Origin of the sequence: Burkholderia multivorans ATCC BAA-247, from assembly GCF_000959525.1 — a bacterium.
Lineage (GTDB): Bacteria > Pseudomonadota > Gammaproteobacteria > Burkholderiales > Burkholderiaceae > Burkholderia > Burkholderia multivorans.
Window position 1 is genome coordinate 2,789,388 of record NZ_CP009832.1, and the last position, 112,342, is coordinate 2,901,729.

At 67.8% G+C, this 112,342-nt stretch carries 109 protein-coding genes and 1 tRNA gene (2 of these 110 only partly in view); 54 read left to right on the plus strand and 56 right to left on the minus strand.

What is annotated here, in order from left to right; genetic code table 11:
* From cysD to NP80_RS25445, 4 genes are all read right to left on the minus strand, one after another.
* Positions 1-952, minus strand: partial view of a sulfate adenylyltransferase subunit CysD gene (gene cysD / locus NP80_RS25430; protein WP_006405850.1) — the 5' portion only. 11 nt of this gene lie to the left of the window's left edge; the window shows 952 of its 963 coding nt (coding positions 1-952); the start codon lies at positions 950-952; its stop codon lies beyond the left edge, outside the window.
* A 77-nt stretch (positions 953-1,029) separates the two neighbouring features.
* Positions 1,030-1,773 (minus strand): phosphoadenylyl-sulfate reductase, encoded by a 744-nt coding sequence (locus NP80_RS25435; protein ID WP_006398574.1) that lies wholly within the window; start codon positions 1,771-1,773, stop codon positions 1,030-1,032.
* Positions 1,770-2,327 carry a DUF934 domain-containing protein gene (locus tag NP80_RS25440; RefSeq protein ID WP_006405851.1) on the minus strand — a complete coding sequence of 186 codons (558 nt, stop codon included), beginning with the start codon at positions 2,325-2,327 and terminating at the stop codon, positions 1,770-1,772. Before NP80_RS25440 ends, NP80_RS25435 begins: the two co-directional genes overlap by 4 nt.
* 25 nt (positions 2,328-2,352) lie before the next feature.
* Positions 2,353-4,032 (minus strand): nitrite/sulfite reductase, encoded by a 1,680-nt coding sequence (locus NP80_RS25445; RefSeq protein WP_006405852.1) that lies wholly within the window; start codon positions 4,030-4,032, stop codon positions 2,353-2,355.
* Between the two features lie 213 nt (positions 4,033-4,245).
* Between NP80_RS25445 and NP80_RS25450 the strand changes: the two genes are divergently transcribed.
* The 3 genes from NP80_RS25450 (at position 4,246) to NP80_RS25460 (ending at position 6,581) form a co-directional block, all read left to right on the plus strand.
* Positions 4,246-5,187 carry a CysB family HTH-type transcriptional regulator gene (locus NP80_RS25450; RefSeq protein WP_006398571.1) on the plus strand — a complete coding sequence of 314 codons (942 nt, stop codon included), beginning with the start codon at positions 4,246-4,248 and terminating at the stop codon, positions 5,185-5,187.
* 64 nt (positions 5,188-5,251) lie between these two features.
* Positions 5,252-6,409 (plus strand): ABC transporter substrate-binding protein, encoded by a 1,158-nt coding sequence (locus NP80_RS25455; RefSeq protein WP_006405853.1) that lies wholly within the window; start codon positions 5,252-5,254, stop codon positions 6,407-6,409.
* Between the two features lie 87 nt (positions 6,410-6,496).
* A tRNA-Leu gene (locus NP80_RS25460) sits at positions 6,497-6,581 on the plus strand.
* A 148-nt stretch (positions 6,582-6,729) separates the two neighbouring features.
* Here NP80_RS25460 and NP80_RS25465 read toward each other — a convergent pair.
* The gene (locus tag NP80_RS25465; protein ID WP_006405854.1) at positions 6,730-7,632 is read right to left on the minus strand and encodes a LysR family transcriptional regulator; all 903 of its coding nucleotides are present in this window, start codon (positions 7,630-7,632) and stop codon (positions 6,730-6,732) included.
* A gap of 116 nt (positions 7,633-7,748) precedes the next feature.
* Between NP80_RS25465 and NP80_RS25470 the strand changes: the two genes are divergently transcribed.
* Entirely contained in the window at positions 7,749-8,486 is a 738-nt protein-coding gene (locus tag NP80_RS25470) for an SDR family oxidoreductase (protein WP_035488725.1), read from the plus strand.
* Between the two features lie 10 nt (positions 8,487-8,496).
* Here NP80_RS25470 and NP80_RS25475 read toward each other — a convergent pair whose 3' ends face one another.
* Entirely contained in the window at positions 8,497-9,387 is an 891-nt protein-coding gene (locus NP80_RS25475; RefSeq protein ID WP_006405856.1) for an alpha/beta fold hydrolase, read from the minus strand.
* Positions 9,388-9,489: 102 nt separating this feature from the next.
* On the opposite strand from NP80_RS25475, the gene NP80_RS25480 reads away from it, so the two are divergent.
* A complete protein-coding gene (locus NP80_RS25480) occupies positions 9,490-10,386 on the plus strand; it encodes a LysR family transcriptional regulator (RefSeq protein WP_006405857.1) in 897 nt (298 codons plus the stop codon).
* Between the two features lie 79 nt (positions 10,387-10,465).
* On the opposite strand, the gene NP80_RS25485 is transcribed toward NP80_RS25480, so the two are convergent.
* The 4 genes from NP80_RS25485 to copC all read right to left on the minus strand — a co-directional run bounded on the left by NP80_RS25485 (position 10,466) and on the right by copC (position 13,403).
* The gene (locus NP80_RS25485) at positions 10,466-11,395 is read right to left on the minus strand and encodes a LysR family transcriptional regulator (RefSeq protein ID WP_006405858.1); all 930 of its coding nucleotides are present in this window, start codon (positions 11,393-11,395) and stop codon (positions 10,466-10,468) included.
* A gap of 128 nt (positions 11,396-11,523) precedes the next feature.
* A complete protein-coding gene (locus NP80_RS25490) occupies positions 11,524-12,297 on the minus strand; it encodes an SDR family oxidoreductase (RefSeq protein WP_006405860.1) in 774 nt (257 codons plus the stop codon).
* 174 nt (positions 12,298-12,471) lie between these two features.
* A complete protein-coding gene (locus NP80_RS25495) occupies positions 12,472-12,972 on the minus strand; it encodes a DinB family protein (protein WP_006405862.1) in 501 nt (166 codons plus the stop codon).
* A 56-nt stretch (positions 12,973-13,028) separates the two neighbouring features.
* A complete protein-coding gene (copC, locus tag NP80_RS25500; protein ID WP_006405863.1) occupies positions 13,029-13,403 on the minus strand; it encodes a copper homeostasis periplasmic binding protein CopC in 375 nt (124 codons plus the stop codon).
* 98 nt (positions 13,404-13,501) lie between these two features.
* Here copC and NP80_RS25505 point away from each other — a divergent pair, with 98 nt between their 5' ends.
* Complete coding sequence (locus tag NP80_RS25505; protein WP_006405864.1) at positions 13,502-14,218, plus strand: pseudouridine synthase; 717 nt, start codon at positions 13,502-13,504, stop codon at positions 14,216-14,218.
* Positions 14,219-14,323: 105 nt separating this feature from the next.
* A complete protein-coding gene (locus NP80_RS31485; RefSeq protein ID WP_035488641.1) occupies positions 14,324-14,500 on the plus strand; it encodes a hypothetical protein in 177 nt (58 codons plus the stop codon).
* Here NP80_RS31485 and NP80_RS25515 read toward each other — a convergent pair.
* Entirely contained in the window at positions 14,483-15,514 is a 1,032-nt protein-coding gene (locus NP80_RS25515) for an NAD-dependent epimerase/dehydratase family protein (protein WP_006405866.1), read from the minus strand. The genes NP80_RS31485 and NP80_RS25515 overlap by 18 nt on opposite strands.
* A 106-nt stretch (positions 15,515-15,620) precedes the next feature.
* Here NP80_RS25515 and NP80_RS25520 point away from each other — a divergent pair, with 106 nt between their 5' ends.
* The 3 genes from NP80_RS25520 to NP80_RS25530 all read left to right on the plus strand — a co-directional run bounded on the left by NP80_RS25520 (position 15,621) and on the right by NP80_RS25530 (position 18,595).
* The gene (locus NP80_RS25520) at positions 15,621-16,652 is read left to right on the plus strand and encodes a CDP-6-deoxy-delta-3,4-glucoseen reductase (protein WP_006405867.1); all 1,032 of its coding nucleotides are present in this window, start codon (positions 15,621-15,623) and stop codon (positions 16,650-16,652) included.
* 289 nt (positions 16,653-16,941) lie between these two features.
* Entirely contained in the window at positions 16,942-18,126 is a 1,185-nt protein-coding gene (locus NP80_RS25525; RefSeq protein ID WP_006405868.1) for an acetylornithine transaminase, read from the plus strand.
* Positions 18,127-18,139: 13 nt separating this feature from the next.
* Positions 18,140-18,595, plus strand: a complete 456-nt coding sequence (locus NP80_RS25530) for a GNAT family acetyltransferase (protein ID WP_006405869.1) — start codon at positions 18,140-18,142, stop codon at positions 18,593-18,595.
* A gap of 22 nt (positions 18,596-18,617) precedes the next feature.
* Here the strand turns inward: NP80_RS25530 and NP80_RS25535 are convergent, their stop codons facing one another.
* From NP80_RS25535 to NP80_RS25570, 8 genes are all read right to left on the minus strand, one after another.
* On the minus strand, positions 18,618-19,289 hold the full coding sequence (locus NP80_RS25535; protein ID WP_006405870.1) for a DUF2278 family protein: 672 nt from the start codon (positions 19,287-19,289) through the stop codon (positions 18,618-18,620).
* 237 nt (positions 19,290-19,526) lie between these two features.
* Positions 19,527-20,243: an ABC transporter ATP-binding protein gene (locus NP80_RS25540; RefSeq protein WP_012212865.1), complete on the minus strand. Its 717-nt coding sequence runs from the start codon at positions 20,241-20,243 to the stop codon at positions 19,527-19,529.
* Positions 20,243-21,019, minus strand: a complete 777-nt coding sequence (locus NP80_RS25545) for an ABC transporter ATP-binding protein (RefSeq protein ID WP_006398552.1) — start codon at positions 21,017-21,019, stop codon at positions 20,243-20,245. Before NP80_RS25545 ends, NP80_RS25540 begins: the two co-directional genes overlap by 1 nt.
* Before the next feature lie 23 nt (positions 21,020-21,042).
* Entirely contained in the window at positions 21,043-22,212 is a 1,170-nt protein-coding gene (locus NP80_RS25550) for an ABC transporter permease subunit (protein WP_006398551.1), read from the minus strand.
* Positions 22,213-22,230: 18 nt separating this feature from the next.
* The gene (locus tag NP80_RS25555) at positions 22,231-23,181 is read right to left on the minus strand and encodes a branched-chain amino acid ABC transporter permease (RefSeq protein ID WP_006405872.1); all 951 of its coding nucleotides are present in this window, start codon (positions 23,179-23,181) and stop codon (positions 22,231-22,233) included.
* 211 nt (positions 23,182-23,392) lie between these two features.
* Positions 23,393-24,190 carry a hypothetical protein gene (locus NP80_RS25560; RefSeq protein ID WP_045594226.1) on the minus strand — a complete coding sequence of 266 codons (798 nt, stop codon included), beginning with the start codon at positions 24,188-24,190 and terminating at the stop codon, positions 23,393-23,395.
* Positions 24,191-24,416: 226 nt separating this feature from the next.
* Positions 24,417-25,394 (minus strand): 4-hydroxy-3-methylbut-2-enyl diphosphate reductase, encoded by a 978-nt coding sequence (gene ispH, locus NP80_RS25565; RefSeq protein ID WP_006398548.1) that lies wholly within the window; start codon positions 25,392-25,394, stop codon positions 24,417-24,419.
* Between the two features lie 2 nt (positions 25,395-25,396).
* Positions 25,397-25,852 (minus strand): FKBP-type peptidyl-prolyl cis-trans isomerase, encoded by a 456-nt coding sequence (locus tag NP80_RS25570; protein ID WP_006405874.1) that lies wholly within the window; start codon positions 25,850-25,852, stop codon positions 25,397-25,399.
* A gap of 134 nt (positions 25,853-25,986) precedes the next feature.
* Between NP80_RS25570 and radC the strand changes: the two genes are divergently transcribed.
* The 4 genes from radC (at position 25,987) to nadB (ending at position 29,160) form a co-directional block, all read left to right on the plus strand.
* Positions 25,987-26,757, plus strand: coding sequence for a RadC family protein (gene radC, locus NP80_RS25575; RefSeq protein ID WP_035488637.1), 771 nt, complete (start codon positions 25,987-25,989; stop codon positions 26,755-26,757).
* A gap of 238 nt (positions 26,758-26,995) precedes the next feature.
* The gene (gene rpmB, locus NP80_RS25580) at positions 26,996-27,229 is read left to right on the plus strand and encodes a 50S ribosomal protein L28 (protein WP_004186391.1); all 234 of its coding nucleotides are present in this window, start codon (positions 26,996-26,998) and stop codon (positions 27,227-27,229) included.
* A gap of 17 nt (positions 27,230-27,246) precedes the next feature.
* Positions 27,247-27,414, plus strand: a complete 168-nt coding sequence (rpmG, locus tag NP80_RS25585) for a 50S ribosomal protein L33 (protein WP_004185395.1) — start codon at positions 27,247-27,249, stop codon at positions 27,412-27,414.
* A 159-nt stretch (positions 27,415-27,573) separates the two neighbouring features.
* Positions 27,574-29,160, plus strand: coding sequence for an L-aspartate oxidase (nadB, locus tag NP80_RS25590; protein WP_006405877.1), 1,587 nt, complete (start codon positions 27,574-27,576; stop codon positions 29,158-29,160).
* 86 nt (positions 29,161-29,246) lie between these two features.
* On the opposite strand, the gene nadC is transcribed toward nadB, so the two are convergent.
* The 6 genes from nadC to purN form a co-directional block, all read right to left on the minus strand.
* Positions 29,247-30,128 carry a carboxylating nicotinate-nucleotide diphosphorylase gene (gene nadC / locus NP80_RS25595; RefSeq protein ID WP_006405878.1) on the minus strand — a complete coding sequence of 294 codons (882 nt, stop codon included), beginning with the start codon at positions 30,126-30,128 and terminating at the stop codon, positions 29,247-29,249.
* On the minus strand, positions 30,125-31,261 hold the full coding sequence (nadA, locus tag NP80_RS25600; protein WP_006398541.1) for a quinolinate synthase NadA: 1,137 nt from the start codon (positions 31,259-31,261) through the stop codon (positions 30,125-30,127). The genes nadC and nadA overlap by 4 nt, the downstream gene beginning before the upstream one ends.
* A gap of 203 nt (positions 31,262-31,464) precedes the next feature.
* Positions 31,465-32,658 carry a DesA family fatty acid desaturase gene (locus tag NP80_RS25605; RefSeq protein WP_006398540.1) on the minus strand — a complete coding sequence of 398 codons (1,194 nt, stop codon included), beginning with the start codon at positions 32,656-32,658 and terminating at the stop codon, positions 31,465-31,467.
* 197 nt (positions 32,659-32,855) lie between these two features.
* On the minus strand, positions 32,856-34,244 hold the full coding sequence (locus NP80_RS25610; protein ID WP_006405880.1) for a mechanosensitive ion channel family protein: 1,389 nt from the start codon (positions 34,242-34,244) through the stop codon (positions 32,856-32,858).
* Between the two features lie 18 nt (positions 34,245-34,262).
* On the minus strand, positions 34,263-35,528 hold the full coding sequence (locus NP80_RS25615) for an RsmB/NOP family class I SAM-dependent RNA methyltransferase (RefSeq protein WP_006398538.1): 1,266 nt from the start codon (positions 35,526-35,528) through the stop codon (positions 34,263-34,265).
* Positions 35,525-36,187 (minus strand): phosphoribosylglycinamide formyltransferase, encoded by a 663-nt coding sequence (gene purN / locus NP80_RS25620; RefSeq protein WP_006405881.1) that lies wholly within the window; start codon positions 36,185-36,187, stop codon positions 35,525-35,527. Before purN ends, NP80_RS25615 begins: the two co-directional genes overlap by 4 nt.
* 121 nt (positions 36,188-36,308) lie before the next feature.
* Here purN and NP80_RS25625 point away from each other — a divergent pair, with 121 nt between their 5' ends.
* The 5 genes from NP80_RS25625 to dut all read left to right on the plus strand — a co-directional run bounded on the left by NP80_RS25625 (position 36,309) and on the right by dut (position 42,524).
* The gene (locus NP80_RS25625; RefSeq protein WP_006405882.1) at positions 36,309-37,301 is read left to right on the plus strand and encodes a bifunctional riboflavin kinase/FAD synthetase; all 993 of its coding nucleotides are present in this window, start codon (positions 36,309-36,311) and stop codon (positions 37,299-37,301) included.
* A gap of 102 nt (positions 37,302-37,403) precedes the next feature.
* Positions 37,404-40,241, plus strand: coding sequence for an isoleucine--tRNA ligase (ileS, locus tag NP80_RS25630; protein WP_006410968.1), 2,838 nt, complete (start codon positions 37,404-37,406; stop codon positions 40,239-40,241).
* Positions 40,242-40,243: 2 nt separating this feature from the next.
* Positions 40,244-40,744, plus strand: coding sequence for a signal peptidase II (lspA, locus tag NP80_RS25635; protein ID WP_006398534.1), 501 nt, complete (start codon positions 40,244-40,246; stop codon positions 40,742-40,744).
* Positions 40,745-40,812: 68 nt separating this feature from the next.
* The gene (coaBC, locus tag NP80_RS25640) at positions 40,813-42,024 is read left to right on the plus strand and encodes a bifunctional phosphopantothenoylcysteine decarboxylase/phosphopantothenate--cysteine ligase CoaBC (protein WP_006405884.1); all 1,212 of its coding nucleotides are present in this window, start codon (positions 40,813-40,815) and stop codon (positions 42,022-42,024) included.
* A gap of 53 nt (positions 42,025-42,077) precedes the next feature.
* Positions 42,078-42,524 carry a dUTP diphosphatase gene (dut, locus tag NP80_RS25645; protein WP_006410973.1) on the plus strand — a complete coding sequence of 149 codons (447 nt, stop codon included), beginning with the start codon at positions 42,078-42,080 and terminating at the stop codon, positions 42,522-42,524.
* A 71-nt stretch (positions 42,525-42,595) separates the two neighbouring features.
* On the opposite strand, the gene NP80_RS25650 is transcribed toward dut, so the two are convergent.
* The 4 genes from NP80_RS25650 to clpS all read right to left on the minus strand — a co-directional run bounded on the left by NP80_RS25650 (position 42,596) and on the right by clpS (position 47,574).
* Positions 42,596-43,366 (minus strand): COG4705 family protein, encoded by a 771-nt coding sequence (locus tag NP80_RS25650; protein ID WP_006410969.1) that lies wholly within the window; start codon positions 43,364-43,366, stop codon positions 42,596-42,598.
* 114 nt (positions 43,367-43,480) lie between these two features.
* The gene (locus NP80_RS25655; protein ID WP_006410967.1) at positions 43,481-44,860 is read right to left on the minus strand and encodes an amino acid permease; all 1,380 of its coding nucleotides are present in this window, start codon (positions 44,858-44,860) and stop codon (positions 43,481-43,483) included.
* 102 nt (positions 44,861-44,962) lie between these two features.
* Positions 44,963-47,263, minus strand: coding sequence for an ATP-dependent Clp protease ATP-binding subunit ClpA (gene clpA / locus NP80_RS25660; protein ID WP_006398530.1), 2,301 nt, complete (start codon positions 47,261-47,263; stop codon positions 44,963-44,965).
* Positions 47,260-47,574, minus strand: coding sequence for an ATP-dependent Clp protease adapter ClpS (gene clpS, locus NP80_RS25665; RefSeq protein WP_006398529.1), 315 nt, complete (start codon positions 47,572-47,574; stop codon positions 47,260-47,262). Before clpS ends, clpA begins: the two co-directional genes overlap by 4 nt.
* Before the next feature lie 542 nt (positions 47,575-48,116).
* Between clpS and NP80_RS25670 the strand changes: the two genes are divergently transcribed.
* A complete protein-coding gene (locus NP80_RS25670) occupies positions 48,117-48,320 on the plus strand; it encodes a cold-shock protein (protein WP_004196460.1) in 204 nt (67 codons plus the stop codon).
* A 249-nt stretch (positions 48,321-48,569) separates the two neighbouring features.
* On the opposite strand, the gene NP80_RS25675 is transcribed toward NP80_RS25670, so the two are convergent.
* Positions 48,570-50,522, minus strand: a complete 1,953-nt coding sequence (locus NP80_RS25675) for a YadA C-terminal domain-containing protein (protein WP_035488631.1) — start codon at positions 50,520-50,522, stop codon at positions 48,570-48,572.
* Between the two features lie 368 nt (positions 50,523-50,890).
* Entirely contained in the window at positions 50,891-52,492 is a 1,602-nt protein-coding gene (locus NP80_RS25685; RefSeq protein WP_035488627.1) for a multicopper oxidase family protein, read from the minus strand.
* A gap of 566 nt (positions 52,493-53,058) precedes the next feature.
* On the opposite strand from NP80_RS25685, the gene NP80_RS25690 reads away from it, so the two are divergent.
* On the plus strand, positions 53,059-53,283 hold the full coding sequence (locus NP80_RS25690; protein ID WP_035488625.1) for a hypothetical protein: 225 nt from the start codon (positions 53,059-53,061) through the stop codon (positions 53,281-53,283).
* A 125-nt stretch (positions 53,284-53,408) separates the two neighbouring features.
* Here the strand turns inward: NP80_RS25690 and NP80_RS25695 are convergent, their stop codons facing one another.
* Both NP80_RS25695 and icd read right to left on the minus strand, forming a co-directional pair.
* A complete protein-coding gene (locus NP80_RS25695) occupies positions 53,409-55,634 on the minus strand; it encodes an NADP-dependent isocitrate dehydrogenase (protein WP_006405895.1) in 2,226 nt (741 codons plus the stop codon).
* Between the two features lie 276 nt (positions 55,635-55,910).
* Entirely contained in the window at positions 55,911-57,167 is a 1,257-nt protein-coding gene (gene icd, locus NP80_RS25700) for an NADP-dependent isocitrate dehydrogenase (RefSeq protein WP_006398522.1), read from the minus strand.
* 271 nt (positions 57,168-57,438) lie between these two features.
* On the opposite strand from icd, the gene NP80_RS25705 reads away from it, so the two are divergent.
* The 5 genes from NP80_RS25705 (at position 57,439) to NP80_RS25720 (ending at position 62,643) form a co-directional block, all read left to right on the plus strand.
* Positions 57,439-58,017 (plus strand): pseudouridine synthase, encoded by a 579-nt coding sequence (locus NP80_RS25705; RefSeq protein ID WP_006410687.1) that lies wholly within the window; start codon positions 57,439-57,441, stop codon positions 58,015-58,017.
* A gap of 280 nt (positions 58,018-58,297) precedes the next feature.
* Complete coding sequence (locus NP80_RS30400) at positions 58,298-58,510, plus strand: hypothetical protein (protein WP_006398520.1); 213 nt, start codon at positions 58,298-58,300, stop codon at positions 58,508-58,510.
* A 158-nt stretch (positions 58,511-58,668) separates the two neighbouring features.
* Complete coding sequence (locus tag NP80_RS25710; protein ID WP_006410685.1) at positions 58,669-59,169, plus strand: DUF192 domain-containing protein; 501 nt, start codon at positions 58,669-58,671, stop codon at positions 59,167-59,169.
* Positions 59,170-59,391: 222 nt separating this feature from the next.
* Entirely contained in the window at positions 59,392-61,497 is a 2,106-nt protein-coding gene (gene fusA / locus NP80_RS25715) for an elongation factor G (protein ID WP_006398518.1), read from the plus strand.
* Positions 61,498-61,629: 132 nt separating this feature from the next.
* Positions 61,630-62,643: a HoxN/HupN/NixA family nickel/cobalt transporter gene (locus NP80_RS25720; protein WP_006410688.1), complete on the plus strand. Its 1,014-nt coding sequence runs from the start codon at positions 61,630-61,632 to the stop codon at positions 62,641-62,643.
* Positions 62,644-62,662: 19 nt separating this feature from the next.
* Here NP80_RS25720 and NP80_RS25725 read toward each other — a convergent pair whose 3' ends face one another.
* Positions 62,663-63,508: an aldo/keto reductase gene (locus NP80_RS25725; RefSeq protein WP_006398516.1), complete on the minus strand. Its 846-nt coding sequence runs from the start codon at positions 63,506-63,508 to the stop codon at positions 62,663-62,665.
* Between the two features lie 166 nt (positions 63,509-63,674).
* On the opposite strand from NP80_RS25725, the gene NP80_RS25730 reads away from it, so the two are divergent.
* The gene (locus tag NP80_RS25730) at positions 63,675-64,421 is read left to right on the plus strand and encodes a GntR family transcriptional regulator (protein WP_006398515.1); all 747 of its coding nucleotides are present in this window, start codon (positions 63,675-63,677) and stop codon (positions 64,419-64,421) included.
* A gap of 25 nt (positions 64,422-64,446) precedes the next feature.
* Here the strand turns inward: NP80_RS25730 and NP80_RS25735 are convergent, their stop codons facing one another.
* The gene (locus NP80_RS25735; RefSeq protein ID WP_035947332.1) at positions 64,447-65,838 is read right to left on the minus strand and encodes a CoA transferase; all 1,392 of its coding nucleotides are present in this window, start codon (positions 65,836-65,838) and stop codon (positions 64,447-64,449) included.
* A 139-nt stretch (positions 65,839-65,977) separates the two neighbouring features.
* On the opposite strand from NP80_RS25735, the gene NP80_RS25740 reads away from it, so the two are divergent.
* Positions 65,978-67,210, plus strand: a complete 1,233-nt coding sequence (locus NP80_RS25740) for a citrate/2-methylcitrate synthase (RefSeq protein ID WP_045594228.1) — start codon at positions 65,978-65,980, stop codon at positions 67,208-67,210.
* Here NP80_RS25740 and NP80_RS25745 read toward each other — a convergent pair.
* The gene (locus NP80_RS25745; protein WP_045594229.1) at positions 67,183-67,494 is read right to left on the minus strand and encodes a DUF2917 domain-containing protein; all 312 of its coding nucleotides are present in this window, start codon (positions 67,492-67,494) and stop codon (positions 67,183-67,185) included. The two genes, NP80_RS25740 and NP80_RS25745, sit on opposite strands and share 28 nt — an antisense overlap.
* A 198-nt stretch (positions 67,495-67,692) precedes the next feature.
* Here NP80_RS25745 and mdtD point away from each other — a divergent pair, with 198 nt between their 5' ends.
* Entirely contained in the window at positions 67,693-69,129 is a 1,437-nt protein-coding gene (mdtD, locus tag NP80_RS25750) for a multidrug transporter subunit MdtD (protein ID WP_006411345.1), read from the plus strand.
* Between the two features lie 136 nt (positions 69,130-69,265).
* On the plus strand, positions 69,266-70,540 hold the full coding sequence (locus NP80_RS25755; protein ID WP_006405907.1) for an EAL domain-containing protein: 1,275 nt from the start codon (positions 69,266-69,268) through the stop codon (positions 70,538-70,540).
* 9 nt (positions 70,541-70,549) lie between these two features.
* On the opposite strand, the gene NP80_RS25760 is transcribed toward NP80_RS25755, so the two are convergent.
* Complete coding sequence (locus tag NP80_RS25760) at positions 70,550-71,155, minus strand: class I SAM-dependent methyltransferase (protein WP_006411344.1); 606 nt, start codon at positions 71,153-71,155, stop codon at positions 70,550-70,552.
* 89 nt (positions 71,156-71,244) lie between these two features.
* Entirely contained in the window at positions 71,245-71,769 is a 525-nt protein-coding gene (locus NP80_RS25765; protein ID WP_006411348.1) for an Mpo1 family 2-hydroxy fatty acid dioxygenase, read from the minus strand.
* Between the two features lie 80 nt (positions 71,770-71,849).
* Between NP80_RS25765 and NP80_RS25770 the strand changes: the two genes are divergently transcribed.
* The gene (locus NP80_RS25770) at positions 71,850-72,557 is read left to right on the plus strand and encodes a Crp/Fnr family transcriptional regulator (protein ID WP_006411349.1); all 708 of its coding nucleotides are present in this window, start codon (positions 71,850-71,852) and stop codon (positions 72,555-72,557) included.
* 110 nt (positions 72,558-72,667) lie between these two features.
* On the plus strand, positions 72,668-73,879 hold the full coding sequence (gene chrA, locus NP80_RS25775; protein ID WP_045594232.1) for a chromate efflux transporter: 1,212 nt from the start codon (positions 72,668-72,670) through the stop codon (positions 73,877-73,879).
* A 96-nt stretch (positions 73,880-73,975) separates the two neighbouring features.
* Here chrA and sodB read toward each other — a convergent pair whose 3' ends face one another.
* Positions 73,976-74,554: a superoxide dismutase [Fe] gene (gene sodB, locus NP80_RS25780; protein WP_006398503.1), complete on the minus strand. Its 579-nt coding sequence runs from the start codon at positions 74,552-74,554 to the stop codon at positions 73,976-73,978.
* 232 nt (positions 74,555-74,786) lie between these two features.
* Complete coding sequence (gene xseA, locus NP80_RS25785; RefSeq protein ID WP_045594234.1) at positions 74,787-76,169, minus strand: exodeoxyribonuclease VII large subunit; 1,383 nt, start codon at positions 76,167-76,169, stop codon at positions 74,787-74,789.
* Between xseA and NP80_RS31490 the strand changes: the two genes are divergently transcribed.
* The 5 genes from NP80_RS31490 (at position 76,168) to adk (ending at position 79,597) form a co-directional block, all read left to right on the plus strand.
* Positions 76,168-76,329 (plus strand): hypothetical protein, encoded by a 162-nt coding sequence (locus NP80_RS31490; protein ID WP_006406417.1) that lies wholly within the window; start codon positions 76,168-76,170, stop codon positions 76,327-76,329. The genes xseA and NP80_RS31490 overlap by 2 nt on opposite strands.
* A gap of 289 nt (positions 76,330-76,618) precedes the next feature.
* Positions 76,619-77,647, plus strand: coding sequence for a tetraacyldisaccharide 4'-kinase (gene lpxK / locus NP80_RS25790; protein ID WP_006409112.1), 1,029 nt, complete (start codon positions 76,619-76,621; stop codon positions 77,645-77,647).
* A complete protein-coding gene (locus tag NP80_RS25795) occupies positions 77,628-77,822 on the plus strand; it encodes a Trm112 family protein (RefSeq protein ID WP_006398499.1) in 195 nt (64 codons plus the stop codon). The genes lpxK and NP80_RS25795 overlap by 20 nt, the downstream gene beginning before the upstream one ends.
* 113 nt (positions 77,823-77,935) lie before the next feature.
* Positions 77,936-78,727, plus strand: a complete 792-nt coding sequence (gene kdsB / locus NP80_RS25800) for a 3-deoxy-manno-octulosonate cytidylyltransferase (RefSeq protein WP_006406419.1) — start codon at positions 77,936-77,938, stop codon at positions 78,725-78,727.
* A 207-nt stretch (positions 78,728-78,934) separates the two neighbouring features.
* On the plus strand, positions 78,935-79,597 hold the full coding sequence (gene adk, locus NP80_RS25805) for an adenylate kinase (RefSeq protein WP_006398497.1): 663 nt from the start codon (positions 78,935-78,937) through the stop codon (positions 79,595-79,597).
* Between the two features lie 67 nt (positions 79,598-79,664).
* On the opposite strand, the gene NP80_RS25810 is transcribed toward adk, so the two are convergent.
* Both NP80_RS25810 and murJ read right to left on the minus strand, forming a co-directional pair.
* The gene (locus NP80_RS25810; RefSeq protein ID WP_006406420.1) at positions 79,665-80,507 is read right to left on the minus strand and encodes a SirB1 family protein; all 843 of its coding nucleotides are present in this window, start codon (positions 80,505-80,507) and stop codon (positions 79,665-79,667) included.
* A gap of 8 nt (positions 80,508-80,515) precedes the next feature.
* Positions 80,516-82,066: a murein biosynthesis integral membrane protein MurJ gene (murJ, locus tag NP80_RS25815; protein WP_006406421.1), complete on the minus strand. Its 1,551-nt coding sequence runs from the start codon at positions 82,064-82,066 to the stop codon at positions 80,516-80,518.
* Between the two features lie 304 nt (positions 82,067-82,370).
* Between murJ and rpsT the strand changes: the two genes are divergently transcribed.
* Entirely contained in the window at positions 82,371-82,643 is a 273-nt protein-coding gene (gene rpsT / locus NP80_RS25820; RefSeq protein ID WP_006398494.1) for a 30S ribosomal protein S20, read from the plus strand.
* Positions 82,644-82,785: 142 nt separating this feature from the next.
* On the opposite strand, the gene NP80_RS25825 is transcribed toward rpsT, so the two are convergent.
* Positions 82,786-83,106 carry a DUF3579 domain-containing protein gene (locus tag NP80_RS25825; protein ID WP_035488618.1) on the minus strand — a complete coding sequence of 107 codons (321 nt, stop codon included), beginning with the start codon at positions 83,104-83,106 and terminating at the stop codon, positions 82,786-82,788.
* 414 nt (positions 83,107-83,520) lie between these two features.
* On the opposite strand from NP80_RS25825, the gene argF reads away from it, so the two are divergent.
* Entirely contained in the window at positions 83,521-84,450 is a 930-nt protein-coding gene (argF, locus tag NP80_RS25830; protein WP_012212838.1) for an ornithine carbamoyltransferase, read from the plus strand.
* 126 nt (positions 84,451-84,576) lie between these two features.
* Here the strand turns inward: argF and murB are convergent, their stop codons facing one another.
* Complete coding sequence (gene murB / locus NP80_RS25835) at positions 84,577-85,626, minus strand: UDP-N-acetylmuramate dehydrogenase (RefSeq protein WP_006410358.1); 1,050 nt, start codon at positions 85,624-85,626, stop codon at positions 84,577-84,579.
* A gap of 144 nt (positions 85,627-85,770) precedes the next feature.
* On the opposite strand from murB, the gene NP80_RS25840 reads away from it, so the two are divergent.
* A complete protein-coding gene (locus NP80_RS25840) occupies positions 85,771-86,256 on the plus strand; it encodes a YajQ family cyclic di-GMP-binding protein (RefSeq protein WP_006398488.1) in 486 nt (161 codons plus the stop codon).
* Between the two features lie 63 nt (positions 86,257-86,319).
* Here NP80_RS25840 and plsY read toward each other — a convergent pair whose 3' ends face one another.
* Positions 86,320-86,958, minus strand: coding sequence for a glycerol-3-phosphate 1-O-acyltransferase PlsY (gene plsY / locus NP80_RS25845; RefSeq protein WP_006410355.1), 639 nt, complete (start codon positions 86,956-86,958; stop codon positions 86,320-86,322).
* A 176-nt stretch (positions 86,959-87,134) separates the two neighbouring features.
* Positions 87,135-87,626 (minus strand): aminoacyl-tRNA deacylase, encoded by a 492-nt coding sequence (locus tag NP80_RS25850; RefSeq protein WP_006410357.1) that lies wholly within the window; start codon positions 87,624-87,626, stop codon positions 87,135-87,137.
* Between the two features lie 231 nt (positions 87,627-87,857).
* Between NP80_RS25850 and NP80_RS25855 the strand changes: the two genes are divergently transcribed.
* Positions 87,858-89,417, plus strand: coding sequence for a class I adenylate-forming enzyme family protein (locus NP80_RS25855; protein ID WP_006406427.1), 1,560 nt, complete (start codon positions 87,858-87,860; stop codon positions 89,415-89,417).
* Between the two features lie 153 nt (positions 89,418-89,570).
* Here the strand turns inward: NP80_RS25855 and xerD are convergent, their stop codons facing one another.
* The 3 genes from xerD to queG form a co-directional block, all read right to left on the minus strand.
* Complete coding sequence (gene xerD, locus NP80_RS25860; RefSeq protein ID WP_006410310.1) at positions 89,571-90,521, minus strand: site-specific tyrosine recombinase XerD; 951 nt, start codon at positions 90,519-90,521, stop codon at positions 89,571-89,573.
* Positions 90,518-90,988 (minus strand): methylated-DNA--[protein]-cysteine S-methyltransferase, encoded by a 471-nt coding sequence (locus NP80_RS25865; RefSeq protein WP_006410314.1) that lies wholly within the window; start codon positions 90,986-90,988, stop codon positions 90,518-90,520. Before NP80_RS25865 ends, xerD begins: the two co-directional genes overlap by 4 nt.
* A gap of 104 nt (positions 90,989-91,092) precedes the next feature.
* Positions 91,093-92,307: a tRNA epoxyqueuosine(34) reductase QueG gene (gene queG, locus NP80_RS25870; protein WP_045594237.1), complete on the minus strand. Its 1,215-nt coding sequence runs from the start codon at positions 92,305-92,307 to the stop codon at positions 91,093-91,095.
* Between the two features lie 17 nt (positions 92,308-92,324).
* On the opposite strand from queG, the gene NP80_RS25875 reads away from it, so the two are divergent.
* The gene (locus NP80_RS25875) at positions 92,325-92,879 is read left to right on the plus strand and encodes a bifunctional tRNA (adenosine(37)-N6)-threonylcarbamoyltransferase complex ATPase subunit type 1 TsaE/phosphotransferase (RefSeq protein WP_006410309.1); all 555 of its coding nucleotides are present in this window, start codon (positions 92,325-92,327) and stop codon (positions 92,877-92,879) included.
* Positions 92,861-94,378, plus strand: a complete 1,518-nt coding sequence (locus NP80_RS25880; protein WP_006406432.1) for an N-acetylmuramoyl-L-alanine amidase — start codon at positions 92,861-92,863, stop codon at positions 94,376-94,378. Before NP80_RS25875 ends, NP80_RS25880 begins: the two co-directional genes overlap by 19 nt.
* 43 nt (positions 94,379-94,421) lie before the next feature.
* Here the strand turns inward: NP80_RS25880 and NP80_RS25885 are convergent, their stop codons facing one another.
* Positions 94,422-95,300: an EamA family transporter gene (locus NP80_RS25885; protein ID WP_172488709.1), complete on the minus strand. Its 879-nt coding sequence runs from the start codon at positions 95,298-95,300 to the stop codon at positions 94,422-94,424.
* 177 nt (positions 95,301-95,477) lie between these two features.
* Here NP80_RS25885 and NP80_RS25890 point away from each other — a divergent pair, with 177 nt between their 5' ends.
* Both NP80_RS25890 and trxA read left to right on the plus strand, forming a co-directional pair.
* Positions 95,478-96,359, plus strand: coding sequence for a pirin family protein (locus NP80_RS25890; protein WP_006410801.1), 882 nt, complete (start codon positions 95,478-95,480; stop codon positions 96,357-96,359).
* A gap of 52 nt (positions 96,360-96,411) precedes the next feature.
* Positions 96,412-97,260, plus strand: coding sequence for a thioredoxin (gene trxA, locus NP80_RS25895; RefSeq protein WP_006406435.1), 849 nt, complete (start codon positions 96,412-96,414; stop codon positions 97,258-97,260).
* Positions 97,261-97,402: 142 nt separating this feature from the next.
* Here the strand turns inward: trxA and tcdA are convergent, their stop codons facing one another.
* On the minus strand, positions 97,403-98,260 hold the full coding sequence (gene tcdA, locus NP80_RS25900; protein WP_006410798.1) for a tRNA cyclic N6-threonylcarbamoyladenosine(37) synthase TcdA: 858 nt from the start codon (positions 98,258-98,260) through the stop codon (positions 97,403-97,405).
* Between the two features lie 126 nt (positions 98,261-98,386).
* On the opposite strand from tcdA, the gene pdxH reads away from it, so the two are divergent.
* The 3 genes from pdxH to NP80_RS25915 all read left to right on the plus strand — a co-directional run bounded on the left by pdxH (position 98,387) and on the right by NP80_RS25915 (position 101,700).
* A complete protein-coding gene (gene pdxH, locus NP80_RS25905; RefSeq protein WP_006406437.1) occupies positions 98,387-99,031 on the plus strand; it encodes a pyridoxamine 5'-phosphate oxidase in 645 nt (214 codons plus the stop codon).
* 117 nt (positions 99,032-99,148) lie between these two features.
* A complete protein-coding gene (locus NP80_RS25910; protein ID WP_006410800.1) occupies positions 99,149-100,369 on the plus strand; it encodes an SAM-dependent methyltransferase in 1,221 nt (406 codons plus the stop codon).
* A 23-nt stretch (positions 100,370-100,392) separates the two neighbouring features.
* Entirely contained in the window at positions 100,393-101,700 is a 1,308-nt protein-coding gene (locus NP80_RS25915; protein ID WP_006406439.1) for a DUF72 domain-containing protein, read from the plus strand.
* 37 nt (positions 101,701-101,737) lie between these two features.
* Here NP80_RS25915 and msrA read toward each other — a convergent pair whose 3' ends face one another.
* The gene (msrA, locus tag NP80_RS25920; RefSeq protein WP_006411420.1) at positions 101,738-102,298 is read right to left on the minus strand and encodes a peptide-methionine (S)-S-oxide reductase MsrA; all 561 of its coding nucleotides are present in this window, start codon (positions 102,296-102,298) and stop codon (positions 101,738-101,740) included.
* Positions 102,299-102,657: 359 nt separating this feature from the next.
* Between msrA and NP80_RS25925 the strand changes: the two genes are divergently transcribed.
* From NP80_RS25925 to NP80_RS25935, 3 genes are all read left to right on the plus strand, one after another.
* Entirely contained in the window at positions 102,658-104,064 is a 1,407-nt protein-coding gene (locus tag NP80_RS25925; protein WP_035947883.1) for a selenium-binding protein SBP56-related protein, read from the plus strand.
* On the plus strand, positions 104,061-104,738 hold the full coding sequence (locus NP80_RS25930; RefSeq protein ID WP_006411423.1) for a hypothetical protein: 678 nt from the start codon (positions 104,061-104,063) through the stop codon (positions 104,736-104,738). The genes NP80_RS25925 and NP80_RS25930 overlap by 4 nt, the downstream gene beginning before the upstream one ends.
* Before the next feature lie 216 nt (positions 104,739-104,954).
* Positions 104,955-105,464 (plus strand): flavin reductase family protein, encoded by a 510-nt coding sequence (locus NP80_RS25935; RefSeq protein ID WP_006398466.1) that lies wholly within the window; start codon positions 104,955-104,957, stop codon positions 105,462-105,464.
* On the opposite strand, the gene NP80_RS25940 is transcribed toward NP80_RS25935, so the two are convergent.
* Entirely contained in the window at positions 105,451-105,951 is a 501-nt protein-coding gene (locus tag NP80_RS25940; RefSeq protein WP_006398465.1) for an Lrp/AsnC family transcriptional regulator, read from the minus strand. The two genes, NP80_RS25935 and NP80_RS25940, sit on opposite strands and share 14 nt — an antisense overlap.
* Positions 105,952-106,081: 130 nt before the next feature.
* Here NP80_RS25940 and kynB point away from each other — a divergent pair, with 130 nt between their 5' ends.
* From kynB to kynA, 3 genes are all read left to right on the plus strand, one after another.
* Positions 106,082-106,723 carry an arylformamidase gene (gene kynB, locus NP80_RS25945; protein WP_035947881.1) on the plus strand — a complete coding sequence of 214 codons (642 nt, stop codon included), beginning with the start codon at positions 106,082-106,084 and terminating at the stop codon, positions 106,721-106,723.
* Between the two features lie 26 nt (positions 106,724-106,749).
* Positions 106,750-108,003, plus strand: a complete 1,254-nt coding sequence (gene kynU, locus NP80_RS25950) for a kynureninase (RefSeq protein ID WP_232356621.1) — start codon at positions 106,750-106,752, stop codon at positions 108,001-108,003.
* A gap of 82 nt (positions 108,004-108,085) precedes the next feature.
* A complete protein-coding gene (kynA, locus tag NP80_RS25955) occupies positions 108,086-109,018 on the plus strand; it encodes a tryptophan 2,3-dioxygenase (protein WP_006406446.1) in 933 nt (310 codons plus the stop codon).
* A 93-nt stretch (positions 109,019-109,111) separates the two neighbouring features.
* Here the strand turns inward: kynA and NP80_RS25960 are convergent, their stop codons facing one another.
* From NP80_RS25960 to NP80_RS25970, 3 genes are all read right to left on the minus strand, one after another.
* On the minus strand, positions 109,112-110,509 hold the full coding sequence (locus tag NP80_RS25960) for an MFS transporter (RefSeq protein WP_006406447.1): 1,398 nt from the start codon (positions 110,507-110,509) through the stop codon (positions 109,112-109,114).
* Positions 110,510-110,757: 248 nt separating this feature from the next.
* Complete coding sequence (locus NP80_RS25965) at positions 110,758-111,690, minus strand: ketopantoate reductase family protein (protein WP_006406449.1); 933 nt, start codon at positions 111,688-111,690, stop codon at positions 110,758-110,760.
* A 13-nt stretch (positions 111,691-111,703) separates the two neighbouring features.
* A protein-coding gene (locus tag NP80_RS25970) for an aldehyde dehydrogenase (RefSeq protein WP_035488613.1) crosses the window boundary here: on the minus strand, positions 111,704-112,342 show its final stretch. It continues 813 nt past the right edge of the window; the window shows 639 of its 1,452 coding nt (coding positions 814-1,452); its start codon lies off the right edge, out of view; the stop codon is at positions 111,704-111,706.

Sequence of the window (112,342 nt, forward strand, 5' to 3'; positions counted from 1 at the left end):
CTTGCTTCTTGCGCTGCTCCATCGCGGCTTCGGAGGTCTGGTCGTCCATCCGCGTCGCGCCGCGCTCGGTGATCTCGGTCACCGCCGTCTCGGCGATGATCTTCTCGACGTCGTCGGCGTCGCTCTCGACCGGGCAGGTGCAGGAAATGTCGCCGACCGTGCGGAACCGCACCTGCGCGATCTCGCTCGTCTCGCCCTCGCGCATCGGCGTGAGCGGCGTGACCGGCACGAGCAGCCCGTTGCGGCGGACGATCTCGCGGCGATGCGCGTAGTAGATCGACGGCAGCTCGAGGTTTTCGCGCGCGATGTACTGCCACACGTCGAGCTCGGTCCAGTTCGAGATCGGGAACACGCGCAGATGCTCGCCCTTGTGCAGGCGCGCGTTGTACAGGCTCCACAATTCCGGACGCTGCGCCTTCGGATCCCACTGGCCGAATTCGTCGCGGAACGAGAAGATGCGCTCCTTCGCGCGCGCCTTCTCCTCGTCGCGGCGCGCACCGCCGATCATCGCGGTGAAGCCGTGCGCGTCGATCGTCTCGAGCAGCGTGACGGCCTGCGCGGCATTGCGCGAATCGGTCTCGCGGCGCAGCACGACCGTGCCGCGCTTGATCGAGTCCTCGACGTGACCGACGATCAGCTCGGCGCCGATCTCTTTCGCGCGGCGATCGCGGAAGTCGATCACTTCGTCGTAGTTGTGGCCCGTGTCGATATGGACCAGCGGGAACGGCAGCGTGGTCTTGCGGTTCGCGCCGAGACCGAACGCCTTCAGCGCGAGGTGCAGCACGACGACCGAATCCTTGCCGCCCGAGAACAACAGCGCCGGCTTGCTGCATTCGGCGACCAGCTCGCGCAGGATGTGGATCGACTCGGCTTCGAGCCAGTCGAGATGGCCCATGCGGCTGTCGGCGCCGGTGGGCGGGGCAAAGGCGGATTGCTCGAGCGTCGTGCTCATGGTTTCAGTCCTTCTCTTCTGGGTTCGTGCAGCCCGCTGTCGCGAGCGGCGCAATATCCGATCTTGTCGTTCGGGCTTCAGTGCGATGCGTCGGCGCTTGCGGGAATCGGCGTGATCGCGATGTGCAGACCGCATTCCTTCGTGTCGCGCGACTCCCACCACCAGCGGCCCGCGCGGCTGTCCTCGCCGGGACGGATCGCACGCGTACACGGCTCGCAGCCGATGCTCGGATAGCCGCGCGCATGCAGCGGGTTGACCGGCACGCCGAATGCGTCGAGGTACGCCCACACGTCGCGCTCGGTCCAGTCGGCGAGCGGATTGTACTTCGCGATCCCGCGCGCCTCGTCCTGCTCTTCCTCGTGCAGCTCGGCACGCGTGACCGACTGCTCGCGGCGCTGGCCCGTGACCCACGCATCGACGTCGGCGAGCGCGCGGTTCAGCGGCTCGACCTTGCGGATGTGGCAGCACGATTTCCGCAGCTCGACGCTTTCGTAGAATGCGTTCAGTCCGTGCTCGGCGACATAGCGATCGACCGCATCCTGCTGCGGGTGGAACTGCTCGATCTCGTACCCGTAGCGCTCGCGCACGCGGTCGATCATGCCGAGCGTCTCGGCATGCAGGCGGCCCGTGTTCAGCGAGAAGATGCCGATCGCGAGACCCTTCGACAGGATCGCGTGCGTGAGCAGCATGTCCTCCGCGGCGAGGCTGCTCGCGAGCTTCACGTTCGGATGACGCGCGGCGATCTGCGCGAGCAGCGCATCGAGCCGCTCGACCTTCGCGGCGAGTTCGGGCGTCAGCGCGGTGGCGGTCGCGTTGCTCATGCGCTCACCTTGGCAGCGGACGTCGCTACGTCGGCCGTCGCTGCGCGGCGACGGAACAGCGGCGCCGGCTCGTCGAACGCGCCCTGATAGCGCTGCGTGAATTCGCCGAACGCATTCAGCGCATCGTGGATGTCCTTGTCAGCGCGCACCGCGAACGCGTCGAAGCCGCAACGCGACATGTACAGCAACTGGTCGCGCAGCACGTCGCCGATCGCGCGCAGCTCGCCGGTCCAGCCGTAGCGCTCGCGCAGCAGCCGCGCAATGCTGTAGCCGCGGCCGTCCGCGAAGCGCGGGAAGTCCACCGCGATCAGCGAGATCGCGTCGAAGTCCGGCGCGAGATCGGCCGGTTCGCTGTCCGGCGCGAGCCACACGCCCAGTTCGTCCTTCGTCTTCGCGGCGACGAGCGCCGCGCGCTCGGCCTGCCACAGGGCGAACGGCACCAGCACCTTGCCGGCCGGCAGCGCATCGACCGCGGGCAGCGCACCGTCTTCCGCCGCGCGCACGACCTGCCATGCGTCGTCGATCACTGCGCGGTTCTTGATAATCGAAGCCATCTGCAAATTCCTTCTACCCGGTTGGTTACGCGTTCACGGCCTGGCGCGCGGCATACACGCGCTCCTTGAACGGCGCGATGCCGATGCGATCGTACGTGTCGATGAAGCGTTCGCCGTCGATGCGCGCTTCGACGAACGTGTCGATCAGCGTCGACACGACGTCGGGCACTTCTTCGGCGGAGAACGACGGGCCGATCACGCGGCCGAGGCGCGCGCCGTTCTGGCCCGTGCCCTGCTCGCCGCCGAGCGACACCTGGTACCACTCGGCGCCGTCCTTGTCGACGCCGAGGATGCCGATGTTGCCGACGTGGTGGTGACCGCACGAGTTCATGCAACCGGAAATGTTCAGCGACAGGTCGCCGAGGTCGTACACGTAGTCCAGATCGTCGAAGCGCTGCTGGATCGCGAGCGCGATCGGGATCGACTTCGCGTTCGCGAGCGAGCAGAAATCGCCGCCCGGGCACGCGATGATGTCGGTCAGCAGCCCGATGTTCGGCGTCGCGAAACCGGCGGCCTTCGCCTTTTCCCAGATCGCGAACAGGTCGCGCTTCTTCACGTTCGCGAGGATCAGGTTCTGTTCGTGCGACACGCGCAGCTCGCCGAACGAATAGGCGTCGGCCCAGTCGGCCACCTGCTCCATCTGCTCGGCCGTCGCGTCGCCGGGCGCCGCGCGGTGATTCTTCAGCGACAGCGTGACGGCCGCATAGCCCGGCACCTTGTGCGGCGCGACGTTGCGCTCGACCCAGCGCGCGAACGCCTTGTTCTCGAGCAGATGCTGTTCGAACGAGGCATCGGTGTCCGCGAGCTTTTCGTAGACGGGCGGCCGGAAGTACTGCGACACGCGATCAACTTCCGCCTGCGTGAGCGTCGACGGGCCGTCCTTCAGGTGCTGCCACTCTTCCTCGACCTGCTGCGCGAACTTCGCCGGCGACAGCGCCTTGACGAGGATCTTGATGCGCGCCTTGTACAGGTTGTCGCGGCGGCCGTAGCGGTTGTACACGCGCAGCACCGCTTCGCAGTACGTGAGCAGGTGCTGCCACGGCAGGTCTTCCTTGATCACCGCGCCGACGATCGGCGTGCGGCCGAGGCCGCCGCCCGCGAGGATGCTCGCGACCACTTCGCCCTGCGCGTTCTTCTTCAGATACACGCCGAGATCGTGGATCTGCACGGCCGCGCGGTCGTGCTTCGAGCCCGATACCGCGATCTTGAACTTGCGCGGCAGCCACGCGAATTCCGGATGAAACGTCGACCACTGACGCAGGATCTCGGCCCACGGACGCGGATCGATCTCTTCGTCCTGTGCCACACCGGCGAACTGGTCGGCCGTGATGTTGCGGATGCAGTTGCCCGACGTCTGGATCGCGTGCATCTGCACCGACGCGAGCTTCGCGAGGATCTCGGGCGTTTCTTCCAGCTTGATCCAGTTGAACTGGATGTTGGAACGCGTCGAGAAATGGCCGTAGCCGCGATCGTGCTCGCGTGCGATGCGCGCCAGCATCCGCAGCTGGTCGCTGCGCAGGTTGCCGTACGGAATCGCGATGCGGTGCATGTACGCGTGGCGCTGCATGTACAGGCCGTTCTGCAGGCGCAGCGGGCGGAACTCGTCTTCGCTCAATTCGCCCGACAGCCGGCGGCGCACCTGATCGCGGTACTGCGCGACACGCTCGTCGACGATCGTCTGGTCGTACTGGTCGTACTGATACATTCGGGGACCCCAGGGTTTTCGTGGTGACCGCGCGACGTCCTAGCCACGTCGCGCCCGAATCTCCGTTCCGCCTGCCGCCGGCCTTCCGCTGCCCGGTGGATTGCTAATGACGAAAACAGATATCCATATTTGAAAAACTCCGGTGAATCGTAATAAACTCGCCTTATATTTCAAACGACTAAAAAATTCTGTTGATATGCGGAAGGGTTATAAATGAACCTGCACCAATTTCGCTTCGTGCGCGAGGCCGTCCGGCAGAATTTCAACCTCACCGAGGCCGCCAAGGCGCTGTACACGTCGCAGCCGGGGGTCTCGAAGGCGATCATCGAGCTGGAAGACGAACTGGGCGTCGAGATCTTCACGCGCCACGGCAAGCGCGTGCGCTCGCTGACCGAGCCGGGCCGCATCATCCTCGCGTCGGTCGAGCGGATTCTGCAGGAAGTCGAAAGCCTTAAAAGGGTCGGAAAAGATTATGCCGCGCAGGATCAGGGCAACCTGACGATCGCGGCAACGCACACGCAGGCGCGCTATTCGCTGCCGGCCGCGATCGCCGAGTTCAAGAAGCGCTTCCCGAAGGTGCATCTGTCGATCCTGCAGGGCAGCCCGACGCAGGTCGCCGAGATGGTGATCCACGACCAGGCCGATCTCGCGGTCGCGACCGAGGCGATCGCCGACTACAAGGAGCTCGTGTCGCTGCCCTGCTTTCAGTGGCATCACGCGGCCGTCGTGCCGCCCGATCACCCGCTGCTCGAACGCAAGCCGGTCACGCTCGACGATCTCGCGCAGTATCCGCTGATCACGTACGACGACGCGTTCGCGGGCCGCAAGAAGATCAATCACGCGTTCGCGCTGCGCGGGCTGTCGCCGGACATCGTGCTCGAGGCGATCGACGCGGACGTGATCAAGACCTATGTCGAGCTCGGCCTCGGCGTGGGGATCATGGCCGACATCGCTTTCAATCCCGAGCGCGACCGCAACCTGCGGCTGATCCCGGTCGGCCATCTGTTCGGCAGCAACGTGACGCGCGTCGCGCTGAAACAGGGTGCGTATCTGCGCAGCTATGTGTATACGCTCGTCGAACTGCTGTCGCCGACGCTGAACCGCAAGCTGATCGAGCAGGCGCTCAAGGGCGAATCCGAATCGTACGAGCTTTGAGCCGCGTGTATAACGACAGGGGCGCATATCGCGCCCCTTTTTGTTGCTCGACGGAGAATCCCGCATGACGCTTTCCGCCCTGCTGCGCCGCGCCGCCGGCGCCGCCCTCGTGCTCGCGTGCGCGACCGCGCATGCCGACCTGAAGGTCGGCGTCGACCTGTCGTCGACCGGCCCCGCCGCCGCGATCGGCATCACGAGCAAGAACGCGATCCTGATGTGGCCGAAGACGATCGCGGGGCAGCCGCTGCAGGTGACGGTGCTCGACGACGCGTCCGACCCGGGCGCCGCGGTGCGCAATATCCGCAAGCTCGTCGACGAGGATCACGTCGACGTCGTGGTCGGGCCGAACATCACGCCGGCCGCCCTCGCGGCGCTCGACGCGGTCGCGGCCGGGCAGACGCCGATGATCACGCTGGTCGGCTCGGGCGCGATCGTCGAGCCGCAGGAAGGCGCGCGCACCTGGGCGTTCAAGATGGCGCAGAGCGACCGCGCGATGGCCGACGTGATGACGCGCTACATGGCGAACCACGGCGTGAAGACGGTCGGCTTCATCGGCTTCGCGGACAGCTACGGCGACAGCTGGCTCAACGAGTTCACGCGCTTCGCCGAGCTGCGCAAGATCCGCGTGGTCGCGACCGAGCGCTTCAACCGCACCGACGCGAGCGTGACCGGCCAGGCGCTGAAGCTGATCGCGGCGAAACCGGACGCGATCCTGATTGCGGGCTCGGGCACGCCGGCCGTGCTGCCGCAGCGCACGCTGATCGAGCGAGGCTACAAGGGGCCGATCTACCAGACGCACGGGATCGCGACGCCGGAGTTCATCAAGCTCGGCGGCAAGGACGTCGACGGCACGCTGTTTCCGACGCAGCCGGTCGTCGTCGCGCGCACGCTGCCGGCCGACCATCCGGCGCGTAAGGCCGCGCTCGCATTCGTCGACGCGTACGAGGCGAAGTACGGCACCGGCACGGTCACGCAGTTCGCGGGCGATGCGGCCGGCGTCTATCCACGGCTCGCCGATGCGGTCGGGCGCGCGGTGAAGCTCGCGCAGCCCGGCACGCCCGCCTTCCGGGCTGCGCTGCGGCGCGAGCTCGAGCGCGCGCACGAGCTCGTCGTGCCGAACGGCGTCGTGAATACGAGCGACAAGGACCACGTAGGACTCGACCAGCGCGCGAGCGTGATGGGGATCGTCAGGCACGGGCAGTTCGTCTATCTGAGCCAGTGACGGCGCGGCCGCGCGGCTTGCCCGGCGCGCGGTTTTCGGCCATAATCCGCGTTTCGCCGCGCACGATCGCATGCGCGGTCCGAACAAGCCCAGGTGGTGAAATTGGTAGACGCAGGGGACTCAAAATCCCCCGCCGCAAGGCGTGCCGGTTCGATTCCGGCCCTGGGCACCAGACAACGGAAGCGCAGCTTCTCCCCGCCGCAACACCGGCGCGCGGCGGCTGCCTCCACCACGCGCTCGCACCGCGACGCACCCGCATCGAGCCCCGTGTCGACGACCGGGGCTTTTTCTTTATCCGCGCCGTCCGCGCGCGGCCGCGCTCAGTTCGTCAGCTCGCGGACGAAATCGAGAAACACGCGCACCTTCGCCGACACGAGGTTCGACGCGTGGTAGTACGCGTAGAGCGGAAAGGTCTCGTCGGTCCAGTCCGGCAGCAGCAGCGTCAGCCGCCCTTCCGACACGATGTCGCGCGCGTACAGCTCGAGCAGCTGCGCGACGCCCGCCCCGCCGAGACACGCACCGAGCAGCGAACCGGTATCGTTGACCATCAGCCGGCCGGCCGCCGCGAACGGCACCACCTCGCCGCCGCGATGGAATTCCCATTCGAACGGCCGCCCCGTGACCGGATCGCGGATCAGCACGCAGCGATGGCCATCCGCGAGGTCGCGCGGATGCCGCGGTTCGCCGTGGCGAGCGACGTACGCAGGCGACGCGCAGGTCAGCACGCGCGTCTCGAGCAGCAGCCGTGCGCGGTACGACGACGGCTCCGGCACGCCGAAGCGCACCGCGACGTCGAAACCGTCGGCGACGAGGTCGCCCATCCGGTCGCGCACGCTGATCTCGACGGACAGATCCGGAAAGCGCTCGAGGAACGCGGCCAGCTTCGGCGCGAGCACGTAGTGGCCGAAGGTGCCGTCGACGTTCACGCGCAGCCGCCCCCTCACCTTCTCCTTCGCGCGGCCGGCGTCGAGCGCGGCATCTTCGATGCCGGCCAGCAGCGGCGCGACCGCTTCGTAAAAGCGTCGCCCTTCGTCGGTCAGCGTGATCGCGCGCGCGGTGCGGTTGAAGATCCGGATCCCGATCCGCTCCTCGAGCCGCGCCACCGCGCGGCTCACCGCCGGCTGCGTCAGGCCGATCGCTTCGCCCGCGCGCGCGAAGCTGCCGGCCTCGATCACGGCCGACAGCACGCCGATTCCGCTCAAAAGCCTGCTGTCGAATCGCATTAGACGTACTTTTTGTCATTCATGATCTGCACATTATTCATTATTTTTATTGAGTGCGGCGGCTTACATTGGTCCTGTCGCCGGCCACGCCGGCATTCACGAACAAGGAGCAGGACATGAACACATCGGACCAGGTCGCCGTCGTCACGGGCTCGTCGCGCGGAATCGGCGCGGAAATCGCGCGCCGTCTCGCGGCCGACGGATTCAAGGTCGTCGTCAACTACGCGGGCAACGGCGACGCCGCACGCGAGGTGGTCGACGCGATCGCGGCGGCCGGCGGCCAGGCGCTCGCCGTGCAGGCCGACGTCGCGGACGCGAACGCGGTTGCCGCACTGTTCGACGCAGCGACGCGCGCGTTCGGCGGGATCGACGTCGTCGTCAACAGCGCCGGCGTGATGAAGCTCGCGCCGATCGCCGACTTCGACGACGCCACATTCGACGAGACGATCGCGATCAACCTGAAAGGCACGTTCAACGTATGCCGCGAGGCGGCGAAGCGCGTGCGCGACGGCGGCCGCATCGTGAATCTGTCGACGAGCGTGATCGGCACGCGCCTGCCGACCTACGGCGTCTACGTCGCGAGCAAGGCGGCCGTCGAAAGCCTCACGCAGGTGCTCGCGCAGGAGATGCGCGGGCGCGCGATTCGCGTGAACGCCGTCGCGCCGGGGCCGGTCGCGACCGAGCTGTTCCTGCGCGGCAAAGGCCCGGAGCAGATCGAGCGGCTCGCCAAGATGAATCCGCTCGAACGGATCGGCCAGCCCGGCGACATCGCGGGCGTCGTCGCCTTCCTCGCCGGCCCGGACGGTGCGTGGATCAACGGTCAGATCCTGCGCGCGAACGGCGGGATGTGCTGATCGCGGCGCGTCAACGCTGCGCGCAGAACGCGAGGATCGCATCCCCGACGGCCGCGGGCGCCTCGCGCTGCGGAAAATGCCCGACGCCGTCGAGCAGCTGCCGCTCGTAGCGACTGCTGAAGAACCGCTCGCGCCCCGCCGAGCTGTCCGGGTGATTGCACGTATCCGCGCCGCCATGCAGAACGAGCGTCGGCACCGACAGCACGGGCGCCGGATTCAGCCGCGCGTCGTCGTCCGCATAGGACGGCGTGCCGGGCACGAAGCCCCAGCGATGCCGGTACGAGTGCAGCACGACGTCGATCCAGTCCGGTCCGTCGAATGCGACGGCGGCCGCGTCGAACTCGTCGGGCCGATACCAGCCGGGCGGCGACCACGTATCCCACATCAGGCGCGCGAACGCGCGGCGATCGTCGCGCAGCGCCTGCTCGCCGCGGGCCGTCGCGAGGAACCAGTGGTACCAGTAGTTGCGCGCCTGCTGCAGCGACAGCGGCTGGTGCGGATCGTTGGTACCGTATCCAACCGACAGCATCACGAGATGCGAGGCGGCGCCGTCGCGCAGCCCGCACGCGTTGGCGGCCGCCCGCGCGCCCCAGTCGTGCCCGACCAGCACCGGCCGCTCGATACCGAGCGCATCGGCGAACTCGAGCACGTCGCGGCCGAGCGCGGCGAGCTGCCCGCTGCGCGGCACCGACGCATCGCGAAACCGCGTCGGCGCAAAACCGCGCAGTGCGGGCGCGAGCACGCGATAGCCGCGCGCGGCGAGCGCTTCGGCGACCGGCGTCCAGCCGACGGCGCTGTCCGGCCAGCCATGCAGCAGCACGGCCGCACGTTGGCCGCGCGGATTCCATTCGAGATAGGCGATGTCGAGCGACGCAGTGGTCGCATGGGCGTAGGCAGTCATCGTGTGCCCCCGTCGATCGGATCGTTCGATGGTAAGCCCGCATTTCGTCACGATTCACGGAGTATCATCGATCACTCATCACATTTCATGTTGAATTGGCCGATGGAACCGCTGACCGATCCCGCGTCGACGTCGCTCGACATTGCGCTGCTGCGCACCTTTCTCGAAGTCGTCGACAGCCGCGGCTTCGCGCCGGCCGCCGAACGGCTTGCGCTGACGCCGTCCGCGGTCAGCGGCCACATCAAGCGGCTCGAACAGGCGGCCGGTACCGTGCTGCTCGCACGCACCACGCGGCGGATCGCGCTCACGCCGGCCGGCGACACGCTGTACGCGTATGCGCGCAACATCGTCGACATGGAGCGCGAGGTGCGCGCGCGCCTGCGCGGCGCGCCCGCACACGGGCGGCTGCGCGTCGGCGCGTCCGAGGACTTCGCAGCCGCGTGGCTGCCGCAGGTGCTGCGCGCGTTTCGCGATCGCGATCCGTATGCGTCGATCGAACTGAAGGTCGGGATCACGGCGTCGCTGCTGCGCGAGCAGGCGCTCGGCCGGCTCGACGTCGTGTTCGGCAAGCAGTGCCGGCAGGTCGAGGCGGCCGGCGAACTGCTGTGGGAAGAGCCGCTCGAATGGGCGTTCGCGGCCGACGCGACGCTCGATCGCGACCGCGAAGTGCCGCTCGCGTTGTTCCCCGAGCCGTGCGTGTATCGCGACGCGGCCGTGTCGGCGCTCGCCGCGTCGCTGCGCCCGTTTCGCGTGCTGTTCGAAAGCGGCAGCATGGCGGGCTGCGTGTCGGCCGCGCTCGCGGGCTTCGCGGTCACGGCACTCGCACGCAGCCAGCTGCGCGCCGGACTGCGCACATGCGGGCCGGCGGACGGCCTGCCCGCGTTGCCGGCCGCGCGGTTTTACGCATTCGCGTCGAAACCGAACGGCGTCGGTGCGGCGCTGATCGATGCGGTGCGGGACACCGGTCGCACGCGGCAGTTCGCGGCCATGCCGCGCTGAATGGCGTGATGCGGTGCGCGTGTTGCCGCGGGCATCGCGTCGCGTGTCGTATTGCGCCGGATCGTGCCGTACCGCGCCGTCAGTCGCGATCCGCGTCGGCGACACGCTCCGTCAGCGCATCGGCCATCAATTCGCCGAACCACTCGACGAACGCGTTGAGCCGCCGCGACCGATGGCGGCGATGCGGATACACGGCCGAGACATCCATCGGCGCGGGTCGATGCGCGCGCATCACTTCGACGAGCGAGCCGCTCTCGAGCAGATGCGCGACGTCGAAACGCGGGATCTGGATCAGCCCCATCCCGGCGATGCAGCTCGCGATATACGTTTCCGCGTTGTTCACGACGACGCGGCTCGGCAGCGTCAGCGTGTGCCGGCCCGCGTCCGTACCGTACTCCCAATCGACCTCGCGCCCCGTCGTCGGCGATGCATAGCCGATCGCCCAGTGTCCGTGCGCGAGCGCGTCGGGGTGCTCGGGCACGCCGTGCTCGCGCAGATAGTCGGGGCTTGCGCAGTTGATCAGCGCGAACTGCCCGAGCGGGCGCACGACGAGGCTGCTGTCCGCGAGCCGCCCGACGCGAATCGCGCAGTCGACGCCCTCCTGCACGAGATCGATCGACCGGTCGGTCGAGCCGAGCGACAGCTGCAGCTTCGGATGGCGGCGAAACAGCGCCGGCAGGGCGGGCGCGATCACGCGGCGCGCGATCCGGCTCGGCACGTCGACGTTCAGCCGGCCGATCACGTCGCGGTCGCGGCGCCGGAACAGCCGGTCGAGTTCGTCGGCTTCGGCCAGCAGGCGCCGGCCGCGCTCGAGCAGCACCGTGCCGTCGGCGGTCAGCTGCACCTGGCGCGTCGTGCGATGCAGCAGCCGCGTGCCGAGCGCCGCCTCGAGCTGCTGGACGGCCGCCGACACCGTCGCGCGCGGCACGTCGAGCGCGTGCGCCGCCTTGATGAAGCTGCCCATCTCGGCAACCTGAAGGAAGATCCTGACCTGATCGAGCTTGTCCATGTGGCTGCGTGCGCCGCCGGCGCCGAAAACGAAAAAAGGCGCGCGGGCATGCCCGCACGCCTCTCGATTGTCCACGCAAACCGCCCAGTATGGCGCGGCCGCGCGGTATCCGGCGCGTACTTCGTCGCTTACTTCGTCGTATAGCCGCCGTTGATCAGGATCGTCTGGCCCGTGATCCACCAGCCGTCCGTCACGAGATGGCGGATGAACGGCACGACGTCCTCGATGTCGGTCAGCCCCGTCTTGCTGAACGGCGACAGCGCGGCCGCCGTCTTGTGATACGCGACCGCATCGGCGCCTTCGGCCGGATAGAAGAACGGCGTATCCATCGGGCCGGGACCGACGGCCGTCACCGAGATCCCGCGCGCGCCGTATTCCTTCGCGGCCGCACGCGTGAAGTGCTCGACGGGCGCCTTCGATCCTTCGTACGCCGCATAGAACGGCGTGAACGCGCCGAGCAGCGACGTGACGAGCGTGACGAGCTTGCCGTGATCCTCGAGATGCCGGCCGGCTTCCTTGATGAAGAAGAACGCCGACTTGCTGTTCACGGCGAACATCTCGTCGTACTCGGCCTCGTCGATCTCGACGATCGGCTTCTTCAGCACCTTGCCCACCGTGTTGATCGCGATGTCGATCTTGCCGAAGCGCTGCTTCACGTCGTCGAAGAGCTTCGCGACCGCGGCGGCCGTCGTCAGGTCGGCCTGGAACGTGTCGGCCTGCGCACCGGCGGCGCGCAGCGCGGCGGCCGTCTCGTCGGCCTGCGCGCGCGTCGCCGCGCTGTTGTAGTGAATCGCCACGGCCTTTGCGCCGTGGCTCGCGAGATCCCGCGCGATCAGGCCGCCGAGGTTCTTCGCGCCGCCTGCGATCAGGACGACCTTGTCTGCGAGCGTGTGAGTGGCCACGGTTGACTCCTTTCCGGTTGAAGAAGCTCCGAGTTTAGGCATGCGCGCCGCCGCGGTCAGCCGGCCGCGGCTGGATGGATTATCCAGAAAAGCCGCCCAATCGCAGCAGGCGGCCGGCGGCGGCGCCGAACGGTGCGCGATCGCACCGACCGGCGCGGAAAAACGGCGTTGCGCTCAGCGCGCGTGACGCTGCGCGTCGATCTTGCCGAGCAGCCATTGCATGCCCGCGAGATGCTGCTGATCGTGGCTGCACAGGTAATGCAGCAGCCCGCGTACGGTGAGCGGGCCGTAGCCTTCGAATTCGCCCGTGCGCGCGAACTGCTCCGGCGTGAGACGCGACACGATCTCGAGCGTCGTGCGGCGCGCGTCGCGAAACGTCGCGAGCACCTCCGATGCGTACGCGGCGTCGTAGCGCCGCTCGATCGCGAGCGCATCGCCGTCGACCGACACGAGCAGCGGCCGGTCTTCGTCGAGCATGCGCCGCAGCCGCACGTGATAGCCGTCGATCTCGATGTCGCGCACATGGCACAGCTGGCCGAGCGGCGAGAAGCGTTCGCTCGGGATGCCGGTCCAGTCGTCCGGCGTCCAGCGCGCATAGCCGTCCGGCACGGCCGCGAAGTGGGCTTCGAGCAGACGGGGGAAATCGGCAAGTGCATCGAGCGTCGTCGGGTTCATGCGAGCCTCCGGGTCGGACGAGACGATGGCGAACGCGGCGGTGCGCCGCGCGCTTCCTATTTCACGCTGAAAGCGTAGCTTCCCTGCGTGCGGTGTCCGTCGGTCGCGACGGCGACCCATTTCACCGTGTACGCGCCGGCGCCGAGTGCGCTCAGCGGCACGGTCATCCGCTTGCGGTCGCCCGCATCGACGCGGGCACGCCCGTCCGACACCGTCTTGCCGCCGCCGTCGACGACGACGATCGAGCTGAACGCCGGTTCGAGCGTTTCGGTGAAGTCGATCGTCACGGCGGCCGGCGCGGCGGCAAGCACGGCATTGGCGGCCGGATCGCTTTTCGCGACGTGCGCGTGCGCGAACGCAGCCGAGGAAACGGTTGCGGCAAACAGGACGGCGGCCGCGCGGCGGCCGAGCAGACGGGGATCGAAACGCATGGATTCTCGGTCGGGAGTGAACGAACGTGATGCGCAGCTTACCAGCGCGCACGGCTTCATGCCGGTGCGCGCGTGCCGCTTGATAGAATGCGCCCGCTATGGATCTCGAAAGCATTCTCTACACGCAGGGCTTCGGCTCGCGCCGCCAGTGCCGCGGGCTGATCGAAGCGGGCCGCGTCGCGATCGGCGGCGCGCCGGCGACCGACCCGGACGCCGAACTCGACACCGACGGCCTCGTCTTCACCGTGGACGGCACGCCGTGGCCGTTCCATGCGCGCGCGTACGTCGTGCTGAACAAGCCGGCGGGCTACGAATGCTCGCGCGATCCGCAGCATCATCCGAGCGTGTTCAGCCTGCTGCCCGCGCCGCTGGTCGCGCGCGGCGTGCAGTGCGTCGGCCGGCTCGACCAGGACACGACCGGGCTGCTGCTGCTCTCCGACGACGGGCAGTTCGTGCACGCGTACACGTCGCCGAAGCGCAAGGTGCCGAAAACCTACGTCGCGACCGTGCGCCACGCGCTCGATGCCGCGCAGCTCGACGCGCTGCGCGGCGGCGTGCAGCTGCACGGCGAGCCGAAGCCGGTCGCGGCGGTCGCCGCCGACGCGCGCGATCCGCATACGCTCGCGCTGACCGTCCTCGAAGGCAAATATCATCAGGTGAAGCGCATGGTCGCGGCGGCCAGCAACCGCGTGGAAGCGCTGCACCGCGAAAGCGTCGGCGGCCTCGCGCTGCCCGCCGACCTCGCGCCCGGCGCATGGCGCTGGCTGGGCCAAGCCGAGCTCGCCGCGCTGCGCAATCCCGTCAAAACCCTGTAAGGGAAAATCCGCACGACCGTTCGCCCTTGCGCCCCACCGTGCGCGGCGGATCCCCCGCTATACTGAAATCACAAGCTGTACGAGCAGCGATGCAGGGGAGACGTCATGCAAACCACTCAGTCATACGTGATGATCGCGTTCGCGATCCTTGGCGCCGTCGCAATCGGCGGATTGCTGGCCGCGATGCGCGCGAAGCACCGTTACCACCCGAACCTGATCGGTGCGCTGCTCGGCGCGCTGATGTGCTTCCTGCTGATCGAGGCGCTACCCGCGCTCACGTGAGGCGCCGCGCGGCGCCAGCGTTTGAAGGAAATCGTCTACGGTCGGATAGCGCAAGCTCACGCACAATTCGGCCTTGAGCCGCGCATTGGACAGGCGCCGCGACTCGCGCATGAACGACAGCAGCGTCGGTTCGAGCTGCCGCTCGGCGTCCGCACGACTGATCCGCGGCGGCGGCGGCAGGCCGAACGCGTGCGCGACGCGGTCGAAATACTCCCCCATTCGCAGTTCGCTGTCGTCCGACGCGTGCACGACGCGCGCGGGCCGGCCGCGCTGTGCCGTGCGGCGCAGGATCGCCGCGAGATCGTCGGCGTGGACGTGGTTCGTGTAGACGTCGTCGGCGGGCTCGAGCGCGGGCGTTCCGCGTTCGAGCCGCGCGAGCGGCAGCCGGTTCGCCGCGTAGATGCCCGGAATCCGCACGATCGATGCAAGCAGCACGCCGCGCACCGTCGCCGCACGCAGTTGCCGCTCGGCCGACACGCGCCGGAACGCGCGGGGATTCGCCGGGCGCAGCGGCTGCGTTTCGTCGATGCGCGCGCCGCCGCAATCGCCGTAAACGCCGGTCGTGCTCGCGTACACGAGCCGCGGCGCGCGAAGGCCGTCGGGTACAATACGCGCTTTGCGCGCGGGCGCCTGCAGCGGGCCTTGCGCGGCGCGCAGCCGGCGTAGCCGCCCCGTCGCGGGCTGCGGCAGGCGCCGCCGCGCAGGCATGGTCAATGCGGCGACGAGCGCGCGCGTGCGCCGATCGTCGCGGCCGTCGGGCTGCGGCGGCGCGAGGTGCAGGATCGTCCGTGCGAGACCGCGGAGCCGGCGCAGCGTCCGCGGCCGGTCGAGGTCGCCGACGATCGGCGTCGCGCCGGCCGCGCGCAGCGCGTCGCGGCGGGCCGGATGGCTCGTCAGCGCGACGATCCGCAGGTCGCGGCGCGTGGCGCGCCATTGCGCGACGCACCGCAGGCCGACGTCGCCGCAGCCGACGACCAGCACGCGCGGCCGGCGCAGGATTCGAGTCGCGATCATGTTGGTTGCGAGATCAGTAGCCACCGTTGCGCGGCGCGCAACGGATTTGCATTGTAGCTGCCGTGTGCGACATGCACGGTCCCCACATTTTGTTCTAGTTGGTTCTATGGCATTCAACGTCACTCTCAAGCAAAGCGGCCGGCAATTCCAGGTCGAGTCGGACGAAACCGTGCTGGCGGCCGCGCTGCGCCAGAACGTCCATCTGCCGTACGGCTGCAAGAACGGCGCGTGCGGCTCCTGCAAGGGGCAGATCGTGTCGGGGCAGATCGAACAGGGCCCGCATGCCGCGTCGGCGCTGTCGAACGACGAGCGCACGCGCGGCCTCGCGCTGCTCTGCTGCGCGACGGCGCAATGCGATCTCGAGATCGACGTGCGCGAGATCGCGGGCGTCGACGGCGTGCAGGTCAAGAAGCTGCCGTGCCGCGTCGCCGCGCTCGAACGCAAGGCCGACGACGTGATGGTCGTGAAGCTGCAGCTTCCGGCGAACGAGCGTCTGCAGTATCTCGCGGGCCAGTACATCGAATTCATCCTGAAGGACGGTTCGCGCCGCAGCTACTCGATGGCCAATGCGCCGCACGAGGAAGGCCCGGTCGAGCTGCACATCCGCCACATGCCGGGCGGCAAGTTCACCGATCACGTGTTCGGCGCGATGAAGGAGCGCGACATCCTGCGCTTCGAAGGCCCGCTCGGCACGTTCTTCCTGCGCGAAGACTCCGACAAGCCGATCGTGCTGCTCGCATCGGGCACGGGCTTCGCGCCGATCAAGGCGATCATCGAGCACGTGAAGCACACCGGCATCACGCGGCCGATGACGCTCTACTGGGGCGCACGCCGCAAGAAGGACATCTATCTCGGCGAGCTCGCCGAGCAGTGGGCGCGCGAGATCCCGAACTTCAAGTACGTGCCCGTGCTGTCCGAGCCGGACGACGCCGATCAGTGGACGGGCCGCACCGGCTTCGTGCACCGCGCGGTGATCGAAGATCTGCCCGACCTGTCGGGCTACCAGGTCTACGCGTGCGGCGCGCCGGTGATGGTCGAGTCCGCGCAGCGCGACTTCACGCAGCACCACGGCCTGCCCGCCGACGAGTTCTACGCGGACTCGTTCACGAGCGCCGCCGATCTCGCGCATCCGGTCTGAGTCCGGCGCCGGCCCGCGCCGCTGCGCGTCGCGATGTCACACGCGTGGCATCGCGGCGGTTTACAGTCGGGCGCGGGATGCCTTATGCTTGCGCACATGAACCGCTTCCTGTCCGCTCTCCGACGTCGCCGCTCGCCGCTCCGCCCGGATGCCGCCGGCTCGTCACGGACTCGCGCGTAACCCGCCCCGCTTCACCGGTTACGCACAAGCTGTTCGATCCACCAGCCACGGCATTCCGTGGCTTTTTTATTGCCCGTTTCCGTTTCCACGTCCGCCGGAGTCTGCTGCCATGCCCCTGAACGATTACCCGATCGACTCGCTGATGTACATCACGAACCGCCCCGACATCGTGTTTACGCACGGCAAGGGGTCCTGGCTCTACGATCACACGGGCAAGCGCTATCTCGACTTCATCCAGGGCTGGGCCGTCAACAGCCTCGGGCACTGCAACGAAGGGATCGTCGAAGCGCTGAAGTCGCAGGCCGAGAAGCTGCTGAATCCGTCGCCGGCGTTCTACAACGAGCCGATGGCGAAGCTTGCCGATCTGCTCACGCAGCACAGCGTGTTCGATAAGGTGTTCTTCACGAACAGCGGCGCCGAAGCGAACGAAGGCGCGATCAAGCTCGCGCGCAAGTGGGGCCGCAAGTTCCGCAACGGCGCGTACGAGATCATCACGTTCGATCACAGCTTCCACGGCCGCACGCTCGCGACGATGTCGGCGAGCGGCAAACCGGGCTGGGACACGCTGTACGCGCCGCAGGTGCCGGGCTTCCCGAAGGCCGAGCTGAACAACATCGAGTCGGTCGAGAAGCTGATCAACGAGAAGACGGTCGCGGTGATGCTCGAACCGATCCAGGGCGAAGGCGGCGTGATTCCGGCGACGCGCGAGTTCATGCGCGCGCTGCGCGAGCTGACGCGCCAGCACAACCTGCTCTTGATCGTCGACGAAGTGCAAAGCGGGTGCGGTCGCGCGGGCACGCTGTTCGCCTACGAGCTGTCGGGCATCGAGCCGGACATCATGACGCTCGCCAAGGGCATCGGCGGCGGCGTGCCGCTCGGCGCGCTGCTGTCGAAGGCCGACGTCGCGGTATTCGAAGCCGGCGATCAGGGCGGCACGTACAACGGCAATCCGCTGATGACGGCGGTCGGCCATTCGGTTATCTCGCAACTGGTCGCGCCGGGCTTCCTCGAGGGCGTGCGTGCGCGCGGCGAATACCTGAAGCGCACGCTGCTCGAGCTGTCGGAGGAGCGCGGCTTCGAAGGCGAACGCGGCGAAGGGCTGCTGCGCGCGCTGCTGCTCGGCAAGGACATCGGCCCGCAGATCGTCGAGAAGGCGCGCGACATGCAGCCCGACGGGCTGCTGCTGAACGCCGCGCGCCCGAACCTGCTGCGCTTCATGCCCGCGCTGAACGTGACCACCGAGGAAATCGACCAGATGATGGCGATGCTGCGGTCGGTGCTCGACACGCTCTGAGGAGAACCCGCCGATGGATGCCGCCGCCGATGCCGTCGTTATCCGCCCGTTCGAACGCGCCGACACCGATGCCGTGCTCGCGGTGTGGCGCGACGCGTTTCCGCATTACGATGCGGCCGGCGCTCCGCCGCACCGCGATCCGCAGCGCTCGATCGAGCTGAAGCTCGCGACGCAGCCGGAGCTGTTCTTCGTCGCGGTCTGCGGCACGCGCGTCGTCGGCACGCTGATGGCCGGCTTCGACGGCCATCGCGGCTGGCTCTATTCGTTCGGCGTCGCCAACGACGTGCGGCGGCTCGGCGTCGGCCGCGCGCTGATCGCGCATGCCGAGCGTGCGCTCGCCGCGCTCGGCTGCCCGAAGATCAATCTGCAGGTGCTGCCCGGCAACGACGACGCATGCCGCTTCTACGCGGCGCTCGGCTATCGCGTCGAAGAGCGCATCTCGTTCGGCAAGACGCTGCCAGCGGCCTGACGCGACGGCCGGCAGCGTCGCGTCAGCGCGTGATCGGCCCGGCGTCCGGCAGCGGGTTGCCGAGCGCGTCGGTCGGCACGGCCTGCTTTTCGAACGCGGCGAAATAGGCGGCCCACTGCGTATCGCTCACGCGCACGATCAGCGCGCCGTCCTGCCAGACGTCGTTGTGATCGTTATGGTCGTTGCCTGCGCGGTGCAGGTAGTTCGGGCCCGTCGAGCCCTGGTTCATGTGCGTGTCGTGTATCCCGTTGCCCTGCGCATACGTGCGGCCGAACACGACCACGTCGAACTGCCCCGCCTGCGCGGCGTTCACGAGCCGCAGTAGCGACGGGATCGGCTCGGGATGCTCGGTGCCGTCCATCACCGCGCTCGCGCGCCACGTGCCCGTTTCGTTCAGGATGTCGCTGCGCAGATAGTCGAGCGCCGGCAGCGCGCTTTGCCCGGTGAGATCGGTATAGCCTTCCGGCGCGGCCGCGAGCGTCTGCGTGACCGGATGATGGAAATCGTAGACGAGCTTGTAATACAGCAAATCGTCCGCGTCGTTGGTGCCGACGTTGATCGCGACGTCCCAGTCGCCGCCCGGCACGGCCAGCGTCAGGTGGACGTGATACTGCGTCTCGCCGCCGTGCGGTGAACCTTTCAGTCTTGCGACGGCTTTCACCTTCGCCTTCACGAAACCGTAATCGAGACTCATGCGTGCTCTCCATGCGCCGAGGGGCTCATCATGCTACGCGCTGCGCGTGTCGGCTTGCCGACAGCCGCGCGCCGCCTGCCGTGCCGCATGCGCGGCACGATCGTCGAATGGAGTCGGAATCGCGCACACAGTTCGATGCCGGGCACCCGACATGAAAAAAGGCCGTCACGACATCGCGCGACAGCCTTTCGAAAGCCCTCGCATGGCGCGGCCTGGCGGCCGCGTCCACGTGTTCGCTCATTCGCCCAGATACGCGGCGCGCACCTTCGGATCGTCGAGCATCTGCTTCGCGTCGCCTTCCATCGTGACCGTGCCCGAATCCATCACGTAGCCACGATCGGCCGCCTGCAGCGCGAGGCGCGCGTTCTGTTCGACGAGCAGCACCGTGATGCCCTCCTTCGAGATCTCGCGCACGACTTCGAAGATCTTCTCGACCATGATCGGTGACAGCCCCATCGACGGCTCGTCGAGCAGCAGCAGCTTCGGCTTGGAGAGAATCGCGCGCGCCATCGCGAGCATCTGCTGCTCGCCGCCCGACAGCGTGCCCGCGAGCTGCGACGCGCGCTCCTTCAAACGCGGGAAGAAGCCGAACATCCGCTCGACGTCCTTCTTGATCTGCTCCTTGTCGCTGCGCAGATACGCGCCCATCTGCATGTTCTCGACGATCGACATCCGGGCGAAGATCCCGCGGCCTTCCGGCACCATCGCGAGGCCGCGCTTGAGCAGCTCGTGCGGCGGCACGCCCTTGATCGACTTGCCGTCGTATTCGATGTCGCCCGCCGAGTACGGCTTCAGCCCCGTGATGGCCTTCATCGTCGTGGTCTTGCCTGCGCCGTTCGCGCCGATCAGCGTCACGAGCTCGCCCTGACGGACTTCCATGTCAACGCCCTTGACGGCCTGAATGCCGCCGTAGTTGACCTGCAAGCCCTTGATTTTCAACATTGCCGCTGCCATCAGTGCACCCCTGCGCCGAGATATGCCTCAATCACCTTCGGATTCTTCTGCACGTCCTGCGGCAGACCCTCGGCGATCACCTTGCCGTAATCGAGCACCGTCATCCGGTTGCACAGGCCCATTACGAGCTTCACGTCGTGCTCGATCAGCAGGATCGTGCGGCCGTCCGCGCGGATCTTGTCGAGCAGACGCGTGAGTTCGACCTTCTCGGTCGCGTTCATCCCGGCCGCCGGCTCGTCGAGCGCGAGCAGCTTCGGATCGGTCGCGAGCGCGCGTGCGATCTCGAGCCGGCGCTGGTGGCCGTACGACAGGTTGCGCGCGGTGTAGTCGGCATACTGCAGCACGCCGACGTATTCGAGCAGCTCGATCGCGCGTTCCTTGATCTCGCGCTCTTCCTGGCGTTCGGCCGGCGTCTGGAACACCGCGCCGAGCAGCCCGTGCTTGGTGCGCACGTGGCGGCCCACCATCACGTTCTCGAGCGCGGTCATCCCGCCGAACAGGCGGATGTTCTGGAACGTGCGCGCGATGCCGGCCTTCGCGACCTGGTGCACGGCCGTCGGCGTGTAGTTCTGGCCGTCGAGCTTGAACTCGCCGGAGTCCGGCGTGTAGAGGCCCGTGATCACGTTGAAGAACGTCGTCTTGCCGGCGCCGTTCGGGCCGATCAGCCCGTAGATCTCGCCTTCGCGGATCTGCAGCCCGACGTCGGACAGTGCCTGCAGCCCGCCGAAGCGCTTGTTCACGCCCTGCACGGACAGTCGGATTTGCTTGTCGCTCATGTGTGGATCCCCTTGTCCGTTGATTACGCGCGCACCGGCTTCTTGCCGTTGCGCTTCGCCAGCTTCGCGATCTTGTCCTCATGCTTCGGCGCGGGCCACAGGCCTTCCGAGCGATACAGCATGATGATGACCATCGCGAGGCCGTACAGCGCCTGACGGATCACTTCGGTATCGACGACGTCGTGGCCGAACAGCGCGTGCTGCAGCGGGCTCATCGTCGAGCGCAGGAATTCCGGGAACACGGCGAGCAGCACCGCACCGAGGATCACGCCGGGGATATGGCCCATGCCGCCGAGCACGACGCACGCAAGCACGACGATCGACTCCCAGAACGTGAACGATTCCGGCGACACGAAGCCCTGGAACGCACCGAACATCGCGCCCGACAGCCCGCCGAACGACGCGCCCATCGCGAACGCGAGCAGCTTCACGTTGCGGGTGTTGATGCCCATCGCCTTCGCGGCGATCTCGTCTTCGCGGATCGCGGCCCACGCACGGCCGATACGCGAGTGCTGCAGGCGCGTACAGACCCAGATCACGAGCAGCGCGCACAGCACGAACAGGTAGTAGTACATGTACACGGACGGCAGCTGGAAGCCGAACAGCGTGTGCGTCTGCGACAGGTTGAAGCCGCCGACGTGCACCGGATCGATGCCCGTGATCCCCTTCGGACCGTTCGTGATGTTGACCGGACGATCGAGGTTGTTCATGAAGATCCGGACGATTTCACCGAAGCCGAGCGTGACGATCGCCAGATAGTCGCCGCGCAGCCGCAGCGTCGGCGCACCGAGCAGCACGCCGAACGTCGCCGCGAGCGCCATCGCGATCGGCACGATGATCAGGAACGGCACGTGCAGCCCGTTCGGCGCGAGCGCCGCGATCCACTCGAACTGCGAGGTCAGGTGCGGCGAGCTGAGCAGCGCCGCCGTATAGGCGCCCACCGCGTAGAACGCGATGTAGCCGAGGTCGAGCAGGCCGGCGAAGCCGACCACGACGTTCAGGCCGAGCGCGAGCATCACGTAGAGCATCGCGAAGTCGAGCACGCGGACCCAGTAGTTGCCGCCGGCCGCGCCGATCACGAGCGGGGCGGCGATCACGAACGCCGCGGTCAGGATGCCGATGGTGACGGTCTTCGCGGTGTTGCGCTCTTCGACGAGCGTCGTCGACGATTCGATCGGTTGAATGGATGTCATGTTGTTTGCTCCCTTCCGTTACGCGCGGTCTGCGACCCGTTCGCCCAGCAGGCCCGACGGACGGAACACCAGCACGATGATCAGCACGATGAATGCGAACACGTCCTGGTAGTTACTGCCGAACACGCCACCCGTGAGATTGCCGATGTAGCCGGCCCCGAGCTGCTCGATCAGGCCGAGCAGCACGCCGCCGACCATCGCACCGCCGAGGTTGCCGATCCCGCCGAGCACGGCGGCGGTGAACGCCTTCATGCCGGGGATGAAGCCCATGTAGAAGTGCACGTTGCCGTATTCGGACGCGATCATCACGCCGGCCAGCGCGGCGAGCGCGGAGCCGATCATGAAGGTGGCCGAGATCACGAAGTTCGGGTTCACGCCCATCAGGCTCGCGGTGTTCGGGCTTTCGGCGATCGCACGCATCGCGCGGCCGAGCTTCGTCTTGTGCACGAGCAGCAGCAGGCCGCCCATCACGATGAACGCGACGGCAATGATCACGATTTCGGTGACCGAGATCACGGCGCCGGGCGTCGTGTCGGTCGCCTTGATCACGTTGATCGGATCGGTCGGCAGCAGTTGCGGGAACGGCAGCGGGTTGCGCGACCAGATGATCATCGCGGCCGTCTGCAGCAGGATCGACACGCCGATCGCGGTGATCAGCGGCGCGAGACGCGGCGCGCGGCGCAGCGGCCGGTACGCGACACGCTCGATCGTGAAGCCGACGAACGCGCAGACGATCGCGGCGATGCCGAGGCCGATCGTCAGCGTCGCGATGTTGCCGAGTTCGGGGAAATGGTTCTGCAGCACGGTGATGGCGGACAGCGCGACCATTGCGCCGATCATCAGCACGTCGCCGTGCGCGAAGTTGATGATGCCGAGAATGCCGTACACCATCGTGTAGCCCAACGCGATGATGGCGTACACACTGCCGAGCACCAGCCCGTTGAGGATCTGCTGGACGAAAATATCCATTTAAAGCTCCTTGGCCCGTGCGGCCGGAGGACGTTGCGCCCCGCGGGTAAGCGAGGAATCGCGCCTTCTCGGCGACACTGCGGGTACTAGTCGATACCGGTAAGGGTTGATCGTCCCGGCGCGCGCCGCCCGGCCTGTACGGCCGGACCTGCCGCCGGAGCGGATACAAAAACGGCACCGCACTGTTCCGGTGCCGTCGTGAGTCCCGTCGCTAAATCGTTACGACATCGAGGACGGTGGTGTGGGCCTCCTTGAAGTCGTAGGGCAGCATGCCGAAACGGCCGGCGTCCGGTTTCCCGAAAGCCGCGCCTGGTTCCGTCCGGGCCGGGGCGAACCCCGTATCCCGCCCGATCAGGTTGCGCACCGCGCCGCGCGCGGGCTCGACCGCCTTGCCGGCGCATGCGCTGCCGCCGCCAAGGGTGTGTGCTCCGACGCCGGACGCGCGCACCGCACGACGCGTTGCCGCGCGGCGCGCGCCTCCGATCCCGGTCGGGACTGCGTCGGAATTCAGCGGACGAAGCAGGCCGCGCGCGATCGCGCGACGGGCCGTCGCGACGCGCTGCTTCGTCGAATCGGAATGAGCGGACATGGAGATCGGCGACGCGGCGCCGCTCGCGCGGCCGCCATCCGCCGCCGGCGCGCATTGCGCGGCAACCCGCGTGCCCGCCGTCGCGCCGCGCGCGCGGCGGGCCGCGACGGATGCGTGCCGCGAGCCGGCGTGCGTGCGGCCCGCTACGTGGATGTCCTCGATCGTCAAACGTGTCCCGTCTACATTGCTCGGTTGCGCGATACGGCGCCCCCACGACGCCGCACGACCGGTTCTGGCGACGCGCACGTCGCTGGCCGGCGGTGCCGCGCACGCCGCAGCCTCCCTGCCCGCCTCGTCGTCGCTCTTTTTGCTGCAGCCGGCGACCATTGCAACCGGTGCGGCGACGGACACGGCGTAAGCCAACTTCACATGCATCGAATAGGTCTCCCGCGCCTTGCCAAAACCTGCTTTCGAAGCCATTCCGGCCTCAAAACGGGCGCATTGTAACTCCATTTAGAACGCGCCAATATTCCTGATTCGATGGGGTTTTCCTGCATTGCAACCAATTTTGAGAGGCCGTTTGGAACGGACGGAGCAACCGGGTTGCACCATACCGGGGAACGATGGTTGCGAGTGGGGAATTCGACGGACAAAAAAAAGCGCGCCGTCAGGCGCGCTTCGGTGCATCGCGATTGCAATGCGGCAATCAGGCGGCGGGCAGGTTGAGCCCGCGCGGCAGCGGGAACGAGACGTTCTCCTCGATCCCCTCGAGCGCGCGCACGTTGCGTACGCCGAGCTCGCGCAGCCGCGCGATCACGGCCTGGGCGAGCACCTCCGGTGCCGACGCGCCGGCCGTCACGCCGATGCGGCGCTTGCCGGCGACCCATGCCGGGTCGATCTGCTCGGGCGCGTCGACCATGTAGGCCGCGACGCCGCGCTTCTCGGCCACTTCGCGCAGACGGCTCGAATTCGAACTGTTCGGGCTGCCGACGACGATCACGACGTCGCACTGCGGCGCCATGAACTTCACCGCGTCCTGACGGTTCTGCGTCGCGTAGCAGATGTCCTGCTTCTTCGGTTCGCGGATCTTCGGGTACTTCGCCTTCAGCGCCGCGATGATCTCGGCCGCGTCGTCGACGGACAGCGTGGTTTGCGTGACGAGCGCGATGCGCTCCGGATCGGCGAGTTCGAGCTTCTGCACGTCCTCGACGCTCTCGACCAGATGCATCCCGCGCTCGACCTGGCCCATCGTCCCTTCGACTTCCGGATGGCCCTTGTGGCCGATCATCACGATGTCGACGCCGTCCTGGCGCATCTTCGCGACTTCGACGTGCACCTTCGTGACGAGCGGGCAGGTCGCATCGTAGATGCGCAGCCCGCGCACGCCGGCTTCGTCGCGCACGGCCTTCGACACGCCGTGCGCGCTGAAGATCACGGTGTTGCCGGCCGGCACTTCCTCGAGCTCCTCGACGAAGATCGCGCCTTTCTTCTTCAGATCCTCGACCACGTACTTGTTGTGGACGATCTCGTGACGGACGTAGATCGGTGCGCCGTGCATCGCGATCGCGCGTTCGACGATCTCGATCGCGCGATCGACGCCTGCGCAAAACCCGCGCGGCTGCGCGAGCAGGATTTCGGCGTCGGCGGCGACGGTCTGTCCGGACAGCGTATCGGTGGTGCTCATGATTACAGGATTCCGATGATTTTCACTTCGAACGTGAGCGCTTGGCCCGCGAGCGGATGATTGAAATCGAACAGCGCGGAGGTTTCGCCGACTTCCTTCAGCACGCCTGCATATCGGCCGCCGTCCGGTGCGTTGAACTCGATCAGTTCGCCCGGCGTGAAGTCCTCGTCGACCATGCCGTTCTCGCGCAGCGTCGCGAGCGTCACGCGCTGCAGCATGTCGGGATTTCGGGGACCGAACCCTTGCTCTGGCGTTAGCTGAAAAGTCGAATGGTCTCCGACCTTGAGCCCCAGCAGAATCTGTTCCAGCGACGGCGCCAGTTGCCCGGCGCCCAGCAGCAGCGTCGCGGGTTTGTCGGCGAAGGTGTTGACGATGTCGGCGCCGTCGGCCAGTGCGAGCCGGTAATGCAGCGTGACATGGGAACCGGGCTTCACTTCGGATAGATCGATGAGGCTCATGAATTACTCGTTCAGTCGGCGCCCGAAACGGCCGCGAGGCCCAGCGCAAAGCCAATATTGTAAGTCACCTGAGCGCGCAAGGCTGAAAGTGCGACGACGTTGCACGTGCGGCCGCCGCCAATGGAGTTTCGACGATGCTCATATCCTGCCTTCTTCCGCCCGTCGAATGCCGCGACGCGCACGACGTTCCGCCGGCCCCGCCCGCGCGTGCGCAGCCCGGCGCGCCGGGCCGGCGCCGGCCCGGCAACTGGCGGGCGAATTTGCCGCGCGAACGGCTGCTCGAGCGCGGGCCGGCCGCGCTGACCGACGACGAGCTCGTCGCGCTCCTGCTCGGCTCCGGCGTGCGCGGGCACAGCGTGTTCGCGAGCGCCCGCGCGCTGCTGGTGCGGTTCGGTTCGCTGCGCGGGCTGCTCGACGCGACGCCGGCCGATTTCGGCGCATGTCCGGGCATCGGGCCGGCGCGCGCGGCGCTGCTCGGCGCGATCACCGAGCTCTCGCGCCGCGCGCTCGCGGAAAAGGCGCTGCTGCGCCGGCCGATCGACTCGCCGGCCGCCGTCGACGACTATCTGCGGCTGAAGATCGGCACGCGGCCGTACGAAGTCTTCGTCACGCTGTATCTGGATGCCCGGCACGGGCTCATCGACATGGAGGAAAATGCGCGCGGCTCGCTGACGCGCATGGCCGTCTATCCGCGCGAGATCGTGCGCAGCGCGATGCGGCTGAACGCGGCCGCGCTGATCGTCGCACACAATCATCCGTCGGGCGCGGTGCAGCCGAGTGCCGAGGATCGGCGGCTTACGCGCACGTTGCGCGACGCGCTCGCGCTGGTCGACGTGCGGCTGCTCGACCACGTCGTCGTCGGCAAGGCCGACACATTCTCGTTCGCGCGCGCCGGTTGGCTGTAGACTGTGGCGCGGCGCCCCTTCGCGGAGCGCCGCAACGGCGATGCGAAATTAGGTTTGATTTTCCTGATATTTTTCTGCTAGAATCGCCGTCTGTCTTTTTTCCAACCAGTTCTAGCCATCGAAGGGCCTTGTCTGCAAGGGCTTGTGCGTTCGGAGTGCGGCCATGGATCACGTGGCGGCGCGATGAGAACCTTCACCGGCGATCGAACCCCGAATTTAGCGTATTAGGAGTGCTCTCATGGCACGCGTATGCCAAGTAACTGGGAAAGCGCCGATGAGCGGCAACAACGTTTCCCACGCGAACAACAAGACCAAGCGCCGCTTCCTGCCGAACCTGCAAAACCGCCGGTTCTGGGTGGAAAGCGAAAACCGTTGGGTGCGCCTGCGCGTTTCGAACGCCGGCCTGCGCCTGATCGACAAGAACGGCATCGATTCCGTGCTCGCTGACCTGCGCGCACGCGGCGAAGCCTAAGCCCAAGGAGCACAATCATGGCAAAAGGCGCACGCGACAAGATCAAGCTCGAGTCGACCGCTGGTACGGGTCACTTCTACACGACCACGAAGAACAAGCGCAACATGCCGGAAAAGATGGAGATCATGAAGTTCGATCCCGTCGCCCGCAAGCATGTGGCATACAAGGAAACGAAGATCAAGTAATCTCCGCTTCCTGCAGCCTGTTGACACGAAAAGCCCCGCTCATGCGGGGCTTTTTGTTTTGCGCGTACGCAGCTTCGTCCGACGCGGTATGCTCTCCCCTTTCCCGCGGCGCGGCCGCCGGAACGCACGAGCCTCACAGCACAACGATGGAGATGCAGCATGAAATTCGACGTGGCGATCGTCGGCAGCGGCCTGGCAGGGCTGTCGGTCGCACTCAACCTGGCCAGCACGCGACGCGTCGCGCTGATCGCGAAGCGTTCGATGATGGAAGGCGCGAGCGATAACGCACAAGGCGGCATCGCCGCTGTCCTCGATTCGGCGGACAGCATCGAAAACCACGTCGACGATACGCTCGTCGCAGGCGGCGGCCTGTGCGACGAAGCTGCGACGCGCTACATCGTCGAGCACGGCCGCGAGGCGATCGAATGGCTGATCTCGCAGGGCGTGCCGTTCACGAAGGACGACGCGGCCGAACTCGGCTTTCACCTGACGCGCGAAGGCGGCCACAGTCATCGCCGAATCATCCACGCGGCCGACGCGACCGGTCATGCGGTGCTCGCGACGCTGTCGGAGCGCGCGCGCCGGCATCCGAACATCACGTTCTTCGAAAACCATCACGCAATCGACCTGATCACGTCGGACCGGCTCGGCCTGCCCGGCCGCCGCTGTCACGGCCTGTACGCGCTCGACGTCGAGCACGACCGCACGATCACGATCGAGGCGCCGCACACGGTGCTCGCGACGGGCGGCGCCGGCAAGGTCTACCTGTACACGACCAACCCCGACACCGCGACCGGCGACGGCATCGCGATGGCGTGGCGCGCAGGCTGCCGCGTCGCGAACATGGAATTCATCCAGTTCCATCCGACCTGCCTGTTTCATCCGTACGCGAAATCGTTCCTGATCTCCGAGGCCGTGCGCGGCGAAGGCGGCCTGCTGAAGCTGCCGGACGGCACGCGCTTCATGCCCGCGCACGATCCGCGCGCGGAGCTCGCGCCGCGTGACATCGTCGCGCGCGCGATCGACTTCGAGATCAAGAAGCGCGGGATCGACTGCGTCTATCTCGACATCAGCCACCAGCCCGAAGCGTTCCTGCGCGAGCATTTCCCGACGATCCACGCGCGCTGCCTCGAATTCGGCATCGACATCGCGAAGGAGCCGATCCCGGTCGTGCCGGCCGCGCACTACACGTGCGGCGGCGTCGTGACCGACCTTGCCGGACGCACCGATCTGGCCGGCCTGTATGCGGTCGGCGAAACGTCGTACACGGGCCTGCACGGCGCGAACCGGCTCGCCAGCAATTCGCTGCTCGAATGCCTCGTGATCGGCCGTGCGGCGGCCGGGGCGATCGAAGCGGCCGGCTTCGACGTCGAAACGACGGGTCCGTTGCCCGCATGGGACGAGAGCCGCGTGTCCGATGCCGACGAAGAAGTCGTCGTCGCGCACAACTGGGACGAGCTGCGCCGGCTGATGTGGAACTACGTCGGCATCGTGCGTACCGACAAACGCCTCGAGCGCGCGAAGCATCGGCTGTCGCTGCTGCGTGACGAAATCCATGAGTACTACGCGAACTTCCGTGTGACGCGCGATCTGCTCGAACTGCGCAATCTCGTCGACGTCGCGACGCTGATCGTGAAGAGTGCGCAGTCGCGCCGCGAAAGCCGCGGGCTGCACTACAGCCGCGACTGGCCGAACACGCTGCCGAAGGCGCTGCCGAGCGTGCTGCAGCCGCGTTCGCGTCGCTGAGCCAGGCACGCGTCGACCGGAAAGAGAAAGGCCGCCGGCGCATACGCACCGGCGGCCTTTTCATTGCGTTGCCGCGCGTCGCGCGATCAGGCGACGATGCGCATCGAATAATCGGTCGCGCGCACGTCCTTCGTCAGCGCGCCGATCGAGATGCGGTCGACGCCGGTTTCGGCGAACGTGCGCACCGTGTCGAAATTGACGCCGCCCGAGACTTCGAGCACCGCCTTGCCGGCCGCTACGCGCACCGCTTCGCGCATCATGTCGAGCGTGAAGTTGTCGAGCAGCACCGACTGCGCGCCGTGCGCGAGCGCCGTGTCGAGCTGCGCGAGCGTCTCGACCTCGATCTGCACGGGCACGCCCGCGTTCAGCGCGAATGCCGCATCGAGCGCCTCGCCGACGCCGCCTGCGGCCGCAATGTGGTTTTCCTTGATCAGAATGCCGTCGTACAGCGCAAGACGCTGGTTCTCGCCGCCGCCGACGCGCACCGCGTATTTCTGCGCGAGCCGCAGCCCCGGCAAGGTCTTGCGCGTATCGAGAATCTTCGCGCGCGTGCCTTCGATGCGATCGACGTAGCGGCGCGTCGCCGTTGCGACACCCGAGAGCAGCTGCAGGAAATTCAGCGCATTGCGCTCGGCGGTCAGCAGCGCGCGCGCCGGCCCTTCGAGTTCGCAGACGATCGAGTCGGCCGTCATCCGGTCGCCTTCGCGGTAGCGCCACTGCACGGCGATCGACGGATCGATCTGCGCGACCACCGCGTCGAACCACGGCACGCCGCACAGCACGGCCTCCTCGCGCACGATGATGCGCGCACGACGCCGCTCGTCGGCCGGCACGAGCCGCCCGGTCTGATCGCCGGGGCCGACGTCTTCGGCAATTGCGTCGGCGACGTTGCGCGCGATCGCGTCGTCGAAGGCCGCGCCGTATTGCGCGCGGATCGCGTCGTAAAGCGGAGAAACGGCGCTCGTCATGCCGCCCCCACGTTCGCAAACAGTGGCTGGTCGCGCTGCAGATCGCCGCTCGCCTGCACGCGCTTCTTGTGCGCGGCCGCGAACGCGAGCATGCGGTCGATCGGCAGACGCGCGCGTTCGCCGATCGCCGGATCGACGAAGATTTCGTTGTGGCCGCGTTCGAGCACGTCGGCGAGATTCGCGAGGCCGTTCATCGCCATCCACGGGCAATGCGCGCAGCTCTTGCAGGTCGCGCTGTTGCCGGCCGTCGGTGCGGCGATGAAGGTCTTGCCGGGCGCCGCGAGCTGCATCTTGTGCAGGATGCCGAGATCGGTCGCGACGATGAAACGCGTCGCGTCGAACTTCACGGCCGCGTCGATCAGCTGCGTGGTCGAGCCGACGACGTCGGCCTGCGCGACGACGCTCTCCGGCGATTCCGGATGCACGAGCACCTTCGCGTCCGGATATTCGGCGCGCAGCAGGTCGAGCTCGATGCCCTTGAATTCGTCGTGAACGAGACAGGAGCCCTGCCACATCAGCATGTCCGCGCCGGTTTTCTTCTGAATATAGCTGCCGAGATGGCGATCCGGCGCCCAGATGATCTTCTCGCCGCGCGCGTGCAGATCGGCGACGATCTCGAGACCGATCGAGGATGTGACCATCCAGTCCGCGCGCGCCTTCACGGCTGCGCTCGTGTTCGCGTAGACGACGACGGTGCGATCGGGATGCGCATCGCAGAACGCGGAGAACTCGTCGACGGGGCAACCGAGATCGAGCGAACAGGTCGCGTCGAGATCGGGCATCAGGATGCGCTTGTGCGGGCTCAGGATCTTGGCCGTTTCGCCCATGAAGCGCACGCCGGCGACGACGAGCGTCTGCGCATCGTGATCGCGGCCGAAGCGCGCCATCTCGAGCGAATCGGCGACGCAGCCGCCGGTTTCGTCGGCCAGCTCCTGCAATTCGGCGTCGACATAGTAATGCGCGACGAGCACGGCCTTTTCACGCACGAGCAACGCCTTGATGCGCGCTTTGAGCGCCGCACGCTCCTCCGCGGACGGCGTCTCGGGCACCTTCGCCCACGCCTGCCCGACGCCGCACGTGGCGCCTGCCGCGAGCGGCCGATCGTATTCGACGGACTTGATCGTCGATTGCATCTCACAGTCTCCTGTCGGCCGCCGCACGCGCCTGCGCATGCCGCGACCCCATGCTTCGCACCGGCCGGCGTGCGCGCGCCGCGCGTGCCGGCCCCAAACACCATTCAGCGTCGCCCATCGCGACCGCGAAAACCGGCGGCCGAAATGAAAAAACCCCGCCAGCGCGGGGTTTGTGACGTCCTGAGATTCTAATCGATTTCGAATCAGGCGTAGCGGCGCAGGCGCATCGCAAATTCCTGCAATGCCTTGATGCCGCTTTGTTCGGCGCGATGACACCAATCTTGCAATTGTGCGAGAAGCTGTTCGCGCGACGCGGTCGAACGATCCCAGATCGCGGCCAGATCCTGGCGCAGCTGGAAATACGTGTGCAGCTTCTGGCTGTTCGCGAAGATCTCGGGCAGCAGCTTCTTCTGCGGCTCGTCGAGCCCGTCGGCGTCCTTGTGGAACCACTTGCGCGCACCGCGCATCAGCTGATACTTCTCGCCGCCGAGCGCCTTCAGATGGGCAAGCTCCTGACGATACGCACGCTTCACGGCCTTGCCGTAACGCGCCATCACTTCGTAGCGGTTCGACAGCACGGCTTGCAGCGTTTCCTGGTCGAGCACCGTCTTCGGCTTGTTCAGGCGCGGCGTCGGTGCGACCTTCTTCACCTTCGCGAGGCCGAACGCCGACATGATGCGGATATACATCCAGCCGATGTCGAATTCGTACCACTTGTTCGACAGCTTCGCGGACGTCGCGAACGTGTGGTGATTGTTGTGCAGCTCTTCGCCGCCGATCACGATGCCCCACGGAAAGAGGTTCGTGCTCGCGTCGGCCGAATTGAAGTTGCGATAGCCCCAGAAGTGGCCGAAACCGTTGACGACACCGGCCGCCCAGAACGGAATCCAGACCATCTGCACGGCCCACACGGTGAGGCCGATCACGCCGAACAGCGCGACGTCGATCACCATCATCAGGCTCACGCCGAGGATCGGGTATTTCGAATAGACGTTGCGCTCGATCCAGTCGTTCGGCGTGCCGTGACTGTACTTGCGCAGCGTCTCTTCGTTCTTCGCTTCCGCGCGATAGAGCTCCGCGCCTTCGAGGAACACCTTCCAGATCCCGCGCGTCTGCGGGCTGTGCGGATCCTCCTCGGTTTCGCACTTCGCGTGGTGCTTGCGGTGGATCGCCGCCCACTGGCCGGTGAGCATGCCGGTCGTCATCCACAGCCAGGCGCGGAAGAAGTGGCTGGCGATCGGGTGCAGCTCCAGCGCGCGGTGCGCCTGGCAGCGGTGCAGATAGACCGTCACGCCGATGATCGTGACGTGCGTGACGGCCAGCGCGAACAGCGCGACCTGCCACCACGAAAAACGCAGAAGCCCGTGAGAAAGAAAATCGAGCAGGGAATTCAGCAAGGCAGTTACCTGTGGTGAGTGCGACGCCGGCAACGGGCCGACGTCATAAAAATGAAAGCATACCGCGAATAGACCGAAATTTTACTTCAACCGTTCCAAGTCTTTGTAAAAAATGAATATTTTCTTGTCGAGAAGCAACGGGAACGGTCCACGGACGGACGCCGCGCCCGCTGCGCTCCCGTTTCGGCCGCTACGCGTCACGCGGCCGGCTGCTGCGCGCTCGACGCGGGCGCCGCGTCGGCCGCACGGCCGTCCACGGGAGGCTCGTTGGCCGCCCGCACCGTGCCGCCCAGCGCGTCGGGCAGCCCGATCACGCGCACCTCGCGCTGCGGGTACGGAATCGAGATCCCGTGCTCATGAAACAGCCGCCAGATGTTCCGGTTCACGTTCGAGCGCACGCTGCCGGTGCCCGTCGCCGCGTCCGCGATCCAGAAGCCGAGCTCCAGGTCGATCCCGTCGGCGCCGAAGCCGACGAGATACGGCGTGGGCGCCGGCTCGTCGAGCACGCGCGGCACGCCGCGCGCGGCCTCGGCAAGCAACGCGAGTGCCTGCTCGACGTCGTTCGTGTACGCGACCTGCACCGCGAGCTTCGCATAGCCGCGCGTCAGGTACGACGACTGGTTCTGCACGACGTCGGTGATCAGCTTCTCGTTCGGAATCAGCGTCTCGTTGCCGTCGAGGCCGCGTACGACCGTGTAGCGCGTGCGGATCTGCGTGACGACGCCCTGCAGCCCGCCGACGCTGATCGCGTCGCCGAGCCGCAGCGAGCGGTCCAGCAGGATGATGAAGCCCGACACGTAGTTGCTCGCGATCTTCTGCAACCCGAAGCCGAGGCCGACGCCGACCGCGCCGCCGAACACGCCGAGCACCGTGACATCGATGCCGACCAGCGACAGCCCGATCAGCACCGCCGCGAACACGAGCAGCGCGCGGCCGACGCGCGAGAGCACGACACGCAGGTTCGCATCGAGCGTGCTCGCGCGCGCGAGCCGGTCCTCGAGCACCGAGCCGAGCCACATCGCAACCATCAGCGTCACGCAGACCCACAGCGCGCCGGAGATCAGCGACAGCAGCGTCAGGTGCGCGTTCGCGACGCGGAACTGCACGCTGTCGAGCCAGTCGAGCACGTCGCGCTGGATGCCGAGCACGGTCAGCACCATCGCGGCCCACACGATCACCGACACGAGCTTCTCGACGATCGAGAGCCACGCATGCGAGTGGCCGTCGCGCGCGAACACGCGCCGCGCGAAGAAAAACAGCACGTAGATGAGCCCGATGCCGAACAGCGGCACCAGCGCGAGCGACAACAGCGATGTCGACATGAACGGCTCGAACGCCAGCTGCGCGGCCAGCACGAACAGCCCGCCGAACAGCGGAAAGAGCGCGCGTTTCAGGCTTTGCGCGCCCGCGCCCGGCAGGCGGCCGGCCGCCCGCCGGCGTGCGTCGATCCGGCCGTGCATGAAGCGCGCGGCGACCCAGGCAAACGCAAGCGCGCCGACGAGAATCGCTGCCTGCCAGATCATGACCGGCTCGTTGAAGTCGCGGATCACCGACGCAAGCCGGTGCGACAGCAGTCGGTTCTCCATCGTCCGTGCCCTGCTGCGTTACTGCGCCGCGCGCCGCTCGAGCACCGCCGCGAAGAAGCCGTCGGTCGCGTGGCGGTGCGGCCACAGCGAGAGGTAGTCGCCCGTCTCGAGCTCGATGCGCTGATCTGCCAGCACCTTCTGCGCCGGCACGAGCACGAAGTCCGGATGATCGGCGAGGAACTGCTCGACGATGCGCTCGTTCTCGGCGTCGAGCACGCTGCAGGTCGCGTAGACGAGGCGGCCGCCCTTCTTCACGAGGCGCGCCGCGCTCGCGAGGATCGACGCCTGCTTCGGCGTGAGCTCGTCGACCGACGTGCGCGTCTGGCGCCACTTCAGGTCGGGATTGCGGCGCAGCGTGCCGAGACCGCTGCACGGCGCGTCGACGAGCACGCGGTCGATCTTGCCGGCGAGCCGCTTGATCTTCGCGTCGTGCTCGCTGTCGATCAGCACCGGGTTCACGTTCGACAGCCCGCTGCGCGCCAGGCGCGGCTTGAGCTTCGCGAGACGCTTCTCCGACACGTCGAACGCATACAGCCGGCCGGTCGAGCGCATCATCGCGCCGAGCGCGAGCGTCTTGCCGCCGGCGCCCGCGCAGAAGTCGACGACCATCTCGCCGCGGCGCGGCGCGACGAGCGAGCACAGCAGCTGGCTGCCCTCGTCCTGCACCTCGATCTGCCCTTCCTCGAAGAGCTTCAGGCGCGTGAGCGCCGGCTTGCCGACCACGCGCACGCCGTGCGGCGCGAACGGCGTCTCGCCCGCGTCGATGCCGTTCGCGCGCAGCGCGTCGATCACCTGCTCCCGCGTGGCCTTCAGCACGTTCGCGCGCAGATCGAGCGGCGCGGGATAATTCAGCGCGGCCGCGAGCTGCGCGAGCTCCTCGGCATCGAAGCGCGTGGACAGCGCCTGCTGGATCCAGTCCGGCAGGTTCGTGCGGATGCGCACCGGCAGGCTCGCCGGATCGATCTTCGATACATGCTCGAGCCACGCCGCCTCGGCGGGCGACACGAACGGCTTTAGCGCGTTGCGGCCCATCGTCTGCATCAGGCCGAGCAGCGTCAGGCGTCGCGCGGGGCTGCCCGTGCCGCTCTCGGCCAGATGCGCGAACTCCATCTTGCGGCGCAGTACCGCGAACACGGCTTCGGCGATCACGCCGCGCTCCGCGTGGCCGAGCTTCGGATGCGCGCGGAAAAAGCGGCTCGTCGTCGCGTCGGCGGGACCGGCAAATTTCAGCACTTCGGCCAGCAGCGTCTCGGTCTGGCCGATCAGGAATCCGTGCAGCTTCATACACCCTCGCTCGTTTCGGTTTGCGGTTGATCCGCGAAAATCCAGCGCGCCTCCTCGGGCGCGACGACCGCACGGTCGCCTTCGAGGCGCAGGCGCCCTTCGACGAACCAGCGCACCGCCCGCGGATACAGCACGTGCTCGACCGCCAGCACGCGCTGCGCGAGCGCCGCGGCATCGTCGCCCGCGCGCACCGGCACCGCGCCCTGCGCGACGATCGCGCCGCTGTCGAGTTCCGGAATGACGAAATGGACCGTCGCACCGTGCAGCGCGACGCCCGCGTCGAGCGCCTGCTGGTGCGTGCGGATGCCCTTGAAGCTCGGCAGCAGCGACGGATGAATGTTCAGCAGCCGGCCCTCATATCGTCTGACGAATTCGGGCGTCAGGATGCGCATGAAGCCCGCGAGCACGACGAGATCGGGCGCGAAGCGGTCGATCTCGGCGGCGAGCGCCGCATCGAAGCTGTCGCGGCCGTCGAACGACCGATGGTCGACCACCGCGGTCGCAATGCCGTGCGATGCGGCAAAGGCGAGGCCGGCCGCGTCGGGCCGGTTGGCGATCACGGCGGCGACCTCGGCCGGCCAGCGTTCGTGCGTGCATGCGCGGACGATGGCCTCCATGTTGCTGCCGCGACCGGAAATCAGGATCACGAGTTTTTTCATCCGCGAATTTTACCATTCGGCCCCGCGTTTCCCGCCTCCTGAGCCGCCGCGCCGCCCGAACGTTTATAATCTTCTGCTTTGCGGCATCCCACCGCCCATCCCCGACGCTGCATCCGCTATCGTGAAAGTCTTCCGCGGCCTGCCCAACGCCGAGAGCCGCGCGCCTTGCGCGCTGACGATCGGCAACTTCGACGGTGTCCATCGCGGGCATCAGGCCCTGCTCGCGCGCGTGCGCGCGGCAGCGGACGCGCGCGGCCTGCCCGTGTGCGTGATGACGTTCGAGCCGCATCCGCGCGAATTCTTCAACCCGGCCGGCGCGCCGCCGCGCATCGCGATGCTGCGCGACAAGCTCGAGGCGCTGCGCGAGCACGGCGTCGATCGCGTGGTGGTCGAGCATTTCAATCACACGTTCGCGAGCCAGTCGCCGCAGGCGTTCGTCGAACGCACGCTGGTCAACGGGCTGCATACGCGCTGGATGATGGTCGGCGACGATTTCTGCTACGGCGCGAAGCGCGCGGGCACCTTCGACACGCTGAAGGCGGCCGGCGAGCAGTACGGCTTCGAAGTCGAGCAGATGGGCACGATCGCCGGCAGCGACGGCACGCGCATCTCGAGCTCCGGCGTGCGCACCGCGCTGGCCGCGGGCGATCTCGAGGCGGCCGCGAGCGCGCTCGGCCACAGCTATGCCATCAGCGGCCACGTCGCACACGGGCTCAAGCTCGGCCGCGACCTCGGCTTCCCGACGCTGAACCTGCCGATCGCGCACAAGCGCCCTGCGCTGTCGGGCATCTTCGTCGTGCAGGTGCACGGCCTCGGCCCCGCACCGCTGCCCGGCGTCGCGAGCCTCGGCCTGCGGCCGACCGTCGACGATTCCGGCCGCGTGCTGCTCGAGGTGCACCTGCTCGACTGGCACGGCGACGCATACGGCAAGCTCGTGCGCGTCGAATTCCTGAAAAAGCTGCGCGACGAGGCGAAATTCGACGATCTCGAGGCGCTGTCCCGCGCGATCGCGCAGGACGTCGCGAACGCGCGCGCGTACTTCATCGAGCGCGACCGTGCGCCGGGCAGCCGCGCGACCGGCTTCTCGACGTCGGCGACCGACCGAATTAGCTGATCCGGCCGGCGGCGCGCAGCGCGCCGCACACCTCGCGCCGCGCTGCGCGCGCGCCCGATTCACGACGCACGTGCGTCCCCCGATTTAGATAGCGATCCCATCATGAGCAACAAGAAAGCCGATTCGAAACCGCAGGCCAAGTATCCGGTCAACCTGCTCGACACGCCGTTCCCGATGCGCGGCGATCTGCCCAAGCGCGAGCCGCAGTGGGTCAAGGAGTGGGAGGAGCGCGGCGTCTACGAGAAGATCCGCGCGGCCAGCAAGGGCCGGCCGAAGTTCATCCTGCACGACGGCCCGCCGTATGCGAACGGCGACATCCACCTCGGTCACGCGGTCAACAAGATCCTGAAGGACATCGTCGTGAAGTCGCGCAACATGGCCGGCTTCGATGCGCCCTACGTGCCGGGCTGGGACTGCCACGGGATGCCGATCGAAATCCAGATCGAGAAGCAGTTCGGCAAGTCGCTGCCGGCCGCCGAAGTGATGAGCAAGGCGCGTGCGTACGCGACCGAGCAGATCGAGAAGCAGAAGGCCGGCTTCAAGCGCCTCGGCGTGCTCGGCGACTGGGCCGATCCCTACAAGACGATGAACTTCGTGAATGAAGCGGAAGAAATCCGTGCGCTCGGCAAGATCATCGAGAAGGGTTACGTCTATCGCGGGCTGAAGCCCGTGAACTGGTGCTTCGACTGCGGCTCGGCGCTCGCTGAAGCGGAAGTCGAGTACAAGGACCGCACCGATCCGACGATCGACGTGATGTTCCCGTTCGCCGAACCGGAAAAGACCGCGCAGGCGTTCGGGCTGCCCGCGCTGCCGCGCGCCGAAGGCGGCATCGTGATCTGGACCACGACGCCGTGGACGATCCCCGCGAACCAGGCGCTGAACCTGCATCCCGAAATCGTCTACGCGCTCGTCGATACCGAGCGCGGGCTGCTGATCGTCGCCGAAGAGCGCGTCGCCGCGTGCATGGAAGAGTTCAAGCTGACCGGCCGCGTCGTCGCGACCGCGCCGGGCGTGAAGCTCGTCAACCTGCGCTTCCACCATCCGCTCGCGTCGGCCCACCCCGGCTACAAGCGCACGGCGCCCGTCTATCTGGGCGACTACGTGACGACCGACACCGGCACCGGCGTCGTGCACTCGTCGCCCGCGTACGGCGTCGAAGACTTCATCTCCTGCAAGACGCACGGCATGACCGACTCCGACATCATCAATCCGGTGATGGGCGACGGCCGCTACATCGAATCGCTGCCGCTGTTCGGCGGGCTGTCGATCTGGGATGCGAATCCGAAGGTTGTCGACGCGCTGCGCGACGCCGGCACGCTGCTGCGCAGCGAGAAGTACACGCACAGCTACATGCACTGCTGGCGCCACAAGACGCCGATCATCTACCGCGCGACGTCGCAATGGTTCGCCGGGATGGACGTCACGCCGCGCGAAGGCGGCAAGACGCTGCGCGAGACCGCGCTCGAAGGCGTCGAAGCCACGGCGTTCTATCCGTCGTGGGGCAAGCAGCGCCTCTTCAGCATGATCGCGAACCGGCCGGACTGGACGCTGTCGCGTCAGCGCCAGTGGGGCGTGCCGATGGCGTTCTTCGTGCACAAGGAAACCGGCGAGCTGCATCCGCGCACGCTCGAGCTGCTCGAGGAAGTCGCGAAGCGTGTCGAAAAGTCGGGCATCGAGGCGTGGCAAACGCTCGATCCGCGCGAGCTGATCGGCGACGACGCGAACCTGTACGAAAAGAACCGCGACACGCTCGACGTGTGGTTCGACTCGGGCACGACGCACTGGCACGTGCTGCGCGGCTCGCACAAGGATCAGCTGCAGTTCCCGGCCGACCTCTACCTCGAAGGCTCGGACCAGCATCGCGGCTGGTTCCATTCGTCGCTGCTGACCGCGTCGATGCTCGACGGCCGCGCGCCGTACAAGGGGCTGCTGACGCACGGCTTCACGGTCGACGGCGAAGGCCGCAAGATGAGCAAGTCGCTCGGCAACGGCGTCGATCCGCATGAAGTCGCGAATCGCCTCGGCGCGGAAATCATCCGCCTGTGGATCGCATCGACCGACTACTCGGGCGAGCTCGCGATCTCCGAGGAAATCCTGAAGCGCGTGACGGAAGGCTATCGCCGGATCCGCAACACGCTGCGCTTCCTGCTCGCGAACCTGTCCGACTTCGACTACGCGCAGCATGCGGTGCCGGTCGACGAGTGGCTCGAGATCGACCGCTATGCCGTCGCGTTCTCGGCGCAGCTGCAGACCGAACTGCTCGCATACTACGAAAAGTACGAGTTCCACCCGGTCGTCGCGAAGCTGCAGACGTACTGCTCGGAAGACCTCGGCGGCTTCTATCTCGACGTGCTGAAGGACCGCCTGTACACGAGCGCGCCCGACTCGCGCGCGCGCCGCTCCGCACAGACGGCGCTGTACCACCTGACGCAGGGCCTGCTGCGCGTGCTCGCCCCGTTCCTGTCGTTTACGGCCGAGGAAGCGTGGAAGGTGTTCCAGCCGGCGAGCGACACGATCTTCACCGAAACGTATTACGCGTATCCGGACGTCGCCAACGCCGATGCGCTGATCGACAAGTGGTCGCTGCTGCGCGACGTGCGCGGCAACGTGACGAAGGCACTCGAGGAAGCGCGCACCGCGAACCGCATCGGCTCGTCGCTGCAGGCCGAAGTGACGGTGCACGCGAGCGGCGCGCGTTACGACGCGCTCGCGAGCCTCGGCGACGATCTGAAGTTCGTGCTGATCACGTCGGCCGCGACGGTCGTCAAGGTCGACGACGAAGCGCAGGAAGGCGTCGACGTGGCCGCGTCGAAGTATCAGAAGTGCGAACGCTGCTGGCACTATCGTGAAGACGTCGGCGCGCACGCCGATCATCCGACGCTGTGCGGCCGCTGCTTCTCGAACCTGTTTGAAAACGGCGAAATCCGGAGCGCTGCGTAAATATGGCGAAAACCCTGTCGAAACCGGCCAGCGGCGCACTCGCGCCGTGGCTGGGCATTTCGCTGATCGTGATCCTGTTCGACCAGCTGTCGAAAATCGCGATCCTGAAGACGTTTGCCTACGGCGCGCAGCATGCGCTGACGTCGTTCTTCAACCTCGTGCTCGTCTACAACCGCGGCGCCGCGTTCGGCTTCCTGTCGACCGCGAGCGGCTGGCAGCGCTGGGCGTTCACCGCGCTCGGCGTCGGCGCGACGCTCGTGATCTGCTTCCTGCTGAAGCGCCACGGCCACCAGCGGCTGTTCAGCCTGTCGCTCGCGCTGATCCTCGGCGGCGCGCTCGGCAACGTGATCGACCGGCTCGTGTACGGCCACGTGATCGACTTCCTCGATTTCCATCTCGGCGGCTGGCACTTTCCGGCATTCAACCTTGCCGACTCCGCGATCACGATCGGCGCCGTGCTGCTGATCTACGACGAACTGCGTCGCGTGCGCGGGGCGCGCTAAGCGCGCATACTCTGCGTCGACGGCCGGCGTGCGTGCCGGCCGTCTCGTTCGACCCTTGGAGGCCTGAGTTGGCACACGCGGAACTCGCAGGAAAACACCTCGTTCTCGGCCTGACCGGCGGCATCGCCTGCTACAAGATCGCCGAGCTGACCCGGCTGCTCACGAAAGCCGGAGCGACCGTGCAGGTCGCGATGACGGAAGCCGCCACGCAGTTCATCACGCCCGTCACGATGCAGGCGCTGTCCGGCCGTCCCGTCTATACGAGCCAGTGGGATGCGCGCATCGACAACAACATGGCGCACATCGACCTGTCGCGCGAGGCCGACGCAATCGTGATCGCGCCGGCGTCGACCGATTTCCTCGCGAAGCTCGCACATGGCTTCGCGGACGATCTGCTGTCGACGCTCTGCGTCGCGCGCGACTGTCCGCTGCTCGTCGTGCCCGCGATGAACCGGCAGATGTGGCAGAACCCGGCTACGCAGCGCAACGTCGCACAACTGCGCGCCGACGGCGTGTCGGTGCTCGGCCCCGACTCCGGCGCGCAGGCGTGCGGCGAAGTCGGCGACGGCCGCATGCTCGAACCCGAAGCGATCTACGAAGCGATCGTCTCGCACTTCCGGCCGAAGCGGCTCGCGCATCGGCGCGTGCTGATCACGGCCGGCCCGACCTTCGAACCGCTCGATCCGGTGCGCGGCCTCACGAACCGCTCGAGCGGCAAGATGGGTTTCGCGCTCGCGCGCGCCGCGCAGCAGGCAGGCGCCGAAGTCCATCTCGTCGCCGGCCCGGTCGCGCTCGACACGCCGTGGGGCGTGTACCGCGAGGACGTGCAGACTGCGCAGCAGATGTACGACGCGGTGATGAACGCGATCAACGATGCCGACATCTTCATCGCGGTTGCCGCGGTGGCCGACTGGCGCGTCGCACAGCCGGCCGAGCACAAGATGAAGAAGACGGCCGACCGCAAGATGCCGCCGCTCGAATTCGTCGAGAATCCCGACATCCTCGCGTCGGTCGCGGCGCTGCCCGATCCGCCGTTCTGCGTCGGCTTCGCGGCCGAAAGCGGCGACCTCGACGTGCACGGCGACGAAAAGCGCAAGCGCAAGAACGTGCCGCTGCTGGTCGGCAATCTCGGCCCGCTGACGTTCGGCCGCGACGATAACGAAGTCGTGCTGTTCGACGAAAGCGGCCTCACGCGGCTGCCGCGCGCGCCGAAGGACGAGCTCGCGCACGTGATCGTCGACGAAATCGCGAAGCGCCTGCCGGACAACAGCCTGATCTGAACTCGCGCGCGGCGGCACGCGCCGCCGCGCCCTTCCCGACCGATTCGAACCGCATGAAACTCGACCTGAAAATTCTCGACGCGCGTATGCGCGACTACCTACCCGCCTACGCAACCGCCGGCAGCGCGGGCCTGGATCTGCGCGCGTGCCTCGACGCGCCGCTGACGCTGAAACCGGGCGACACGGCGCTCGTGCCGACGGGCCTCGCGATCCATCTGGCCGACCCCGGCTACGCGGCGCTGATCCTGCCGCGCTCGGGTCTCGGCCACAAGCACGGGATCGTGCTCGGCAATCTGGTCGGGCTGATCGATTCCGACTACCAGGGCCAGCTGATGGTATCGACCTGGAACCGCGGGCAAACGGAATTCGTGCTGAACCCGTTTGAGCGCCTCGCGCAGCTCGTGATCGTGCCGGTCGTGCAGGCGCAGTTCAACATCGTCGACGACTTCGCGCAAAGCGAACGCGGCGCGGGCGGCTTCGGCAGCACCGGCCGTCACTGAACGGTGCGTCGGATGCGCGAAAAAGGGGCCGCATGCCCCTTTTTTGTCGATCGGCGCTCGCGCGCCCCGCATCAGTCCTGGACGCGCTGCGCGATCCGCGCGGCCGTCAGGTCGCGCTGCCGCTGCTGCGCGAGCATCGCGTAGACGACCATCGCGACGAGCACGCCGAGCAGCACCGCCGACGATCCAACCGTGCCGAGTGCGAGCCCGCCCTTGGCGGTCGGCTTCGTCAGCAAGTCGCCGACCGTCGCACCGAACGGCCGCGTGAGCACGAACGCGCCCCAGAACAGCAGCACGCCGGAGATTCGCGTGAAATAGTGCGCGACGACGATCGCCGCGAGCAGGCCGCCGATCAGCAGCGCGCCGCCGCCGAAGCCGAGGCCGGAGCTGTCCGCGAGGAAGTCGCCGAGCGCGGTGCCGAGCGTGTTCGAGAACAGGATCGCGATCCAGTACAGCATCTCGACCTTGCGCGTGCGGATCCGGTCGACCGACAGCGATTCGCGGCTCAGCCGCCAGATCGCGAAGATCGACAGCAGGATCGCGACGAGAATCGACGTGCCGAGCGCGTAGCCGAGCCCGAGCGTGCGGTCCATGAAGTCGGACATCGTCGTGCCGGCCGTGCTGGTCGCGACGATCACCGCCCAGTAGACCGCCGGCCGATAGCGCGTGGTGCGCAGCTGCGCGCCGAGCGTAACGACGAAGAAACCGAACAGCAGGATCGAGCTCACTGCATAGCCGACGTTCAGCGTCATCGACAGCAGGTCGCCGCCGGTTTCGCCGAGCGTCGTCGCGCAGATCTTCATGATCCAGAACGCAAGCGTGATTTCGGGAAGTTTGTTCATTCGAGCCCTTTTGCAGGAAAGCGGCGAACCGGGCGAGCCGGAACGCGTTGCAGACAGGATCGAATGTAGCCGCCGCCAGCTTAACGCAACCTTAGCGAGCGGCCGCGCGGGAACTCAGCGTGCGTGCTGATGCCGGTAATGCAGCGCGTAAGCAAGCGTCAGCAGCACGACGAACACGACGCCGACCACCATCGTCATCCGGAATTCGCGCGTAAAAGCGGTCGTCAGCAGGATCGCCGCGACGAGCCCCGCGCCGAGCAGGCTGCCGAACGGATGCGCCCACATCCGGAAGGCGAGCGCAGGGCCACGATATTTCGAACGAAAACGCAGATGCGTGACGAAGATCATCAGCCACGTGAACAGCGCGCCGAACATCGCGATCGCCATCATCACGGTAAACGCCGTATCGGGCGACAGCGCGACCAGCACGGCCGCGACCGCGACGCCGCTCGTCGAGATCCACAGCGCCGCGCGCGGCACGCCGTTCGCGCCGAGCCGGCCGAACACCGCGGGCGCGAGACGTGCGCGCGACAGGCTGAACATCATCCGCGTCGTCACGTACAGCTGGCTGTTCATCGCCGATAGCGCCGCGATCAGCAGCACGAAGTTGATCACGCCGGCCGCGTACGGCACGTGCGTCGCGGCCATCACCTTCACGAACGGGCTCTCGTCGGTGCCGGCCTGCGTCCACGGGACGATCGCGAGCATCAGCGACAGCGTCAGCAGATAGAACAGCACGAGGCGAAACACGGTCGAGCGGAACGCGCGCGTGACCGCGTGCTGCGGATCGCGCGCTTCGCCGGCCGCGATCGCGACCGCCTCGATGCTCATGTAGCTGAAGATCGCCACGATCACCGCGACCCAGGTGCCCCACGGCCCCTTCGGCATGAAACCGCCGTGCGCGGTGTAGTTCGCGAAGCCGATGCCGGATGCGGGCGGCGCGGACCACACCAGATACGCGCCGAGCACGATGAAGACGACGATCGCCGCGATCTTCAGCAGCGAGAACGCATATTCGACCGATCCGTACAGCGTGACGCTCGCGAGATTCACCGCAATCAGCAGCGCGGAGAAGCCGATGACCCAGTACCAGCCCGGCACCGCCGGAAACCAGTACTTCATGAACACGGCGATCGCGCTGATCTCGGTGCCGATCGCGAACACGACCGCGAACCAGTACGCGTAACGGACCAGAAAGCCGGCGAGCGGGCCGACGTAATGTTCGGCATACGCGCCGAACGAGCCGGCCGTCGGATGCGCGACCGTCATTTCGGCCAGCGCGCCCATCAGCAGCAATGCGATCAGCGCGCCGACCGCATAGGACACGAGCACGCTCGGGCCGGCGAGCCCGATCGCGAAACCGCTGCCGAGAAAGAGTCCCGTGCCGATCGCGCCGCCGATCGCGATCATCGCCATCTGCCCCGACGTCAGCGCGTGGCGCAGCCCCTGTTCGCGCTCGACGATGTTGTCGAACGACTGCTGTTGTCGTGTCACTGCGTTGCCACTCCCTGCCCTACGAACGCGCCGCCGGCGCCGGATAAAACGAAACGGCGCGGAGAACTTCCCGCGCCGTTCGGATGAACCCGCAATTATCGCTTATTCGACTTCGACCGTCTCTTCGTTCGGCTTGTGCGGCGGATTCGGCAGCTTGTCGAACGAGAGCTGCACCTTGTCGTTTTCGTCGACGTCGACCGTCACGCGGCCGCCGTTCACCAGCTTGCCGAACAGCAGCTCGTCGGCCAGCGCACGACGGATCGTGTCCTGGATCAACCGCTGCATCGGCCGCGCACCCATCAGCGGATCGAAGCCGTGCTTCGCCAGATGCTTGCGCAATGCGTCGGTGAACAGCGCGTCGACCTTCTTCTCGTGCAGCTGTTCCTCGAGCTGGATCAGGAACTTGTCGACCACGCGCATGATGATTTCCTCGTCGAGCGCACGGAAGCTGATGATCGCATCGAGACGATTGCGGAACTCCGGCGTGAACAGACGCTTGATGTCGGCCATCTCGTCGCCGGTCTCGCGACGCGTCGTGAAGCCGATCGTCGCCTTCTGCATCGACTCGGCGCCCGCGTTCGTCGTCATGATGATGATGACGTTGCGGAAATCCGCCTTGCGGCCGTTGTTGTCCGTCAGCGTGCCGTGGTCCATCACCTGCAGCAGCACGTTGAAGATGTCCGGGTGCGCCTTCTCGATTTCGTCGAGCAGCAGCACGCAGTGCGGCTTCTTCGTGACGGCTTCGGTCAGCAGACCGCCTTGATCGAATCCGACGTAGCCCGGCGGCGCGCCGATCAGCCGGCTCACGGCATGGCGCTCCATGTATTCGGACATGTCGAAGCGGATCAGCTCGATGCCGAGCGTGAACGCGAGCTGACGCGCGACCTCGGTCTTGCCGACGCCCGTCGGGCCCGAGAACAGGAACGCACCGATCGGCTTGTCCATCTTGCCGAGGCCCGCGCGTGCCATCTTGATCGACGCCGCGAGTGCGTCGATCGCCGGATCCTGGCCGAACACGACGCTCTTCAGATCGCGATCGAGCGTCTGCAGCTTGCTGCGATCGTCCTGCGACACGCTTTGCGCCGGCACGCGCGCGATCTTCGAAATGATTTCCTCGATCTCGCTCTTGCCGATCGTCTTCTTCTGCTTCGACTTCGGCAGGATGCGCTGCGCGGCACCGGCCTCGTCGATCACGTCGATCGCCTTGTCGGGCAGATGACGGTCGGTGATGAAGCGCGCCGACAGTTCGGCGGCGGCCGACAACGCGCCCGACGAATACTTGACGCCGTGATGCTCCTCGAAGCGCGACTTCAGCCCGCGCAGGATCGCGACCGTCTGCTCGACGGTCGGCTCCGTCACGTCGACCTTCTGGAAGCGCCGCGACAGCGCCGCATCCTTCTCGAAGATCCCGCGATATTCGGTGAACGTCGTCGCGCCGATGCACTTGAGCGTGCCCGACGACAACGCCGGCTTCAGCAGGTTCGACGCATCCAGCGTGCCGCCCGACGCGGCGCCCGCGCCGATCAGCGTGTGGATCTCGTCGATGAAGAGGATCGCGTGCGGACGCTCCTTCAGTTCCTTCAGCACCGTCTTCAGGCGCTGCTCGAAATCGCCGCGATACTTGGTGCCCGCGAGCAGCGCGCCCATGTCGAGCGAATAGACCTGCGCATTCGCGAGGATGTCGGGCACTTCGCCGCGCGTGATGCGGTACGCGAGCCCTTCCGCGATCGCGGTCTTGCCGACGCCGGCCTCGCCGACGAGCAGCGGATTGTTCTTGCGACGGCGGCACAGCACCTGCACGACGCGCTCGACCTCGGGCTCGCGCCCGATCAGCGGATCGATGCGGCCGTCCTTCGCCATCTGGTTCAGGTTCTGCGTGAACTGCGCGAGCGGCGTTTCCTTCTGCGCGTTCGCGTCGTCGCTTTCCGCGCTCGGATCGCCCGACTTCGCGGCCTCGCCGCTGTTGGTCTTCGCGATGCCGTGCGAGATGAAGTTCACGACGTCCAGACGCGTGACGCCCTGCTGCTGCAGGTAGTAGACGGCATGCGAATCCTTCTCGCCGAAGATCGCGACCAGCACGTTCGCGCCGGTCACTTCCTTCTTGCCGTTCGACGTCGACTGGACGTGCATGATCGCGCGCTGAATCACGCGCTGAAAGCCGAGCGTCGGCTGGGTATCGACGTCGTCGGTACCGGGGACGGTAGGCGTGTTGTCGTGGATGAAATTGCGCAGGTTCTGACGCAGATCCTCGATGTTGGCCGCGCACGCGCGCAACACCTCGGCTGCCGTCGGATTATCCAGCAGGGCGAGCAACAGGTGCTCGACCGTAATGAACTCATGGCGCGCCTGGCGTGCTTCCATGAACGCCATGTGCAGGCTGACTTCCAATTCCTGGGCAATCATGCTTCCTCCATCACGCACTGCAGCGGATGCCCGGCCTGCCGCGCATGGGTAACGACTTGCTCAACTTTGGTCGACGCGATGTCCCGCGTATAGACCCCACAAACCCCTCGCCCTTCGCGATGGACCTTCAGCATGATCTGCGTGGCCGTCTCGCGATCCTTCTTGAAATACTCCTGCACGACCATCACGACGAATTCCATCGGCGTGAAGTCGTCGTTCAGCAACACCACCTTGTACATCGAAGGCGGCTTCAGCTTCTGTTGCTTGCGTTCCAGGACCGTGCTGTCCTGCTTGTCCGGGATAATCGCCATACACCCATTCTAAACAACTCGGACAGGCCCGCAATCCTGCCATTACCCGACCGACCGGCCGGCGCCCTCCCCGGTATCCCGGAAACACGCGATCGTCTTCGCGCCATGCGAAAGCCGGCTGCGGTGCCGGCTTTCACGCGTGGCGCGGAACGCGAATCGTCGCCGGGTGTCGCGCCGGAACGTCGTGTTCGCATCCAGTATCCCACAAGCCGGGACGACTCGAACGCGTGTCACTCGAGCCTGGTATATGAGCCGATTATGCGACTTTTCAAGTTGTCGCGCTTGCCGCCGTGCTGCGAAGCAAAGCCGGAAAAACCCTGAAAATGGGTTCTTTACAACGTCCCCCTAACCGTCTAAAAATTTCCTTGACACTCAAATAAAGAGCGCCAACAATCAAGCTGGCACTTTTTTCAAATTGCCTGCGGGCGAAATGAAAGAGGCCGAGGTGAGCTTGTGAGGGGGGAACGGCTGCAGTTTTCCGGTCGTTTAGCTTTTCGAGCGTGCTCGTGGTAAGTAGCGACTGTGTGACAGGGGAAGTAGGTATGGCAACTGGTATTGTCAAATGGTTCAACGACGCAAAGGGCTTCGGTTTCATCACTCCCGACGAGGGCGGTGAAGACCTGTTCGCGCACTTCTCGGCGATCAACATGCAGGGTTTCAAGACCCTGAAGGAAGGCCAGAAGGTGAGCTTCGAAGTCGTCCAAGGACCGAAGGGCAAGCAAGCTTCGAATATCCAGGCCGCCTGAGGGCAACGGATTTCGGACGAAGAAACCCGGCGAGATGCCGGGTTTCTTTTTTTGTGCGTCGTACGTGCGCCATGTCGATTGATCGGCGAGTTTGCACAATGGCGGCGCAAGCTTTGCGATTGTCCGCATAGGCGTGCAAATCGATTTTGTCGACGCGCGCGACCGTTTTACCGATTCACGATCGCGCGCGCCGTCATCATCGCGCAATATTTACATGCGCGTTTATCGAGCACATGTGTCGCCGTGGCGTTACCAGCTGTATGAGGCGCCCGCGCCCCACGTCGTCGTCGCGGCATTCAGGCTCGCGCCGGCACGCAGCTTGAGGTTCTCGCCGAACCGCACCGATGCGCCGAGCGCGACGGCCTGATAGCCGAGGTAGCCGCCCGTACCGATCCCGACGGCGATCGTCTTGCCTGTGTCCACGTCGGGAATCATCGACAGCGCGGTCGCCGCCGCGACGCCGCCGTATGCGCGCCGTGCAACCGAGTGAAGCTGCCGCATGTTGACCGCATCCGAAGGCAGCACGCCGTCCGCGACATGCACGATCTTCCGCTCGCGCCCCGCTGCGCCGACCGACACCGTATCGTCGCGATCCGCGACCGACGCGCGGCCGAGCGCGACCGAATTCGTGCCGCTCGCCACGGCGTCCGAACCGAGCGCGATGCTGTGTGCGGCCGTCGCCGACGCGCCGTTTCCGACGCTCGTGCTGCGATCGCCGACCGCCGTCGCGTCGGCGCCGATCGCGGTGCTTCGGAAGCCGGCAGCTTGTGCGCGAGCGCCCGTCGCGAGGCCGTCGTTGCCCGTTGCGGTCGCCGCTACGCCGACTGCGACTCCGCCGGTGCCGCCTACGCGCGCACCGGCGCCGAGTACGGTGCTGTCTGCGCCTTCCGCGTGCGCGCCCACGCCAATCGCGATGCCGCTGCTTGCCGTCGCATGCGCATCGGCGCCGATCGCAACGTTGCCATCGCTCGTCGCGATCGCGCGACGGCCCATCGCGAGGCTCGCGTCGCCGAGCGCCGACGCGTCGATGCCGAATGCGGCACTGTCCGCGCCTGCCGCACGCGACGCCGCGCCAATCGCGGCACCGTTCGCGCCGTTCGCATTCGCGTTCGCGCCGACTGCGATGCCGTGCTCCGCCGATGCGCTCGCGGCAACGCCGATCGCGACACCATCCGACGCCGACGCGTTGGCGCCGCCGCCGATTGCGAGGCTCCCGTCGCCGAGCGCCGATGCCTTCGTGCCGAATGCCGCGCTGTCGACGCCCGCAGCGTTCGACGACACACCGACGGCCGCCGCACCGCTCCCGCTCGCATTCGCGCTCGAACCGAGCGCAATGCCGTGCTCCGCCGACGCGTCCGCCGCGACGCCGATCGCCACACCGCCCGATGCCTGCGCGTTTGCGCCGTGGCCCACCGCGACGCTGCCGTCGTTGAGTGCCGATGCCTCCGCACCGAGCGCGATGCTGCCCGTGCCCTCCGCGCTCGCCGAGCCGCCGATCGCGACCGTCTCGTCCGCGAAAGCGTTCGCCGCCGTCCCCAGCGCGATGCTGTCGAACTCGTTCGCACTTGCGCCGCTGCCGAGCGCGATGCTTCCGTCGCCGAACGCCGCCGCGTCCGCGCCGAGCGCGGTGCTCGCCGCACCCGTCGCACTCGATTGCACACCCACCGCCGTACTGCCCGACGAGGCGGCCAGCGCCAGCGTACCGGCAGCCACGCTCTGTTCTCCCTTCGCCTTCGCGCCGGCACCGACCGCAACGGCATCCGCATGATGCGCCGCGGCCGCGACACCTGCGGCCAGGCTTGCATCGCCTGCCGCCCACGCCTGCGGACCGAGCGCGATGCTGTCGGCGCCGGCAGCGAGCGCGTTGCCGCCGATCGCGAAACTGTTCGGCCCCGGCGCGCGTGCACGCGTGCCGTTCATGTCACGCGCGTTGCGCGCATCGACGACGATCGCGATGCCGTCGCCGGGTGCCAGCACGTTCGCGTCGGCTCGCAGGATCGTGTCGGCGGACACGCTGCGCGACTGCGGCGGCGCATCGGCATACCGCTGCGCGTATGCGTCGGGAACGGCCCATCCGAGCATGCCGGCCACGCCGGATGCCAGCGCGCGGCGGGCGCGCGACCGCGCGGAGCACCCGCATCGCGACTCGTCTTTCGCACTGAAGGTGTTCGTGTTGATGCCTCGGTCTCTCGTAGTTTTCATCGTTTTCCTAATCGTATTTTTCGGTCTTCGGCACATGTCGAATCCGCATCGGAAATTGGAAGCGACTTGCGCCGCACATGAACCGCCGCGAAGCGCACCGACGCCCGACGCTCAGGACTTCGCGTGCGAGCCGGCGGCGGAAATCGAGTATAGGGACGGCGACACGTCGCACATATCTGACGCGTACCAATATTTATGGGACAACTAACTCAATTCGCATTTGACCGATAGGACAAGACAAATCATTACGCTGCGCGCGCTCCAGTGTCGCCAGAGAAAGAAAAAGCCGCGCATCGACAACGATGCGCGGCCTGCTTTCCCGAGAACGGCGAACGCCGGATGTCGACGACACCCGGACGACCGATACGTCAGACGACCTTCAGCGTACCCATCATGCCGAGGTCTTCGTGTTCGAGAATGTGGCAGTGGAACATGCGTTCGCCGGCCATATCCTGCGTCGTCAGGATCGTCACGGTCTCGCCGCTGCGGACGTTCACGGTGTCGCGCCATGCGCGGAACGGCTCGGCCGTGCGCGCGCCTTCCGTCGCGCGCTCGATCACCTGGAACTGCGTGCCGTGCAGATGGAACGGATGATCCATGTCGGTGGCGTTACGTATCGTCCAGCGTTCGACGTCGCCGCGGCGGCTCGTCAGCGTGACGCGCCCCGGCGCATAGGTGTCGCCGTTGATCGTGAAGCGCATGCCCGCCGGGCGACCATGCACACCTGCCTTCATCATCGCGTCCATGTCCATCTCTTCGCCGAACGCGACCTCCTTGTGCGCGACCGGCTCGCCGAGCGGCGGCACCGTGCGCAGCGTCGCGGGCAACTCGCGCGGCGCTGCCGGCGCGAACACGACGTCGGCCAATGCGCGGGCGGGATCGGGCGGCAGGCTGCCGTGGCCGTCGTCGTGCGACATCGCCATCTTGCCGCGGTCGTATTCGGCTGCCTGCAGCACCGCGCGCGACGCGCGGTCGCCGGCCCGAACCAGCATCTCCGCGCGCTCGCCCGGTGCGAGCAGCAGCGACGTGACGCGACGCGGTGCGCCGAACAGGCCGCCGTCGGTGCCGACATGCTCGAACGCGCGGCCGTCGTCGAACGCGACGCACAGGTAGCGCGCGCTGCACGCGTTCCACACGCGCCAGCGTTCGTCGCCGGCGACCTCGATCCGCGGCCGGCGCGCACCGTTGACGAGCACGAACTGCCCTTCACGACCGTTCATCCAGTCCATCATGTCGTTCGGCGGAATCGTCCCGTCGCGCGCGAGCTTCAGATCGGACACGAACAGGTGGCGCTCGGGCCAGCCCGCGAGCGGATCGTCGGCCGCACGCACGACGAACGGCCCCGCGAGCCCGCGGAACACCTGTTCGGCCGTCATCATGTGCGGATGCGGGTGATACCAGTACGTGCCCGCGCTGCCCTTCGGCAGCGTGAAGCGGTAGACGCGCGACGCGCCCGGCGCAACGGCATCGGACGGATTGCCGTCCTGATCGGGCGGCACCGGCAGCCCGTGCCAGTGAATCGTCGACGGCTGCGGCAGCTTGTTCTCGAACCGGATCTCGACCGTATCGCCCTCGCGCACGTCGATCAGCGGACCGACGACGGGGCCGTCGGCGCCGGCGCCGAACTGCCAGAACGTCGTCGGGCGCGCACCGCGCAGCAGCGGCCGCGCGACCGGCTGCGCGGTCAGCGTCGCGCGGAACGTGCCCGGCTCGCGACTTTCGTTGACGAGCGTGCGCAAGACGGCCAGCGGCGCGCCGGCCGGCAGCGCGTCGGCTGCCGCCAGCGCCGCAGGCGCGGGCCGGTTAGCGTGCTGCCCGTGCCCGGACATGCCGCCCATTCCCGGCATGTCCCGCATGTCGTCCATGCCCGCCATACCGGCATGTCCCGCATGTTGCGCCCATGCACCGCGTGCGACGAGCGATGCCGCCGCGACCCCGATCGCGCGCGACAGAAAGGTTCTTCGAATCATCAATCGTTCCTCGTTATTCGTGCGGCGGCAGCGGCGCCACGCGGACGGGCCGCATACCGCGGGCACGATGCGAAGCCGTGCCCCGCGCCATCATAACCGCGCGTCCGTACCGCGACGCGCGAGCGCCGCTCGAGCGGCGATACGTCGCAGCGCAGCCTGCGCATCGCGCGCCGGTTCTGCGCTCAGCGCATGGCGATTCCCACCTATTGGGCGCGCCCGCATAGTCGTCGATCGCCAAACCGCCCGTTTTTTCACGATGCGGAAAGAATCACTGCGTTATAAAAATTCGTGGTGCACGGCACAAATTCGCCGTTTCGCGATGCCGAAAAACGTTCCGCAATACAAAACGAAGCGCGTATCTCTTTGTTTTTACAAGAACAATTTTCTATCGAGTCGCCGTTCTACGCGCACCATCCGGACCGTCGCCGGACGTAGACTTTGTTCCATGCACTGACGCTTCGCGAGGATGGTCGATACCGGACCGGACGCAAGCAGCCAGTCGAGCCAGGGCCGGTCGAACCGGCGGCACGCACAGAATCGCTTGTGATCAGAAAGGGAGAACGGAAATGATGGGATTTCGCTTTGGTTCAGCGCTCGGGTCGTTCTACATCCTGCCGGGTAAGGGCGGCTGGGAAGCGACGTTCGGCAACGCCGTGCTCGGCGCATTCTCGTGCCCGGAACACGCGGCAGACCACATCTCTCGCGGCGACTGCCCGCAGTTGTCCGACCTCGATACCGCGACGCTCGAAGTGCCGCACGAAATCGCCGAGTGGGAAGTCGTCCACGTCTGAATGACGCCGGCTGCCCAAGCAAAACGCCCCGGACCTCCGGGGCGTTTCTCGTTGCGCTCGGGCTGCCGTCCGTCGGGCGGCAGCCGGTCAGCGCCGCCGCATCCGCCGGCCGGCGCCGGTCGCGATCAGAGCGCGTCGACGATCGCGTTGAGCGTCGCGCTCGGGCGCATCGCCTGGCTCGTCAGGTCGACGTTCGGGCGATAGTAACCGCCGATATTCTGCGGCTTGCCTTGTGCGGCCGACAGTTCCTCGAGAATGCGCGCCTCGTTGTCGGCGAGCGCCTTGGCGACACCCTCGAACTGCGCCTTCAGCGCCGCATCCTCGTCCTGCGCGGCGAGCGCCTGCGCCCAGTAGAGGCACAGGTAGAAGTGGCTGCCGCGGTTGTCGAGGCCGCCCACCTTGCGCGCCGGCGACTTGTTCTCGTCGAGGAACTTGCCGGTCGCCTGATCGAGCGTCTTCGCAAGCACGAGCGCCTTCGGATTCTGGTACGCGTTGCCGAGGTGCTCGAGTGAAGCGGCAAGGGCGAGGAATTCGCCGAGCGAATCCCAGCGCAGGAAGCCTTCCTCGACGAACTGTTGCACGTGCTTCGGCGCCGAGCCGCCTGCGCCCGTTTCGAACATTCCGCCGCCCGCCATCAGCGGCACGATCGACAGCATCTTCGCGCTGGTGCCGAGCTCCATGATCGGGAACAGGTCGGTGAGGTAGTCGCGCAGCACGTTGCCGGTGACCGAGATCGTGTCCTTGCCCGCGCGGATGCGCTCGAGCGAGAAACGCGTCGCTTCGACCGGCGTCATGATGCGGATGTCGAGACCGTTCGTGTCGTGATCCTTCAGGTAACGCTCGACCTTCGCGATGATCTGCGCGTCGTGCGCGCGCGCCGGATCGAGCCAGAACACGGCCGGCGCGCCGGTCGCGCGTGCGCGGTTCACCGCGAGCTTGACCCAGTCCTGCACCGGCGCGTCCTTCGTCTGGCACATGCGCCAGATGTCGCCCGACTCGACCGCATGCTCGAGCAGCACGTTGCCCGCTTCGTCGATCACGCGCACGACGCCGTCGGCCGGGATCTGGAAGGTCTTGTCGTGCGAACCGTATTCCTCGGCCGCCTGCGCCATCAGGCCGACGTTCGGCACGCTGCCCATCGTGACCGGATCGAACGCGCCGTGCTGCTTGCAGTCCTCGATCACGGCCTGGTAGACGCCCGCGTAGCAACGGTCCGGAATCACGGCCTTCGCGTCGTACAGTTCGCCGTCCGGGCCCCACATGCGGCCCGACTCGCGGATCATCGCCGGCATCGATGCGTCGACGATCACGTCGCTCGGCACGTGCAGGTTCGTGATGCCCTTGTCGGAGTTCACCATGGCGAGACGCGGACGCACCGCGTACTCGGCCTTGATGTCGGCTTCGATCGCTTCGCGCGTGTCGGCCGGCAGGTCCTTCAGACGCGCGTACAGATCGCCGATGCCGTTGTTCGGGTTGAAGCCCGCCTTGGCCAGCACGTCCGCATGCTTTTCGAGCGCGTCGCGATAGAACACCGAGACGACCTGACCGAACAGGATCGGATCGGACACCTTCATCATCGTCGCCTTCAGGTGCACGGAGAACAGCACGTCCTGCGCCTTCGCGTCCGCGATCTGCGCTTCGAGGAAGCTGCGCAGCGCCTTGCGGCTCATCACCGACGCGTCGATCACTTCACCGGCCTTCACGGCCGTCTTTTCCTTGAGGACCTTCTTCACGCCGTCGGCCGTGGTCAGCTCGATCTTCACGCTGCCCGGCTCGGCGATCAGCGCCGACTTCTCGCTGCCGTAGAAGTCGCCTTCCGTCATGTGCGCGACGTGCGCCTTCGAGCTCGACTGCCATGCGCCCATCTTGTGGGGGTGCTTGCGTGCGTAGTTCTTCACCGACAGCGGCGCACGGCGATCGGAGTTGCCTTCGCGCAGCACCGGGTTTACCGCGCTGCCCTTGATCTTGTCGTAACGGGCCTTGATCGCCTTCTCTTCGTCGGTCGACGGCTCTTCCGGATAGGCCGGCAGCTTGTAGCCCTGTGCCTGCAGCTCGGCGATCGCAGCCTTCAGCTGCGGCACCGACGCGCTGATGTTCGGCAGCTTGATGATGTTCGCCTCGGGCTTCAGCGTGAGCTGGCCGAGCTCGGCCAGATCGTCGGAACCCTTCTGCTCGGGCGGCAGGATGTCTGCAAATGCCGCGATGATGCGGCCCGCGAGCGAAATGTCGCGCGTTTCGACGGCGACGCCGGACGAACGCGTGAAGGCCTTGACGATCGGCAGCAGCGAATAGGTCGCGAGCGCGGGCGCTTCGTCGGTGAGCGTGTAGATGATCTTGGGCGAAGTGGACATGGTCGATGCGTTGCTACGTGAAAGTGGGACTGAAGATCGCCGGCGGTAACCGGCGGGGAGCGACCGGGTCGGTCGCGAAAAGGGGCGCGCCGGCTAGCCGGGCGGGAATGTTGCGAGGGCCGTCATGTTCTACCTTGCAGGGCTTGCGGGCCGCCTCGCGGCGCCGCGGCCCGGAGCCCGGGCCGCCCTGCCAAAGCTGCCATTCACGAAACGCCCCGGCGCCGGCAGCAGGCGCCGGGGCGGCCGGCTGCGCGCCGGCCCACCCCGGAAGGAGTCTTACATGTTCTCGATCAGCACTTCGCCGAAACCGGAGCACGACACCTGCGTCGCCCCTTCCATCAGGCGCGCGAAGTCGTACGTGACGCGCTTCTGCAGGATCGACTTCTCCATCGCGGCGATGATCGTGTCGGCCGCTTCCGTCCAGCCGAGGTGGCGCAGCATCATTTCGGCCGACAGGATCTCGGAACCGGGGTTCACGTAATCCTTGCCTGCGTACTTCGGCGCCGTGCCGTGCGTCGCTTCGAACATCGCGACCGAATCCGACAGGTTCGCGCCGGGCGCGATGCCGATGCCGCCGACCTGCGCGGCCAGCGCGTCCGAAATATAGTCGCCGTTCAGGTTCAGCGTCGCGATCACGTCGTATTCGGCCGGGCGCAGCAGGATCTGCTGCAGGAACGCGTCGGCGATCGAATCCTTGATCACGATCTCGCCGCCCGTCTTCGGGTTCTTCACGCGCATCCACGGGCCGCCGTCGATCAGCTCGCCGCCGAATTCCTTCTGCGCGAGCGCGTACCCGGCGTCACGGAACAGGCCTTCCGTGAACTTCATGATGTTGCCCTTGTGCACCAGCGTGACCGACTTGCGATCGTTGTCGATCGCGTACTGGATCGCCTTGCGCACGAGCCGCTCGGTGCCTTCCGTCGACACGGGCTTCACGCCGATCCCCGACGTTTCCGGGAAGCGGATCTTCTTCACGCCCATCTCGTCGCGCAGGAACGCGATCACCTTCTTCGCCTGCTCCGAACCGGCCGGCCATTCGATGCCGGCGTAGATGTCTTCCGAGTTCTCGCGGAAGATCACCATGTCGATCTTTTCCGGCTCGCGCACCGGTGACGGCACGCCCTTGAAGTACCGCACCGGCCGCAGGCACACGTACAGATCGAGCTCCTGGCGCAGCGCGACGTTCAGCGAACGGATGCCGCCGCCGACCGGCGTCGTCAGCGGCCCCTTGATCGACACGACGTATTCCTTCAGCACCTGCAGCGTCTCGTCCGGCAGCCACACGTCCGGACCGTACACCTTGGTCGCCTTCTCGCCCGCGTAGATCTCCATCCAGTGGATCTTGCGCTTGCCCTTGTACGCCGCCTCGACCGCCGCATCGACCACCTTGATCATGACCGGCGTGATGTCGAAGCCCGTCCCGTCGCCTTCGATATAGGGAATGATCGGCTGATCGGAAACGTTGAGCGTGAAATCCTGGTTGACGGTGATCTTGTCACCGCCGTCCGGAACCTTGATGTGCTGATACGGCATGATCGACTCCAGTGACGTGGCTGAGCAGGTGTTGCTGGTCGAAGCTGCGCGCGCCGCAGGAGCAAGGCCTGAGCTCCTCCGGCGCCGACAGCGAGCCGCTATTCTAGCGCCCCAACCGGGCACGGCGGCACGAAGCGCGGTGCTGCGTATCAAGTCTTCACTTATGTCTTATATAAGACAGATGACTTGCCGTTCCGTATTATGCATTAAGATTCCGCCATTTGCCATAGAGCGCCCGCCGCCCCGCGCGCCGCGGGCCTGCGTGCCGCCCATGACCCTGATCGCCCTCAACAAGCCGTTCGGCACGATTTGCCAGTTTTCCGCGCACGAAACGCGGCCGTCGCTCGGCGACTGGGTAAAAGCGCCCGGCGTCTATCCGGCCGGCCGCCTCGACGCGGACAGCGAAGGCCTGCTGCTGCTCACCGACGACGGCGCGCTGCAGGCGCGCATCGCGGAGCCGCGCCACAAGCTCGTGAAACGCTACTGGGCGCAGGTCGAGGGCGCGCCGGGCCCAGCCGACCTGAAAGCGCTCGCGCGCGGCGTCGATCTCGGCGACTACGTGACGCGCCCGTGCCGCGCCGAATTCATCGAACCGCCCGAGACGCTATGGCCGCGCAACCCGCCGATCCGCTACCGCGCGGCGATCCCGACGACCTGGATCGAACTCGCGATCACCGAAGGCAAGAACCGGCAGGTGCGCAGGATGACCGCGGCGGTCGGCTTCCCGACGTTGCGCCTCGTGCGCGTCGGCATCGGCGCGCTCGACATATTCGCGCTCGGCATTGCACCCGGCGAAACAATCGCGCTGCCGCCGCGCGCGCCGTGGGACGGTTTCGCACGCGCAACCTGAGCGGCACGACGCGCGCGCACTTTTCCTCATCTTTTTCGTCAACCGCCTGCGAAGATCGCGCGTTAAACGACGCAGATGCCACCCTGAGCTATCCGGCATTGGCGGCCGAATCCGCGTTTGCGTCACGAAACCGACGTTTTCGTCGAATACGATTCGGCGCCCGCAGCGCAAAGAGAAATTTCTCGGAGCGTCTGTCAACCGAAAGGTGGATGGCACCGTTAGACGTCATGACTCCTATGCCGGGTCATTTGGTTAATTAACTAAAGCTGAGGAACACAACATGAACAAACTGATCGCCGCTCTGGTCGCTGGTCTCTTCGCAACGGCTGCTTTCGCACAAGCTTCGGCTCCGGAAGCTGCTTCGGCTGCTGCTCCGGCAGCTGCTTCGGCACCGGCAAAGCACAAGGCTGCGAAGAAGCACCACGCCAAGAAGCACCACGCAGCGAAGAAGGCTGCTAGCGAAGCCGAAGCCCCGGCAGCTGCTTCGAACTAAGCAAGCTGGTTGTAATAACGCAGTCAAGAACACACGTTCGTGCCGTTCTTACGGCGTTGAAAGGCAGATCGCCGCGAGGCGATCTGCCTTTTTCTTTTTGTGCCCGGTGGTGCGGATCGCGTACCATGCGGTCTCGTTTTCCAGATAGGAGCCCTGCTGTGCGATTCTCCCTGCGCTCGTCGCTCGGCCGCCTTGCGCGCGCCGCCGTGTTTCCCGCCGCACTCGCCGTGCTCGCGCTCGGCATGCAGAGCGCCGGCGCGCAAATACCGCCCGGCGCGAAGCAGCCCAGCGAGTTCCCGCGCGTGAAGCTGCGTGCCGGCATGTACGTGATCGATGCGGCCGTCGCCGCGAACGACGCCGACCGCGAACAGGGGCTGATGTACCGCTCGCAGCTCGCGCCGAACGAAGGGATGCTGTTCGTGTTCAACGAGAACGCCGTGCACTGCTTCTGGATGAAGAACACGCTGATCCCGCTGTCGATCGCCTTCATCCGCGCCGACGGCACGATCACCGACATCGACGAGATGCAGGCCGAGACGACCGACAACCACTGCCCGCGCAACAACGGCGTCTATGCGCTCGAAATGAGCAAGGGCTGGTTCGCCACGAAGGGCATCAAGCCCGGCATGAAGCTCGAAGGGCTGCCGAAGCCGCAGTAACGCGCAGCGCCCGCGCGCGGGCCGCGCCCTGCCCCGCCCGAAACCGGCCGCGTCGCGCGCCGGTTTTTTTTCGTCCGCCGCCGGCGGCGCCGGCTTGATTCCACGGTCGCGGCCCGCATCTGCAAAAGCCGCGCGCAAGCGCTATCCTTGAAGTCTCGCTTGTTTCCAAGCCCGGACCGGCGCAGCCGGCCCGCTTACGATCCGAACCACCAGGAGGTTCACGTGCCCCGCAAAACCCCCATCGAGCGCTATCGCAACATCGGGATCAGCGCTCACATCGATGCCGGCAAGACCACGACGACCGAGCGCATCCTGTTTTACACCGGCGTGAGCCACAAGATCGGTGAAGTGCACGACGGTGCGGCCACGATGGACTGGATGGAGCAGGAGCAGGAACGCGGCATCACGATCACGTCGGCTGCGACCACCGCTTTCTGGAAAGGCATGGCCGGCAACTATCCGGAACACCGGATCAACATCATCGATACGCCCGGGCACGTCGACTTCACGATCGAGGTCGAGCGCTCGATGCGCGTGCTCGACGGCGCGTGCATGGTTTACGACTCGGTCGGCGGCGTGCAGCCCCAGTCCGAAACCGTGTGGCGCCAGGCGAACAAGTACAAGGTGCCGCGCATCGCGTTCGTCAACAAGATGGACCGCGTCGGCGCGGACTTCTTCCGCGTGCAGCGGCAGATCGGCGAGCGGCTGAAAGGCGTCGCGGTGCCGATCCAGATTCCGATCGGTGCGGAAGATCATTTCCAGGGCGTCGTCGATCTCGTGAAGATGAAGGCGATCGTCTGGGACGACGAAAGCCAGGGCGTGAAGTTCACGTACGAGGACATTCCCGCGAACCTCGTCGATCTCGCACACGAGTGGCGCGAGAAGATGGTCGAGGCGGCCGCCGAGGCGAGCGAGGAATTGCTCGAGAAGTATCTGCACGACCACGAATCGCTGACCGAGGACGAGATCAAGGCTGCGCTGCGCCAGCGCACGATCGCCAACGAGATCGTGCCGATGCTGTGCGGCAGCGCGTTCAAGAACAAGGGCGTGCAGGCGATGCTCGACGCGGTGATCGACTATCTGCCGTCGCCGGTCGACGTGCCCGCGATCCTCGGCCATACGCTCGACGATCAGGAAGCGGAACGCCATCCGAGCGACGACGAGCCGTTCTCCGCGCTCGCGTTCAAGATCATGACCGACCCGTTCGTCGGCCAGCTGATCTTCTTCCGCGTGTACTCGGGTGTCGTCAACTCGGGCGACACCGTGCTGAACGCGACGAAGGACAAGAAGGAGCGGCTCGGGCGGATCCTGCAGATGCACGCGAACGAGCGCAAGGAAATCAAGGAAGTGCGCGCGGGCGACATCGCGGCGGCCGTCGGCCTGAAGGAAGCGACGACCGGCGACACGCTGTGCGACCCGGCCAAGCCGATCATCCTCGAGAAGATGGAATTCCCGGAGCCGGTGATCTCGCAAGCCGTCGAGCCGAAGACGAAGGCCGACCAGGAGAAGATGGGCCTCGCGCTGAACCGCCTCGCGCAGGAAGATCCGTCGTTCCGCGTGCAGACCGACGAGGAATCCGGGCAGACGATTATCTCGGGGATGGGCGAGCTCCACCTCGAAATTCTGGTCGACCGGATGAAGCGCGAATTCGGCGTCGAGGCGACGGTCGGCAAGCCGCAGGTCGCGTATCGCGAGACGGTGCGCACGACGGCCGCCGACGTCGAGGGCAAGTTCGTCAAGCAGTCGGGCGGGCGCGGCCAGTACGGTCACGCGGTGATCACGCTCGAGCCGAATCCCGGCAAGGGCTATGAGTTCCTCGACGAGATCAAGGGCGGCGTGATTCCGCGCGAATTCATTCCGGCGGTCAACAAGGGCATCGAGGAAACGCTGAAGAGCGGTGTGCTCGCGGGCTACCCGGTCGTCGACGTGAAGGTGCATCTGACGTTCGGTTCGTACCACGACGTCGATTCGAACGAAAACGCGTTCCGCATGGCCGGCTCGATGGCCTTCAAGGAAGCGATGCGCCGCGCGAAGCCGGTGCTGCTCGAACCGATGATGGCCGTCGAGGTCGAGACGCCCGAGGACTTCATGGGCAACGTGATGGGCGACCTGTCGAGCCGGCGCGGCATCGTGCAGGGGATGGAGGACATCGCCGGCGGCGGCGGCAAGCTCGTGCGCGCCGAGGTGCCGCTCGCGGAGATGTTCGGCTATTCGACGGCGCTGCGCTCGGCCACGCAAGGTCGCGCGACCTATACGATGGAGTTCAAGCACTACGCGGAAACGCCGACGAACGTGTCCGAAGCGGTGATCAACGCGAAGACGAAATAAGCGCGGCGTTCGTCGCGACGGTCGAAAGCTCGTCCGGTTCCGGACGAGCTTTTTTTTCGGCGCGCCGTCCGCACGCCGCGCATTTTTTTCGCGTGCCACAATGGCCGGCGTATCGTCCGATGGAACCTGCCGATGTTGTCCGCCACGCCTGCGCTGCGCCGCCTGCTGATCCTCTATGCGGGGCTGATCGCCGCCAATGCGGCCGTCTGGCTATGGGCGCTCGCGGTGCTGCGCGCGCATCCGCTGCTGCTCGGCACCGCGGCGATCGCCTACGGGCTCGGGCTGCGTCATGCGGTCGACGCCGACCACATCGCGGCGATCGACGTCGCGACGCGCAAGCTGATGCACGACGGCCGGCGCCCGCTGACGGTCGGCCTCGCGTTCTCGCTCGGCCACTCGACGGTCGTGATCGCCGCGACGCTCGGTATCGCGCTCACCGCGTTCGCGCTGCGCACACACTTCGATGCATTTCGCGACATCGGCGGGACGATCGGCACGGCCGTGTCGGCGACGTTCCTGCTCGCGCTCGCCTGCGTGAACCTGATGATTCTGCGCGACGTCTGGCGGCGCTACCGCCGCGCGCCGGCCCACGCACACGACGTCGCGCATCGGCATCGGCGAGACGGCCTGCTGTCGCGCCTGCTGCGCCCGCTGTTCCGCTTCGTCTCGAAGAGCTGGCACATGTATCCGATCGGCGTGCTGTTCGGTCTCGGCTTCGACACCGCGACCGAAATCGGCCTGCTCGCGATCGCGGCCGCGCAGGCGAGCCAGGGCTTGCCGATCTATACGGTGATGCTGTTTCCCGCGCTGTTCACGGCCGGCATGACGCTGATCGATTCGACCGACAACGTACTGATGATTCATGCGTACGGGTGGGCAATGGACGACCCGCAGCGCAAATTGCTCTACAACGCGAGCATCACGCTCGTGTCGGCGATCGTCGCGCTCGCGATCGGCGGCATCGAAGCGGCCGGGCTGCTCGCCGACAAGCTCGCGCTCACGGGCCCCGTGCGCGACGCGCTCGATGCGCTCGGCGAACGCTTCGGCACGCTCGGCTACGCGATCGTCGCGCTGTTTATCGTCTGCTGGATCGCGTCGATCCTGTTCCACCGCTGGCAGCGCGCGGCAGGCGCGCCGGCGCGCTGAGCATCGCGCGCGCCGCCGCTCACAGCATCTCGAGCGGCCGCTTGCTGCGCGGCGCGCGGAAATACGCATCGAGCTGCGCGTGCTCGTCGTCGGTCAGCACCAGTTCGAGCGCCGCGCGATTGTCGCGCACGTGCTCGATCCGCGACGCCTTCGGAATCGCGAACACGCCCGGCTGCGCGAGCACCCACGCCAGCGCGACGCGCATCACCGACACGCCGCGTTGCCGCGCGATCTCGTCGAGCGGCGAGCGTTTCGGCAGCCGCGCGTGATCGACCGGGCTGTACGCCATCGCCGGCATCCGGTGCTCGGCAAGCCACGGCAGCAGGTCGAATTCGGGGCCGCGCCGCGCGATGTTGTAGAGGATCTGGTTGGTCGCGCACGCGGCGCCGCCCGCTTCGTCGACGAGTTCGATCATGTCCGCGGTGTCGAAGTTGCTGACGCCCCAGTGGCGAATCTTGCCGGCGCGCCGCAGCGCCTCGAAGCCTTCGACCGTCTCCTCGAGCGGCACCGAGCCGCGCCAGTGCAGCAGATACAGGTCGAGACGGTCGGTGCGCAGACGCTTCAGGCTCGCCTCGCACGCGGCGACGACACCGCGCCGGCTCGCATGGTGCGGGTAGACCTTGCTGACGAGAAACACGTCGTCGCGCAAGCCGTGCAGCGCTTCGCCGACGAGCGCCTCGGTCGCGCCTTCGCCGTACATTTCCGCGGTATCGATCAGCGTCATCCCGAGCGCGATGCCTTCGCGCAGCGCTGCGATCTCGTCCGCGCGCCGCGCCGGCCGTTCGCCCATTTCCCAGGTGCCCTGCCCGAGCTTCGGGATCGTCTCGCCGTCGGGCAGGACGACCGTGGCCATCGTGTCTGTCATGAATTCCTCGCTGCGGATTCGTGGCCGCGCACCGCGGCCGAAGCATCGAATGCGACGTATCAGTGTAGTCAATCGCCGCCGCACGCACCTGCAGGATCGCAAAAACCGGCTATAACGGCGCCGCATGATGACTTAGAATGGCCGCAACCTGATCGATACCCATTCCATGAAGGCACCCACGGACGACCGCTGGCAGGACCTGCGCCCCGACCCCGACAACGACACGCCGCTCTATCTGCAGCTCGCCCGCAAGCTCGGCGATGCGATTCACGACAATCGCTGGGCGGCCGGCGAGGCGCTGCCTTCCGAACGTGTGCTGTCCGAGGCGCTCGGCGTGTCGCGGATCACCGCGCGCAAGGCGATCGCGCTGCTGGTCGAACAAGGGCTGATCCGTCGGACGCAAGGCGCCGGCAACTTCATCCGGCCGCGCTATGAAGATCCGCTGTCGCGGCTGTCGAGCTTCAGCGAAATGCTCGAGCGCCGCGGCTTCAAGCCGAGCTCGCAGTGGCTCGCGCGCGAGATCCAGCCCGCGAACCGCGACGAGGTGATTCAGCTCGGGCTGTCGCCGGCCGCATCGGTCACGCGCCTGAAGCGGCTGCGGCTCGCGGACGGCATCGTGATGGCCGTCGAGAACTCGACGTTCCCCGCGACGCTGATTCCCGATCCCGAAGCGATCGGCGGATCGCTCTACAGCTATCTCGAAGCGCGCGGCACGCCGATCGTGCGCGCACTGCAGCACTTCCGCGCGGTCAACGCGACCGACGAGATCGCCGCGCAGATGGGCATCGCGCCGCACGACGCGCTGCTGCTGATCACGCGTATCGGCTATACGGCCGATCAGCGCGCGATCGAGCTGACCGACACGTATTGCCGCAACGACTACTACGACTTCGTCGTCGAACTTCGCAAATAGGCAAGCCGCGCTTCGCGCGCGGCGTTCAGAGCCAGCGGGCCTCGTCGCTGCCGAGCGGCACCGGCGGGCGCGCAAACGACGGCGGCGTCGCCGAGAGCCGCTCGGCCGGCCGGACCGTATCGATCGTGCCGAACGTCGACGCGATGCGATCGATCCGATCGCGTACGTCATCGAGCGCGAGATCGCGCGCCTGCATGCCGTCCGGCACCGCGCCGAACGATTGCAGCCAGTGCCCGGTCTGTGCGAGCGACACGCGCACATGCCAACTGCCCCCTTCCTGCGCGCGACGCATCAGCGCGATCATCGCGCCGAATGCGGCCAGGTATCCGGTCGCATGATCGAGCGCCTGGCAGGGCAGATGGCGCGGTGCGTCCGCGTGCGCGGCCTGCTGCTCGCGCCACGCGATGCCGCTCGCCGATTGCACGAGACTGTCGAAGCCGCGCCGTGCGGCCCACGGGCCCGCATGCCCGTACGCCGACACCGATACGCAGACGATGCCCGGACGCGATGCCGCCAGCGCCTCCGGTCCGAAGCCGCGCGCGGCGAGCGCGCCCGGGCGATATGCCTGCAGGAAGATGTCGGCGTCGCGCACGAGTGCACGCAGCGCGTCGACGCCCGCCGTCTCGCGCAGATCGAGCCACGCGGAACGCTTGCCGCGACCGTTGTCGATCACGAGCGGCGCGATGTTCGGCAGGTGCGGCCCGTTCACGAGCAACGTCTGCGCGCCGTGCGAAGCGAGCGTACGCCCCGCGACCGGCCCCGCGATGATGCGCGTCAGATCGAGCACGCGTACGCCGTCGAGCGGGCGCGCGGCGATGCCACTGCCGATCGGCTCCGGCGGCGCGTCGCCGATGCGTTCGATCTCGAACAGCGGCAGCGCCGCGATCGCGCGGGCCTGTTCGTGCGCGGCCCACTCGTCAGGCGTTCTGATCAATGCCGCGCACAGCCCGGCGTCGGCCAGCGCGGTATCGAGCGCGGCGCCGTCCCAGGTGCGGATCGCCGCGGCGACATCGGCCGGCCGTTCGCCGCAATCGAGCACGTCGAGGATGCCGTGCAGATGATGCGCAAAGTTCGCGTGCAGTTGGATCCAGCGGCCGTCGCGCGCCGCGTAGAAGCCCGTGACCGGATGGCGCAGCTCGGGCGGCGGTCCGTCGTCGACGCGCAAATAGCGTTCGCTGCGAAACGCGATGAGCGCGTCGCGCACCGACACGTCGACACGCTGCGCCACGCCGGTACGCAACCGATGGCACTCGGCCGCCGCGAGGCCGGCCGCCGCAATCGTCGCGGCCGCGAGCGTACCGATGCGAAACGTCGAGGGCAGGACCGGATCGTGTCCGGTCACGGCCGCTCGCGACAGCGCGTCGGCGTCGCCGTGCGCGCGTTGCCACAAATGGGCCAGGGTGTGTTCGGGTGTCATGGCGGCAGTCCGTCGTTGCGAAGACGGAATCGAGTCTAGAATTCGCCACACACGCGATCAATCTTGATTGCGCGAATCAATACATAACGAATAGTTGTAGCGCGAGCGCGTCTTATGCGCGCCGACAGGAGCGATCGACATGACGTCTCTCAGCGCGCCCGAAGCGGCCGATCAGCTCGGCATCAGCGTGAGCACGCTCTACGCATACGTGAGCCGCGGGCTGCTGCGCTCGCTGCCGGACGGCGCGGGCAAGCGGCGTCGCTACGACGCCGACGAAGTGCGCCTGCTCGCGCGCCGGCGAGCCGATGCGAAACGGGCAGGCGGGGTCGCGGAGCGTTCGCTCGACTGGGGCGTACCGGTGCTCGAATCGCGGATCACGCAGATCGCCGACGGCCGCCTGCGCTACCGCGGCGCCGATGCGATCGCACTCGCAAACGACGCGACGCTCGAAGCGACCGCCGCGCGGCTCTGGGACTGCGCACCGGCGCGGCTCGCCGCCGCCTCGCTCGACGCGAGCGGCTTCGATCGCGCGCAATGGGACGACTGGGCGCGCCGCTGGGCGCATCTCGCCCCGCTCGACCGCGCGCTCGTGCTGCTGCCGGCCGCCGCCGCGTCGCTGCCGCGACTGTGGGCGCAGGAGCGCGACGCGCAGCTCGATTCGGCCGCCCTGCTGCTGCGTGTCGCGGCCGCCGCACTCGCCGGCTGTGCGCCGTCCGACGCGCCCGTGCATCGGCAACTCGCCGCTGCCTGGCGCGTGCGTCGAGGCGATCACACCGACTTGCTGCGCCGCGCGCTCGTGCTCTGCGCGGATCACGAACTGAACCCGTCGACGTTCGCGGTGCGCTGCATCGCGTCGACCGGCACGCACTTGTTCGGCGCGATCGCGGGCGGGCTCGCCGCGCTATCGGGACCGCGCCACGGCGGCGAGACGTTTCGCGCGGCGACGCTGCTCGACGAAGCGGCGCGCGCCGCCGATCTCGACCGCTACCTCGCGCTGCGGATCGCGCACGACGAACGCGCGGACGGCGGCCGCACCGCGCTGGCCGGCTTCGGGCACCCGCTGTATCCGGACGGCGATCCGCGCGCGCGGGCGCTGCTCGACGCATTGCACGCGGCGATGCCGCAGCGGCCGGCCCTGCGCGCGGCGCGCACGTTGGCCGCACGCGTCGAAGCGGCGACCGGGCTGCAGCCGACGATCGACTTTGCGCTCGCGACGCTCGAACGCGCGCTCGCGCTGCCGGACGGCGCGGCCTTCACGCTGTTTGCGGCAGGCCGCACGGCCGGCTGGATCGCGCATGCGCTCGAACAGTCGGCGAACGGCAAGCTGATCCGGCCGCGCGCACGCTACGTCGGCAACGACGCGGCCGCGTGACGCCGTCCGTCGGGCGCGTGCCGCACCGCCGGTGCGGCGCGCGCAACGGGCGCGCGACGCGGCCCGAACGCGAACGTCGCACCGCCGCGCTCCGCGCCGATCCAGACGCGCATGCCGGGCGCGAACGTCAGCGCATCGCCTGCGCGCATCCAGTGATCGTCGAGCCGGCCTTCGATCGTGACCCACAGCACGCCGTGCGTCACGTGCAGCGTGGTACGGTCGACGATCCGCCACCGGCCGGCCGGCTCGTCGCCGTCCATCGCGTAGAGTCGCCATTCGCGCATCGCCCCTCCCGGTCGCCTGTGTCCGATGACGTCAGTATTTCGGACGGCAGCGGCACGCCGACAGATACGCCTGCAGACACTTTCGACAGAACTGTACTGCCGCGCGCACGAGACAGCGCCGCGCGAGGTGACGCCCGTCTGCACGGCGCGAGCGCTTTCCCTACAATGTCGGGTGTCCTGCGCCCCCGCCCTCGCCTCATGTCCGACCGCCCGTCTGCCGCCGCCCCCGGCGAAAAGAACCTCACCGTCATGCTCTGGCTCGTCGCCACGGGCTTCTTCATGCAGACGCTCGATTCGACGATCGTGAACACCGCGCTGCCGTCGATGGCCGCGAGTCTCGGCGAATCGCCGTTGCGGATGCAATCGGTCGTGATCGCCTATTCGCTGACGATGGCCGTGATGATTCCGGTGTCCGGCTGGCTCGCCGACACGTTCGGCACGCGCCGCGTCTTCTTCAGCGCGATCCTCGTGTTTTCGCTCGGCTCGCTGCTGTGCGCGAACGCACATACGCTGCCGCAACTGGTCGTGTTCCGCATCGTCCAGGGCGTCGGCGGCGCGATGCTGCTGCCGGTCGGCCGGCTCGCCGTGCTGCGCACGTTTCCGGCCGAGCGCTATCTGCCCGCGCTGTCGTTCGTCGCGATTCCGGGGTTGATCGGCCCGCTGATCGGGCCGACGCTCGGCGGCTGGCTCGTGAAGATCGCGTCGTGGCACTGGATCTTCCTGATCAACGTGCCGGTCGGCATCGTCGGCTGCGTCGCGACGTTCTTCTCGATGCCCGACGCGCGCAACGCGGCCGTCGGCCGCTTCGACGTGAAGGGCTATCTGCTGCTGACGATCGGCATGGTCGCGATCTCGCTGTCGCTCGACGGGCTCGCCGATCTCGGGATGCAGCACGCGGCCGTGCTCGTGCTGCTGATCCTGAGCCTCGCCTGCTTCGTCGCATACGGCCTGTACGCGGTGCGCGCGCCGCAGCCGATCTTCTCGCTCGAACTGTTCAAGATCCATACGTTCAGCGTCGGGCTGCTCGGCAACCTGTTCGCGCGGATCGGCAGCGGCGCGATGCCGTACCTGATCCCGCTGCTGCTGCAGGTGAGCCTCGGCTATTCGGCGTTCGAGGCCGGGCTGATGATGCTGCCCGTCGCCGCGGCCGGCATGTTCTCGAAGCGGCTCATCACGCGGCTGATCATGAAGTACGGCTACCGCAAGGTGCTGCTCGCGAACACGATCATGGTCGGCGTGATGATGGCGAGCTTCGCGCTGATGCGCGACACGATGCCCGTCTGGCTGAAGGTCGTGCAGCTCGCGCTGTTCGGCGGCTTCAACTCGATGCAGTTCACCGCGATGAACACGCTGACGCTCAAGGATCTCGGCACGGGCGGCGCGAGCAGCGGCAACAGCCTGTTCTCGCTCGTGCAGATGCTGTCGATGAGCCTCGGCGTGACCGTCGCTGGCGCGCTGCTCGCGACCTTCACCGGGATGCTGCGCACCGTGACGCCGAGCAACACGCTGCCCGCGTTCCACGCAACCTTCATCTGCGTCGGGCTGATCACGGCCGCGTCGGCATGGATTTTCGGCCAGCTCGCGCCCGAGGTACGCGGCCGCGCGCACAAGACCGATCCGTCCGAGCGCACATGACGCGCAGCGCGCACCAGCGCGGTGCGAGCGGGCGCGTCCCGTGCCCGCGCAGCGCGTGCGCGCCGGGGTCGCAACCGTGCATGCTTCTTGCTGGCCTATTCTGTAGGTAAACTGGCAGCTTCCCACGGCCGACATCATGAGCATGCTCGACATCGACCCTCCCGGCTTTCAGCCGCCCCGCCCGGTCGCCGGCGACGACGGAAACCGGCGCACCGTGCTGTACGGCGGCTACACCGTGTTCAGCGTGTTCCAGCCCGTTTTCTCGGTGTCGCACCGCCGTGCGATCGGCTATCACGCGTCGCTGCGCGCACACGACGAGGAAAACCGTCAGGTCGCGTCGCACGAGGTGTTCACGCAGGCCGCGCGGCGCGGCGATCTGCTCGAGCTCGGCCGCCTCGCCGAATCGCTGCATCTGGGCAACTTCCACGCCTTCGACAGCCACGACGAATGGCTCTTCCTGAGCCTGCATCCGGCCGCGCTGATGGATACCGTGTACGGCGACGCGCTGCTCGCGAACCTGAAGACGCTCGGACTGCCGCCGCACCGCGTCGTGCTCGAGGTGCCCGAGCAGGCGGGCGGCGAAACGCCGCGCTATGCGGCGATCGTCGACGGGCTGCGCAAGGCCGGCTTCCTGATCGCGCTCGGCGGCTTCGGCGCGAAGCATTCGAACATCGACCGCGTCTGGCATCTGCATCCGGACATCGTCACGCTCGATCGCGGCATCCTCGCGCAGGCGAGCGAGCACTCGCATCTGGAGCGCGTGCTGCCGGGGCTCGTGTCGCTGCTGCACGAGTCAGGTCAGCTCGTGCTGATGGGCGGCCTCGCGACCGAGCGCGATGCGCTGATCGCGCTCGAATGCAACGTCGATTTCGTGCAGGGCCAGTACTTCGCGGGGCCGAGCGTCGATCCGGTGCAACCGCAGGCCGCCGCGGGCTGCATGGACACGCTGTCGGCCGCGCTGCGGCTGCGCGTCGCGCAACGCGAGCGCACGCAGGCCGAGCGGCTCGCGCCCTACGTCGCCGCGCTCGAGGAGGCGAGCGCCCGGCTCGGCGCCGGCGACACGCTGATCGCGGCGGCCGCCGGCGTGCTCGGCTTGCCGGACACCGCGCGCTGCTTCCTGCTCGACGCGTCGGGCCGGCAGATCGGCGACAACGTGCTCGCGCGCGGCAGCGTGTCGCAGCGCGCGAAGCGCTTCCGGCCGCTGCTGCATTCGGAAGGCGCGAGCTGGGAGCGTCGCCCGTACTTCATCGACGCGATGCGCACGCCGGGGCGCGTGCATCTGACCTCGCCGTACCTGTCGATCAACGAAGCGCACCTGTGCGTGACCGCGTCGATCGCCGCACCGGGCGCGACCGGCATGCAGGTGCTGTGCGTCGACATCAACTGGGAAGCGGCGCTGAACCGCGAATGACACGCGCGGCTACGCGGCCGGGTCTGCCTTGCGTGCGATCAGCCGATGCACGCGCTTGCCCGACGACGCGCTGACGACTTCATGCTCGTCGATCACGCGCATGTCCGCGCCGAGCGCGGCGCGCATGCGCGCGGCATCGAGCGACGCGTACAGCCGGCCGCGCTCATCGCGCGACGCGCCGCTGCCGGCTACGCGCCAGCTCAGATACAGCGTGCCGCCCGGCATCAGCAGATCGGCGAGCCGCGCGGCCGCGGCCGCCGCGTCGGCCGGCTCGAGGTGCATCACGACCGTCTCGCACAGCACGTTGCGAAACGCGCGCGACGGCACGCCGGCCAGCGCCGGCAGCGCAGCCACTTCGAACTGCAGCGACGGATGATGGCGGCGCGCCTCGTCGAGCAGCGCCGCGCTCGCGTCGTAGCCGCGCACGTCGAATCCGCGCGCGGCAAGCCACGCGGTGTCGCGCCCGGCGCCGCAGCCGACGTCCGCGGTCGGGCCCGGCGCGAAATGCTGTTCGAGCAGCGCGTACATGTCGTCGGGCGGCGCCTGGTCGAGCCAGTCCTGCGCGTACTGCGCGGCGTGCGTGTCGTAAGCGTCGAGAGTCGGACGATCCGCCATGGCGATTGCTCCGCAGGCGCGTCTTGCGACGCATGCTCCGCATCTTAGTCGTTGCGCACGACGCGTGCGCGGCACGCGTTCCCCGCCGCTCAGACGTGCGAATGCCTGCCGCCGTGCGCCGGCCCCGCGCGCCGCTCGACTTCGCGCCGCACGTCGTCGCGCCACCCCGCGAAAAAGGCGAGTTCGGCGACGACGAACAGCGGCCCGATCGCCAGGCCGATCAGATCGTCGACGAATGCGGGCTTGCGCCCTTCGAACCAGTGGCCGACGAACTGCACGATCCAGCCGATCACGAACGCACCGACGCCGATCGCGAGCCACTGCGCCGTGGGCAGCCGCGCGACCGTCTGCGCGGCCCACAGTCCGAGCGCCAGCAACGCGGCCATCGCGATCCCGAAGCGCAGGTCGAGCCGCACGTAGAACACCGCGATCGCCACCGCGAGCAGCAGCGCCGGCGACAGCGCGACGCCGGCCGCGACCGCGAGCGCCGGCCGCGACAGCAGCACCTCGACCGCGAACACGATCAGCGGAATGCCGACCAGATGCGTCGCGATATTGCGCGCATCGCGATGGTAGGCCGCGTATTGCGACAGATGGTCTTCGAGCGTCTTCATCGCGTCTCCTGAAACGGTCGTTGGCGCTATGATGCCCGTCACGCCTGCGTCCCTCTGTCAGCTACCCGACATCGCGCCCCATGCCTGCCTCGCTCGCCCCGTACCTGCCGCAGCTCGACGCGCACCCGTGGTTCGCCGCGCTGCCGCCGGCGCTGCGCGCGCAACTGCTCGCCGCCGCCGAACTGCGCCGCCTGCCGGCCGGACACGCGCTGTTCCGGCGCGGCGATCCGCCGTGCGGGCTGTACGCGGTGCTGGACGGCTCGCTGACGATCGGCGCGGTGGACGCGCACGGCAAGGAAGCGCTGCTGACGGTGGCGGATCCCGTCACGTGGTTCGGCGAAATCGCGCTGTTCGACGGGCAGCCGCGCACGCACGACGCGGTCGCGCTCGACGACGCGCTGCTGCTGCACGTGCCGCAGCCCGCGCTGCTCGCGATGCTCGACGCGACGCCGCAATACTGGCGGCAGTTCGCGCTGCTGATGGCGCAGAAGCTGCGCCTGAGCTTCCTGACCGTCGAATCGATGAGCGTGATGTCGGCCGCGCAGCGTCTCGCCGCGCGTCTGCTGATGATCGCCGACGGCTACGGCGGGATCAGCGCGGGCCGCACGCGCGTGCGGCTGTCGCAGGAGAAGCTCGCGGCGATGCTGTCGCTGACGCGCCAGACGACCAATCAGCTGCTGAATGCACTGCAGGCGGACGGCGTCGTGCGACTGCATGTCGGCGAGATCGAAATCGTCGACGTCGACGCGCTGCGCCGCGCGAGCGGGCTGCATGACGGGCCGCGCTGAGCGCGCCGCCGCCCCGCCGCGCGCGCATTGCGCTATCGTGGCGGCTCGTCCGATCGGCCGATCGCCGCTCGTGTCCCATTCGTCTACGTGAACCGCCAGTGCGCCCCGCCTTGAACCCGTCGACGCTGTCCGCCTCCGGCCGACGCCCTTGGCCCGTGTTCGTCGCATTCCTGCGGCTCGGGCTCACGTCGTTCGGCGGTCCCGTCGCGCATCTCGGCTATTTCCGCGACGAATTCGTCACGCGGCGCGGCTGGCTGACCGAGCGCGCCTATGCGGATCTCGTCGGCCTGTGCCAGTTCCTGCCGGGCCCGGCGAGCAGCCAGGTCGGGATGGCGATCGGGCTGTCGCGCGCCGGCTATGCGGGGATGTGCGCCGCCTGGCTCGGCTTCACGCTGCCGTCGGCCGTGCTGATGATGCTGGCGGCGCTCGGCATGCACGCGGGCGGCGCGCCGCTCGGCGCGGGCGCGCTGCACGGGCTGCGGATCGTGTCGGTCGCGGTGATCGCGCAGGCGGTATGGGGCATGGCGCGCACGCTGTGCGCCGATGCGCGGCGCGCGACGCTGATGGCCGCGGCCGCGTGCGTCGCGCTGCTCGCGCCGGCCGCATGGACGCAGATCGCCGTGATCGCGGCGGCCGGTGCGGCGGGCGTCGTGCTGCTGCCGCAAGCGGCGCGCGATGCGCACGATCCGCTGCCGCTGCACGTGTCGCCGCGCGCCGGCGTGCTGTGGCTCGCGTCGTTTGCGGCGCTCGTCGTCGCGCTGCCGCTCGCCGCCCGCGCCTTGCATGCCGACAGCCTCGCGATCGTCGACGCCTTCTTCCGCACGGGCGCGCTCGTGTTCGGCGGCGGTCACGTGGTGCTGCCGCTGCTCCAGGCCGCCGTCGTCGCGCCGGGCTGGGTCGACGATTCGACCTTCCTCGCCGGCTACGGCGTCGCACAGGCGGTGCCCGGGCCGCTGTTCACGTTTTCGGCATTCCTCGGCGCGTCGCTGCGCATCGAGCCGAACGGCTGGCTCGGCGGCATGATCGCGCTCGTGTCGATCTTCGCGCCGTCGTTCCTGCTCGTGGCCGGCACCGCGCCGTTCTGGGCGCGCATGCGGCGCAACGCACGGATGCAGGCCGCGCTCGCGGGCGTCAACGCGGCCGTGGTCGGGCTGCTGCTCGCCGCGCTCTATCACCCGGTCTGGACCGACACGATCGTGTCGCCGCGCGACTTCGGCGCCGCGCTCGTCGCGTTCGTCGCGCTGACGTTCTGGCGCGTGCCGCCGTGGGCCGTCGTGATCGCGAGCGCGGCGCTCGGCTGGCTGGCGACGACGCTCGCGTGAGGCGAACGCGAACGCGGCGCCCGAAAAGAAAAAAGCCCTCGAAACCGAGGGCTTTTCGTCGACGTCGCGCGCCGCACGGCGCGGCGACGCAGGGACTTACGCGAAGTTCTTCGCGGCGAAGTCCCAGTTCGCGATGTTCCAGAACGCTTCGACGAACTTCGGACGTGCGTTGCGGTAGTCGATGTAGTACGCGTGCTCCCACACGTCGATCGTCAGCAGCGGCTTGTCGGCCGTCGTCAGCGGCGTGGCGGCGTTGCTCGTCGACACGATGTCGAGCGAACCGTCGGCCTTCTTCACGAGCCATGCCCAGCCCGAGCCGAACGTGCCGACTGCGGCCTTCGTGAACGCTTCCTTGAACGCGTCGAACGAACCCCACTTCGCGTTGATCGCGTCGCCGAGCGCGCCCGACGGTGCGCCGCCGCCGTTCGGCGACAGGCTGTTCCAGAAGAACGTGTGGTTCCAGACTTGCGCGGCGTTGTTGAAGATGCCGCCCGACGACTTCTTCACGATCTCTTCCAGCGGCATGTTCTCGAACTCGGTGCCGGGAATCAGGTTGTTCAGGTTCGTCACATAAGCCTGGTGATGCTTGCCGTAGTGGTACTCGATCGTCTCTTTCGAGATGGTCGGCGCGAGTGCGTCTTCAGCGTACGGGAGCGGCGGGAGCGTATGAGCCATGGCGATTCCTTCGTTGAGTATGTAGGGAGGCTGTGTTGAATGCTGCCGAGCGTCCGATTGTAGGCGAGGACGAATAACCCCGCAAACTCGTGGGCCATTTATCCGCGGTATGCGGAAAAGCGGCGTTCGCGCAACGGGCGGCACGCGGGCGAGACGCGCAGCGCGCGTGCCCGCGCCGCCGGCGTCCGCGCGGCGCGTTCGACGGCGCTCGCGCGTCGGCTCGCAGGTCAGGTCAGATCGTATCGGTCAGCCGCGGCTGCACGTCGGCCAGCGACACGTCGGCCGAGCCTTCGGCGAGATGCACGGTCAGCCGGCGCTGCGGTTTCAGCGCGCTCGGCGCGCGCACCGCGCGGCCCGTCTGCGCATCGATCAGCGCCGCGTAACCGCGCTCGAGCGTGCGCTGCGGGCTCAGCACCTCGAGCCGTGCCGCGCATGCGGCGACGCGCGCGGTATCGCGCTCGTGACGGCGCTGCAGCGCAACCGCGAGACGCTGCGACAGCCCGGCGAGCACGTGGCGCGCATGCGCCGGATCGGGCCGCGCGCGCTGCCAGCGCAACTGCGCGAGCGCAAACCGTGCGCGTGCGTCGCGCACCGGGCGCGCGGCCGCGGTCGCGAGCCGCACCGCGAGCTGGCCGACGTGCGCGCGCTGCCGCTGCAGCCGTTCGGCCGGGCTCACGAGCCGGCGCGCGAGCCAGTCGAGCTGCTGCGCGCGCTGCTCGAGCCCGCGCGCCAGTGCGCGGGCAAGCGCCCGTTCGCGCTCGGCCAGTTCGCGCAGCAGCAGCGCGCGCTGCGGGCTCGCGAGCTCGGCCGCGCCGGTCGGCGTCGGCGCGCGCACGTCGGCCGCGAAATCGGCGATCGTGAAATCGGTTTCGTGCCCGACGCCGCAGACGACCGGCAGTTCACTCGCCGCAATCGCGCGCGCGAGCGCTTCGTCGTTGAACGACCACAGATCTTCGATCGAGCCGCCGCCGCGACAGACGAGCAGCACGTCGACCTCGCGCCGCGCGTTCGCCGTTTGCACGGCCGCGACGAGCTTCTCCGCCGCGCCGGCGCCCTGCACGGGCGCCGGATACACGATCACGGGGACATGCGGCGCGCGACGCGCGAGCGTGGTCAGCACGTCGCGCAGCGCGGCGGCCTGCAGCGACGTGACGATGCCGATCGCGCGCGGGTGCGCGGGCAGCGGCCGCTTGCGCTCGGGCGCGAACAGCCCTTCGGCCTCGAGCTGCGCCTTCAGCCGCAGAAACGCCTCGTAGAGCCGTCCCTGTCCGGTGCGCCGCACGGCCTCGACATTCAGCTGCACCTCGCCGCGCGGCTCGTACATCGTGACGACCGCGCGCACTTCGATGCGGTCGCCTTCGCGCGGCATGAACTCCGCGTATTGCGCGCGGCCGCGGAACATCACGCAGCGCATCTGCGCCTGCTGATCCTTGATCGAGAAATACCAGTGGCCGCTCGCCGCGCGCGTGAAGTTCGATACTTCGCCCGAGATCCACAGCAGCGGGAACGAGCGTTCGAGCGTCGTCGAAATCGCGCGGTTCAGCGCCGAAACGGGAATCACTTCGTCGCCGCCGCGCGTCGCGCCGGGTGCGGCAAAAGGAGAGTCGGAGAGCATGGAAGGTCGATTGAATGCTGGCGGCGACACGATAGTCCGACATCCGCGCGGCGTCCAGCGTCATGCCGCGCCGCTGCCATGCACCGAAGTGTCCACACTCTGGCAAGCGCCGGCGAAAACCGCTGAAAAATCGCGCAAAAAGCCTGACTATTTGGTTTAACTCATTGATTTATAGCTCTTTTTAAACCTTTCGAAATGATTCTCATCCGATTCGAGGCCCGTCCGGCGGGCCTTTGCGGCCAATGGCAGGCAAGTTTTTCACAGAGTTATCCACAAGCTCGCGCGTTCCGTCCCCGTCTCGCGCTGCGTCGGCCCGCGCTTGCGGCGAGCGCGGCCGGCGCGCTAGAGTGCCGCCTTCCGAACCCCTTGCGGCACGCGCCGCCCAACGGAGAATCCGCCTTGACGAACCCGTCCCACGCTGCGGCGCCTGCGATGCCGCGTCCGGCCCGATGAGCGCGGCCGACGGCCTGCTCGCGCGGCTCGAAACGCGCCTGACGCGCGAATGGCAGCGCCGCGGCGCGTTCGCGTGGGCGCTCACGCCGTTCGCGTGCGCCTTCGGCCTCTGCGCGGCGCTGCGGCGCACGGCGTACGCGCGCGGCTGGAAACAGGCGGTCGACGTCGGCGTGCCGGTCGTCGTGGTCGGCAACGTGACGGTCGGCGGCACCGGCAAGACGCCCACCGTGATCGCGCTCGTCGATGCGCTGCGCGCGGCCGGCTTCACGCCGGGCGTCGTGTCGCGCGGCTACGGCGCGAACGTGAAAACGCCGACCGCCGTCACGCCCGCCTCGCGTGCCGGCACGGCCGGCGACGAGCCGCTGCTGATCGCGCGCCGCACCGGCGCACCGGTGTGGGTGTGCCCGGACCGCGTCGCGGCCGCGCAGGCGCTGCGTGCCGCGCACCCGGACGTCGACGTGATCGTCAGCGACGACGGCCTGCAGCACTACCGCCTCGCGCGCACGGTCGAGCTCGTCGTGTTCGACCACCGGCTCGGCGGCAACGGCTTTCTGCTGCCGGCCGGGCCGCTGCGCGAGCCGCTGTCGCGGCACCGCGATGCGACGCTCGTGAACGACCCGTACAGCGGCGCGCTGCCGCCGTGGCCCGACACCTATTCGCTCGCGCTGACGCCGGGCGCCGCATGGCATCTCGACCAGCCGACGCTGCGCCGCCCGCTGTCGCAGTTCGCGGACGAGCGCGTGCTCGCGGCGGCCGGGATCGGCGCGCCGGAGCGCTTCTTCGCGACGCTGCGGGCGGCCGGCCTCGCGCCGGCGACGCGCGCGCTGCCCGACCATTACGCGTTCGCGGACAACCCGTTCGTCGACGACGCCGTCGACGCGATCCTGATCACCGAGAAGGATGCAGTAAAATTGGGCGCTTCCTGGCGCGACGCTCGGCTGTGGGTCGTCCCCGTCGAAGCCGCGCTCGATCCCCGCCTCATTGCCCTCGTTGTGGAGAAACTCCGTGGACGCTCGCCTGCTTGAAATTCTTGTGTGCCCTATCTGCAAAGGCCCGCTCCACTATGACCGCGCCGCGCAGGAACTGATCTGCAACGCGGACAAGCTCGCCTATCCGGTTCGCGACGGCATCCCGGTGATGCTCGTCGACGAAGCGCGGCAGACCGTCGAAGGCACGCCGGTCGATCCGTCCGGCCGCTGAGCGCCGCGTCGCCCCACGCGGCCGCGCGCCGCATCCCGGCCGCCGCGGCCGCCGGGCGCCCCGCCGTCGCGACGGCGGCGCCCGTCCCGACCTCCTCTCACCGCCCGATTCCGATGACTCATCCGCAACCCTTCATCGCCGTCATCCCTGCCCGGCTCGCGTCGACGCGCCTGCCGAACAAGCCGCTCGCCGATCTCGGCGGCAAGCCGATGGTCGTGCGCGTGGCCGAGCGCGCGCGCGAAGCGGGCGCGCAGCAGGTGCTCGTCGCGTCCGACGCGCAGAGCGTGCTCGACGCGGCGCGCGAACACGGCTTCGACGCGGTGCTCACGCGCGCCGATCATCCGTCCGGCACCGACCGGCTCGCGGAAGTCGCGGCCGCGTGCGGCTGGCACGACGACACGGTGGTCGTCAACGTGCAGGGCGACGAGCCGCTGATCGATCCCGCGCTGGTGCGCGACGTTGCGTCGCATCTCGCCGCGCATCCGGCCTGCGCGATCGCGACTGCCGCGCACCCGATTCACGACGCGGCCGACGTGTTCAACCCCAACATCGTGAAGGTCGCGCTCGACGCGCAAAGCGTTGCGCTCTACTTCTCGCGCGCGCCGATTCCATGGAGCCGCGACGCCTATCAGCCGCACTGGCCCGACGTCGCCGCGATGCCGGCCCCGGCCGCGCCCGTCTATCGGCACATCGGCCTGTACGCCTACCGCGCGCGTTTCCTGCGCACCTATCCGTCGCTCGCGCAGGCGCCGATCGAGCAGGCCGAGCAGCTCGAACAGCTGCGCGCGCTGTGGCACGGCGAACGCATCGCGGTGCTCGTCACCGAGCGCGCGCCCGCGGCCGGCGTCGATACGCCGGCCGACCTCGCGCGGGTGCAGGCCCTTTTTCGGCCGGATTCAAAATAACCCATGGCATAATCGGGCGATTGTGCGAGCCGTCTGCGACCTGCGCGTGCTCGCTTGCTCCCGCCGCGGCCCCTGCCGGCAGCCGCGCGTCGCCCGATCGACGCGCCGCGTCAGACCGGTCCGCCGCCGCGCCGCGCAAGCGCCGTGCACGCTGTCGCCGACACCGTCGCGTCTCGCCATACGAATCTACATACCGGAGATATCATCATGCGTTTGATCCTGTTAGGCGCGCCCGGCGCGGGAAAGGGCACCCAGGCAAACTTCATCAAGGAAAAGTTCGGCATCCCGCAGATCTCGACCGGCGACATGCTGCGCGCGGCCGTCAAGGCCGGCACGCCGCTCGGCGTCGAAGCGAAGGGCTACATGGACGCCGGCAAGCTCGTCCCGGACGCGCTGATCATCGGCCTCGTGAAGGAACGTCTGAAGGAAGCGGACTGCGCGAACGGCTATCTGTTCGACGGCTTTCCGCGCACGATCGCGCAGGCCGACGCGATGAAGGAAGCGGGCGTCGCGATCGACTACGTGCTCGAGATCGACGTGCCGTTCTCGGAAATCATCGAGCGAATGAGCGGCCGCCGCACGCACCCGGCGTCGGGCCGCACGTATCACGTGAAGTTCAATCCGCCGAAGGTCGAAGGCAAGGACGACGTGACGGGCGAGCCGCTGATCCAGCGCGACGACGACAAGGAAGAAACCGTGAAGAAGCGCCTCGAGGTGTACGAGGCGCAGACCAAGCCGCTGATCACGTATTACGGCGACTGGGCGAAGCGCGGCGAGGAAAACGGCCTGAAGGCGCCGCAGTATCGCAAGATCTCCGGTCTCGGCACCGTCGAGGAGATCCGCGAGCGCGCATTCGACGCGCTGAAGTAATCGCGCGCATACGTTGCGCCACGCAAGCCGCCCTTCCGGGCGGCTTTTTTTGCGCGTTTGTGCCGCGTCAGTCTTCGGCGTCGCGCTGCATCCGCTGCCGCAACTCGCTGACCTGCGACTCGACGACGGTCGCGTCTTCGGCGTCCGGCCGCTCGCCGAGATACTGTTCGAGATCCTCGAGCGCGGGGCGCAGATAGTCGAGCCGCGCATACGCGAAGCCGCGATCGCGCACCTCGTCGACATGATCGGGCAGCAGGATCACGAGCCGCTGCTGGACCGCGAGCAGCCGCTGCCAGCGTTCCGTCTGCAGATAGATCGTCTTCAGGTTGCGCAGCATCCGCGCGATGATCTCGCGGCTCGTCGCCGGCTGCAGCAGCGCGCGCAACGCGCTGTCGACGGCGCCCGCCGCACGCGCGACGTACGGCTCGAGCATCTCGACCATCTCGGCTTCCGACAGCGAATGGCCGTTGGTCGGATCGATGATGAGGTCGCCGTCCGGCAGCGTCACGCGCAGCAGGAAATGACCGGGAAACGACACGCCGCGCGCCGGCACGCCGATCTGCTCGGCCAGTTCCAGATACAGCACCGACAGCGAGATCGGAATCCCGCGCCGCCGCTTCAGCACCGCGTTCAGGTGGCTGTTATCGGGGTCGTAGTAGTCGTTGTGATTGCACGCGAAGCCGAGTTCGCGAAAGAAGAAGTCGTTCAGCGCGACGACGCGGTGCTTCAGATCCGCATCGTCGGCGAGCCGGCGCCGCAGCCGCGCGGCGAGCATGTCGATCTCGGCGAGCGTGCCCTGCAGATCGAGGTCGGGGTACGCGTCCTGCGCCAGCGACAGCGCGGCTTCCGTGACGGGCAGGCTCTCGTCGTCCGCCACGAGCGTGCTGAAGTAGTCGAGGACGCGGGTCATAGCGGTCGTCACTTGGCGCGCCTTCTGAAGTAAGCGTATTTGAAGCCCATCAGCCACAACATACCGAAATATAGTGCAGCGAACAGCACGAGGCACGCGCCCATCAGCACGATGCGCTCGAGCGGCTGCGTGCGCATGCCGGTCCAGTCGAAGCTGATCGAGAACCAGTGCATCAGCCCCGCCAGCACCAGCGACGCGCCGACGAGCTGCACGAAAAAGCGCAGCCAGCCCGGCGACGGCTGGTAGATCCCGCGGCGGCGCAGCCCGAGGAACAGCAGCAGCGAGTTCAGGCACGCGCCGACGCCGATGCTGAGCGTAAGCCCCGCGTGCCCGATCAGCGGCACGAACACGTAGTTCGACAGCTGCGTGACGATCAGCACGCCGACCGCGATCTTCACCGGCGTCTTGATGTCCTGCTTCGCGTAAAAGCCGGGCGCGAGAATCTTGATCAGGATGATGCCGATCAGCCCGATGCCGTACGTCGCGAGCGCGCGCGCGACCATCGTCACGGTGTGCGCGTCGAACTTCCCGTAATTGAACAGCGTCGCCGTCAGCGGCGTCGCAAAGAAGAACAGCGCGAGCGCGCTCGGCGCGGCAAGCAGGAACGTGACGCGCAGCCCCCAGTCGAGCAGCGCCGAATATTCGTGCGCATCGGCGTCGACGTGCGCCTTCGACAGGCTCGGCAGCAGGATCGTGCCGAGCGCGACGCCGAGCAGCGCCGTCGGGAACTCCATCAGGCGGTCCGCATAGTTGATCCACGACACGGCGCCCTGCCCGAGCCGCGACGCGATGTTCGTGTTGATGATCAGCGACAGCTGCGCGACCGACACGGCGAAGGTCGCGGGCACCATCTTCGCGAGCACGCGCTTCACGCCGCGGTGACGCAGCGCGCGCAGCGGGTTCAGCCCGATCAGCGGGACCATGTCGATCTTCTTCAGGCCCGGCAACTGCACGAGGAACTGCAGCACGCCGCCGGCGATCACGGCCCACGCGAGCGCGAACACCGGCACCTTCAGGTGCGGCGCGACGAACACCGCCGCGACGATGAACGCGACGTTGAGCAGCACGGGCGCGAACGCGGGCAGCGAGAAGCTCTTGTACGTGTTCAGCACGCCGGACGCGAGTGTCGTCAGCGAAATGAACACGATGTACGGAAACATGATGCGCGTCATCGTGACCGCGAGCGGGAACGCCTGGCCGTCGGTGCGCAGGCCCGAGGCGACCGCGAACACGACCCACGACGCGCCGGCGATCCCGACGATCGACAGCACGGCGAGCGCCCACGCGAGCACGGTCGACATCGCGTCGACGAGCGCCTTCGTCGCATCGTGGCCCTGCTGGTTCTTGAACTCGGCGAGGATCGGCACGAACGCCTGCGAGAACGCACCTTCGGCGGACAGCCGGCGCAGCAGGTTCGGAATGCGGAACGCGACGTAGAACGCGTCGGTGTATTGACTGGCGCCGAACGCACGGGCGATCAGCGTCTCGCGGGCCAGTCCGGTCACGCGCGACAGCAGCGTGAAGCCGCTGACCGTCAGCAGGGCTCGGAATAGATTCATGGGGCGCTTATTATACGGACGTTGCGCGACCGGACGCGGCGCGATGCCGAAAACGCGCCGCGCCGCCGGCGCCCGTGTCCGGCGGGATTACGCCGAACTTGCCACGCGCTTGATTTTGTTGCTATAATCGCCGGTTTCTGAGCCTGTTACATGCACGGCGGCTGCCGTTTCCATGTCTCGGCCTCGGTTAAAATCACCGTTTTTTTATGCGCCCCTGGGCAATCGTTCTCAGGGGACGGATCGAAAAGCAGCGCTTGGCCGTCAGGCTCCAAGCTCTGGAAACAGGACAGGATAAGGAACCGTCATGGCTAACTCCGCACAAGCACGCAAGCGCGCCCGCCAGGCCGCGAAGGCAAACTCGCACAACTCGGCGCTGCGCTCGAAATTCCGTACCGCGATCAAGGCTGTTCGCAAGGCCGTTGACGCCGGCGACCAGGCAAAGGCTGCCGAGCTGTTCAAGGCTGCCGTCAAGACGATCGACACGATCGCCGACAAGAAGATCGTTCACAAGAACAAGGCCGCTCGCAGCAAGAGCCGCCTCGCCGCAGCCGTCAAGGGCCTGCAGGCAGCAGCGTAAATTCCGGCGTGCCCGCCTCGTGCGGGCACTCCTGTTTCCTGCGATCGCAAAAAAGCCCGCTTCGGCGGGCTTTTTTGCGTGGGCGCTGCATACCTGCGCGGTGTCATGCAATACCGCAACAGGCGCGGCGCGCCCGTGCGCCTCACTTCTTCTCGTTATAGTCCGGCAGTTCGCACGCCTCGGTCACGACGAGATTGTTGTCCTTCGCGAAGTTCATCACGAAATCGAAGGCCATCGGCTCGACATCGCGCAGCCGCGAGTCGAGGATCACGCATTTGGTGTCGCCGAGCAGCGTCGGGCGCACGTAGAGCGAGTACTGGAGACGCGCATTCGGCCCGCTCGCCCCTGGCCCGAAACAGGACATCACGCCGGCCAGACGTTCCGACCAGTCGCTCGGGCGAAACTTTTTCCCGTCTTTCGTGACGCCCTGGATGAAGTATTCGGTCGGGGGGGTTTCAGCCATGTGGTTACCCAAGTGACGGCCCGGCGATACCCACGCGACAGTGCGTGAGCACGCGAACACAAAGCTGGAATCGACGCCGCTCGCGCGTGCCGGCGCGCCGAAAAACGGGCGATCGACACGTGCGGCCGGCACGCCGCACGGGATTTGTGCAGCGCACGGCTTGTGTCCGGCAGAACCGCGAAACGGCTTGCGTGCCGGGCTGGAGAAAACTTCGAAATTATACCGCAGCGCGCCATCGCGCGTCGTTTCGCCGCCCCTGCCGGACAGCGGGCCGCGCTGCGCCGCGATCGATCCCCGTTCGCCTGCGCGGCTCGTCAAAGCACGGAAAATCCTTTATGCTGCTTTGAGTTATTCACATCCGACGGCGGCGCCGTCCGGCGTCGCCGCCGGGTGAAGCCCGCCGTATTTCGTTTCATGACCGCCAAAACCATTCGTCACTACCTGCAGTTCAAGGATTTCTCGCTGGAAGACTACGAGTACGTGCTCGAACGCACGGGTATCCTGAAGCGCAAGTTCAAGAACTACGAGACCTACCATCCGCTGCACGACCGCACGCTCGCGATGATCTTCGAGAAGAGCTCGACGCGCACGCGCCTGTCGTTCGAAGCGGGGATCTTCCAGCTCGGCGGCCACGCGGTATTCATGAGCACGCGCGACACGCAGCTCGGCCGCGGCGAGCCGGTCGAGGATTCCGCGCAGGTCATCTCGCGGATGGTCGACATCATCATGATCCGCACGTTCGAGCAGGACATCATCCAGCGCTTCGCGGAAAACTCGCGCGTGCCGGTGATCAACGGGCTGACCAACGAATACCATCCGTGCCAGGTGCTCGCCGACATCTTCACGTACTACGAGCACCGCGGCCCGATCGCCGGCAAGACGGTCGCATGGGTCGGCGACGCGAACAACATGCTCTATACGTGGATTCAGGCCGCGCAGATCCTCGGCTTCAAGCTGCGCCTGTCGACGCCGCCCGGCTACGCGCTCGACATGAAGCTCGTGTCGCCCGACAGCGCACCGTTCTACGAGGTGTTCGACGATCCGAACGAAGCATGCAAGGGCGCCGATCTCGTCACGACGGACGTCTGGACGAGCATGGGTTTCGAGGCCGAGAACGAGGCACGGATGAAGGCGTTTGCCGACTGGTGCGTCGACGAGGAAATGATGGGCCACGCGAATCCGGACGCGCTGTTCATGCACTGCCTGCCCGCGCATCGCGGCGAGGAAGTGACGGCCGGCGTGATCGACGGCCCGCAGAGCGTCGTGTGGGACGAAGCGGAAAACCGCCTGCACGTGCAGAAGGCGCTGATGGAGTTCCTGCTGCTGGGCCGCCTCAAGCACTGAACGCAGCCGCTGCGCGGCCTGCGCCGCGCGCATCGCATGAAAAACGCCGATCGTCCGATCGGCGTTTCCTTTTGTACGGCACGGGAAACCGGCGCGCCGGCCGCAGTCGGCCGGGATCCGTCCGCACTACAGGCAGACCGGCTCGGGCTCGAGCTCGACGCCGAACTGCGTGCGCACGTCGTGCTGGATCGCGCGCGCGAGCGCGAGCACGTCCGCGCCCGTCGCGCCGCCGCGATTGACGAGCACGAGCGCCTGCCGCTCGTGCACGGCCGCCGCGCCGAGCGCGCGCCCTTTCCATCCGCAGCGGTCGATCAGCCAGCCCGCCGCGAGCTTCACGCGGCCGTCCGGCTGCGGATACGACACGATGCCCGGCGCGCGCGCATGCAGCGCGTCGAACTGCGCGCGATCGATCACCGGATTCTTGAAGAAGCTGCCCGCGTTGCCGAGCTCGCGCGGATCGGGCAGCTTCGCGCGCCGGATCGCGACGACCGCATCGAACACGTCGCGCGGCGTCGCCGCGTCCGGCGAGATGCCGCGCGCATCGAGTTCGCGCGTGACGTCCGCATAGCCGAGCCGCGGCGTCCAGCGTTTCGGCAGCCGGAACGTCACCGATACGATCGCGAAGCGCCCGCGCCCGTCGCGCTTGAAAAAGCTGTCGCGATAGCCGAACGCGCAGCGCGCGGCGTCGAAACGCTCGCTGCGCCCGGTCGCGAGTTCGACGGCGACGAGCGAATCGAAATACGCGTTCATTTCGAGGCCGTACGCGCCGATGTTCTGGATCGGCGCCGCGCCGACGGTGCCCGGAATCAGCGCCAGGTTCTCGAGCCCCGGCATGCCGTGCTCGAGCGTCCATCCGACGAACGCGTGCCAGTTCTCGCCGCCGCCGGCTTCGACGTACCACGCGTCGTCGTCGTCGCGCACGACGCGGCGCCCGGCGATTTCATCGAGCAGCACGAGGCCGTCGAAGTCGCGCGTGAACACGACATTGCTGCCGCCGCCTAGCACGAGATGCGGCAGCGTCGCGACGCGCGCGTCGCGATGCAGCGCCTCGAACTGCGCGGGATGCGTGATGCGCGCGGCATAGCGCGCCCTCGCGTCGATGCCGAACGTGTTGTGCGCGGCGAGCGGATGGTCGGGGAGCAGCGACAGGGCGGATTCGTCAGGAGGCATCGGCATTCGCGCTCGCGTCCGCCCGACGGGCCGCACGGCGCGGCCTTGGGCAAACGGAAGGGCATCGGTAAAATGGCAAACAGTCCGCAATTATAGCGAGTGCCCGCGCGCCGGCCGGGCACCGTGCCTCAAGTCTCAAGGGAGAATGCCATGCCATCGTTCGACGTCGTTTCCGAAGCGAACATGATCGAAGTGAAGAACGCCATCGAGCAGTCGAACAAGGAAATCTCGACGCGCTTCGACTTCAAGGGCTCCGACGCGCGCGTCGAGCAGAAGGACCGCGAGCTGACGCTGTTCGCCGACGACGATTTCAAGCTCGGTCAGGTGAAGGACGTGCTGATCGGCAAGATGGCCAAGCGCAATGTCGACGTGCGCTTCCTCGATTACGGCAAGGTCGAGAAGATCGGCGGCGACAAGGTCAAGCAGGTCGTCACGGTGAAGAAGGGCGTGACGGGCGACCTCGCGAAGAAGATCGTGCGGCTCGTGAAGGACAGCAAGATCAAGGTTCAGGCCAGCATCCAGGGCGACGCGGTGCGCGTGTCCGGCGCGAAGCGCGACGATCTGCAGAGCGTGATCGCGATGCTGCGCAAGGACGTGACCGATACGCCGCTCGACTTCAACAACTTCCGCGACTGACCGGTCGCGAGACGGGCGCCGGCACGCTGCTGCCTGCAGCGCGCGGGCGCCCTTCCCGCTGCATTACGCTTTCCCGCCGCCCTGCGCGTTGCCGTTCGCGGCCGCCTTCTTCTTGTCGCCGATCCGGCTCTCCTCCCCCGCCAGCAGTTTCGCGATGTTGCCGCGATGGCGCCATACGAGCAGCACGCTCATCGCGAGCACCGCCCATGCGATCGGATTGTGACTCGTGCCGAACAGGAACACGTCGAACAGCGGCGCGAACACGGCCGCGACCAGCGCGGCGAGCGACGAATAGCGGAAGAAGAACGCGATGATGAGCCACGTGAGCGCGGTGGCGAGCCCGAGCACCGGATGAACGGCGAGCAGCACGCCGGCTGCGGTCGCGACGCCCTTGCCGCCCTGGAAGCGGAAGAACACCGGATACAGGTGGCCGATGAACACCGCAATCGCGACCCACGCGATCGCGACGTCGGGCAGGCCGTAACGGCGCGCCAGCCACACGGCGATCCAGCCCTTGAACGCATCGCCGATCAGCGTCAGGATCGCGGCCTTCTTGTTGCCGCTGCGCAGCACATTGGTCGCGCCGGGGTTCTTGGACCCGTACGACCGGGGATCGGCGAGGCCCATCGCGGCGCTGACGATGACGGCAAACGACACCGAGCCGATCAGGTAGGCAATGAGGGCGGCGAGCAGGATCTGCATGCGGGAAACTCTTCTTTCAACGTATCGGTGAAGGGACGGCTCGCGCGCGGCGGGCGCGCCATGCGACGCAGGCGCGGCAGCGCGGACGGCCGGCCGACCGGCGCCGACGCGGCGCGGCGAGCCGAAACGGCGCCCATTCTACCGAACGCGCGCGGCCTGCCACGAAGGTGAAACCCTCAGTCGACGCTCGCGCACTGCACGGGCTTCGCGCCGAGCAGCGTCGTCAGCACCGACGGCGCGACGCTCACGAGATAGCCGCGGCGGCCGCCGTTCAGATAGATCGTCGGCAAGTCGAGAATCGTCGACTCGACGTAGACCGGCATCGGCTTGCGCGTACCGAACGGCGACGTCCCGCCGACCAGATAGCCGGAATGACGGTTCGCGACCTCCGGCTTGCAGGGCTCGACGCGCTTCGCGCCGATCTGGCGCGCGAGATTCTTCGTCGACACCGTGCGATCGCCGTGCATCAGCACGATCAGCGGCTTCGCATGCTCGTCTTCCATCACGAGCGTCTTCACGACGATGTGCTCGTCGACGCCGAGCTGCCGCGCCGATTCGCCGGTGCCGCCGTGTTCGACGTATGCGTACGGATGCTCGCCGAACGCGACGCCGTGCCGGCGCAGCAGCTGGGTCGCCGGCGTTTCTGATACGTGTCTCGATTTGCTCATGGCGGCATTCTAATGGCGAACGGCGCACGACGAACCGCCGGCGCGCGCCGGGCTATACTCGCGGCCCGCTGCGCGGTACACGGCACGCGTCGTGCCCACTCATGATCGTTGCGAATCGCGCGAAGCGCCATTGACCGAACGGCCGATTGTGGCGCGCGCGCCGTCATGGCACGATCGTTCGCATTCTCATGCCGCCGCGCCGATGCCGCCGGCCCCTTTTCCGGAGACGCCATGACCTCATCGATCCGTTCACCCGAGCCCGACGTCGACGCGCTGCTCGCCGCGCTGCCGCCGCGCATCGCCGACGTGCCCGCGCGCTGGGCCGCCCAGGCGCCCGAGCGGCCCGCGCTGATCGAGGACGCCCGCCGGCTCTCGTACGCCGAGCTCGCACAGGCCGTCGATGCCGTCGCGTCGCGGCTCGCGGCGCTCGGCGTGCGCGGTGGCGATCGCGTGATGATCGTGGCGGAAAACAGCGTCGCGCAGGTCGTGCTGCTGTTCGCGGCCGCGCGCATCGATGCGTGGGCGCTCGTATCGAACGCGCGGCTGTCGGCGGCCGAGCTCGACGCAATCGCCGCGCATGCGCGCCCGAAGCTGACCGCGTTCGTCACCGACACGTCGCCCGACGCTCGCGCGCATGCCGCGCGGCACGAGGCCGTGCGTGCCGATGCACTGCCCGTCGACATCGGCGCATGGTCGTATCGGCTCGACGCCCACGCCGGCAGCGAACCGGTGGCCGCCGACGGCGCCGCCCAGTGCGCGGCGCTGATCTATACGACCGGCACGACCGGCACACCGAAAGGCGTGATGCTGTCGCACCGCAACCTGCTGTTCATCGCGGCGATGTCGAGCACGCTGCGGCGCGTGTCGCCGGACGACATCGTCTATGCGGTGCTGCCCGTGTCGCACGTCTATGGGCTCGCGTCGGTCTGTCTCGGCAGCCTCTATGCCGGCGCGACGCTGCGGCTCGCGCCCCGTTTTTCGCCCGAAGCCGTGCGCGTCGCGCTGGCCGACGAGGGCGTGACGATCTTCCAGGGCGTGCCCGCGATGCATGCGAAGCTGATCGAGCACCTGCGCACGCACGGCCATGCATGGCATGCGCCGCGGCTGCGCTTCGCGTATTCGGGCGGCTCGCCGCTCGACGCCGCGCTGAAGGCGCGCGTCGAGCGCGTCTACGGCATCCCGCTGCACAACGGCTACGGCATGACCGAAAGCAGCCCGACGATCACGCAAACGCCGCTCGATGCGCCGCGCGCCGACTGCTCGGTCGGCATGCCGATTCCCGGCATCGAAATGCGCATCGTCGGGCCCGACGGCGCCCACGTGCCGCGCGGCGAAGTCGGCGAGATTCGCGTGCGCGGGCCGAACGTGATGCTCGGCTACTACCGCAACGCCGACGCGACGCGCGCGGCCGTGTCGCCGGACGGCTGGCTGAGCACCGGCGATCTCGCGCGGCAGGATGCCGACGGCGCGGTGACGATCGTCGGCCGCAGCAAGGAGCTGATCATCCGCTCGGGCTTCAACGTGTATCCGGTCGAAGTCGAGCAGGCGCTGAACTCGCATCCGGACGTCGTGCAGGCCGCGGTAATCGGGCGCCCCGTCGAAGGCAACGAGGAAGTGCTCGCGTTCGTCGAGCTGGCGCCCGGCGCGACGGCAACCGACGCGACGCTGCACGCGTGGTGCGCGGAGCGGCTCGCGCCGTACAAGCGCCCCGCGCGCATCCGCGTGCTCGATGCGCTGCCGGCCGCGTCGACCGGCAAGGTGCTCAAACACAAGCTGCGCGAGCTGGCATGAGGCGGGCGCAGGCGTTGCGCTCGACCGTGCACGGCGGCAATCGCCAGTCGACGTCGCACGGCAGACCGGCGCGGGCCGCGCGCATCGCCCTCAGCACCCTTAGCGCCCTCACCGATGCCCGGCCCGCGCGCGAGTCCCCAGCGCCGCCGGCGCTCAACCCCGCGGATGATGCTGCGCGTGCAGCGTGCGCAGGCGCTCGCGAGCGACGTGCGTATAGATCTGCGTGGTCGAGATGTCCGCGTGACCGAGCAGCAGTTGCACGACGCGCAGGTCCGCGCCGTGGTTCAGCAGATGCGTCGCGAACGCGTGCCGCAGCGTGTGCGGCGACAGATGCGCACGTACGTCCGCCTGCTGCGCGTGGCGCTTGATGATGTTCCAGAACTGCTGACGCGTCATCCCGTCGCCGCGCGCCGTCACGAACAGCGCGTCGGCCGCGCGCGCGCCGAGCAGCGCGGGCCGCGCCTCGCGCAGGTAGCGTTCGATCCAGCCGTGCGCGACCTCGCCGAACGGCACGAGCCGCTCCTTCGAGCCCTTGCCCATCACGCGCACGACGCCTTCGTTGAGCCCGACCTCGACCGTCTTCAGCGTGACGAGTTCGCTCACGCGCAGCCCGCTCGCATACATCAGCTCGAGCATCGTGCGATCGCGCAGCCCGAGCGGTGTCGCGATGTCGGGCGCGCCGAGCAACGCTTCGACCTGCGCCTCGGACAGTGTCGACGGGAACCGCGCCGCCTGCTTCGCGGACGCGATGCGCAGCGTCGGATCGGCACTCGCGCGATGCTCGCGCACGGCCCAGCCGTAATAGCGGCGAAACACCGACAGCCGCCGGTTCGACGACGTCGCCTTGCCGTCCCTGCGGGCGGCGATATAGCCGGTCAGCATCGTTTCGTCGGCCGCGTCGAGCGCCGCGTCGTGCGTCGCCGCGAGCCATTGCGAAAACAGCGTCAGGTCGCGCCGGTACGCATCGAGCGTGTTGCGCGCGAGCCCGTGCTCGAGCCACAGCGCATCGCAGAACAGGTCGATCGACGCGCGGCTCGCGAGCAGCGCGGGCGACGGCGCGGCGGTACCCTCGTCGGCTTCGGGAGAAAGCAGCGGTTCGCTCATCGGTACGGCACGCCCTCGTGCGCCAGCAGCCAGCGCTTCACTTTCAGGTAATAGCCGCCGTCGTCGTGATTCGCGAAGCCGCCGAGCCCGCTCGCCGCGACGACGCGGTGACACGGGATCACCAGCGGAAAATAGTTCGCGCCGCATGCCTGGCCGACCGCGCGCGGCGCGCTGCCGATCCGCTTCGCGACCTGCCCGTACGTCAGCACGGTGCCAGGCGGAATATCGCTGATCACGTCCCACACGCGGTGCTGGAATGCGCTGCCGACCGGTGCGAGCGGCAGGTCGAAACGGGCGGACGCGCGCTCGAAATACCGCTCGATCTGCTCGGCCGCGCGCTTCGCGAGCGGCGTGTCCGGCGCGACGGACTTCACCGATTCGGGCAGATAGACGATTTCGCGCACCGCGGCCGCATCCGTGCGGATGCCGACCTTGCCGAACGGCGCGTCGATTACTGCGTTGAACATGGCATTCTCCTCACCGTCGCCGGCGCCAATGCGACGCGCATCCCGCCGGCCAAGGCCGTCGCGCACGCGTCGCGCTCACGCGCCGACGACACTTTACGCCGCCTTCACGCGGCACGCAGCGCCCACTCGACATGTTCGCGCACGATCGGCGACGGATCGTCGGCGCGCGCGCGCAGCGCGGCCACGATCGCATCGCGCGCCTCGGGCGCGAGCCGCTGCGCGGGCGCGCGCAGCGCATTGCCGAGCCCGACCGCGAGATTGCGCAGCCAGCTTTCGTAGCCGATGCGGCGGATCGCGCTGCCCTGCATCCGCGTGTCGAATTCGCCGGCATCCCAGCCGAACAGCTCGACGAGCGTCGCGCGATCGAGCCCGTGCCGCACGTCGAAGTCGGCCACCGGCGCGGCCTGCGCGAACTTGTTCCACGGACACACGAGCTGACAGTCGTCGCAGCCGTACACGCGATTGCCGATCAGCGGCCGCAGCGGCTCGGGAATGCTGCCCTTCAGCTCGATCGTCAGATACGAGATGCAGCGGCGCGCGTCGACGCGATACGGCTCGACGATCGCGCCGGTCGGACACGCGTCGATGCAGCGCGTGCAACTGCCGCAATGCGCGCCGGGCGACTCGGGCGCCGCGTCCGGCGACGTCTGTGCGTCGGTCGGCAGCGGAATGTCGACGTAGATCTCGCCGAGGAAGAACAGCGAACCCGCATCGCGCTGCAGCAGCAGCGTGTGCTTGCCGCGCCAGCCGACCCCGGCCTTCTGCGCGAGCTCGACTTCGAGCACCGGCGCCGAATCGGTAAAGACGCGATGGCCGAATGCGCCGATCTCGCGCTCGATGCGCTCGGCGAGCGTCTGCAGCCGGTTGCGCAACACCTTGTGATAATCGCGGCCGCGCGCATAAATCGACACGACGGCCGCCTGAGGATCGTCGAGCCGCGCGCGTTCGCGTGCGCGCCAGTCGGAGCTGCCGGACGCGTCGCCGGCCAGCGTGTCGGCCGGCAGATACGCGAGCCGCGCGGAAATCACGCGTCGCGTACCGGCCACAAGTTCGGCCGGCCGCGCACGTTTCATCCCGTGTTTGGCCATATAATCCATCTCGCCGTGGCAACCGGCTTCCAGCCAGGCGGCGAGGCCTGCTTCGGCATCCGAGAGATCGGTGTCGCTAATCCCGATCGCCCCGAAACCCAATTCGCGCCCCCACGCCCTGATGCGCACGGCGAGCGCAGTCAACGCCGCATCGTCGAGCGCGCACGACGCCGCGCCTTCGTCACGAGTCGAAGTTCGGTCGGATGCGGCGAGTTCCGGTAATCGGTTCATCGCACTATTTTACGAGAATGCCAGCCACGCCCAACCATCCGTCCCATGCCGTCACGCTGCCGGCCCCGCTCGCCGCGCGCGTGATCGCGCTGGCCGACGAAGCGGCGACCGAGGCGTTCGGCATCCGCTTCGCGCACGCGCTCGACGCGGCGCGCAGCGAACTCGCACGCGCCCACGCGTTCGACGGGCTGCAGATCCAGCTCGTCGGCGATCTCGGCGCCGGCAAGACGACCCTCGTGCGCGCGATCCTGCGCGGCCTCGGCCACCGCGGCCGCGTGCGCAGCCCGACCTATACGCTCGTCGAACCGTACGCGCTCGAACGCGACGACGGGGAACTCGAGGTCTATCACTTCGATCTGTATCGATTCAACGATCCGGCCGAATGGTCCGATGCAGGCTTTCGCGAATATTTCAATTCCAGCGCGATCTGTCTCGTCGAATGGCCGCAACAGGCGGGCACCCTGCTCGGCGTGCCCGATCTGGTCTTCTCGCTCGACGTGGACGGCGACGGCCGCGCCCTCACCGTCCGGGCGTATAGCGCTTCAGGAAACGCATGTCTCGAAAGATGTTGATCAAACCGTTCCGCTCGATCGAATCGGCGGCCACCGCGACGCACAACTGGCGGCGCCGTCAGATTCTTTGCGCGGGCGCCTCCACGCTGGTGCTCGGCCTCGTCGCGCCGCGGCTCGCGCACGCGTCGTCGGTGCTCGGCGTGCGCGTGTGGCCCGCACGCGATTACACGCGCGTGACGATCGAATCCGATCAGCCGCTGCAGAATAGCCAACAGCTGCTGCAGGGTCCCGACCGGCTCGTCGTCGACCTGACCGGCCTCGAACTCGACCAGGCGCTGCGCGACCTCGTGTCGAAGATCGCGCCGAACGATCCGCAGATTCAATCGGTGCGCGTCGGCCAGTATCAGCCGCACGTCGTGCGCATGGTGTTCGACCTGAAAGGCTCGGTGAAGCCGCAGGTGTTCACGCTGCCGCCGGTCGGCACCTACAAGTACCGGCTCGTGTTCGATCTGTATCCGGCCGTCGCGCCCGATCCGCTGACCGACCTGATCGCGCAGACCGAACGCAAGGAGCAGGCGTTGAACGATGCGGCGCGCGCGCAGCAGATGCAGCCGCCGACCGCGCTGAACGGCCCGGCGGCCGCGCCCGCGCCGAGCGACAACAGCGACGCGTTCTTCCAGCGCTTCGCGCAGAACACGCCGGCTGCGCCGCACACGCCGCCGGCCGCGCCTTCGGCGCCCGCGAAGCCGGCCGTCAAGCCGCCGCCCGTGATCGCGCGCCGCGACGACGGCGACGACGACGCCGATGCCTACAAGTTCACCGCGCCGAAGTCCGGCAAGGGCAGCACCGTGCGGCTGCTGACCGTCGCGATCGATCCGGGCCACGGCGGCGAGGATCCGGGCGCGATCGGCGGCGCCGGCACGTACGAGAAGCACATCGCGCTCGACATCGCGAAGAAGCTGCGCGCGAAGATCGATGCCGCGCCGAACATGCGCGCGATGATGACGCGCGACGCCGACTTCTTCGTGCCGCTGAACGTGCGCGTGCAAAAGGCGCGCCGCGTCGGCGCCGATCTGTTCGTGTCGATCCACGCCGACGCATTCACGACGCCGTCCGCGCGCGGCTCGTCGGTGTTCGCGCTGTCGGATCACGGCGCGTCGAGCGCGGCCGCGCGCTGGCTCGCGAACAAGGAGAACGCGTCCGATCTGATCGGCGGGATCAACATCAAGACGCAGGACGCGGCGGTGAGCCGCGCGCTGTTCGACATGTCGACCACGGCGCAGATCCGCGATTCGCTGCGCTACGGCAACTACGTGCTGAAGGAAGTCGGCAGCATCAACAAGCTGCACAAGGGCTCGGTCGAGCAGGCGGGATTCGCGGTGCTGAAGGCGCCCGACATTCCGTCGATCCTCGTCGAGACCGCGTTCATCAGCAACCCGGACGAAGAGCGCCGGCTCAACGACGACAGCTATCGCGACCAGATGGCCGACGCGATCTTCCGCGGCATCAAGCGCTACTTCGCCGCGAATCCGCCGCTCGCGAAGAACCGCATGGCCTGACGGCCGCATCGCCGCCGGCACGTCACGCGCGTGCCGGCGCGCCTCACGACGCCGCGAAGCGGCGCATCAGCTTCCCGCCGAAGACGTTCACCGCGAGCCCGCCCATCACGAGCGCCGCGCCGATCAGCTGCGCAGACGTCAGGTGCTCGTCGAGCAGCAGCGCGGACGATGCAAGCCCGACGATCGGCACCAGCAGCGAAAACTGCGCGACCTGCGCGGCCGGATAGCGCGACATCAGGCGGCTCCAGAGCCCGTAGCCGAGCAGCGTCGCAACGAACGCGAGATAGACGACCGCGAAGATCGACGAGACGTTGAGCGCGGCCAACGCGGCGCCGATTCGCTGCGGCCCTTCGAACCACAGCGACAGCGCGAAGAACGGCACGGGCGGCACGAGGCTCGCCCAGACGACGAGCGACACGAGATTCGCGCTGCCGACCTTCTTCGTGACGATATTGCCGAACGCCCACATCGCCGCCGACGCGATCGTCAGCAGGAAACCGGCGAGCGTCATTGCGCGGCCGCCCTGCGATGCAATCACGAAGAGCCCTGCGGCGGCGATCGCGAGACCGATCAGGTTCTGCACGCGCAGGCGCTCGCCGAGAAACAGCATCGCGAACACGAGCGTGAAGAACGCCTGCGACTGCAGCACGAGCGACGCGAGGCCGGCCGGCATCCCGACGTACATGCCGGTGAACAGAAACACGAACTGGCCGAGCTGGATCGTCGCGCCGTACAGTACGAGCATCCGCCACGGAATCTGCGGACGGCGCACGAAGAACACGGCCGGCACGGCCGCGAGTGTGAAGCGCAGCGTGCCGAGCAGCATCGGCGGCATCCCGTGCAGGCCGACCTTGATCACGACGAAGTTCACGCCCCATGCGAGGATCACGACCAACGCCAGCAACAAATCCTTCGGGGCCATCATCGGCGTCTCCTCGCGTGTCGAATGTCGTTCCGAAACGGCGAGTCTAACCGCGTTCGCGTGCGGCCCGCTCCGATACCCGCGTGGCGCGCGTGGAATCGCATCCGTGCGCAAGACCTGCGAATCGGCGCCGGCCGGTACAATGGTCCGCATCTTCGCCGCCCCACAGGACTCGCCATGACCGCCCCGATCCATGCCCTGCTGAAGCCGCACGTGCGCGACGTCGGCAACCTGCAGGTGCGCCGCACGCTGCCCGCGCTCGCCGCGCGGCTCGTCGGCCCGTTCATCTTCTTCGATCACATGGGGCCGGCCACGCTGCCGCCCGGCACCGGCCTCGACGTGCGGCCGCATCCGCACATCGGCCTGGCGACCGTCACCTACCTGTTCGACGGCGCGATCCTGCACCGCGACAGTCTCGGCTCGCTGCAGGAAATCGTGCCGGGCGACGTGAACTGGATGACGGCCGGCCGCGGGATCGTGCACTCGGAACGCACGCCGGCCGCGCAGCGCGCGAGCGGCCACACCGTGCACGGGATCCAGACCTGGGTCGCGCTGCCGCGCACGCATGAAACCGTCGAGCCGTCGTTCGAGCACCATGCGGCCGACACGCTGCCGAAGCGCACCGAAAACGGCGTGTCGCTGACGGTGATCGCCGGCGACGCGTTCGGGCTGCGTTCGCCCGTCACGACGTTCTCGCGCACGCTCTACGTCGCGGCCGAGTTCGCGGCCGGCGGCCGCCTCGCGCTCGACGCGTCGCACGAGGAGCGCGCGGTGTATGTGGTGGACGGCGATCTCGCGGTCGACGGCACGCCGCTTGCGGCCGAGCAGATGGCCGTGCTCACGCCGGGCGCAAACGTCACGCTGACGAGCGACGGCGGCGCACGCGCGATGCTGCTCGGCGGCGACCGGATCGACGGCGAACGCTTCATCGAATGGAACTTCGTCGCGAGCAGCCGCGACGCGATCGAGCGCGCGAAGCTCGCATGGACGCGCCAGGAGATGGGCAAGGTACCGGGCGAAACGGAATGGATTCCGTTACCGGAATCGAAGCCGCGTTGAAAAGCGCGCAAGCTGCCCCCAATCTGACGACATCCGAACCGCAGGGAACGACATGGACACCACGCTAGCCACTTTCGAAAGAGACGTCATCGAGGCGTCGCTGGACACGCCCGTGCTGGTCGACTTCTGGGCGCCGTGGTGCGGCCCGTGCAAGACGCTCGGCCCGCTCCTCGAAAAGCTCGAACGCGATTACGCGGGCCGCTGGAAGCTCGTGAAGGTGAACGTCGACGAGAACCAGGAACTCGCCGCGCATTTCCAGACGCGCAGCATTCCGCACGTGATCGCGTTCGCCGATGGTCGCCCCGTCGACCAGTTCATCGGCGTGCTGCCGGAAGGCCAGTTGCGCGCGTTCCTCGACCGGCTGCTGCCGGCGCCCGAAGAAGCCGAGCGCCGCGCCGCGCAGATCGCGATCGCGGAAGCGCGCTTCGACGACGGGCTCGCGCACCTCGAAGCGGCGCTCGCGCTGAATCCCGGTTTCGACGATGCGCGGCTCGACCTGATCGAATTGCTCCTCGCGAGCAACCGGATCGACGACGCGCGCGCGGAAGCCGAGCGGCTGTCGCCGCAAACGGTGCAGGGCGCCGATCCGCGCTATCAGGCCATCAAGACCCGTTTCGACGCGCTCGACGCAACGGCCGACCTGCCGCCGACCGACGCGCTCGAAGCGCGCATCGCGGCGAATCCCGGCGATCTCGACGCGCGTTTCGATCTCGCGCAAAGCCTGATCGCGCGGCGCGCATACGAAGGCGCGCTCGAGCAGCTGCTGGAAATCGTCACGCGCGACCGCACGTATGGCGACGACCTCGGCCGCCGCACGATGATCTCGGTGTTCGAGCTGGCCGCCGACCGGCCGGATCTCGTCGCCGCGTGGCGACGCAAGCTGAGCATGGCGCTCAACTGAGCGCGGCAGGCGGGAAGCCGGGCGCCGCAGCGGCCGGCCTTCTGCTTGTGCGCACGCTGCTCCTGCGCTGTTCGCACGCACCGCCGTCGCGCGGCATGTGCGCGCTCCCGGCCGGCGCGCAACGCCGGCGCCCTCTCCCCTGCTACCCCGCCGCGCGCGCTGCGATCGCGCGCAACGCATGCGCGGCCGCCGCGAACCCGAAGCTCGCCGTCACGCAGACGCTCGAACCGAATCCCGCGCAGTTCAGCCCCGCGACGTGCGCGGCCGTCGACGGCTCCGCGCCGTCCTCGATATCGCACGCGGGCGCGTCCGGATAGATCAGCGGCTCGTCCGAATAAACGGCGCTGACTTTGAAGCGCGCCTTCGGCCCGCGCGGAAAGCCGTGCTGCTTGCGCAGCTGCGCGCGCACCTTCGAGAGCAGCGGATCCTGGATCGTCAGCGCGAGATCGTCGATGCGAATGCGCGTCGGGTCGAGCTGGCCGCCGGCACCGCCGACCGTCACGAGCGGCTGCCCTTTCGCGACGCACCATGCGATCAGCGCGACCTTCGTGCGCACGCTGTCGATCGCATCGATCACGTAGTCGAAGCCGCCGCCGAGCAGCGCGTCGAAGTTGTCCGGTTCCGCGAAATCCTCGATGCGGTTCACGCGGCAGGCGCGATCGATCAGCGCGATGCGCTCGGCCATCGCATCGACCTTCGGCTTGCCGTAATTGCCGTCGAGCGCGTGGATCTGCCGGTTGGTATTGCTCTCCGCGACGTTGTCGAGATCGATCAGCGTCAGCGTACCGATCGCACTGCGCGCGAGCGCCTCGGCCGTCCACGAGCCGACGCCGCCGATGCCGATCACCGCGACATGCGCGCGCTCGAACGCAGCGAGCGCCGGTGCGCCGTACAGCCGCGCGATGCCGCCGAAGCGCCGCGCGCGATCCGCGTCAAGCTGGATCGTCGGGCTCGGGGTAAGATCGGAGAAATTCGGCGGGACGGTGTCGGCGGCTGACATGAAGAAAGGAAAACGTAAGTCGTACAGCCTCTATTTTGCCTGATCTCCCCGCCGCGACGCGCCGCTGTGCACGCACGATTCTTCCGCGTTCGCTATACTGGCCCCCGATTGAAGCGTTTGCATAACATGACGACTCTCGCCGATCTCCGCATCAACTATTCGCGCGCTTCGCTCGACGAAGCCGATGCCGCCCCCGATCCGTTCGCCCAGTTCGACCGCTGGTTCAACGAGGCGCTCGCCGCCAAGCTTCCGGAGCCGAACACGATGACGCTCGCGACTGTCGGTGCCGACGGTCGGCCGTCGGCGCGCATCGTGCTCGTCAAGGGCGTCGACGAGCGCGGGTTCGTCTTCTTCACCAACTACGAAAGCCGCAAGGGCCGCGATCTCGCTGCGCATCCGTACGCGGCGCTGCTGTTCTACTGGATCGAGCTCGAGCGCCAGGTGCGCATCGAAGGCCGCGTCGAGAAGACGAGCGCCGACGAAAGCGATCGCTATTTCGCCTCGCGTCCGGTCGGCTCGCGCATCGGTGCATGGGCGTCCGAGCAGAGCGCCGTGATCGACAGCCGCGCGACGCTCGAAGCGCGCGAGAAAGCATTCAGCGAGCGCTACGGCGACGACCCGCCGCGCCCGCCGCACTGGGGCGGCTATCGCGTCGTGCCCGATACGCTGGAATTCTGGCAGGGCCGCCCGTCGCGGCTGCACGATCGTCTGGTCTACACGCGCGATGCCGCGGCACCGCACGGCTGGACGATCTCGCGACTGTCGCCGTAAGCGCGGCGCCGGCGTGCCGCCGGCCGCATCACGTGTTGCATCCGGGCGCGTCGCAGCGCGGCGCGCCGGTCAAGATACTTGGCTGTATTCGATTCAACGAACAAACGGAGAATCCAAATGTTCTGGGAAAAGAAGCTGGCACAGTGGGCGGACGAAGTACGGGCGAAGGCGAACATACCGGCGCGCCTCGTGCTGTGGAATGGCGAACAACTCGATTTCGGCAATTTCAGCGCGCCGCAGGTCACGCTGAAGGTCAACAACGCGTCGGCGCTGCCGCTGCTGCTCGAACCGAGCCTCGACAATCTCGGCGAGGCGTACGTGAAGGGCAAGATCGACATCGAAGGCAAGCTGTCGGACATCATCAACATCGGCTATTCGCTCGCGCGCAGCACCGTCACGAGCGCGAGCAAGCTCGCGCGCGTGAAGCGCTACTTCAATCATACGAAGAGCACCGACAAGAAGGCGATCCAGTACCACTACGACGTGTCGAACGAGTTCTACAAGCTGTGGCTCGACGAGAACATGGTGTATTCGTGTGCGTACTTCGAGAACGGCGACGAGGATCTCGGCACCGCGCAGATCAAGAAGATCGACCACATCCTGACGAAGATCCGCCTCGAGCCCGGCCAGCGGCTGCTCGACATCGGCTGCGGCTGGGGCGCGCTCGTGCTGCGCGCCGCGCAGAAGTTCGGTGCGCAGTGCGTGGGCGTCACGCTCTCGCAGAACCAGTTCGATCTCGCGACCGAACGCGTGAAGGCGGCCGGCCTGGAGGATCGCATCGAGATCCGCCTGCAGGACTATCGCGAGATCGAAGGCCAGTTCGATCGCATCACGAGCGTCGGGATGTTCGAGCACGTCGGCCGCAAGAACCTGCCGCTGTACTTCTCGCGGATCCGCGAACTGCTCGTCGACGACGGCATCGCGATGAACCACGGCATCACGTCGACCGACGCGGAAAGCGGCGAAACGGCGCTCGGCGGCGGCGAATTCATCGACCGCTACGTGTTCCCGGACGGCGAGCTGCCGCACATCAGCCTCGCGCTCGAAGCGGCGCAGCGCGGCGGCCTCGAGGCCGTTGACATCGAAAGCCTGCGGCGACACTATGCGCGCACGCTGGAGATCTGGACCGAGAACTTCGAAGCGAAGGCCGACGAGGCGCGCAAGCTCGTCGACGACGAAAAATTCCGCATCTGGCGCGTCTATCTGGCCGGCTGCGCCTATGCCTTCGAACACGACGACGTGTCGATCTTCCAGATCGTGTGCCGCAAGGCCGGCCGCAGCGCGAAAACGCTGCCGTGGTCGCGGCGCTATATGTACGAACATGCGCTGCCGCGCTAGGCGGCGCTTCACGCAGGGCATGCATGGGTGACGGCAGCACGCGGCGCAGCAGCACGCCGCAGCGACGGCAAGACGAAGCGCACGACGCGCGCGCCGACGGGCAGTTCGATCTGTTCGGCGCGCTGCCGTCGCCGGACGATGTGCACGCGTCGTCACACGACGCAGCCGATACCGACGATGCACGGGCGCACGCGACGCGCGCGCCGCGTGCGCCGAAGCCTGCCCGACCGAGCGCCGCATCCGACGCGGGCAACGCCGCACGCGACGACGAAGCGGCCGCACCGCCGTCTACCGGCATGCTCTGGGACGATCCCGCGCCGCCGCCCGAACCGCGCAAGCGCGCGCGACGACGCGGCGTGCCGCCTGCGCCGGTCGCGCCCGAGGTCGCCGCCGCGGCCGCCGCATTGCCGCCGAACGTGCGGCTCGGCACGTCGTCGTGGTATTTCCCCGGCTGGAACGGCATCGTCTTCGACGGCGATTTCGCGCAGACGAAGCTGTCGCGCGAAGGACTCGAAGCGTACGGCGCGCATCCGCTCCTGAAAAGCGTAAGCCTCGACCGGTCGTTCTACGCGCCGCTGTCCGTCGCCGACTATCTGCGCTACGCCCAGCAGGTGCCCGACGATTTCCGCTTCGTCGTGAAGGCGCCCGCGTCGGTCACCGATGCGGTCGTGCGCGGCCATCGCGGCGAGCCGTCCGGACCGAATCCGACCTTCCTCGATGCGTCGCTCGCCGCCGACGAGTTCGTGCGTCCATGCCTCGAAGGACTCGGCAAGAAGGCCGGCGTGCTCGTGTTCCAGTTCTCGCCGCTGCCCGACCGGTTGCTGGCCGAGCCGGCCGCGCTGATCGAGCGGTTGTCGGCGTTCTTCGCGGCACTGCCGCCGTTGCCGCCCGAGGCAGACGGTCCGCGCTACGCGATCGAGATCCGCGACGCGAGCCTGCTCACGCCGCGCTTCATCCGCACGCTCGCCGCGCACGGCGTGCGCTACTGCGTGGGCCTGCACGCGCGGATGCCCGATCCGCTGCGCCAGGCAGCCGCGCTCGCGCTGCTCGACGGCGACGCACCGGGGCCGCTGATCGTGCGCTGGAGCCTGCACGGCGGCTTCAAGTACGAACAGGCGAAAGCGAAGTACGAACCGTTCGACAAGCTCGTCGACGAAGATCCGGCCACGCGGTCGGCGCTTGCCGAACTGGCCGCCCGCTATGCGCTCGCCGGGCAGCCGGTGATCATCACGATCAACAACAAGGCCGAAGGCTCCGCGCCGCTGTCGTGCATCGCGCTCGCGCGCGAAATCGCGGCGGCCTGCGCGCACTGGCGCAGCGAAGCCGCGTAGCGCGAGCGCGCCACGCGACAACGGTGCGCAGCGCCGCTTACGCGCCGCGCTGCGACTTCAGCCGGTGCGCGAATTTCTGGCGGAACTTCGCGAGCTTCGGCCCGATCACGACTGCGCAATAGCCCTGCCCCGGATTGCGCGCGTAATAGTTCTGGTGATAGTCCTCGGCCGGCCAGTAGTTGCCGTCGAGCGGCACGACTTCGGTGACGATCGGCTGCCCGAACACCTGTTCGCGCTCGAGCTCGCGGATCACGTCGAGCGCGGTGTCGCGCTGCGCGTCCGAATGCGTGAACACGACCGAGCGGTACTGCGTACCGACATCGTTGCCCTGCCGGTTCAGCTGCGTCGGATCGTGCGTCGCGAAGAAGATTTCCAGAATCTCGCGGTAGCCGATACGCGACGGGTCGAACGTCACGTTGACGACTTCCGCGTGACCGGTGTCGCCGTCGCAGACGTCGCGATAGCCGGGATTGCGCGTATGACCGCCCGCATAGCCGGACTGCACGGCCGTCACGCCGTCCACGTCGAGAAACACGGCCTCCGTGCACCAGAAGCACCCGCCTCCGAGCGTCGCCGTTTCAAGCATCTCGTTCGCCATCGAATCCACTCCTGTCAATGAACGGAGCCGGCATGCGCGCGCCGGCTCGTCCGATCGGTTTCGCCGTTCCGGACCCTTTCCGTCCGCAACGGCCGCTGCGGCAAGTATCGCACTCGCACGCGAAGCCGGCACGCCGCCGCGCGCCCGGCTCGCCGCGCGTTTCTCGACTACACTTAGGCACGCGTCATCATCGCGCCCGGTGCCGCCATGCCGGCGTGCGCGACGATACGTTCGACGTCTGCCTGAACATCGTTCCGTCTGCGCGCGCAGCAGCCGGCCGCGATCGCGCGATTGCCTGCCGAAGCGCCGAATTGCCGAATTGCCGCGCCGACGCGCGCGCATCACCGAGGGGGCTTCTCATGAACATGCGGCCTGACCCGACGTTTCACGCATCGCCCGAGCTCGCGATGCAGGCACCGCCCGAAGCATTCGCCTATACGTTGTTGCTGAGTCCCGATTTTTCCAGACCCGACGCGCTCGCCGTGATCGACGTGCAGCACGGCTCGCCGACCTACGGCAAGATCGTGCATACGGTCACGATGCCGAATACCGGCGACGAGTTTCACCACTTCGGCTGGAATGCATGCTCGTCCGCGCTGTCGCCGCTCACGGGCCATGCGTTTCTCGAGCGCCGCTATCTGATCATCCCCGGCCTGCGTTCGTCGCGCGTCTACGTGATCGACACGAAACCGCATCCGACGCAGGCGCGCATCCACAAGATCGTCGAGCCCGACGAGATCTTCCGCAAGACCGGCTATTCGCGCCCACATACCGTGCATTGCGGCCCGGAAGGCATCTACGTCAGCACGCTCGGCGGCGCGGGCAAGGACGGCACCGACGCCGCGCCCGGCATCTTCATCATGGACTGCGAGACGTTCGACGTGCTCGGCCGCTGGGAGATCGATCGCGGGCCGCAGGACAAGCATTACGACTTCTGGTGGAACCTGCCGCGCGACTACATGGTGTCGAGCGAATGGGCGCTGCCGCCGCAGTTCGAGAATGGCATCGTGCCCGACGACCTGCTCGCGAACCGGTACGGACACCGGCTGCATTTCTGGGATCTGCGCGCGCGGCGCAACGTGCAGACGATCGATCTCGGCGCGCATCATCAGATGGCGCTCGAAGTGCGTCCCGCGCACGATCCGGTGCGCGAATACGGATTCGTCGGCGTCGTGATCGACACGACCAATCTCGAAGGCTCGATCTGGACGTGGTGGCGCGAAGGCGGCACGTTCCACGCGAAAAAGACCGCGACGATCGCGCCCGAGCCCGCCGCGGCCGACGAATTGCCGCCGCTGCTGAAGCCGTTCGGCGCGGTGCCGCCGCTCGTCACCGACATCGATCTGTCGCTCGACGACCGCTTTCTCTACGTGTCGTGCTGGGGCACCGGCGAGATGCGTCAGTACGACGTGTCCGATCCGCACCATCCGAGGCTCGCGGGCTCGGTACGAATCGGCGGCATCGCGCGCCGCGCGCCGCATCCGAACGGCCGCCCGTTCGCCGGCGGCCCGCAGATGGTCGAGATCAGCCGCGACGGCCGGCGCGTGTACTGGACCAATTCGCTCTACTCGACGTGGGACGACCAGTTCTATCCGGACGGCGTGCCGGCCGCGCAGGTGCTCGCCCACGCAGGCCCGGACGGCGGGCTGACGCTGGCCGACGACTTCTGGGTCGAATTCCCCGACGGCTATCGCGCGCATCAGATCCGGCTCGAAGGCGGCGACTGTTCGACCGACTCGTTCTGCTATCCGTCGGTCGGACGTTGAGCGGCGCGCTCGATCCGCACGCCGCGCCGCAGCTCGCGCTGTGGGCGGCCGTCGCTGCAAGCGGCGTCTATCACGGGCTCAATCCCGCGATGGGCTGGCCGCTCGCCGTGTCGAACGCGCTGATGGCGCGACGCGCCCGCGCGCTCGTCGCGGCCCTCGGCTACCTCGCACTCGGGCATGCGCTTGCCGTCTTCGCGGTGATGCTGCCGTTCGGACTGCTTGCCGCGCTACTCGCCTGGCAAGCGACGATCCGCATCGGTGCGAGCGCCGTCGTGATCGGCTTCGGCATCGCGCTGCTGATGCGGCGGCGACACCCGCGCGCGCTCGCGCGAATCGCGCCGGCGCGGCTCGGCTTATGGTCGTTCGCCATCGCGATCGCGCATGGGGCCGGGCTGATGCTCGTGCCGATCTATCTCGGGCTCTGCGGGCTCGATGACGATCCCGGTCATCGTGCGGCCGCCGCGCTCGCGGCGCTGCACGTCGGGATGGCGCTCACGGTGGCGGCAGTCCACGCGGCCGCGATGATCGCCACCGGCGGCGCGCTCGCGTGGCTCGTGTACCGCTACGTCGGGCTCGCGTTCGTGTCGAAGAGCTGGTTCAATCTCGACGCGGTATGGGCGTCGAGCCTGATCGTGATCGGCGCGCTGTCGCTGGGATTTGCGGCGACGCAGTAACGCAGCGGCGGCCCGCGCCGCGGGCCCGCTTGCTGTGTTCGCTACGTCACGCTCGCGGCGCGATGCGCGGCCGGACGCGGCCCGCCGGGCGCGATTCCGCTAAAATCGCGGCATGCGCACCACTTCCCATGCCACCGCCTCGCCGCCTTTCGTCCGTCGCGCCTGCCGCCGTTGCCGCGCGACGCATCCGTCCGCTTCGTCCGGAAGGGTGGCGCGATGAGCCGGGCCAATCCGCCGGACTTCGATTCGGCCGCCTTCCGGCAGGCGCTCGGCCAGTTCGCGACCGGCGTGACCGTCATCACGACGCGCGCGCCGTCCGGCCAGCTGATCGGCATCACCGCAAGCTCGTTCAATTCGGTGTCGCTCGACCCGCCGCTCGTGTTGTGGAGCCTTGCGCACAAATCGGCGTCGATGCCGGTGTTCCGCAACAACAGCCATTACGTCGTGAACGTGCTCGCGGCCGCGCAGCTCGACCTGTGCATGCGCTTTTCGAGCTACAAGGGCGACCGCTTCGAAGGCATCGCGCACGCGGCCGGCAACTCGGGCATGCCCGTGCTCGACGGTGCGCTCGCCTGGTTCGAATGCCACAACCGCAGCCGCTATGACGAAGGCGACCACGTGATCTTCGTCGGCGAAGTCGAACGCTGCGGCGTACGCACGCCGCAGAACGCGACACCGCCGCTCGTGTTCCACGGCGGCGGCTTTCACGGTCTCACACCGCTCTGATCGGGCCGGTGCGCGCGAGCCCGACCGGCGCACCCGCTTCGTCCTTCAGCGTCTGCAGCACGATGTTCGAACGGATGTCCATCACGCCCGGCGCCTTGTACAGCCGGTTCAGCACGAAATCGGAATAGTGCTTCAGGTTGTGCGCGAGCACGCGCAGCAGATAGTGGCTCTCGCCCGTCACGACGAACGCGCCCACCACCTCCGGCCATTCGCGCAACGCCTCCGCGAACCGTTCGTGCCACTGGTTCTCCTCGTTGCGCATCGACACCTGCACGAACGCCTCGAGCTCGAACCCGAGCTTCTCGCGGCTCAGGCACGCGCGGTAGCGCTCGATGACGCCCTGCTCCTCGAGCAGCCGCATCCGTCGCAGGCACGCGGACGGCGACAGCGAAATCCGTTCCGCGAGATCGAGATTGCTGATTCTGCCCTCTTCCTGCAGCACGGCCAGGATCCGGCAGTCGGTAGCGTCCAGCGTGATCGCGTGCATTTTTGGTCCCCCTTTTCCCTCTGATTCGAATTATCTGCCAATCGAGCGGATTGTCCATGTTTATTTCGCAAGCACTTTCTGCAAGCGTCCGCCTATCATTCGAAGGATCGATTCATCGCTTCGTCATGCCATGGACATACTCTGGGACATCTCCCCGCCCATCAGCGCCGCCACGCCCGTGTGGCCGGGCGACACGCCGGTGTCGGTCGAGCGCGTCTGGCGGATCGAGGCCGGCTCGCCCGTCAACATCGCGCGGCTGACGCTGTCGCCGCATACCGGCGCGCACTGCGACGCGCCGCTGCACTACGATGCGGACGGCGCGGCGATCGGCGCCGTGCCGCTCGACACCTATGTCGGCCCGTGCCGCGTGATCCACTGCATCGGCGCGTCGCCGGTCGTGCGGCAGGCCGACGTCGCGACCGCGCTCGACGGCGTACCGCCGCGCGTGCTGCTGCGCACCTACGCGAATGCGCCGACCGCGCACTGGGACAGCGCGTTCTGCGCGGTCGCACCGGACACCGTCGATCTGCTTGCCGCGCACGGCGTGAAGCTGATCGGCATCGACACGCCGTCGCTCGATCCGCAGGAATCGAAGACGATGGACGCGCACCACCGCGTGCGCGCCCACCGGATGGCGATCCTCGAAGGCATCGTGCTCGACGAGGTGCCGCCCGGCGACTATGAATTGATCGCCCTGCCGCTCAAATTCGCGACGCTCGACGCGAGCCCCGTGCGCGCCGTCCTGCGCGCGCTGCCCGCGCGCGCCGCCTGATTCTTTCGACCGACGAACCCACCATGATGATCAAGACCCGTGAAGATGCGCTCGCGCTCGATCGCGACGATCCGCTTGCCCCGTTGCGCAGCCAGTTCGCGCTGCCCGACGGCGTGATCTACCTCGACGGCAACTCGCTCGGCGCGCAGCCTCGCGCGGCGGCCGCACGTGCGCAACAGGTGATCGGCGCCGAATGGGGCGAAGGCCTGATCCGCAGCTGGAACACCGCAGGCTGGTTCGCGCTGCCGCGCCGGCTCGGCGACAAGCTCGCGACGCTGATCGGCGGCGCGCCCGGCGAAACGGTCGTGACCGACACGATTTCGATCAACCTGTTCAAGCTGCTGTCGGCGATGCTGCGCCACCAGGCCGAACGCGCGCCCGAGCGCCGCGTGATCGTGTCGGAGCGTTCGAACTTCCCGACCGATCTCTATATCGCGCAAGGGCTCATCGAGCAGCTCGGCGGCGACTACGAACTGCGCCTGATCGACGATCCCGCCGAGCTGCCCGACGCGCTCGGCGCGGACACCGCCGTCGCGATGATCACGCACGTGAACTACCGCACCGGCTACATGCACGACATGGCCGCCGTCACGCAGCTCGCGCACGATGCTGGCGCGCTGATGCTCTGGGACCTCGCCCATTCGGCCGGTGCGGTTCCGGTCGACCTGAACGGCGCGCATGCGGACGGCGCGGTCGGCTGCACGTACAAGTATCTGAACGGCGGCCCCGGCTCGCCGGCATTCGTGTGGGTGCCGCAGCGCCACCACGCGCATTTCTCGCAGCCGCTGTCCGGCTGGTGGGGCCATCGCGCGCCATTCGCGATGCAGCCCGGCTTCGCGCCCGACCCCGGCATCGCGCGCTTCTTGTGCGGCACGCAGCCGATCGTGTCGATGTCGATGGTCGAATGCGGGCTCGACGTGTTCCTGCAGACCGACATGCAGGCGATCCGCCGCAAGTCGCTCGCGCTGACCGACGCGTTCATCGCGCTCGTCGAGGCGCGCTGCGCGGGCCGCTCGCTGAAGCTCGTCACGCCGCGCGCGCACCATCAGCGCGGTTCGCAGGCGAGCTTCGAGCATCCGCACGGCTATGAAGTGATGCAGGCGCTGATCGCGCGCGGCGTGATCGGCGACTACCGCGAGCCGTACGTGCTGCGCTTCGGCTTTACGCCGCTCTATACGCGCTTCGTCGACGTGTGGGATGCCGTCGAAACGCTGCGCGAGATTCTGGACACCGACGCGTGGAAGGCGCCCGAGTACGCCGAGCGCGGCGCGGTGACCTGATCGCCGGCCGCCGCGGGCGCGCGAGCAGTGCGCGCCGCGCCCCCGTCATTCAATCGTGGAGACACTCGTGAATTCTGGTCATATGCAGCCGCCCGGCAACGATGCGCCGGCGGGCTGCCCGTTCTCGGGCGCACGCGCGCAAGGTACGCAAGCCGCGCACGAGGCGCCGCACGTGCCGGGCGACGCCGGCGAGCAAGCCGGCTGGCACAACGCACAGCTCGATTTTTCGAAGTCGATGAGCTACGGCGACTACCTGTCGCTGAATGCGATTCTGAACGCGCAGCATCCGCTGTCGCCCGATCACAACGAGATGCTGTTCATCATCCAGCATCAGACGAGCGAGCTGTGGATGAAGCTCGCGCTGTTCGAACTGCGCGGCGCGCTCGATGCGGTGCGCGGCGATGCGCTGCCACCCGCGTTCAAGATGCTCGCACGCGTCTCGCGGATCCTCGAGCAGCTCGTGCAGGCGTGGAACGTCCTGTCGACGATGACGCCGTCCGAGTACTCGGCGATGCGACCGTATCTCGGCCAGTCGTCGGGCTTCCAGTCGTACCAGTACCGGCAGCTCGAATTCCTGCTCGGCAACAAGAACGCGCAGATGCTGCAGCCGCACGCGCACCGGCCCGACATCCTCGAACAGGTGCGCGCGACACTCGACGCGCCGTCGTTCTACGACGAGGTCGTGCGTCTGCTCGCGCGGCGCGGGTTCCCGATCGCGCCGTCGCGGCTCGACCGCGACTGGCGACAGCCGACGCAGCACGACGAAACCGTCGAGGCCGCGTGGCTCGAGGTGTACCGGCATCCGCAGCAGCACTGGGAGCTGTACGAAATGGCCGAGGAACTCGTCGATCTCGAGGACGCGTTCCGCCAGTGGCGCTTCCGGCACGTGACGACGGTCGAGCGCATCATCGGCTTCAAGCAGGGCACCGGCGGCACGAGCGGCGCGCCGTATCTGCGCAAGATGCTCGATGTCGTGCTGTTCCCCGAGCTCTGGCACGTGCGCACGACGCTGTAACGCCTGACGCTCCCGCCGCCCGGTAGCATCCGGTGGCACCCGGCGGCATCAGGCAAGCAGCGCGAATGTGCAGTGCATGCGCGCTGCCCGACGTCACGGCGACGTGCGAACCAGCTCCTCCCGCTCGCGCGGCTGCGCCGGCTCGCGCGACAGCTTCGGGATATGCCGCCGCACGACCAGCAGCGCGACGCACACGATGCCCATCGCGATGGCCAGCATCGTCAGATACGCGGTTGCGCCGCCCGTCGTGATCACGAAAGCACCGGCGAACGCGCTGAGGATGGCACCGAGCCGGCCGAACGCGAGCGCGCTCGCGGTGCCGGTCGCGCGCACCGCCGTCGGGTAGATGTACGCGCACAGCGCATACATCGTCGACTGCACCGCGTTGACGAACAGGCCGTGCGCGCCGAGCCCGACGATCAGCCAGCGCGTATGGCTGCCCGCATCGACGCTCATCAGCCACAGCGCGCTCGCCGCGCCGCCGACGCTGCACAGCACGAGCGGCCAGCGCGAACCGACACGTGCGATCGTCCATGCGCACAGCAGCGCGCCGATCACGCCGCCGAGGTTGTATGCGGTGAGCCCCGCGCCTGCGAGCGACACGCTGAGCCCGCTCGCGGCGAGCATCGTCGGCAGCCAGCTGAAGGCCGCATACACGGCGAGCAGACACATGAAGAACGCGCACCACAGCGCGATCGTGTCGCGCGCCTGGCCGCCCGCGAACAGCGAGCGGAACCCGCCGCTGCCGCCCTGCGCCTGCGCGTCCCTCAAATCGGTGAACACGGTGCCCGCCGCGACCGGACGCTTCATGCGCGCCAGCAGCGCGCCGAGCTCGGCCCAGCGTGCGGGACGCCGCGCGAGGTAGCGCGGCGATTCGGGCAACGCCGCCGCCAGCACGAAGCCGAGCACGAGCGGCAGCGCGCCGCCCGCGAAGAACAGCGTGCGCCACCCGTAGCGCGGCAGCACTTCGTGGGCGAACAGGCCGGCGAGCATGCCGCCGAGCGGCACGCAGACGATCGTCGCGGTGACCATCATCGTGCGGCGCCGCGCGGGCGTGTATTCGGCGGTCATCGTGGTCGCGGTCGGCAGGGCGCCGCCGATGCCGAGACCGGCGACGAAGCGCAGCGCGGCGATCGTCTCGACGTTGTGCGCGAGCCCGATCGCGCAGGTCGCCGCGCCGAACAGGAACACGCTGCCGAGCACCGCGCCGCGCCGGCCGAAACGGTCGGCGACGAGTCCCGCGCAGGCGCTGCCGATGCCCATCCCGATCAGCCCCGCCGCGACGGCCGGTGCAAATGCGCCGCGCGTGATGCCCCATTCCTTGATCAGCACCGGAATCGCGAAGCCGATCAGCTGGCCGTCGAAGCCGTCGAGCACGATCGAGAGCGCGGCCAGCAGCACCACGCATTTCTGCATCGTCGTAAAAGGACCGTCGTCGAGCGTTGCGCCGATGTCGACGGCGGGTGCGGTAGCGTCGTCGCGCGTGCTCATGCGTGCCTCCATCCCGCGCGCGGCGCAACCGTGCGCAGGCCATGCGCGTCGAAACTGCGGCAATCGAGTGCTTTCATCCTGTCTCCCTCCGATGCTTCCAGTCGGCCCGCGCCGGCGCCGCGGCGCCGATGCGGACCCCGTGCCTCGCACGCCAGTTCGTGCCAGGCGAGATGACGATCCGGCGCCGTGGCCATGCCCGGCGCTCTTGTGTCTCGTCGCGCGGCGCAAGCCGGCCGCCGGCGTGACGCTCAGCCCGCTTGCGCGTCGATCACGCGCACCAGACTCAGCATCGTTTCGGTATGCGGGACCGCCAGCCCGACCTCGCGCGCGGCGGCGACCACCTTGCCGCCGATCGCATCGATCTCGGTGCGGCGGCCCGCGAGTACGTCCTGCAGCATCGACGGGCGATGGCCGCGATGTTCGCGGATCGCATGATCGACGTTTCGCGCGATGCGCGCCGCATCGACCGCGATGCCCTTCGCCCGCGCGACGGCGGCCGTCTCGGCGACGATCGCCTGCGCGAGGCGCGGCCCGTCGTGATGTTCGCCGAGCTGGTCGACGGTGCAGCGCGTCACCGCGCAGAGCGTGTTGAGCGCCGCGTTGAACGCGACCTTCTCCCAGATCGCGGCCCACACGTCCGCATCGAGCGTGCAGGCGAGCCCCGCGCGCGACAGCGCGTCGGCCACCGCCGCCGCGAACGGGCTCGCCGCGCCGTCGGCCGTCATCATGCGGATCGTGCCCGCGCCGTGCGAGTGCACGTGCGCAGGCCCGGCGAGATCGGCCGGCCAGGTCGTGACACCGACGAGGATCCGCTCGAGCGGCACGAACGCATTGAGCGTCTCGACATTGCCGAGCCCGTTCTGCAGCGTCAGCACATGCGTGCGCGGCGTCAGCAGTGCGCGCACGCCGTCGAGCGCGACGCGCGTATGCAGCGACTTCGTGAAGACGATCAGCAGATCGAACGGTGTGTCGGCCGACGCATTCGCGGCCTCGGGCCGCAGCGCCTGCAACGTCGTGACGCGGCGCTCGCCGCGGTCGTCGTCGATGCGCAGCCCGTCGCGACAAATCGCGTCGAGATGCGCGTCGTTGACGTCGATCAGCGTGACGTCCTCGCCGCTTTCCGCGAGCAGGCCGCCGAACAGCGAGCCCATCGCGCCCGCGCCCAGAATCGCGATTCTCATGGTCGGCGGCCTCTCAGAACGGATAGTGACGCGGCGCGGTCTGCACGGTGATCCAGCGCAGGTCCGTGAACGCCGCGATGCCGGCCTTGCCGCCGAAATGGCCGAAGCCGCTGTCCTTCACGCCTCCGAACGGCATCTGCGCCTCGTCGTGCACGGTCGGGCCGTTCACGTGACAGATGCCCGACTCGATGCGGGCGGCGACGCGCAGCGCGCGCGCGACGTCGCGGCTGAACACGGCCGACGACAGGCCGAACGCGTTGTCGTTCGCGCAGCGGATCGCGGCCTCCTCGCCGTCGACGCGCACGATGCCCTTGACCGGACCGAACGATTCCTCCGCATAGACGCGCATCGCGGGCGTCACGTGGTCGAGCAGCGTCGCCGGGAACAGCGTGCTGTCGGCCTTGCCGCCGCACAGCAGCGTCGCGCCGTGCGCGAGCGCATCGTCGATCAGCGCGTTGCAGCGTTCGACGGCCTTCGCGTCGATGAGAGAGCCGAGCACGACCGGCCCGTTTCGCGGATCGCCGAGCGGCAGCGACGCGGCCTTGTCCGCGAGCTTTGCGACGAACGCATCGGCAATCGATGTGTCGACGACGATCCGCTCGGTCGACATGCAGATCTGGCCGGAATTCGCGAACGCCCCGAACGCGGCGGC

Bases quoted from the DNA above. Each gene is read 5' to 3' on its own strand.
- NP80_RS25435 (WP_006398574.1), bottom strand. From the start codon at position 1,773: ATGAGCAACGCGACCGCCACCGCGCTGACGCCCGAACTCGCCGCGAAG.
- NP80_RS25440 (WP_006405851.1), bottom strand. From the start codon at position 2,327: ATGGCTTCGATTATCAAGAACCGCGCAGTGATCGACGACGCATGGCAG.
- NP80_RS25445 (WP_006405852.1), bottom strand. From the start codon at position 4,032: ATGTATCAGTACGACCAGTACGACCAGACGATCGTCGACGAGCGTGTC.
- NP80_RS25450 (WP_006398571.1), top strand. From the start codon at position 4,246: ATGAACCTGCACCAATTTCGCTTCGTGCGCGAGGCCGTCCGGCAGAAT.
- NP80_RS25455 (WP_006405853.1), top strand. From the start codon at position 5,252: ATGACGCTTTCCGCCCTGCTGCGCCGCGCCGCCGGCGCCGCCCTCGTG.
- NP80_RS25465 (WP_006405854.1), bottom strand. From the start codon at position 7,632: ATGCGATTCGACAGCAGGCTTTTGAGCGGAATCGGCGTGCTGTCGGCC.
- NP80_RS25470 (WP_035488725.1), top strand. From the start codon at position 7,749: ATGAACACATCGGACCAGGTCGCCGTCGTCACGGGCTCGTCGCGCGGA.
- NP80_RS25475 (WP_006405856.1), bottom strand. From the start codon at position 9,387: ATGACTGCCTACGCCCATGCGACCACTGCGTCGCTCGACATCGCCTAT.
- NP80_RS25480 (WP_006405857.1), top strand. From the start codon at position 9,490: ATGGAACCGCTGACCGATCCCGCGTCGACGTCGCTCGACATTGCGCTG.
- NP80_RS25485 (WP_006405858.1), bottom strand. From the start codon at position 11,395: ATGGACAAGCTCGATCAGGTCAGGATCTTCCTTCAGGTTGCCGAGATG.
- NP80_RS25495 (WP_006405862.1), bottom strand. From the start codon at position 12,972: ATGAACCCGACGACGCTCGATGCACTTGCCGATTTCCCCCGTCTGCTC.
- copC (WP_006405863.1), bottom strand. From the start codon at position 13,403: ATGCGTTTCGATCCCCGTCTGCTCGGCCGCCGCGCGGCCGCCGTCCTG.
- NP80_RS25505 (WP_006405864.1), top strand. From the start codon at position 13,502: ATGGATCTCGAAAGCATTCTCTACACGCAGGGCTTCGGCTCGCGCCGC.
- NP80_RS31485 (WP_035488641.1), top strand. From the start codon at position 14,324: ATGCAAACCACTCAGTCATACGTGATGATCGCGTTCGCGATCCTTGGC.
- NP80_RS25515 (WP_006405866.1), bottom strand. From the start codon at position 15,514: ATGATCGCGACTCGAATCCTGCGCCGGCCGCGCGTGCTGGTCGTCGGC.
- NP80_RS25520 (WP_006405867.1), top strand. From the start codon at position 15,621: ATGGCATTCAACGTCACTCTCAAGCAAAGCGGCCGGCAATTCCAGGTC.
- NP80_RS25525 (WP_006405868.1), top strand. From the start codon at position 16,942: ATGCCCCTGAACGATTACCCGATCGACTCGCTGATGTACATCACGAAC.
- NP80_RS25530 (WP_006405869.1), top strand. From the start codon at position 18,140: ATGGATGCCGCCGCCGATGCCGTCGTTATCCGCCCGTTCGAACGCGCC.
- NP80_RS25535 (WP_006405870.1), bottom strand. From the start codon at position 19,289: ATGAGTCTCGATTACGGTTTCGTGAAGGCGAAGGTGAAAGCCGTCGCA.
- NP80_RS25540 (WP_012212865.1), bottom strand. From the start codon at position 20,243: ATGGCAGCGGCAATGTTGAAAATCAAGGGCTTGCAGGTCAACTACGGC.
- NP80_RS25545 (WP_006398552.1), bottom strand. From the start codon at position 21,019: ATGAGCGACAAGCAAATCCGACTGTCCGTGCAGGGCGTGAACAAGCGC.
- NP80_RS25550 (WP_006398551.1), bottom strand. From the start codon at position 22,212: ATGACATCCATTCAACCGATCGAATCGTCGACGACGCTCGTCGAAGAG.
- NP80_RS25555 (WP_006405872.1), bottom strand. From the start codon at position 23,181: ATGGATATTTTCGTCCAGCAGATCCTCAACGGGCTGGTGCTCGGCAGT.
- NP80_RS25560 (WP_045594226.1), bottom strand. From the start codon at position 24,190: ATGGCTTCGAAAGCAGGTTTTGGCAAGGCGCGGGAGACCTATTCGATG.
- ispH (WP_006398548.1), bottom strand. From the start codon at position 25,394: ATGAGCACCACCGATACGCTGTCCGGACAGACCGTCGCCGCCGACGCC.
- NP80_RS25570 (WP_006405874.1), bottom strand. From the start codon at position 25,852: ATGAGCCTCATCGATCTATCCGAAGTGAAGCCCGGTTCCCATGTCACG.
- radC (WP_035488637.1), top strand. From the start codon at position 25,987: ATGCTCATATCCTGCCTTCTTCCGCCCGTCGAATGCCGCGACGCGCAC.
- rpmB (WP_004186391.1), top strand. From the start codon at position 26,996: ATGGCACGCGTATGCCAAGTAACTGGGAAAGCGCCGATGAGCGGCAAC.
- rpmG (WP_004185395.1), top strand. From the start codon at position 27,247: ATGGCAAAAGGCGCACGCGACAAGATCAAGCTCGAGTCGACCGCTGGT.
- nadB (WP_006405877.1), top strand. From the start codon at position 27,574: ATGAAATTCGACGTGGCGATCGTCGGCAGCGGCCTGGCAGGGCTGTCG.
- nadC (WP_006405878.1), bottom strand. From the start codon at position 30,128: ATGACGAGCGCCGTTTCTCCGCTTTACGACGCGATCCGCGCGCAATAC.
- nadA (WP_006398541.1), bottom strand. From the start codon at position 31,261: ATGCAATCGACGATCAAGTCCGTCGAATACGATCGGCCGCTCGCGGCA.
- NP80_RS25610 (WP_006405880.1), bottom strand. From the start codon at position 34,244: ATGGAGAACCGACTGCTGTCGCACCGGCTTGCGTCGGTGATCCGCGAC.
- NP80_RS25615 (WP_006398538.1), bottom strand. From the start codon at position 35,528: ATGAAGCTGCACGGATTCCTGATCGGCCAGACCGAGACGCTGCTGGCC.
- purN (WP_006405881.1), bottom strand. From the start codon at position 36,187: ATGAAAAAACTCGTGATCCTGATTTCCGGTCGCGGCAGCAACATGGAG.
- ileS (WP_006410968.1), top strand. From the start codon at position 37,404: ATGAGCAACAAGAAAGCCGATTCGAAACCGCAGGCCAAGTATCCGGTC.
- lspA (WP_006398534.1), top strand. From the start codon at position 40,244: ATGGCGAAAACCCTGTCGAAACCGGCCAGCGGCGCACTCGCGCCGTGG.
- dut (WP_006410973.1), top strand. From the start codon at position 42,078: ATGAAACTCGACCTGAAAATTCTCGACGCGCGTATGCGCGACTACCTA.
- NP80_RS25650 (WP_006410969.1), bottom strand. From the start codon at position 43,366: ATGAACAAACTTCCCGAAATCACGCTTGCGTTCTGGATCATGAAGATC.
- clpA (WP_006398530.1), bottom strand. From the start codon at position 47,263: ATGATTGCCCAGGAATTGGAAGTCAGCCTGCACATGGCGTTCATGGAA.
- clpS (WP_006398529.1), bottom strand. From the start codon at position 47,574: ATGGCGATTATCCCGGACAAGCAGGACAGCACGGTCCTGGAACGCAAG.
- NP80_RS25670 (WP_004196460.1), top strand. From the start codon at position 48,117: ATGGCAACTGGTATTGTCAAATGGTTCAACGACGCAAAGGGCTTCGGT.
- NP80_RS25675 (WP_035488631.1), bottom strand. From the start codon at position 50,522: ATGAAAACTACGAGAGACCGAGGCATCAACACGAACACCTTCAGTGCG.
- NP80_RS25685 (WP_035488627.1), bottom strand. From the start codon at position 52,492: ATGATTCGAAGAACCTTTCTGTCGCGCGCGATCGGGGTCGCGGCGGCA.
- NP80_RS25690 (WP_035488625.1), top strand. From the start codon at position 53,059: ATGATGGGATTTCGCTTTGGTTCAGCGCTCGGGTCGTTCTACATCCTG.
- NP80_RS25695 (WP_006405895.1), bottom strand. From the start codon at position 55,634: ATGTCCACTTCGCCCAAGATCATCTACACGCTCACCGACGAAGCGCCC.
- icd (WP_006398522.1), bottom strand. From the start codon at position 57,167: ATGCCGTATCAGCACATCAAGGTTCCGGACGGCGGTGACAAGATCACC.
- NP80_RS25705 (WP_006410687.1), top strand. From the start codon at position 57,439: ATGACCCTGATCGCCCTCAACAAGCCGTTCGGCACGATTTGCCAGTTT.
- NP80_RS30400 (WP_006398520.1), top strand. From the start codon at position 58,298: ATGAACAAACTGATCGCCGCTCTGGTCGCTGGTCTCTTCGCAACGGCT.
- NP80_RS25720 (WP_006410688.1), top strand. From the start codon at position 61,630: ATGTTGTCCGCCACGCCTGCGCTGCGCCGCCTGCTGATCCTCTATGCG.
- NP80_RS25725 (WP_006398516.1), bottom strand. From the start codon at position 63,508: ATGACAGACACGATGGCCACGGTCGTCCTGCCCGACGGCGAGACGATC.
- NP80_RS25730 (WP_006398515.1), top strand. From the start codon at position 63,675: ATGAAGGCACCCACGGACGACCGCTGGCAGGACCTGCGCCCCGACCCC.
- NP80_RS25735 (WP_035947332.1), bottom strand. From the start codon at position 65,838: ATGACACCCGAACACACCCTGGCCCATTTGTGGCAACGCGCGCACGGC.
- NP80_RS25740 (WP_045594228.1), top strand. From the start codon at position 65,978: ATGACGTCTCTCAGCGCGCCCGAAGCGGCCGATCAGCTCGGCATCAGC.
- NP80_RS25745 (WP_045594229.1), bottom strand. From the start codon at position 67,494: ATGCGCGAATGGCGACTCTACGCGATGGACGGCGACGAGCCGGCCGGC.
- mdtD (WP_006411345.1), top strand. From the start codon at position 67,693: ATGTCCGACCGCCCGTCTGCCGCCGCCCCCGGCGAAAAGAACCTCACC.
- NP80_RS25755 (WP_006405907.1), top strand. From the start codon at position 69,266: ATGAGCATGCTCGACATCGACCCTCCCGGCTTTCAGCCGCCCCGCCCG.
- NP80_RS25760 (WP_006411344.1), bottom strand. From the start codon at position 71,155: ATGGCGGATCGTCCGACTCTCGACGCTTACGACACGCACGCCGCGCAG.
- NP80_RS25765 (WP_006411348.1), bottom strand. From the start codon at position 71,769: ATGAAGACGCTCGAAGACCATCTGTCGCAATACGCGGCCTACCATCGC.
- NP80_RS25770 (WP_006411349.1), top strand. From the start codon at position 71,850: ATGCCTGCCTCGCTCGCCCCGTACCTGCCGCAGCTCGACGCGCACCCG.
- sodB (WP_006398503.1), bottom strand. From the start codon at position 74,554: ATGGCTCATACGCTCCCGCCGCTCCCGTACGCTGAAGACGCACTCGCG.
- NP80_RS31490 (WP_006406417.1), top strand. From the start codon at position 76,168: ATGGAAGGTCGATTGAATGCTGGCGGCGACACGATAGTCCGACATCCG.
- xseA (WP_045594234.1), bottom strand. From the start codon at position 76,169: ATGCTCTCCGACTCTCCTTTTGCCGCACCCGGCGCGACGCGCGGCGGC.
- lpxK (WP_006409112.1), top strand. From the start codon at position 76,619: ATGAGCGCGGCCGACGGCCTGCTCGCGCGGCTCGAAACGCGCCTGACG.
- kdsB (WP_006406419.1), top strand. From the start codon at position 77,936: ATGACTCATCCGCAACCCTTCATCGCCGTCATCCCTGCCCGGCTCGCG.
- adk (WP_006398497.1), top strand. From the start codon at position 78,935: ATGCGTTTGATCCTGTTAGGCGCGCCCGGCGCGGGAAAGGGCACCCAG.
- NP80_RS25810 (WP_006406420.1), bottom strand. From the start codon at position 80,507: ATGACCCGCGTCCTCGACTACTTCAGCACGCTCGTGGCGGACGACGAG.
- murJ (WP_006406421.1), bottom strand. From the start codon at position 82,066: ATGAATCTATTCCGAGCCCTGCTGACGGTCAGCGGCTTCACGCTGCTG.
- rpsT (WP_006398494.1), top strand. From the start codon at position 82,371: ATGGCTAACTCCGCACAAGCACGCAAGCGCGCCCGCCAGGCCGCGAAG.
- NP80_RS25825 (WP_035488618.1), bottom strand. From the start codon at position 83,106: ATGGCTGAAACCCCCCCGACCGAATACTTCATCCAGGGCGTCACGAAA.
- argF (WP_012212838.1), top strand. From the start codon at position 83,521: ATGACCGCCAAAACCATTCGTCACTACCTGCAGTTCAAGGATTTCTCG.
- murB (WP_006410358.1), bottom strand. From the start codon at position 85,626: ATGCCGATGCCTCCTGACGAATCCGCCCTGTCGCTGCTCCCCGACCAT.
- NP80_RS25840 (WP_006398488.1), top strand. From the start codon at position 85,771: ATGCCATCGTTCGACGTCGTTTCCGAAGCGAACATGATCGAAGTGAAG.
- plsY (WP_006410355.1), bottom strand. From the start codon at position 86,958: ATGCAGATCCTGCTCGCCGCCCTCATTGCCTACCTGATCGGCTCGGTG.
- NP80_RS25850 (WP_006410357.1), bottom strand. From the start codon at position 87,626: ATGAGCAAATCGAGACACGTATCAGAAACGCCGGCGACCCAGCTGCTG.
- NP80_RS25855 (WP_006406427.1), top strand. From the start codon at position 87,858: ATGACCTCATCGATCCGTTCACCCGAGCCCGACGTCGACGCGCTGCTC.
- xerD (WP_006410310.1), bottom strand. From the start codon at position 90,521: ATGAGCGAACCGCTGCTTTCTCCCGAAGCCGACGAGGGTACCGCCGCG.
- NP80_RS25865 (WP_006410314.1), bottom strand. From the start codon at position 90,988: ATGTTCAACGCAGTAATCGACGCGCCGTTCGGCAAGGTCGGCATCCGC.
- queG (WP_045594237.1), bottom strand. From the start codon at position 92,307: ATGAACCGATTACCGGAACTCGCCGCATCCGACCGAACTTCGACTCGT.
- NP80_RS25875 (WP_006410309.1), top strand. From the start codon at position 92,325: ATGCCAGCCACGCCCAACCATCCGTCCCATGCCGTCACGCTGCCGGCC.
- NP80_RS25880 (WP_006406432.1), top strand. From the start codon at position 92,861: ATGTCTCGAAAGATGTTGATCAAACCGTTCCGCTCGATCGAATCGGCG.
- NP80_RS25885 (WP_172488709.1), bottom strand. From the start codon at position 95,300: ATGGCCCCGAAGGATTTGTTGCTGGCGTTGGTCGTGATCCTCGCATGG.
- NP80_RS25890 (WP_006410801.1), top strand. From the start codon at position 95,478: ATGACCGCCCCGATCCATGCCCTGCTGAAGCCGCACGTGCGCGACGTC.
- trxA (WP_006406435.1), top strand. From the start codon at position 96,412: ATGGACACCACGCTAGCCACTTTCGAAAGAGACGTCATCGAGGCGTCG.
- tcdA (WP_006410798.1), bottom strand. From the start codon at position 98,260: ATGTCAGCCGCCGACACCGTCCCGCCGAATTTCTCCGATCTTACCCCG.
- pdxH (WP_006406437.1), top strand. From the start codon at position 98,387: ATGACGACTCTCGCCGATCTCCGCATCAACTATTCGCGCGCTTCGCTC.
- NP80_RS25910 (WP_006410800.1), top strand. From the start codon at position 99,149: ATGTTCTGGGAAAAGAAGCTGGCACAGTGGGCGGACGAAGTACGGGCG.
- NP80_RS25915 (WP_006406439.1), top strand. From the start codon at position 100,393: ATGGGTGACGGCAGCACGCGGCGCAGCAGCACGCCGCAGCGACGGCAA.
- msrA (WP_006411420.1), bottom strand. From the start codon at position 102,298: ATGGCGAACGAGATGCTTGAAACGGCGACGCTCGGAGGCGGGTGCTTC.
- NP80_RS25925 (WP_035947883.1), top strand. From the start codon at position 102,658: ATGAACATGCGGCCTGACCCGACGTTTCACGCATCGCCCGAGCTCGCG.
- NP80_RS25935 (WP_006398466.1), top strand. From the start codon at position 104,955: ATGAGCCGGGCCAATCCGCCGGACTTCGATTCGGCCGCCTTCCGGCAG.
- NP80_RS25940 (WP_006398465.1), bottom strand. From the start codon at position 105,951: ATGCACGCGATCACGCTGGACGCTACCGACTGCCGGATCCTGGCCGTG.
- kynB (WP_035947881.1), top strand. From the start codon at position 106,082: ATGGACATACTCTGGGACATCTCCCCGCCCATCAGCGCCGCCACGCCC.
- kynU (WP_232356621.1), top strand. From the start codon at position 106,750: ATGATCAAGACCCGTGAAGATGCGCTCGCGCTCGATCGCGACGATCCG.
- kynA (WP_006406446.1), top strand. From the start codon at position 108,086: ATGCAGCCGCCCGGCAACGATGCGCCGGCGGGCTGCCCGTTCTCGGGC.
- NP80_RS25960 (WP_006406447.1), bottom strand. From the start codon at position 110,509: ATGAGCACGCGCGACGACGCTACCGCACCCGCCGTCGACATCGGCGCA.
- NP80_RS25965 (WP_006406449.1), bottom strand. From the start codon at position 111,690: ATGAGAATCGCGATTCTGGGCGCGGGCGCGATGGGCTCGCTGTTCGGC.